This is a genomic window from Amycolatopsis sp. NPDC043889 (assembly GCF_056435645.1).
This window is the reverse complement of sequence record NZ_JBWKEC010000008.1, coordinates 171,536-281,265: the sequence shown is the minus strand read 5'-3', so window position 1 is coordinate 281,265 and position 109,730 is coordinate 171,536. Positions and strand designations below refer to the sequence as shown.

Here is a 109,730-nt window from a genome sequence, read left to right as displayed (position 1 = left end):
CGTCGCCCAGGCGACCCACCCACCATTTTCACGCGCTCAGCACGCCCCACCAAGGCCACAAGGACTAACCCGAAACGCCACTCACGACCCCCTCGTGAAATCGCCTATCCGGGCATCAGTCGGACATTGAGTCGCGCCGTACGGGCGTCTCTCGTTCCGCTGATCGTTCGGGGCGGCCATGGCGGCGATACTCCCAGGTTCCGGGGGCGATTCGCGAACGGAAAGTGCCGTGGACCTCGGTTGGGTGTCGTGCCTACGGGCCGTAAGGCAGGATGGAGGGACCTTCACCCGATCGAGGGAATAGATGTTCAGCTCCCGTGCCCGTCAGACTACTGCCCTCCTCGGCGCAGCCCTCCTGCTCGCGGGGTGCGGCAGCGCTCCGGAACAGCGGCGGCCGCCCGTCACGTCCGAGGCGCCGCCGTCGAGCCAGGCGCCGGACGGGTCGTTCACCGTGGTCGCGACCGGCGACGTGCTGATCCACCCCGCGCTGACCGAACAGGCGAAGGAAGACGGTGGCGGCAAGATCGACTACCGGCCCCTGCTGGCCGGGATCAAACAGCTGATCTCCGGGGCCGACCTCGGCATCTGCCATCTCGAGACCCCGCTCGCGCCGAAGGGCGGGCCGTACAGCGGCTACCCGTCGTTCAGCGCGCCGCCCGAGATAGCCGGCGCGCTCAAGGACACCGGGTACGACAACTGCTCGACGGCGTCCAACCACACGATCGACCAGGGCGTGGACGGCGCGACCAGGACCCTCGACGAACTCGACGAGGCCGGGATCAAGCACACCGGCTCGGCGCGTTCGGCCGAGGAGGCGAAGAAGCCGCTGATCGTCGACGTCAACGGCGTCAAGGTCGCTCAGCTCTCGTACTCCTACGGGTTCAACGGGATCAAGGTGCCCGCGGGCAAACCCTGGCTGGTGAACCAGATCGACGCCGAAGACGTGATCGCCGAGGCCAAGGCCGCGCGGAAGGCGGGCGCGCAGGTCGTCCTCGCGAGCCTGCACTGGGGCACCGAGTACCAGCACGACCCGACCGCCGAACAGCGCTCACTGGCGAAGAAACTCCTCGGCGACGACTCGATCGACCTGATCATCGGCCATCACGCGCATGTCGTGCAGCCCTTCGAGCAGATCAACGGCAAGTGGGTCGCCTACGGCCTCGGCAACAGCGTCGCCCGCCATTCGGAGCCGAAGGGTTCGACCGAACAGGGCGCGGCCGCGCGGTTCCGGTTCGTGCGCGACGGCGAACGCTGGAAGGTCGACAAGGCCGAATACGTCCCGACGCTGGTCCAGCTCGGCCCGCCGATCCGCCTGCTCGATCTGACCGCGGGACAGGCCGGGAACGCCGGCGCGGAAGCGCTCAAGGCCACCGACGAAGTTATCCTCAGCCGCGGCGCGGGCGACCGGGGGCTGACCCGCCCCGGCCGCTGACCAGAGGGGGCAGGGGCGGGCTCGTCCCGCCCACCCCTGCCTTACCGCGCCCGCTTTCAATACCGTCGCCGTACCACCAGTTTCGCGAGGGCCGCGAGCTCGGCGCCTGGGCGGTGCACCGGGTTCGAGACGGCGAGATGGTGCAGCGCGCCGGTCAGGAGCGCGTCGGCCTGCTCCTGACTCCAAGCCCGGCCGCCCGCCCGTTCCACCAGCTCGGCCGCGTGGGGCAATTCCGCGGCCTCGAGGTTTTCCTTGCGGTACAAGGCATCCAGTTCTCGCCCGGCTTCCGTCCCCGAGTGGAGCGCGGCCACCACCGGCAGGGACTTCTTCCGGTTGGACAGATCCGAGTGGACCGGTTTGCCGGTCACCGCCGGATCGCCCCAGATCCCGAGTAGATCGTCGATGTGCTGGAACGCCAGCCCGAGTGCCCTCCCGTACTCGGTCAGCCGGTCGACCTGATCCCGCCTCCCTTCCCCGGCCAGCGCCCCGAGCGTGCACGACGCCCCGAGCAACGCGCCGGTCTTCCCCTCGGCCATCCGTACGCATTCGGCGGTGTCGACGTCACCGCGTTCCTCGAACTTCAGATCGGCGCTCTGGCCCTCCAGCAGGTCGATCACGGCGGTGCTGAGCACCCGCAGCGCGGTCTGCCCGAACGGGGCCAGCACCTCGAAGGCCCGGCACAGCAGGGCGTCCCCGGCGAGGATCGCCGCGCCGGTGCCGAAAACGGTCCAGGCCGTCGGGCGGTGCCGCCGGGTCGTGTCGGAGTCCATCACGTCGTCGTGCAGCAGGGAGAAGTTGTGCACCATCTCCACCGCGACACCCACCGGGACGGCGATTTCGGCGTGCCCTCCGACCGCCTGCGCCGACAGCAGCGCGAGCGTCGGCCGCAGGGCCTTCCCGCTGTCCGAAGTGGACGGACGCCCGTGTTCGTCCCACCAGCCGAAGTGGTAGCCGGCGATGAGCCGCATCGATTCGGGCATGCCGTCGACGGCCTCGCGCAAGGCCGGGTCGAGCAGATTCCGGCTCCAGGTCAGCACTTCACCGGCGGGCCGGGCTCCGGTATGGGTCTCGATGGTCGTCAACGGACTCCCTTTCAGTCGACCCGGTGAACTGCTGTTTTTCGCAATTCGTGGATACCCATTCGAGTGGGGTGGTGGCAAAGTCAACATAGCAAGGGGTAATGCCCGGGCAAACAACTCGATCGGGTTCGCGGAAATGTTCACCTGTTTGCCGGACCGCCCCGGACGCGCGGCCGGGGCGGCCGTTCGGGTGCCGAAGCTACGCGAAATGCCGGTATACGGCGGAGTCGGTGACGTCTCGTGGTGGCGACTCACTCGGTCGTGAAGCCGCGCTCTCCGACCGGTGGCGCGCCTTTCCGCCGCGTATCGGAAATTGTTTCGAGTGCTGAGAAATTGGGCCGAGCCGGTGATGATCCACTTGCTGTTGTCCGCCGCTGGTATGAATTGATTCAACCGGTCTTTCCCGTTCGGTGAAGGGTGAACTAGCTTCAGCAGTCTCCGTGGGAAGGACTCGAATGGGTATTTACCTGACCGGCATCGCGTGGGTCGTCGGCGCGGCGGCCCTCGCGTGCTTCGTCGGCTACCTCGTCCGCAGGTTCGGCTGGGACGAGGGACGGCCCGACAACAACGACGCCGCCGGTCAGGTGTTCACCATCGTCGGCGGGCTGCACGCCGTCCTGGTCGCGTTCGTCCTGATCTCGCTCTTCGACTCCGCGAGCGCGGCGCGCGAGGGCTCGTACCACGAGGCGGACAGCCTGGTCGCCGCCGTCTGGGCCGCCGATTCGCTGGGGACCGAGGTCAAGGACGAGGTGCGGAAGCTGAGCGCGGAGTACCTCACCACGGTCGAAAAGAAGGAGTGGCCGCTGATGGCCGGGGGGCAGACGAGCATCCCCGATCTCGGCTGGACACAGCTCGACCACTTGCGCAAGGCGGTGGACAAGGCCCCGTCGGACGACGACTGGTTCCGTGAGCGCAAGGCCGAGGCGGCCACCCAGCTCTGGCAGGTCTACGAGGCCAGGCAGGACCGGCTCAACGCGGTCGTGGGCGGCAGGGTCGGTGGTGTCGTCTGGTTCGCGCTCATTCTCGGCAGCCTCATTTCGGCGTTGCTGCCCAACCTGTTCGGCGGTACCCGCCTGGCCGCGCACCTGGTGATCGTGTCCACGCTGGCCGGCACGGTCACGTTGCTGCTGTTCGCGATCTACCAGCTGCAGAACCCGTTCGGCGGTGGGGTGCGGATCCCGCCGGACGCGTTCACCTCCGCGCTGGCGAGGATCTCTTGAACCGGTGAGCACTGTGGACCGGGTGACGCGGACGGCGGCGACGGTGGCGGTCGCCGGCCTGGTGGGGGCGTCGGCGCTGCTGGCCCCGATGGCCGCGCGCGCCGCCGAGTCCTGCCTGGTGGTGCAGGCGGAGACCGGGTCGCACGGGAAGTCGAAGCTGCGCTGGCTCGACGCCGGATCGGGGACCACTTCGCGCGTGACCGAACCGGGTTACCGGCTCAACGCGCTCGGGTACTCCGCGACGCGGAACCTGGTCTTCGGTGTCGCGGAAGGACTCGGCCGGGGCGCGCACGCGGTGACGATCGACCGTGACGGGAAGACCCAGGACCTCGGTCCGATCACCCGCGCCGGGAACCGGCTGCCGTTGTGGAGCCCCGTCGCCGGAGTGACCGCCGGCGCGATCGGCGGGAATTCCTGGTATCTGCTCAGGAACGGCACACTGTACACAGTGGACTTGTCGCCGGGGGAGCGGTACCTGCGGGTGATCAGGACGGTGTTCCTCCGGCCGATCACGCTCGCCCACGACGTCAACGATTTCGCGTACCACAACGGATTGCTCTACGGCGTGTCCACCACCTGGCGCGGGAAGGGCGCCGTGATCACCATCGATCCGGCGTCCGGCAAGGTCCGCGAAGCCGAAGGCACGCGTTTCCCGCCCGCTGACGTCTACGGCTCGGTCGTGCTCGGCCGCGACGGCGCCCTGTACGCCACGGCGAACCGGATCGGCGGGCGCAGCGTGCTCTACCGACTCGACCGAAGCGGGCAGGTGACCGTGGTGCGTTCGGGCCCGCCGCTGGCGGGTTCGGACGCCGCGGGTTGCCTCACCGCGCCCGAGCCGCCGAAGCCGGAGCCGCCCAAGCCGACTCCGACACCCACGCCGACACCCACTCGGACTCCGACGCCTTCCCCGACTCCGTCCCCCAGCCCGTCTTCCACGCCCTCGCCCAGTCCGTCTTCGTCGCCGAGTTCCAGTCCTTCACCGACTCCCTCGCCCACGCCGTCGTCGAGCCCGGCGCCCACTCCGGCACCTCAGGTGGTCCCGCCGCCCGCTCCCGCGCCGAAGCCGTCTCGTTCGGCCGCGCCCCGGGAACGGAAGGAGGAGGTGGCGGAGACCGATTCCCTTGCCCGCACGAAGGAGAAGCGGCGATGGGGATTGACCGCGCTGGTGCTGATCCTCGGCGGCGGCGCGGCGGCGGGTGCCGTCCGGCGGGCCCGGTGACTCAGTACTTGAACTGGTCCACGTTCTCGCGCGTGATGAGCAGCGGGTCACCGAGGAGCACGGTCTTCGTGTCTTCCTCGTACTTGATCGCGGGGAGTTCGAGGTTGACCTTGTTCGACGGGCTGAGCCGTTTGCCCTCCGCGATCTGCTTGCCCGCCCACGCGGTGAGGTAGCCGAGCGATTCGACGTTCCACAGCACCGACAGCGACGCGGAACCGTCCAGCAGGTACGGCTTGATCGCCTGCGGCGTCCCGACGCCGACGGTGAAGACGCGGCCGATCTTCTGCTGCGACCGCACGGCCTCGGCGACCCCGGGCGCGGACGTCGTGCATTCGCCGACCAGGCCGGTGAGGTCCGGGTACTTGGCCATCAGCCCTTTGGCCAGCGCGGTGGCGTTGTCCTTGTCCTCGCCGGCGTAGACCGTCTCGACGAGCTGCGCATGGGGGTACTCCGTAGCGGTATACGCGCGCTGAACCGCGATCCACGCGTTGAGGTTCTCGGCGGTCTCGCCGCAGGAGACGATCGCGTACTTGCCCGCGTTCCCCATCTTCTTCATCAAGGCGTCGGTGAGCGCCTTGCCGACGCCCTCCGGGGTCGCCTGGTTGACGAAGAGTTCGCGATCGGTGCCGGGCGCGTCGGTGTCCGAAGTGATCACATGGACGCCCTTGGCCCGTGCCTCGGTGATCGCGGGGGCGATCGCCCTTGGATCGTTCGGCGCGATCGCGATGACGTCCACCTGCTGGTCGACGAGGCCGCGCACGATCGAGACCTGCGCCGCGGGGTCCACCGTGACCGGGCCGGTCGAGGACCATTCGACACCGAGCTGCTTGGCCGCGGCCTGCCCGCCGGCGTTCATCGCCTCGAAGTACGGGATGCCCGCGACCTTCGGCACGAACGCGATCCGGATCGGCTTCGCCGCCGTCTCCGCCGGTTCTTCACCGCCGCCACAGCCGGTCAGCCCGAACACCATGCCCCAAGCGAGCACAGTGGCAACGACGAGCGTCTTCGTCGGCCCTCGCATCTCCACCCCATAGTCACGGAACTACCTGAACCAGCCGATCGGTCTACGCGCGGTGGAGACCTCCGGCGAAACTAGGGGTCCTCGGTTACCCCGGTCAACCGGATGAGCGCAAAGGGTTACGGAAGTGAGTTCATCGACCTGGGCTGATTACCGGGTCGACCTACGGGGGTCACGGTGAGCGACCACGAGACACGGATCACTGCGCCATCTATACGGGTGGGGGGTATGTTCTCCGCATGAACGAGACACGGCATGGAGCAAGCTGGTCGATGGCGGCTTCGGCGACTCTGCACTGTCTCACCGGCTGTGCGATCGGTGAGGTCCTCGGCATGGTGATCGGCACGGCGCTCGGCCTCGGCAACGTGGCGACGATCATCCTCGCGGTGGCGCTCGCTTTCGTCTTCGGCTACGCGCTGACCATGCGTGGCGTCCTGAAGTCGGGCCTGCCGTTCGGCACCGCGCTCAAGGTGGCGCTCGCGGCCGACACCGTGTCGATCGCGGTCATGGAGATCGTCGACAACGGGGTCATGCTGGTGGTGCCGGGTGCCATGGAGGCGGGGCTCGCGAGTCCGCTGTTCTGGGGCGCGCTGGCGTTCGCGCTGGCCGTCGCGTTCGTGCTGACGGTGCCGGTGAACAAGTGGATGATCGGGCGCGGGCTGGGGCACGCGAAGGTCCACGCGCACCACGGCGGCCATGAGGGTCACGGTGGTCACGAGGGGCACCACGCGCATTGAGCGCCCTTCGCTGCACGGCCGCGGCCCAAGAGGTCTTCACTGCCTTCAAAGATGCCGCTGCGCGTGAAGGCCCCCTTTCCTCTGCTCAGCCGAGGAAACTCGAACTTCACACCTTGCCCAAGTACATGAAGGCCCTCTTTCCTGTATCTAGGCGCAAGGAGGGGGCTTCTATGTACTTCGGACGGGCAAGGAGTACTGTTTCGGGTCGTCAGAACGACCCGAAACACTCACGACCTCACCGTCGTCAGACGCTCGACAGGTCGATCGCCCTGTCGATCTCCTTCGGCATCAGCACCCGCAGAATGCCCTCCAGCAGGTAGTAGTCGGCGTAGGGCAACGAAACCTCGACGCCGTCCTCGGCCCGGCGGTTGCGCGTCCCCCGCGCCACGATCGCCTCGGCGCGGGTGGACTTCGTGGTCAGGCAGGTGTCGCACAACGCGGTGAGGATCCGGATCGCCGCCTCGCGGTAGTGCGGCCGGTTCGCGACCTTCGCCAGGTCGAGCAGGCCACACGCCATCACCGCGCCGGCCGAGGAGTCCTTGATGTCGTACGGCGCCTGCGGTGCGAGGTAGTCCCACACCGGCACGGCGTCCGGGGTGAGGGCACGCAGCGCGAAGTCGGCAAGGCGTTGCGCGGTCCGCAGGAACAGCGGGTCGCCGGAACGCCGGTACATCGTGGTGAACCCGTAGATCCCCCACGCCTGACCGCGCGACCAGCAGGACGCCGGGCTGTAACCCTGCACGGTGTTCGGGCCGATTTCGGCGCCGGTCTCGGGGTCGAAGTCGAACACGTGCGGCGTCGAACCGTCCGGGCGCAGGAAGACCCGTTCGGTGGTCTTCGCGTGGGAGACGGCGATGTCGAGGTACTTCCGGTCACCGGTCTGCTTGCTCGCGAAGGTCAGCAGATCCAGGTTCATCATCGTGTCGATGATGACCCGGCCTGCGTTGTTCGGCGTGCCGAGCGCGCCCCACGCTCGGATGAACTTCCCTTTTTCGTTGTAGCGCTGGATGAGCGACGCGGCGGCGGTGAGCGCACCGGCGCGCCATTTCTCGTCGCCGGTGAGCCGCCAGCCGGTCACCCACGACGGGTAGAAAAGGAATCCTAGGTCGTGGTCCCGCGTCTCGTGCTGGCGCGGCGCGAGCTTTTCCGCCGACGCCATGGCGAGGGTGCGGAATTGCGGATCGCCGCTGTAGATCGAGGCGAGCCACAAAGTGCCCGGCCAGAATCCGCCGATCCAGCCGCCGTTCTGCGAATAGGTCCATTTCTCGAATCGGGTGATCTCCGGAAAGGCCGTCACGCCGGGTGCGACGGCCCGCAGCTTGGTCACCGCGTAGTCGGCCGTTCGGCGGAAAGTCCTTAGTCCGTCGGCCTCTTCCCCGGCCGCACTGGCGGCAGGGGTGATCGTCGTCGCCGCGACGGCGGCACCGGCCGCCGTGGTCAAAAGGGTTCGCCGGGAAACGCTCACAATACCCGCCATTCGTCAGTGGGAAATGCGTCACGGGAGTTTCGCACGACGATCACGGCATTGTGAAGACCATTCAAGGTTGTGAATAAACGGCTCACTCAGCGGGACGGATGTTCGAGTTGTGCCGGAACACGTTGTCCGGGTCGTGCGCCGCCTTGCCGGTGGCCAGCCGCGCGTACTTCTCCGCGCCGAACGCCGTGCGCACCCGGTCTTCGTCGTATTCGTTCATGAAGTTCAGGTAGCCGCCGTAGTTGTTGGAATGCGGCAAGAGTTCTTCCCGCAGCGCCCGCGCCCAGATCCGGTCGGCGGCCAGGAATTTCCGGTGTCGGGGCGGTGTCACCAGACCGACGACGAACCCGGGCGTCCGCGGCCCGCCGAACGCGGTCGCGTCGTCGGGCACAGTCGAGAACGTGTCCTGCAGTGGCACGATCGGCAGCACGGTCATCGGCGACGCCTTGTCCGGCAGGCGCGCGGCGATCACGTCGATGACCTTTTCGGACAGTGAGGCGACGTACAGCGACTTCTCGTAGGCGAGAATGCCCCGTGGCGCGGTCGGGTCGAGCAGTTTCTGCAGCTCCGTGTACCGCATCGGGGTGACCAGTTCGAACGCCGCGGGCAACCCGCCCCGGATCCGCTCGACCAGCCGGGCGTCCCGTTCGGGACCGTCGAAGCCCCGTCGGTCACGGCGGAACCGCTGAAACTGTGCCCGCCGCCGCGCACGGTGATCTCGAGACCCTTGTCGCGGCCGAAGGCCAGCGCGGTGACCACCGCACCGGACAGACTCCGGCGCAACGCGGTCGTTTCGGGCCGGCTACCGCACAGTCTCGATGGCGGACGCCCCGGCCCCAGGTCCGCCCGCGCGGGAAAAAGGGCGGACGAAAGGGCGAAGGCCCGGCGTTATGGGGTACGCCGGGCCTTCGCGATCTGTGTTCGACCTTTGAACCCGCGACCGCGATCGACGTCGCCAGGGGCGCCCTGCCACCGCGATAGCGAGGCCTTCGGCCGAAGCGGGTTCAGGGGGTCACGAGCACTTGGGCGCCACCGGCAGGTCCGAGCCGGTCTGCACGTAGGTGTCGGAGACGTAGTGCCCCGGGCCGATCCGGTTCCAGATGTTGCTGGTGCCGAACCTGCCGGTGACGGTCTCGCCCTCGACGTAGCACTCGATGTTGACCTTCGCGTAGTTTGCCGCGAGGCCCTTGATCGCCGCGGTGGTGCTCGCCGAGGCCCGGACGTTCATCGGGTCGCCCGCGGTGGTGATGACGCCGGTCGGGCCGGAGCCGGTCCACAGGTAGGAGACGTTGACCCAGCCGTTGTCCGTCATCTTCAGGCCGTCCCAGAAGGTGCCGTCCGCGAGGTCGATCCCCGCCGGGTTGGCCACCTTGCGGCCGAACTCGTCCTTGCCGCCGTTGTAGCCGTCCTGGTACGCCGCCTGCGCCTCGGGCTTGCCCTGCGGCAGGTTCTTCCACATCTGGCGGGTGGCCGACGGGTTCCAGTAGTCGTCCTTGGTGTTCCACGGGCCGACGTCCCACACCGGCGCGTACTCGCAGCGGCTGTTGTCGGTGCGGCAGATCCGGACGGTGTAGTTGCCGGTGTTCTTCGGCGCCAGGCCACGGCCAGAGGGGAGGGCGACGAAGTGGTCGCGGGACTTGATCACGTGGCCGTTGGCGGTGGTGCCGCCGACGAGGCCCTCGCGGGTGCCGTAGACCCGGTACGTCAGCGGGGCCGCGGCCGCGCCGATCGCGTTGACCTGCGGGCCGACATCACCCTGAAGGGTGATGTCGCTGACCTTCGCGGTCACGCCGTCGGTCACCGTGCGCAGTCCGACGCGGACCTGGACGGTGGAGACGGAGGCGGACAGGTGGGCGGCGCCGCCCTCGGTGGGCGTCCACTCCGTCCAGTCCTGGGAGTTGAGCTTGCCTCGGACGTCGACCTCGACCTCGGTGCCCTTCGGCGCGTCGGCGGTCACCTGGGCGGTGACGCGGTTCACCGGCTTCCCGAGCTTCTGCTCGGCGAGCAGCAGGTAACCCTGGCTGCCTACGGAGTCGGGTTTTCTGTGCCAGGCGGCGTTTTCCAGGCTGAGCACGCCGCCGTCGCTGCGGACGTTGACGTCGTCGCCGTCCACAGTGGACAAGTCGGCGCGCCAGCTTCCCTCGGGCGCCGCGTTCGCGGGGCTGGCGGCCAAGGCGGTGACCGCCCCCACGGCCAGCACGGCCGCCATCACCCGGCGGGCCTTAACGGTCCGGACCATTCCGGTCTCCCTTCGAGCACTCTCGGTTGCCACGAAGGGAGCTTCGCCGGGGCGTGTACACGATCGATACAAAAGCAAGTCGGCACCTGATCGCGGTGGGTGAACCCGCAATCAGGTGCCGAAGTGCGAAAAGGTCAGGCGCTCGCGGAGTCGTTGTAGGAGGCTTCGGCCGCTTCCTGCAGGCGCGAAGCGAGTGCGGATTCCTGTGGCCGCGCGGAGAGTTCCCGCCACAACGCCAGTGCGCGCTCCGAGTAGGTCCGCGACCGCTCGGGCTGGCTCAGCGCCTCGTGCAGTTCCCCGAGGAGCTGGGATACCTCGGCCTCGGACCGGCGGTCCCCGTTGCGCCGGTGCACGCTCAGCGAATTGACCAGCAGCAGCTGCGCGTGGGCCAGATCGCCGCTGTGCAGATACAACTCGCCGAGGTTCTGGTTCGCGTAGCCGACGCAGTGGTCGTCGCCGAGTTCGTTGAAGATCGCGATGGCACGGTCGACCCACTCCCGCGCGCCCGCGAGGTTGCCCTGGTGCTGGCGCAGCATGGCGAGCCGTTTCAACGCGTGCGCCTCCCGGTGCCGATCACCGATCCGGGCGGACTGGTCGAGCGCCTCGGTGAACCAGCGTTCCGCGTCGGCGTACCGGCGCCGCGCCAGCCACACCGCGCCGATCGCGATGCGCGCGACGGCCTCGCCGTGTGGATCGCCTGCCGCCGAGAACTGGTCGAGCGCCGCGTGACAGTGCTCCAGCGCGACGGTGTCCTCGCCCTTGATCCGCAGCACGGTGCCGAGCCCGGCCAGCGCGATCGCCGCGCCCCGCGCGTCGCCGATCTTGTCGAACAGCAGCTGCGACTGCTCGAACGCGATCAGGGCCTCGGCGTAGCTGTCCTGGTACAGCTGGATCTGCCCGAGGTTGCGCTGGATGATCGCCTCGCCGCGGACCTCGCCGGAGCGGCGCGCGGCGGCCAGCGCGACGGCATGGGTGTGCATCCAGTCGTCCTGGTGACCGCGCTGGTCGAAGTACGGGGCCAGCGCGGCGGCGAGACGCCAGGCCAGCGAGTCGAAACCCAGGTCGGCGGCCAGCGAGACGGCGGCGACACAGGTGTGCCGCTCGGCGGCGAACCACGCGGCCGGGTCCTCGATCAGATGCGCGGTACCCGGTGGCAGCGCGGGCTGGACGGCCGTGTCGTCCCGGTAGAGCCCGAAGAAATGGATCGGCATCCGATCCGCGGCCTCGACCGCGAGCGCGAGATAGCCCTCCAGCACCCGTTTCGTGGCGTCGCGCGCCTTCGCCGGGACGTCCTGCGCCCGGAGTTCGAGGGCGTAACACCGCAACAGGTCGTGCAGGCGGTAGCGGGGCTCGCCGGTGGCGTCCGAGCCGCTGAGCTCGACCAGATGAGCGTCCACCAGTACATCGAGGACGTCCTCACCGTGCGTGCGGCCGAGCAGGGCCGCGACCACCCAGCCGGGGAACTGGACCGAGCCGAGCCCGCCGAGGCCGCGGAACGCGGTCGCCGCCGACATCGGCAGGAGGTCGTAGCTGAGGGTGACACTGGCCCGCACGGCGAGATCTCCGACGCGGAGTTCGTCCAATCTTCGTCTTTCGTCGCGCAGCCGGTCGGCCAGCACGCGCAACGTCCAGCCCGGCCGATGGGTCAGCTTCGCCCCGGCGACCCGGATCGCCAGTGGAAGATATCCGCAGTGGCGGAGGATCGCGGTCGCGCAGTCCGGCTCCGCGGCGACCCTTTCCGCGCCGACGATGCCTTCGAGCAGCTTCGCGGCCTCGGCCTCGGGCAGCAGGTCGACGTCGACCGGGGTGGCCCCGGCCAGATCCGGCATCCGGACCCGGCTGGTGATCAGCACCGCGCAGGAACCGGCGCCGGGCAGCAGCGGGCGGACCTGCGCCGCGCTGCCGGCGTCGTCGAGGACGACGCACATCCGCAGGGTCGCGAGCCGGGAACGCAGCAACGCCGCGCGCTCCGGGAGATCACGCGGCAGTCCCGCGTCGGGGACGCCCAGCGCGCGGAGCAGCTCGGCGAGCACGGTCATCGGAGGGCGGGACGAGGACGACGTCCCGGCGAGGTCGACGTGCAGCTGACCGTCCGGGAAGTCGTCACGGACCGCGTGCGCCACCCGGATCGCGACGGAGGACTTGCCGATCCCCGGCGCCCCCGACAGCACCGCGATCGCGGGTTTTCCCTGCTCCCGGCGGTCGTGGAAGAGACCGACGAGTGCGCTGACCACCTCGTCGCGGCCGGTGAAGTCCGGCAGGTCCAGCGGCAGCTGGCAGACCGGCGTCACCGGCACGGTGAGGGCGGCGGTCACCGCGTCCTGGGTCGCGGACGGCGTGAGGACCAGCGAAGCCCGCAGTTCCCGCAGCCGCGGCCCCGGTTCGGTGCCGAGTTCCTCCGCGAGCACCTTCTCGGCCGTTTCGTAGGCCTCGATCGCGTCGGCCGTGCGGCCGTCGGCCCGCAGCGCGACGATCAGCTGCTGCCAGAGCTCCTCGCGCAGGGGATGTTCGGTGACCAGGCCGCGCAGTTCGGCGACGGCTTCGGCGGTCCGGCCGAGTTCGATCCTCGCGCGCAGGCGCTGTTCCTGGACCGCGAGCCGCAATTCCGTCAGCCGGGCGACGGTCGCGCCCCAGCCGTGGTCGTGGGGGAGACCTTCGAGGACCTCGCCGCGCCACAGCGCTTCGGCTTGATCCAGCAGGCCCAGCGCGGATTCGGCTTCCCCGTGGCCGAGCGCGTCCTGCGCGCGGGTGGCCAATTCGCCGAAGCGGATGTGGTCGATCTCGTCGGGGGTGGCTTTGAGGATGTATCCGGATGCCCGGCTTCCGATGCGCTCCCCGAGCTCGGGGTCGTGGTCGGCGAGGCGTTTGCGGAGTGAATGGACGTAGGTACGGATGTTCGCCGCCGCCGACCGGGGAGCGGACGAAGGCCACAGGACCTCGATCAGCAGTTCGGTGGAGACGACGACGTTGGGCTGGAGCAGGAGAGCGGCCATCAGCAGCCGGGGTTTGGGCCCGCCGAGCGGCACCACCTGCCCGTCCACCGCCACTTCGAGCGGACCGAGAACGCGAAACCCGAGAATAGTCACCTAAACCGCCAATACGGCAGGAGCCCCATATCCGCCGATAATATTGCCGTCCCGCCATGGTTGGCTAGATCCATTCGCATGCATGTGCAGACAGCCGGTCGGCGTTTGTACGTGATGTGTACGACGCCGGTCGACGCTGAAGTCATGAAGCGTTCAAGTGTCCGGCGGCTCGCCGGTTTCTTTCTCGTGCTGGTGACGGCGGGCGCCTTGGGCCTCGCCGGAGCCACTCCCGCACTGGCCGCGGCCACCGGGACCGTGAAGACGGCGGGTGATCCGCTGAACGTCCGCCGCGCCCCGAGCACCTCCTCGACCGCGGTGCGCACGGTGGCCAACGGCGCCACGGTGACCATCGACTGCCAGACGGTCGGGACCTCGGTCACCGGTCCGCTGGGTACCACGACGTTGTGGGACTACGTCCCCGCGCTCGGTGGTTACATCTCGGACGGCTACGTCTACACCGGCTCGGACCAGCGGATCGCACCCGACTGCGGAGTCGGCTCCGGCAGCGCCGAATGCTCCACCGGCGTCTGCGCGGGTGAGGGGCGGTTCCGCTCGTCGGACGCGCATTTCCTCGTCTACGACAGGAACGCCGACGGCAAGTCCGCCGTGGTCGCGTACTGGCTGAAGGGTGGCGCCGGCCCGTTCTACGTCTGGGCATCCGGCGGTAACGGCACCCACGTCGACAAGGCCGTGCCGGTCGCGAAGGGATCGTGGGTCTATTACAAGGTCTGCGTCGCCGACGCCGCCGCGAATCCGACGCTCGAGGCCTGTAGTGGCGGCATCACCGATTACGCCGCGTGAAATCCCTCCCCGTTCTTTCCCCACTTCGAAAGGTTGAATTTTCATGGGCCAGGTGAATCGGCGTGCGGTACTCCTCGGTGGGGCCGCGGCGGTTTCGGCTGCGGCGTTGTCGTCGACGGTGCCTTCGTGGGCGAACGCGAGAACACTGGCGGCGGCGCCCGCCATCCACGACCCGTTCCAGCTCGGTGTCGCGTCGGGTGACCCGCTGCCGGACAGTGTCGTGCTGTGGACGCGGCTCGCTCCCGCCCCGCTGAACCCCGACGGTTTCGGCGGCATGCCGGACGCTTCATACACAGTGGACTGGGAACTCGCCAACGACCAGGCGTTCTCCTCGGTCGTGCAGAAGGGCACCGTGACCGCGGCGCGTTCCTCCGGGCACAGCGTTCACATCGAACCGGTGGGCCTCGAGCCGGGACGGGAATACTTCTACCGGTTCAAGACCAGCGGCCACATTTCGCCCGTCGGCCGGACGCGGACCGCCCCCGCCGCCGGTGCGGCGGTGAACCAGCTGAAGTACTGCTTCTCCTCCTGCCAGCATTGGGAGGAAGGCTGGTACCACTCGTACAAGGGCATGCTCGCGGACAACCCGGATCTGGTGCTGTTCCTCGGCGACTACATGTACGAGCGGAAATCCGGCCGTGCCGCCGCCGACCGGAATCCGCGCAAACTGGCGTTCACCGAGGACGTGAAGACGCTCGCCCAGTACCGCGCCCGGCACGCCCAGCACAAGACCGACGCCGACCTCCAGAACGCGCACGCGATGGCGCCGTGGATCGTGGTCTTCGACGACCACGAGGTGATGAACAACTGGAACGGCACCACCAGCCCGGCGACGGACGCGCGCAAGGCCGCCGGTTTCCAGGCGTTCTACGAGAACATGCCGATCCGGTCCACCGCGAAGCCGAGCGGCGCGTCGATCCGCCTGTACCGGCAGTTCGGCTGGGGGAACCTCGCCCGGTTCCACATGCTCGACACCCGCCAGTACCGCAGCGCGCAGGTGCCGGACCCGTCCGGTTCGGCGGGCCCGTCGTGCACCGACATGCGGTCGACGTCGCGCAGCATCCTGGGCACGGCGCAGGAGGCGTGGCTGCTGAAGGCGCTGGAGACGCATCCGGCGAAGTGGGACTTCCTCGGCCAGCAGGTCTTCTTCGCCACCCGTGATGGTGACGGGAACAAGGCGACCTGTGAGAGCCCCGATTCCTGGCAGGGTTACGAGGCTTCCCGCGACCGGATCGCGAAGGGCATCGTGGACCGCAAGGTGCCGAACCCGATCGTGCTGACCGGCGACGTCCACCGGCACTGGGCGGCCGACCTGCGCCGCGACTACTTCAACCACAGCGACCCGGTGTTCGGTTCGGAACTGGTGACGACCTCGGTCACGAGCAACAGCGACACCGCGACCGATCCGTCTTCGACGTGGCTGTCGAACAACCCGCATGTCAAGTACTGCCGGGGAAAGCGTGGTTACGTGCGGGTGACGGCGTCGCAAACGCAGATGCGGGCGGACTTCATGACGGTTTCGGACACCACTGAGTACGACTTCTCGAAGGTCGTCCTGGCCGCGGACCGCAGTTACGTCGTCGAGGCGGGGAAGCCGGGACTCCAGCGGGTGTAGCGGCCTCGTGAGTGGTAAGGACGGTTCTAACCAACCCAGGATTAGGACACACAAGCACCCGTATGGCCTAACGGGGCGGGTTTGACCAGGTCACGAACATGGAGTGGGCGCCGTGAGCCTTGGTGATCTCGCCTTTCGCCTTCCGGGGTGTTCGTCCGCTCCATTCCGTCTGTGAGTGACGCGGTGCTCGCCGGGCTTTGTCCGGCGAGCACCGCTTTCTTGATCACTCCCGAGGACGTTTCGCCTGATAGAGAGGCTAAAAGGCAGTTTAGCGGGACACTCTTTCCGGCCCAGGGGCTTCCCTGGCCTAGGCCCGGACAGAGTGAAAGGACCCGAGGAATTGGTCTTTCAAGATCAGGCGGCACGAGTGTGTCGCAAGTTAGACGACCGGTCTACTGAGTTGGAGGTGTCGACGTGTCCTGTGTGGACGCGGACACGGGTGTTTCTGACCGACGAGTTCATGCGGGAGGACTGGGAACCGACGTCGAGCGGCTGGAACGAGCGACACGGGTTCCGCGTCGAGCTGTCGGTAGATGGGGATCCTGAGCTGACGTTCGTCGTCACGGTGGATGCGGCCAATTCAGATGAGGCGGGGTGGCTCGCCGGCATTCGGCTTGGGCGCATCATCGCGCCGGGTCACTTCATCACGCGCTTCCGTACGGAGCGTGTGGACGATGAAGTCCCGCTGCCCGCCCAGAGGCGGGGGGTGCGTCCGTGATCCGAGGTGTACTTCAGGACGGCGAGAAGGTCGTCCCGTCTCAGTCGTTGATCGAGTGGCAGGTGCCGGTCCAGGAGGGCTGGACCGTCACGATCAGGCCCGACGAGATCGACGAGAACACGACGCCTCTGGACTTCGAGGTGGGCCGGTACTCGGCACACGACTACCGCGACTTCCTCGGGAAGCGCCTGCTTTTCATCGTGGTGGTCGCCGGGGTATACGGCCTCGAACGCACTCTGCTTGGTTCGGAGGAGATCGTCGGTGTCGAGTGGCGCCGAGATGGGAGGCCGCAAGACCTCCACATCGCTCAAGCCGATGTGGACAAGCTCATCACCACCGGCGAACGCAAGTGGCTGACGACGAACGCCGTCTACCACGCGATCCAGGCGGGTGGGTCATGATGCCTAACCACCGCCCCGCCCTGTACGGGTTGCGCGCCAAGATCCTTCGGCCGCACACGCACGGCCAACTGGACCGCAGCAGGATGCTCAGCGGAAACCCGACGATCGGTGACGTCTTCATCGTGGGCGATGGTGTTCCGCAGGCTCAGCCGGTGCGTGAGGGTTGCCCGCTGGTTCTGCTGAAGGAGACCAGGGCTGGATACCCGGCGGCGCGTCCGGCGGACCCCTGTCCTCCTGGTCGCTACGGGTACATGGCCAGCGGCGCGTACATCGTCCATTCCAGCTGCTACGAGGAGTGGATCGAGCTGTTCGGGCACTCCCTGCCGATCCCGCTGCATGACTACACGGAACGGAGGTCGGCGTCCTGATGGTCACCTTGCACAGCAACGTCACGATCGACAACTACGCCGAGGTCTTGCAGGTCGCCGAGGCGGCGATGGAGGCTGCGAAGGAGAAGCGCGACCACCTGGAAGCGAAGTTCGAGGGACGCACGGCGCCGCGTTCGAAGTTCGAGACCGATCCGGCCATTGTGTCCGGTATCCGGCGGCGGACGAGCGGGACGCAGCGGCAGCGCGCGGACCGGAAGTTCGAGCTGGATATGGATGCGTACAAGGAGTTCCAGAACGCTGAGCAGACCTATCAAGGTCGTCTCGCGCGTGTGACCAGGCTGCGGAAGTCGGTGCCGGTCCCGTTCACCGAGGAGGAGTTGAAGGCCGCCAAGGCAGTCCGTACCGGTGACGGCTGGTTCCGTCTGCTCAAGGTCAACCGGGTCACTGTCGGGGTGGACGCGGGGTTCCCATGGCCGCTCAAGGTCAACCGTGACCGGATTCTGGAGGTACACCCGAGTGCAGGAGGAGAAGTGAAAAACGAGCTCGCGGTCTTCTTCGAGGCGGGCCGAAAGGCGTTTCTGGCGGGCGAGTCCCGCGCGCCCGTTCTGAATCCGGTCGTGCGTGAGGCCATCAAGGACATGGAGGTCGGGACCGGAGCGGCCGCGATTATGCTCGCGTTTCAAGAGGGGTGGATGGCCGCGTGCGCCGAGAGCGGCGCCACGGTCCATTTCGTCTCACCGGGCAACCCGGAGACGTCGGCCTGCGCGACCAGTGCAGTCGAGCCGATCCTGTCCGGTGATCCGCGGGCCGTCAGCTGCGAGCGATGCCACGCCACCGAGGACTGGCGGGCGTACGCGGAGATGGCCGACGTCGTCGATAGCCTGCCGGAGGCGACCGAGGCCGAGGCGGACCGGATCGCGATCTTGCGGAAGGCCGTCGCGGACTTCGTGATGGTGAAGATCGACGGCGCGGTCATCGATCCGCAAACCGCCAACGCGATCGTCACTGTCTACGACCACCCGAAGATCGCGGCCCACCCGACCTTCCGGGATAAGTTCGTCACCATGCCCGTCCTGGTGATGGCGAACCTGGCGTGGAAGGTGATCAGCAAGCGGTAGTCCAGAGAGGACAGAGCCCCCGGTCACCGTGGTGGCCGGGGGCTCTGTCGTTCGCCGAGCGGTAGCCGGGGCGCTTGCGCTGGAATGACACGCGCCACATCGAACTCGTTCGGGTCCGCCGCGCGTCGTCCCTCGTCCGGGGAACAAACACCCCTTACTTCGGCGCCGTCTGCGCACGCGAGGACGCTCGCGGAATAGGAAGTGGACGGAAAGCCTTACTGTGGCTCGGGTTCCTGTGCTGTCGGCGGAAGTGAGGCTTTGTCACTCGCCCGGTGTACTTCACGCTGAGAAACCGGAAGGTCTTGCCGGGACAGCTTTTCGCAAACGCGCCGGGACGTTTTTCCCGTGTTGACGGGGAAAGTCGATCATGCTTACGGTGGCGTTCACATTCAGCGGACCACGCGCTTCACGCAGACGCCCATACACCTGCCGACCGTTGCGCTTGAGTGAGACGAAAGGTCACTCGCATGACGGTCTCCGTGTGCGTGCGCAGCTTGCCTGCGCTCGTGGAACTGGTGAACACCCAAGGCACTCAACGAGAACTAGCCCGGAAGATCGGGATGAGCGCTACGGCGATCAACCTGCTCTTGCAGGGCAGGCGCGACACTGTCCGAGTCGACACCGCCGCCCGCGTCGAGGACGCGCTCGGTGTCGACCGGGGCGCACTGTTCGTCTTCACCGACGTCGACCTGGTGAGCCCGTATACCCGCCGGGACGCGGCATGAACGCCGGTCTGGATCGCGCGTGGACCGAGGCGTTCTATGCAGAGCAGGGGCTCACGCTGCTGGATCCCGAATGGGCCGCGATCGAGCAGGCGGTGAGCACCGCCCCGCCCGTGCCCGATGATGTCGCCGAGCAGATCGCGACCGTGGTCCAGCCGGTCATGCCTTTTCCGACGCCGCCCGCTGATACTCCGAGCGCGCGGAGACGTCCGCCGCATCGGCGAGCGGAACGCGCGGCCTAGCGCCAGGCCGCGCTGGCGTGCCCGTCCTGGCTCGGAAGCCCCCTTCCCCAGGGCGGGCACGCCTTCCACCCCTTCGACGCGAAAGGCAGGAGATCCACTATGGCCGATCGGCCGACTCACGCTCTCACGGTGCGGCCCGCCGTGGTCGAGGCTCCCTTGTGGCTGCTGTGGCGAACCGCCTACGCGGCCAGCACCGCCCTGGCCGCGACGGGCGACAAGGCCGCCCGCTACCTCGACGCCTACCGCGACTCCGATCCCGCCCAACGCCATCTCGCCGCCCTCGTCGCCGCCACGACCTCGCTGGTCATGGTGCTCGCGACCGTCCTGATCACCCTGCTCACCTGATCCGGAAAGGACAGTCATGACCGACCTCGCCGAAGGCCTCGACCTCGCCGAGATCCGCGCCCAGAACGACCCGGACACCCCGATTTTCAACAAGCTGCTGTCGGAGTACGACGCCGAGACGCTCACCGACCTCGGTACCGGCTGGCCGTCGAAGACGCCCGCCCCGGCAGACGACACCGACGACCAGGCCGACTCGTCCAGCTAGGACTTCCGGTCCCCACCGGCCCCGTAGTCACCGTGCCGCGCGTACCGGAGTTGAACAGTGAAGCCACACGAAACGTCGCCACCACAACAGAATTCAGAGAGCCCGCGGTCCTCCCCGCGCGGAACCGGCCCGAAGCGACGGATACCGCTCGACGCCTCCGCCGACCTGGTTCGCCGCTGGAAACAAGCTCGGACCTCCGCCGGCCTCGCGCGAGCCGAAGTGGACAAGCTCGAAGCCGAACTCCTCGCCCTGCTTGGGAACAACGACGTCGGCACTATCGACGGCGAACCGGTCGTCGTGCGCGACATCGAGATCCGCAACGGCCTCGACCTGCCCAAGCTGCGCCAGGAGCGCCCCGAGCTGTGGCAGCAGTACCCGGCGAAACGGAAGCGCGAACGCCTGAAGTTCCCTCGCCGCCGCACCCGCGCCTCCGACGACCAGCAAAGGCGATTCGCATGACCCTCAGCCTCCGCATCCTGGCCTACCTGCTGGTGTTCCGGCTCCTGGTCCTAGACCTCACCAGCGCCGACGGCACCTGGGGATGGCTGGTCGTCATGTTCGACCTCGTCCTCGCCTACACCATCTACCTCGACCGCGTGCCCGAGAGGGCATCGGCCACGAAGGACAGCACCCGTGACCGCCACTGACGTCGACGGCGTGGCCGTCGTGGACGACCAGCCGAGTACCGCCCCGTTCCGCGACCGTTCCGCGACCGTTCCGGGAATCCGATCTACCTGCGCCAGACCCGCGTCCTCACCCTCGCGAACGGGACCGTCGTCTACGGCTGCGCCCATTGCGACTACACCAGCGCGAACGTCAACAGCATCCGGCCGCACCTGGGCAAACACAACGGCCCGCGCCGGACCCGAGCTACGCAGGACAAGGCGGGCGCCCTCGACCTGCCGCTGACCGACCTGCTCAAGCGGCTGGAACAGCTGGACGCCGTCACCGCCGAGCGCGACGAGTGGAAGGCCCGCGCCCAGAGCGCTGAGCGCCGCCTCAAGCAGCTCCGCAACGCCCTCTCTGCATGACCCGCGTACCCCGCACTCCCGTGAAGGAACTGCCGTGTCCGTGAAACTTTCGCCCGCGCTCCCCGCCGATGACCGGAACGGCATGGCGGCCATCGCTTCGGCGTTGACCGACCGTCCTGACGACGTCCACGTGGCCGTCCTGCTTGTCCGGACCAAGGAGATCCGCACCAACGCCCGGACCGGTGACGTCGTGCCCACGGCCGAGATCCTGGCCGCCGAGGCGTTCACCGGGACCACGGCGGACGCCGCGACCCTGCACCGGTTGCTTCGGCGGCAGCACGAGCGTCGAACCGGCAAGGTCGAACTCCCGCTCGAACTCGAGGAAGCCATCGACGCGCTACGCCCCGCCACGGCGGACCCCGGCGGGGACTCCGTGTCCGACAACGATCCGGACAGCCGACGATGAGCACCCCCCAACCGTCCAAGCAGGCTGGAACCGTCCACGATGGCCGGGCGTACCGGACACCGCCTTCGATCACCTGCGAATGGTGCGGATTCCCGGTCTTGTCGTTCTCGCCCGGCCGATACGTCGATCACGGTGACCGGATCTTCTGTGCTCCCGGCATCGTCCGCGCCCGCGCGCGCTGGACCGGGAGGCACGGGACCGCCGCGTGAACGACTTCACCCCGCCGATCCGGCGGCGCAACTACGGCAAGGGACACAGCTACGTCGACGCCAACGGCGCGAAAGTCCCTGGTGTCACGACGATCCTGTCCGGCGGTGTCCCCAAGCCCGCGCTGATCGGCTGGGCGGCGAACACGACCGCGGACTACGCGATCGATCATTGGGATCGGCTCGCCGAACTCCCGCCGACCGCGCGGTTGAAAGAGCTGTCCCGCGCGCGGTTCACTGACCGGGACGCCGCCGCGAAACGCGGGACCGAGGTCCACGGTCTCGCCGAGCAGCTGGTGTCCGGCCACGAAGTCGAGGTCCCCGAGCAGCTAGCCGGGCATGTTGAAGCCTATGTGGACTTCCTGGACCGCTACCGCGTCGAACCCGTCCTCACTGAGTTCGTCGTGGTCTCTCATTCCTACGGGTGGGCAGGAACCGGCGACCTGATCGCGGACTTCCCGACGCTCGGTCAACGCCTGCTGTGCGACATCAAGACCTCACGGTCCGGTGTCTTCGGCGAAACCGCCTGGCAGCTCGCGGCATACCGGTACGCCGACGCCTACGTAGACGACCAGGGCGAGGAACAGCCCATGATCGAGGTCGACGGGTGCGCCGTCATCCACGTCCGCGCGGACGGATTCGACCTCTACCCGATGCAGGCCGGACCGGAGCAGCTGAGGGAATTCCGCTACATCCGCGAGGTTTCCCGAGCGTGCGAAAGGTCCCGCGACTACGTGGGCGAGGCACTGCTCCCGCCCGCGCTGGAGGTGACCGCGTGAGCGGAGAACTTCAACGACACGAACCCACCGGCACCGAGATCACCGCCCGCCCCGACTTCCACGCACCCACCGAGATCGATCAATGGGTGCTGGTCGTGCGGGACGTGGCCAGATTGGCCAGTCAGATCGCCGACACCCCGTTCGTTCCCGACTCCTATCGCGGGAACCCGGCCGCCGTCACCGCCGCGATCCTCACCGGCAGGGAGATGGGTCTCGGCCCCCTGACCAGCCTCCAGCACATCCACATCGTCAAGGGAAAACCCGGCAAGAGCGCGGAAATCATGCGAGGCATGGTCCTGGCCGCCGGGCACCATCTCCGCGACGTCGAGGTCAACGACACCCGCGTCATCCTGGAAGGCCGCCGCAGCAACGAGGAAGTCTGGACCCGCGTCACCTTCACCGCCGACCAGGCCCGCCGGGCGAAAATCGACCTCGGCGGCTATCCCGAGGACAAGCTGTACGCACGGGCGACCACCCGGCTGTGTAGGCGCAAGTTCGCCGACGTCGTAGGCGGGATCGCCCTCACCGTCGAGGAACTGGAGGACGGCGACTACCCGGACACCACCAGCGCCCCCCAGACCGGCCCGCCCAGCCCCGCCACCCCCGAGGCCCCCACGCCCCCGAAACGCACCGCACGACGCCGTACAGGGCCGAAAAAGGCCGCCCCCGCCGAGGAACCACCCAGCCCTCCCGCTCCGCCTGCGAACGCCCGTGGGAACGACGAGGAGACGCCACCTGATCCGCCGGCAACTCCGCCGCCGCTCCCCGGCGACGACGGCGAGACCGACGAGGACGACGACACCGAGACGGTCTCGCGGACCCAGCTGGACAAGCTCCACGCCCAGCTCGGCGACCTCCAGGTGACCGACCGGGCCGACAAGCTCACGACTGTCAGCATCCTCGTCCGGCGAAAGCTCGGCTCTTCCAACGAGATGACGAAACACGAGGCGTCCCAGGCGATCGACATCCTCGCCCACGTCCTGGACAGCGAAGACCCCGCACGGACCCTCGAAGCGGTCCTCGCCGAACTGGAGGCGTGAGCGTGGCGCGCATCCGCAGCATCAAGCCCGGATTCTTCAGCAGCGACGACGTCACGCCGCTGTCGTTCCGGGCGCGGCTGACCTGGATCGGGCTGTGGACCTACTGCGACGACCACGGGCGCGGGAAGGACAACACCCGGCTTATCAAGGCCGCTGTGTGGCCGCTGGACGAGCTGTCCTTTCAGGACGTCGAAGACGACCTCGCCGAGCTGGCCAAGCACAAGCGGATCGTGCGCTACCGCCGCGACGATCAACGCCTGCTCGCGGTGACGTCCTGGCACTTCCACCAGAGCGTGAACCGGCCCGGCAAGACCCTCTTCCCGGCCCCGCCGCCCGGCACCGTCCGGGTGCCCGAACCGGGAGAAAACCGGCACTGCGCACGATGCTGGCGAGACCAGAATCCTCCTGGGGCACTCACTGAGCCCTCACCAACCACTCCAGGAACAGATTTCGGTGATTCCCCAGGTCACGGCCACAATGGCCGATTCAGTGAGCCGTCACGCCGTACTCACGGAGCACTCACGTCAGGAAAGGAAACGGAGAAGGGAACGGAGACAGACACACCCTCCTTCGGAGGGGGTGTGTCTGTCGACTCCGTCCAACACGCGCGAGGCCGTGAGCCCTCACTGAATCGCACCCGCACGCCGCCGCCGTCCTCTCGCGGCGCGCGGTGCGTCGAGCACGAGCACGACGACAACCCGCCCCGCTGCGGAGCCTGCGCCCGCGCCCGCCACCACGCCGAGCAAGCCGACCACGAACACCGGGTCGAAACCCGCCGCGCCGAACTGCGCGCCACCACCGCCGACAAACGCCGCGCCATCGCTGACTGCCCGATGTGCGACGACCAGGGGTACCGGGGCACCGCCCTGTGCAACCACGACCCCGACGCCGAGAACCGCGCCCAGCGCGGACGGCAACTGCTCAACCAGACCATGGGCTGGGCCACCGACCAGGAGCCATCATGACCACCCTCGACCTCAACCGTCCCTGCCCGCACAACGCGTTCATCGCCGACGTCAACGTCCACCGGCTCACCGCCACCGACGACGGCCCCGCCCTCGCCTACACCGCCGAAGTCCTCGTCCACTGTGGCCAGTGCGGCGAACAGTTCCGCTGGATCGGTGCCCCCGCCGGACTCCTCCCGGACCGGCCATGCGTCTCGGTCGACGAAGCCGAACTGCGCGCACCGCTGCGCCCCGCCTCCGCCGACCCGGACTTCGGACTCGGCATCCCCGGCTTCGCCATCGGGCTGGCCACACAGGACACCGGCCCGGAGGCGGGCTGATGCGCATCCGAGCCGAAGGCACAAAACCCGAGGTCGCCGCCGCCCTCGACCGCCTCAAGACCGTGTTCGACGTCCAGGAGACCAGCCGGTTCTACGACAACCGAGGTTCCTCCCAGCTCGGGCGGATCTACCTCACCGTCGCCTCGCCCACCAGCGAACCGGCCGTCCACGCCCACTCCGAACGGACCGACCGCACCTGGGCCGAACTCCAGCAGGCCGAACAGCGCGCAGACCTCGCCGCCGACCAGGAATGGGGACCCGCATGAGCACCCTGGATCGCCGTAGCCGCGCGGACATCGGCCGCGCCGCCAACCGCAAGGGCAAAGACGCCGAACAGGCCGTCGCCCGCTATCTGCGCGAACACGGCTGGCCCGACGCGCAGCGCACCGTCCGCACCGGCTGGAGATCCGGCGAACACCACTCCCGTGACCGAGGCGATATCGACGGGACTCCCGGAATCTGCTGGCAGGTCAAGACCTCCGTCGAAGACTTCACCGACACCCGTGTCCTGCGCGTTCTCGCTGCGACAGCGGAGCAGGCCGTCGCCAGCGGCGCCGATCTCGCCGTCGTCGTCCAGCGCCGCAACGGCGCGGCCGACCCCAGCCGATGGTGGACCTGGACGACCGCGGGTGACCTCCTGGCGCTCGCCGAAGCCGCCAGGAATCCTGACGTGCTCACCGTTCCCGAGTCACACCTGAACGTTCCCGTCCGGACGATGCTCGCCGACCTGCTCCCGCTGCTGCGCGCCGCCGGACACACAGCCGCGCACCCTGCCGAGGAAGGCTTCCACCCGTGACCATGATCGTCTCCAGCGACGAGCTGCCCGAGCCCACCGACACCGACTTCCACGGTGCGGGTGCCGCCGCCTGGAACATCGCCGGACCGCTCGACGTGCTCTGGCTCCCGCGCCAGGGCGACGTTCCCCCGCGTATCGGGATCGGCTGCGAACCCACGATGCTCGCGCTCAACACCCGCCACGCCCGCGAACTCGCGCTCGCGCTGCTCGCCGCCTGCGAACGCAAGGAACGTTCGTGAAGTCCTATCCGGCCTTCGGACGGTCGGCAGCACGTAGCCAACGGACCACCTCGTCCACACGGGCCGCGTCGACCGCCGGCAGCGGCACGGACTCCACGTCCGCACGCCACGCCAGCAACAACCGCTCCAAGCGACGTCGCCGAGCCTGCCGCTCCCGAATGCCGTCCATGCCGTTCGACCTCCTTCCCAGCTGACGTCGCCCCACCCGGACGTGCTGTTACGCCTGCGCCGACACCATGACCGGCCACAAAGGCCGATGACCCAGGAGATCCACCATGACCGACCTTCACCGCTGCTACCGCGGGGCACGATGCGCCCACCGCGAAACCGACCCCGACCATCCCTCGATCAAGCGCGGCGCGCCGATCAACCCGGCCGAAGGACTCTGCGACGCCTGCACCCGCCGCCTCCACCAGGCCATCGTGGACATGCCCAAGGACTACCTCGACCTCGAAGCCGTCCTCGGCGGAACACGGGACGGGCTCCGGCAGCTCGTCAGCGGAACCCGTGACCTGCCCGTGCCGCTGTCGCTCACCGTCGCCGCCCTCCAGGCCGAGCTGGTGCACGAAGCGCAGTGCTGGGCCGAGTCCACCGCCGACGTCCTCGGCGTCTGCTGGGACACCCAAGCCGCCCGCGACAGCCGACCAGGCCCGGTACTCGAGCGAGCCGCCCGGCTCCTGGAAAACTCGGTCAGCGTCCTGCTCGCCCTGCGCGGCGTCGTCCACACCGGCTGGACCGACGACGGCGACTGGACCACCCTTGACCGGGACGGCCTCGACAGCGCGGACATCCTCCTCGACCTCCATCACCGCGTCGAAGCCGTCACCGGCCACAAACGACTCATCAACCACCTCCCGGCCCCGTGCCCGCGCTGCGAGCGTGTCGCGCTCCAGTGCCCCGACGGGTCCGCCACCGTCACCTGCGGCGTCTGCCGGAACACCTTCACCTGGGACGAATACCAGCGGCAATGCACCTTGCTCGCCGCCCAGCACGGGGCCGTCGCGTGAACCGGCGCGACCCGTGGCCCTGGCCCGGAGACACCCCGCTCGACCGGGCACGCCGCATCGCCCGCACCTACCGCGAAGCGCTCATGATCGCCGCGCCGGACACCTGCGTGGACCTCGACGCCCGGTGCCGCGACCTCGGACAGACCTGGGTCGTCCCGAAACCACTGTCGTTCGGCCCAGACGACCTCCTCGACGCCAAGGAAGTCGCTGACATGTGCAACGTCCAGCCCAGCACCATCCGGCAATGGCGGCGCCGAGGACTGGCCACACAGGACACCTCAGACGGGCTTCGCTACCGCGTCGCCGACGTGCTCGACTACCACGCCGGGCGACGACGCCGACGCGCCAACACGGCCGTAAACCCTAATATGACAAGGGATTCATGACCGCCCCCCAGTGGCGCGACGGCGCGCGACTGTACTACTCTGCGCAGCAAGCACCACTCTGCCCGCAGCCCTGAACACCACGGCTAGCATCCGGGCCACGACACCCTCCCGCGCCGCGTCAGCGGCCAACGCCGAACGCGCGCGGGGGTGTCATGCCCCTGCTCCGGCAGAACAACCGGCTCAAGCAGCACGGCATCTGGAACTGGAGCCTGCCCGCCTGGGCCGGACGCTTCGAAGACGGACGCACCTACAACGCCTGCCCCAGTGCCGGAATCTGCGCGAAAACCTGCTACGCCCGAAACGGCACCTACCGCATCCCCGCCGTCCTCGCCCGGCACGAAGCCAACCTCCGCGCCACCCTCGACGACCTCGACGGCTGGAAAGCCGACATGCTCGCCGAACTCGACCACCCCAAGTTCACCGGCGCCTGGATCCGCATCCACGACTCCGGAGACTTCCACAGCGCGGCCTACCTCCTGGCCTGGCTCGACATCGCACGATCCCGGCCCGAGACCGGCTTCTACTGCTACACCAAAGAAGTCGCCCTCTTCCGCCAACACGTCGAACCCGACCCGCCGCAGAACTTCCGCTGGGTCTACTCCTACGGCGGCACCCAAGACGCCGACCTCGACCCCGAGCGGGACAGGGTCGCCGACGTCTTCGCCGACGAACAGGCCATTCAGGACGCCGGATGGCACTCCCAAGCCGAATCCGACCTACTCGCCGTCCTCGGCCCCGCGCCCGTCGGCATCCCCGCGAACCACATCCCGCGCTTCACCCGCCTCCAAAACGGACGCCGCTGGAGCGACTGGCAGGCCGACACCGACGCCGACCGCGCGCACCGTCGACCACGGCCCGCGCCAAGCGTCTGACCGGCGACGAGATGCCGAACCAGTCCGGGCGCGTCTGCCCGACCTGCCGACGCACTATCCCCGCCGGGCCGTGCCCGAACTGTCGCCGAGAACAACGCCGCGACACCGACCGGGCCCGAGGCACCGCCGCCGAACGCGGCTACGGACGAGACTGGCAGAAGAACCGCGCCGCCTACCTCCGCGAACATCGACTCTGCACCCTCTGCCGGCAACCGGCCACAGTGGCCGACCACTACCCCGAAGCCCGACGGTCCCTCGTCGCCCGCGAAGTAGCCGACCCTGACGCCTGGCATCGACTCCGGCCACTCTGCAAGCGATGTCACGATCGGCACACAGCGTTCACAAGCCCCGGTGGATGGAATCGTTCCCGGACCAGTTGAACTCGCATTGGCGTGCTTCTACGTGCTTATGTCAATCGTATATGGTGGCCTGTCTTCAGGATTCTCTGCGTGGTACATAGGTTTTCGAAGCGGAGTGCTCGCTCTTGCTAGACCTTCCAGCAGCTCTCTCTCTTCTTCACTGATCGGCCCGGTTGGGGGAGGTCCAGCACCCCGATTCTGACTCTTGTCTATTGGGGTGTACGCCAACACTGTCCGATTGCGACGCTTAGCTCGAAGGTCTTTAACGCGAGCAGGTATTCCTTCGAATAGTACGGCCACTGCCTCGCCAGCCACCCATGCAAAGCGTTCCCTGTTGGGAACCTCGGTCAGCTCCGCCAATAGTTCGCGACGACGCGGATGCTTGCGCGGGTAGACCGCCACTAGTAGCTGCGCCATGAACTTCGAGTAAGCCATGAAGGCTGCCGCAAGGGCCAGTAGGGCTACAAGCCCAGCACCAATCAGAACATCGGCACGCATTTAGTGGCTCCGATCGCCGGGTTCGCTAAGTCGCCAATTCTTGAGCTCAACCACGAGCGACGAGCGGTCTTCCCCTAGAACGATCACGTCAACCCGCCTGGGATCACTCGTAGGCAAGACGCGATCCGGAGCGTAGTACTCCTGAAGCATGGCCTGAATTGCCGACTCGGCCTTTCCTGAGCCCGTTGAATATTCGAAGCGTGGCAAGCTGCTTCTGTCGACGTCGGGATCAATCTTTTTCTTGGCTCGATCTGCTCGAATCTTCGCGACCCGAACAGGAATCCCTTCGAAAATTACTGCAATGGCTTGACTGGCCACCCATAGAAGACGCTCCCGATAAGGGACCTCGTTGAGCTCGGCCAGCAGCTCGGCGCGTCGAGGATGTTCTCGCGGGTAGATCGTCACCATTACGTGAGCTACCAGACTCGGCGTGGCACCAAAGAGGAGTGCCGCGCCCACCAGGGCCCAAACGCTATATCCGGCAACAAGATCGGCGACCTCGTTCACGCGAACCCCAAGTTGAAGGAGCGGAACCTCTGGTCCTGCGAAGCCTTAGCCAGCAGTGCCCCCAGTTCCACCTTCCCCTTGTTTGTGACCCTGTAGTATCTGCGCGCCGGTCGCCCCGCCGCCTCTTCCTGGGTTTGCCAACCGTCCTCCAGCCAGCCCTCGTTGAGCATCGAGGTCAGCCGGGGATACATAGCCCCAGGGCCTACCCCTGACGCCTTCGACAACTGGTATCCCCAGTGCTTCTCATCTGGCGCCTCCATGAGTGCAATGGCCAGCTGCACCAGTGCATGTGTCGTACGCATAGATCTATTCTGACATATATCGCGGAAGCGAGTCAGGCGACACGCCGTACGCCGCGACAACTGTCGCTAGAGCTCCAGCCAGTGCACCCCAGCAGGGCGCGCGCCGCCCGAGGCCACGTAGTCGTGGACCGCTCTGCGCACCGTCGACCAGGAGATCTCCGCGTTGCTCTGCACCACGCGCTCATGTGACTGGTAGTCATAGGCCACCGGCTCCGGCGACGTCGCGCCCGACGTGCTGATCACGCTCGCCTCGCCTCGGCCCATGTAGCCGACGAACCCGACCTGGTTCGTACGCACGCCGAACTGGAGGATCGACCTGTGGTCCTCGCCCTCCCAAGCCAGCTCGGCGATGACGCCCACCGGCGCCTCCGTGGCCTCAACCAGCATCCGATCCAGCAGAGCATCCACCTGGGTCGAGTCGGCCAGGTCGAACGGTTCCCGCTGACCTGGGTCGTACCAGGCTTTCACCACTGCCACGTCTTGCCTCCCTCGTAAGTCTTCTTGAACCCATTGATCCCGTGGACCGTTAGTTTGCTGCCCTCCGGCAGCACGATCCCCAGCAGGCCGTCACAGCTCGTTTTTCCCGTGCAAGGCTCATTGTTGATCACCACCGACGCCTCCGTGATGCCGCTGTCCCGCATCTCCGCCGCGAGCTTGAGTTCGACGTCCGCGGCGGCCGTCACCGGTCGCATCGTGCACCCCGACTCCTTCAGGATCTCGTCCACCCGCTCCGTGCGGTCATCCAGCCCGCTCGTGATGGCCGTGGCGTCTTTACCAGGCGCGAACCATTGTCCCTGGGTCTTCACCCCACGGCCGCCGGTCACCGGCGGCGGCAACCCCCGCCGCAACCGCTCGACCAGGGCATCGTCCTCTTCTTCATCCACGTCCTGATCACTGGACGAAGAGACCGGACCAGGAGGACTCGACTGTCCAGAAGCGCCAGCCGAAGTGGACTCCGCCGGCACTCCCAGCCGGGCGAGATAGCCGTCGACCAGGCCAGACGACCGGCCAATCAGGCCGGAGACCGTCTCCGACGAGGCACCGACCTCGGCGACCATGCCCGGCAGCCCAGCGACCGCCGGGTCCGACGTACCGGACGCGGCCTCCGACCACTTCCCGCCAGCTTCCTCAAGCGCTTGACCAGCGCGCTTGAGTGCCGCCGTCGCCTCCTGCATCTTGGCGAGCGCCGTCCGCACCCCGTCGGCGATCTCCTCAACCGGTCCCACGGCCCCTCCCCAGAGCGTCGTCCGACCGGAGGCTACCTCGGAGATCGACTCGCGGGAGCGTTTGCGCAGCTAGAAGGGACTAGCAGGACCACTCGGGCCTACTTACCCGACCGAGCATCTTGCGTCAGCAAGGTCGCGATTTCCGCCCCGCGCAAATCATGGTCGGCCTCCTCGATCAGCGAGAAGCCACATGACTCGAAGAAGGCAGTCCGCACGTCCTGCGCCGTCGACTCATCCACCTTCAGGGCGACGTGAGTGCATCCTCCTGCCGACATGCGGGCCGCGAACTCCCGCAGGAGCTGACGACCAACTCCACGTCGACGAGCGGCAGGAGTCACGACGATCAGATCGAGCCAGCCTTGTGGGACTGGCAGCGAGGTGAACTTGCCGAAGCGGTTGCCGAAACTGCGATAGAAGGAACCTTCGGTCGGATGGCCGACTGCTACGCCCAACGTATGGTCGCCGTCAACCGCAAGCAGTACCAACTCGTCGGCGACCGCTGCCGGGGAGTCATACCCATCGGTCTGCTGTTCAGCCGCTTCGAGGACTTGGAGAAAGTCGGCATACCACGCTTCGGGTTCGCTCGGGTTGGCCTGCCGGATCGTCAGCACGGGTCGCGAAGCTCCCTTCGTACTTGGGCCGCCAAGTGACAGCCCTCGCAAATCTATCTCGTGGCCTGGGGGTAGGGGGTCGGAATCACGATGAGGTGAGGGCAGCCAGACCGCGCCGGTGATGCTGCGCGTGGCGCCCCACATTTCCCGAACTCAGTTGCCGAGTAGCTTTTCAAGCTCATCGTCCGTGGGAACGCTCAGCTCGTTCTCTATTATGGCCGCGTTAAATTGGATCCTCGCATTACGTTTGGCGCGCCGCCACAGCTTGCTCTTTAGGTTCAATAGGTCCTGAATTGCGCTAATTAACTCGATGAACCTCTCAGCGCGCGCATCATAGAAATGCGAAAGAACTTCCTTTTCTCTTTCCGGCCACTTATGCGGCGAGCTGGTAATAATTCTCAGGTTAATGCGAATCGTCGACATCTGCCGAATGGCGGATTGGATCGGTATGCGGACATCGGCAGGCAATGTCGTCATAACCAGGGCATGCTGTTCAGTTAGAGAACTGAGTTCCTTGCCCAAATCGACCGTCAATTCATCAAGCAACTTGCCGTTGAACTCGTCATTTATACCTGCGGCCCCAACGGCGAGTGCTGCAATTTTCAACCTGTGGAGCGAGATTCGAAAATCTCTCGGCGCGCGCTTCTCGCCAAGAATTCGATCCTTGCGCGCTTCAAGCCAAGGCTTTGCTGAATATTCCACAAGAAGAGTTACGACAAGTGCCGTACCTGCGCTGATGAGTGGCGTCTGCCACCAGTTCACGTAGCACCTCACTGCTCCGATGGACGAAGAGCAATCCTATCGCCTGTCCAGTCGCTTCGGCTGCTGCTGCGGCGTCGTCCGGTCGGACAGTTCGACCTCGACGTCGGCGAAAGTGGTCGTGGCGAGTTCGTCCATACCGTCCGTGACGACGACGCGGTAGCGACCGTCCGGCCAGGGGCGAGGCCCCCAGTTGGCTCGCATCCAACCAGCGACGTCGGTGTCGTCGGCCCACGGGTCCCACGCGTGCTGGATTAGTCGCCAGTCACCCTGCGCGAACAGGTAGACGTACCAGTATGCCGAGGTCCTCAACTGCTGAGGCGCGTCGTGCGCCCATCCCTGCGTGCCCATGCTCTAACCGCTCTCGGTGGTGCTCGTCACGCCGAGGGGGAAGCAGGGCGGGAAAGCTTCAGTCGAACTTGCGTTCGGAAGGGTAAGCGATGGGACACCTGGGCGCCAGTGCAGGCGGGCCGATGGGCCGATGGGCCGATCACAGGATGCACACCACGAAACCCCCCACGGCTATGCCGGGAGGGCTTCGCGTTCGGTTACGTGGCGCTACTGGCTGAACCTTGTGAGGTAGGCCGCGAGGATCTTGTCGAACATGGTCTGCGCGAGCTGGTCGGTGGGGCACACCTGGATTTCGCACGCCTTGGCGGTCTCGGTGATCACGAGCACGCGTCCGAACCTGGACACTTCCCACGTCTCGCCATCGATGGCGCCGCCGCAGGACACGTTGGGAATGGCGTGTGCGGCTTCGACCAGGTACCCGCAGACGGCTTCGGCGTCTTGCTGAGCTTCGTGCACGGTGCCGGTCTCGCCGAACGCGATGTCGTCACCGCCGGGAGCGGCTTCGCTGACCCGCCATGCGAACGGTCCCTCACCGGTGATCTCGGCGTAGTACTCGCTGATCTGCTCCGCGTAGTCGGTCGACAAGACCCACACGTCGTTGCCGTTCTCGTCGGGCACGTCGATTTCCCAGTTGCTGTCGTCCTCGACGGGCACGCCGTAGTCCTGAGCGTCGTGGTTTCCGTTGCTGTTATTCATGTTCGGTTCCTTTGCTTTGGCTGTCCGGGCCGTTGTTGCTGATCCAAGGATCAGCTCTCTCGTCGAGCGCAGACCAGCGACCGCGGATTCCAATCAGGTTCCAGCCAAGTGCCCTTGCGGTGACCGCTTCCCGTTCTCGCACAACAACTTCGAGGGGTGGTCGTGTACGAGCTCCGGGTCCCGACGAACTACTCGTTCGGCCAGTTGACCAGCGCGGCGGCGATCTCCGATACCTCGTTGACGTCGACCGATTTCGCTTCCCTGCAATCGGGTCTGAGCACGACGATGTATCTGCCGATCACGCTCCAGGATCCAGCGAACAAGGCTTTCGAGATTGTGTGGCTGACCGCGCACACGGGCGATTCGAGCACCGTGACCGTGGTACGTGGACGCGAGGGGACGACGGCGCGAGCGTGGCCAGCCTCGACCCTGTGGGCCTGTGCGCCAACCCTGCGGGACGCTGTCCTGCCGGTGCCGAACGCGGCATCACTCCCGCCCGATCCGCACGTCGGGCTGCGCGTCCTTCTCCAGGACACGCAGCAGGTTCTCCAGTGGGGAACCCCTGGCGGGTGGGCACTGGAAGCGGGCAAGGGAATCCTCGGCCTGATCAAGCGGAACGTGCAGGACACGAACTCAGGCCAAACGGACAGTCTCTTTGAGACGCTGACGATTCCTGGGATGCGCACGAGCCGCTACTACAAGGCGGTGTGGACGTTCAACACGTACGCCACTGGCGCGGTCAACCCACCGAACGGGACTGCCAACATACGGCTTAGCGCTGCCGGGGCGACGGTCTCGATCAACGATCCCGCGATCCGTTCGCAGGGAATCGTGAACCAGGTCTATACGCACCCGGCGATCGTTGTAGAGACGATCTTCACGGTTCCCGTCGATGGCACCTATCAACTTGGATGTTCGGCACAGTCGGGCGCGGCATCAGGCGGCACGGTGCTGACGATCGCTGCCGCCGGTGCGCCGGGCGACGCAAACGCGGCGAACAAGCGAGCGTTCTGGGTTGAAGACATGGGACTCAGATAGACCGACGGATCACGGTTTTCCTCGGCGAGCAAAGGAAAACCCCCACGGCTTGCCGTGGGGATTTGACGGACGGAGGCTACTGTTCCACTGCTCGGGTCCATGCTTGCTCGGCCTGCTGTTGGGCCAGCTCCAGTGTGTCGGTCACACCGTTGTCCAGGGCAACGCCCTCGGGGAAGCCCATGCCGACCTCCCACGTGTACGGGCCGCTGCCGATGACCTTTGCCCAGTAGTTTTCGGCGAGGTAGTCGCTTTCCGCCATGAGGTACCAAACGCCGGTGCCGTAGTTGGCTTCGGTGTCGTTCCACCACTCGAATCCAGTGTTCATGTTTTGATCTCCTGTCCGGGTCTTCGTTGCTGATCTCAGCATCAGCTCTCCGGGCGCGGTCAGACCAGCGATGTCGGGTTCCGATCGGGTTCCGTAGGCCACGTCACCGAACGTGCGATTCCTATGAACGCAAAGAGAATCCCCCACGGTGTGCCGTGGGGGATTCGTGACCACGCTCGGGGTTAGCCCCTGTCGGCCTTGGCCAGGGCAGCCCGCGCGTCGGTTTGGGCTTGCTCCAGGGTTCCCGCGTGGCCCATGTGCTTGGCGGGACCGCCTTGGATCGCGTCTCCGACGTGCCAGAAGAACGGGCCGTGTGCCGCTACCTCGGCATAGTGGCGACCGAACTTGCCCGCGTCACTAGTGCGGTACCGCCAGACGGTTGTGCCGTCCTCGTTGAACTGTCGGACCTGGCGCCACGTGTTCGCCATTTCGTTCGGAGCGATGGCGACGAGCGCGGCGACGTTCTCGGCGAGCGTCTTGTCGTCGTCGTACTCGATGGTGCACATGACTTTCGAGTCGGGCGAGGACAACTGGATATTGCCGTAGCCGTCCGTTTCAACAGCGAACATCATGAAGCCGTTGTCGTGCGACTGGTACCCAGAGGTGAACTCGTTCTGGGGCTCGTTCTCGTCCATAGATCGAAACTTCCGTTCCTGTTCGGTTGGTGAGCGGGTGAGGGGTGGTCCGGGGTGTGGCCGTGCGGTCACACCCCGGACCGGTTCTGGTGGCCCCGATGGGAGGCCACCAGAGCTACTAGCGGACGGTCTTGTCCTTGCCCTGAAGGAAGACGATGACCTGCCCGTCTTCCTGGACCTGCTGGCTGACGTTCACGCCGAGGTCGCGGCTACCGGCAGCCCGGCGAACGGCGGCCTTGACGGAGTCCACGAGCTTCTGGTCGTTCGCCATGGGGGCCAGTCCGAACGGGGTCTTCTCGTCGTAGCTCTTCTGGACCAGGTCGGCCAGCGGGTTCGGCTTACGGTTTCCCTTGGTGGGCAACGGCATCGCCTCGGCCTTGGTAGCGCCCAAGGCCAGCTTGCTGTACAGGTCACCGTTCCCACGGGCGCCAGTGGTCTCGGTCGCCGGGGCGACGGGGGCCGGTGCGGTGGCCGCCTTAGGGGCGGGCGCGGTGGGCTTGGGGGACGCCTTGGGGGCGGTCTTGGTGGTGGTGGCCTTGGTGGTGTTGGTGTTGGTAGCCATGGTGTTTCTCCCTGGTGGTGTAGGTGGTGGGCCTGTGTGCCCCCCGTTGACAACAACATTCGACGCTTGCGCGCGAGCAAGACAAGCGACGTCACCGGGAAATCGTTGAGCCATTCGAGCGTTCACAGACAGGAGTCCGATGATCGCCATTCAGTGCTGGAGCAAGGGCGGGGACCGGTGAGCGAGCGATACGTGGAGTACGTGGCGGTCGATGACGTCGTACCGGCTGTCCGCAACGCGAAGCAGCACGACACCGTGGGCATCGCCCGCAGCATCGGCCACTTTGGACTCGCCGAGCTGCCGCTCATCGACGAGCGCACCGGTCGTCTCGTCGCCGGGCACGGCCGGTATCTCCAGCTGCGCGAGTGGGCCGAGGAAGGCCGCGACGCCCCGGAAGGCGTGCGGGTCGATGACGACGGGCGCTGGCTGATGCCGGTCATCCGGGGCTGGGCATCGCGTTCGGACGACGACGCCGAGGCGTACCTGATCGCGTCGAACCAGCTGACAGCCAAGGGCGGTTGGGATGACCACTTGCTCGGGGAGATGCTGCACGACCTCGGCGAAGCCCAAATGCTGGACCTCACCGGTTACGAGGCCGACGACCTCGCCGCTCTGGAAGACGCGCTCACCGCCGAGACCGACGACGACGGTGATGGAGCGGGTGAGGCGCCACTGGACAAAGGAGACGCGCTCCGGCTGGCCGGAGTGACCGTGGGCGAACCCGACTACGACACAGAGACGGGACAGGTCTGGAACGTCGGCCGTCACGTCCTGGTGGTCGCAGACGTCCACAAGGGCTGGCCACTATGGACGCCACTGCTCGGCGAGGGCGACCTGTTCTGGCCTTACCCGACGATGCTGGCGCCCTGGACGGACAAGGCCCACACGCACCGCGTGGTCATGGTGCAGCCGTTGCCGTACCTGGCGGGGTGGCTGCTGACGAAGTGGAAGCGGATCTCCGGGGAGGAACCGGTGCTGGTGTCCACTTCGGCTTCGGGGCGTGCGGCGTGATCCGTACTGCCGGCGGAACGTTCGACCGCAGCGCCGCCCCGATCTACTTCGCCGCTGGGGATTCCTCGGCCTATCCGCGTCATCTGCTGCTCGCGGTCAACGACCTTTACCACCGTAGCCAGGAACAGCGCATGGTCCGGCTCCTGGACGAGGGGCACGTGATCCTGCTGGACAGCGGGATCTTCAACCTCACCAACGAGCACAAGCGCGCCACCGGCTGCACGATGGACGAGGCGCTATCGCTGCCCCCGGACGAAATTACCGGGTTCGACCGGCTCTTCGACCGGTACGTCGAACTGGCCACACGGTACGAAGACCGGCTCTGGGGTTACATCGAGCTGGACCAGGGCGGCCGGGACAACAAGATCCGCACCCGCCAGCGTCTTCACGGCCTCGGGCTGAACCCGATCCCTGTGTACCACCCGCTCAATGACGGCTGGGACTACTTCGATGACCTCGCCCGCGGCTACGACCGCATGTGCTTCGGCAACATCGTCCAGGCCAACCACCCGACGCGTATCCGGCTCCTGCACACGATGTGGGAACGACGGCGCCAATACCCGGACCTGTGGATTCACGTGCTCGGACTGTCCGCGTGCGAATGGTGCCTGCCGTGCCCGCCGGACTCCTGCGACTCGTCGTCCTGGCTGAACAGCCTTCGGTACCCGGCGGTGCGCACCGAGTCCGCCGCGCTCCGGCGCCTCGGCGAGATGGGCCACCGCTTCCTCTACGGGCCGGGCGCGAACCGGGACGAGGCGTGCCAGATGCACGCCGACGTCATGGACCACACCAACCAGGTCTGGCAGGCGCTCCACGCCCTGCACACCGAACTCGGCGCCCCGGCGCACCCCGAACGCAACCCCAGTGAAGGCGAGCTGATGCCGTCGTGACCGTGACCGTGTGGACCACCGTGACCGCCCCCGGCTTCCACCGCTGGCCGGAAGCTACCGGACTCCGGTCCTATCTGGCCGACCGGCACCGCCACACCTTCCACATCACCGCGCACGTCGCTGTGGAACACAATGACCGGTACCTCGAGTTCCATGACCTGCAAGACGTCATCCGGGCGTGGTGGGGACCCGGAGCCCGCGAGTGCGGGACCGCGAGCTGCGAAGACCTCGCACAGGACTTGTGGAATGTCCTGGAAGACGGGTATCAGCTGAGCCCCGTGCGGATCGAGGTGTCCGAGGACGGCGAGTCCGGCGCGGCCCTGACGGCGGTGGCCTGAATGGACAACGGCACCGCCACTGTGACGATCGACCACAACTTCGAGACCGCGCATCGGCTCCCGCACCTTCCCGGCAAATGCGTCTCGCTGCACGGGCACTCGTGGTGGGCCGAGGTGACCGTCACAGCCCCCGCCCTGCCCGTCGACGGGATCGTGGTCGAGTTCGGCCAGTTCAAGAAGGCCGTGCGTGGCTGGATCGACCAGCACTTCGACCATGGCGTCCTCCTCGGGCCGGACGACCCGCTCGTCCAGCCACTCCGGACAGAGGGCTGCAAGGTCTACGTCATGCCCGGCTGGCCGACCGTCGAAGCCGTTGCCCACCACTTCGCCGAGATCACCGCGACCCTGCTGACCGAAGTCCCGCACGCCGCCGGGACCCGCGTGACCGCCGTCGACGTCCGCGAAACCCACGTGAACCGGGCTGGATGGAGGGCGCCATGACGACCACCGGGACACCGGCCACAACGGACACGCATACGCTCGTGGTCTCCGAGGTGTTCGGCCCCACCATCCAGGGGGAAGGGCCGACCACCGGACGCCGCGCGAGCTTCGTCCGGCTCGGGGGCTGCAATCTCTCCTGCTCCTGGTGCGACACCGCCTACACCTGGGACAGCTCCCGCTACGACCTTCGCGCCGAGTTGCGGCGCCTGCCCGTCGACGCGATCGCCGCGCGGGCTCTCGCCGGCAGTCCCGACCTGGTCGTCATCTCCGGCGGTGAGCCGCTGATGCACCAAAACCAGCCCGGATGGACAGTCCTGCTCGACACGCTCACGAACGCCGGGGCGGATATCGAGGTCGAGACCAACGGCACGATCGCGCCCTCCGCCGACACTCTGGCCTCCGGCGCCCGGTTCAACTGCTCCCCGAAGCTGACGCACTCCGGCGACCCGCTGGAGAAGCGGATCCGCCCGGACGCACTCGCCGCCCTGGTCGCGTCGGGGCGCGCGGTCTTCAAGTTCGTGTGCGCCGGTCCGGACGATGTGGACGAAGCCGCCGAGCTGGCCCACCGCTACGGCATCCCGCCCGCGACGGTGTGGATCTCGCCGGAAGGTACCGACATCGATCAGGTCGTGTTCCACGGCAAGGCCGTGGCCGAACCCGCGATCGGGCACGGCTTCAACCTCGGCACCCGGCTGCACACCTTGTTATGGGGGAAGGAAAGACGACGATGAGCACCGACGCCCTGATCTCCGGCATCCGCTCGTGGCTGAGCGACCGCGGGCTTGATCCCGATGACCCGAACCTGGCCGACACGCCCGCGCGGGTCGCACGCGCCTGGAATGAACTCACCTCCGGCTACGGGCACGACTCGGCCGAGCTGCTGTCGCGGACGTTCCCAGTCGACCGCGCCGACGGCCTGATCGCCGTCACCGGCATCTCCTTCACTTCGGTCTGCGCCCACCACCTGATGCCCTTCACCGGTACCGCCACGATCGCATACCTGCCGGTCGCGGGCGCCCCGGTCGTCGGGCTCTCGAAACTCCCGCGCCTGCTCGACATGTTCGCCCACCGGCTCCAGGTACAGGAACAGCTGACCTGGCAGATCACCGACGCCCTCGACGCCCACCTCAAGACCGAAGGCTCGGCGTGCCTGGTCCGCGCCGAACACGGATGCATGACCCAGCGCGGCATCCGCAAGCAGGGCGCGTCGATGGTGACCACCAGCCTGACCGGCCGCTTCGCCACGGACGCCGAGCTGCGCGACCAGCTCTGGGAGATGCACCGGGGAGGCTGATCACGTGGGCCGACGCGGAGTACCGCCCAAGCCGACCGCCCTGCGCATCATCGAGGGCGACAAGCACACCGAGCGGTACAACCACCACGAACCCATCCCGCGCTCGGGACGTCCGGAGTGTCCGGATGATGTGGCCGACGCGGTCCGGGAGATCTGGGACTACACGGTGTCCGAGCTGGACGCGATGGGCATCGCCCACGCCTGCGACCGGGACACCCTGCTCGTTTACTGCGAAGCCGTGGTCGCGCACCGCCGCGCCTCGGCGCTCGTGGCCAAAAGCGGTGTCCTTCAGAAAGGACTCCACGGCGGCTTCGTGCGCAACCCCGCGCTGATCATCCAGCGGGATTCTGCGCACGTGATCAGGGCTTTCGCGCAAGAGTTCGGGCTCACCCCGTCCGCGCGGACCCGGATCGAGCAGAAGGACGGGGCCAGGGGCGACGCAGGCAACCCGTTCGCGGGCGCGGGCTAGCAGCCAACACCACGATGCTTCGACCAGCGCCAATGAAAGGGCGCTAGGCCGATCGGGTGGCATGTGGTGAGCTAGCTTGCCTTCTGAGGCTGAACTGTCGGTGGTCAGGTGTATCACCTGGGTGACCGCACATTCAGGGAGGGTAAGTCGTGCCACCACGCAACTACACAGTTGGCGACCGCGCCGCGCTTATTTTGTTCGGGCAGGGCAGGTGCTACTGGGGTCCAGGCTGTACGGAGCCCCTGCTTAGGAAAGTCGAAGATCGATATCGAATGAACCTGCAAATTGCACACATTCGATCAGACGAGGCGGCAGCGGAACGATACGTTCCTGGTATATCAAAGACAAAAGTCGATGCCTTTGAGAACCTGCTCTTCCTCTGCAAGCCGCACCATGACACGATCGACGAGCCGGGAGCTGGCGCACGATTCACGATCGAAGTCCTCGAAGAATGGAAAGGCGAGCGTGAATTTGGGCTCTACGATGGCCTTCAGGGACTGCGAGACGTAAGCGAGGATGAGCTGGTCGACCGAATATCCGGAGCGGTCGACGAACAGAATCGCGACATCCGCGCAACTTTGAACCGACTTGAAAAAACCGACGCCGAAGCGGCTGCCCTAATTCGCGAATTGAACGATGAAATAAAGGAGCTGCGCAGGTCAGGGTCGGTCCTCGACCCTGACGCAGTCAATATGCTTGGCGCCGCCGCGCATGATCTCACGCACCTACCGGACACCGCTTCACAACTGTTTCTCGCGGCACGTGACCTGTCGCACCTTCGTGACAGCGCAGCCATGCTGGATCGGGCCGCCAACAATGCGTCTGGGCTGCAAGACGTGGTCGCGATGCTAGACAGTGCAGTTGAACGCGCCCGAGGAATGATGTAAGCGACTCGCCACTGCCGCCCTTACCCGCACACGCTCCCGTTCGTGCGAAGGAACGAGGGCGGCAGTGGCGACGCAGGCAACCCGTTCGCGGGCGCGGGCCAAGCGCGCACCGTCCCGCGCCACCCTGGACCGTCTCCGGATCTCTCCGGAGGTCGGCTGGTACCTGCGCTCCCGCGGTATCCCGCTCCCAGACTGCCCGCCCGCCATCAAGACCCCCGAGGGCAGTGTCCGGCGCGGTGCCCGGTTCGATCCGGCCCGTGTGGACCGGGTGCTGGACGTCTTCTCACGGCTGCGTCACACGCAAGGGAAGTGGGCCGGGCAGCCACTGAGGCCCGACCCGTGGCAGGTCGCCTACGTTCTGGCGCCCGTTTTCGGCTGGGTGTACCGCGACGCTGACGGCGACTGGGTTCGCGTCACACGCCGCGTGTACGTCGACGTCCCCCGCAAGAACGGCAAGACCACGCTCTCCGGTGGGTTCGCGACCTACCTCACCTGTGCCGACCACGAGCAGGGCGCACAGGTCTACGCCGTCGCGTCGGGTCGGGACCAAGCGCGGTTCTGCTTCGACCCGGTCCGGCAGCTCGCGCAGAAGTCCCCGGCGCTGTCTCCGTATGTGAAGGCATTGCAGAGCCGGATCATTCACCAGCCCACCGGTTCCTACTTCGCCGTCGTGTCCAAGATGGCTGATCTGCTGCACGGCGCGAACGTGCACGGCGCGATCATCGATGAGCTTCACGTCCACAAGACCGCGGACCTCGTGGAAGCGGTCGAGACCGGAACGGGCTCGCGGACGCAGCCGCTTGTCTTCACCATCACGACCGCCGACGACGGCCGGACGACCACCATCTACGCCCGGCGCCGGCACTACGTCGAACAGATCGCGCGCGGAGCCCTCCGGGATCCTTCGATGTACGGGGTCGTGTGGGCGGCCGACGAGAACGACGACCCGTTCGCCGAGTCCACGTGGAAGAAGGCCAACCCCGGTTACGGGATCTCGCCGTCGAAGTCCTACCTGGAGAATGCGGCCAAGGAGGCCCGCAATTCGCCGGTCGACCTCGCGAAGTTCCTGCGCCTGCACCTGGGAATCCGGACCCGTCAGCAGACCCGCTACCTCGACCTCGACGTCTGGGACCGTAACGCGTCCATCGTGGACGAACGGCGCCTCGTCGGGGCCAGCTGCTACGGCGGGCTAGACCTCGCGTCCACCAGCGACCTGTGCGCCCTGTGCTGGTGCTTCCCCGACGGTACCGGTGGACACGACCTGCTGTGGCGCCTGTGGTGCCCGGAGCGAGCGCTGGAAGCCCTGGACCGCCGCACAGCGGGCGAAGCTTCCGCGTGGGCTCAACGTGGCCTGCTCACCGTGACCCCCGGCGACGTTGCCGACTACGACTACATCCGCGCCCAGATCAACGCCGATCGCGAAACCTTCCTGGTCCGCGAGATCGCATACGACCCTTGGAACGCGTCCCAGCTGGTGACTGACCTGCTCGGCGACGGCGTGCCCATGGCGAAGATGCGCCAGGGCTTCGCCACCATGTCCAGCCCCACCAAGGAATTCCAGCGGCTCGCCCTCGAAGGGACCGCCGAGGCGCCCCGGCTCCGGCACGGTGGGAACCCTGCTCTTCGCTGGCAGGTTGACAATCTTGCCGTCGAAATGGACGCGGCCGGGAACGTCAAGCCCAGCAAGCGAAACAGCGGCGACAAAATCGACGGCGTCGTCGCTGCGATCATGGCCCTGGACCGTGCCGTCCACTACACCCCGCCTCGCCGCAGCGCTTACGACGACGGCGACCTCGAAATCGTGTAGGGGGTCGGGTCGATGCTGCTGGTGGTAGTCCTCTCCGCGATCGTCGCCGTCCTCGCGACGGTCGCGATCTGGTGTGGTGTCGAGGAAATCCGGACCCGTCGCACGCTGTCGCGCCGTCGGGTCGTGGTGAACCTTGTGGACGATCAGGCCGTCACAGGTGTCCTGTGGCTCACACACCGGAGGCTGGTCCTGCTTCGATCCGCTGAACTCGTCCAGCCGGGCAGGGAACCCGTCCGGATGGACGGCGATGTGGTGATCGAGCGCGACCGTATCAACTGGGTCCAGATCGTGGGGTCCTGATGGCTTTCGTGGTCTCCCAAGGGATTCTCGAATCGGTCCACCAGTACCAGACGGCGACGATCCCTGTAGGTGGAGCGGTCATGCTCGCCGACGGCCTCGCACAGGACTACGCCACGATCTGGAAGACGCAGCCGCAGGTCCGGACGGTCGTCTCTTTCCTCGCGCGCAACATCGCTCAACTCGGTTTGCACCTGTACCAGCGCCAGTCCGATGTGGACCGTACGCGGCTGACCGACCACCCGATCACGTCTCTGTTGTCCAGGCCGAACGGGTTCACCACCCGCTACCGGTTGATCGAGGCGCTGGTGTCGGACCTCGCGATCTACGACAACGCGATCCTCGCGAAGGTCGACGGTGTGGGACTCGTCCGGTTAGATCCGCGGTTCGTCACCCCGATCTCCAGCAGCCAATTCGCGGTCGAGACCTACAGGTACCGGGGAACCACCGGACACCGCGACATTCCCGCCGCCCAGGTCGTCCACTTCCGTGGCTATAACCCGCTGGACATTCGCTGGGGTTGCTCGCCGATGGAGACCCTGCGGCGGATCTTGTCCGAAGAGTTCCAGGCCGGGCAGTACCGCGAACAGCTGTGGCGCAACGGAGCGAGGCTCGCGGGTTACCTCAAGCGGCCGCTGGAGGCGCCGGACTGGGGCGAGGACGCTCGCGAGCGGTTTCGCCGGGGCTGGCAGGCGCAGTACACCGGGAGCGGCGCGAGGGCGGGCGGCACGCCGATCCTTGAGGACGGCATGGAATGGGTGTCCGCGTCGGTGACGCCGGAAGCCGCGCAGTACATCGAAGCCCGCAAGCTCACGCGGGAAGAGGTCGCATCGGCCTACCACATTCCGCTGCCCATGGTCGGCATCCTGGACCACGCGACCTACAGCAACATCCAGGAACAGCACAAGCACCTCTATCAGGACACGCTCGGCCCGTGGCTGACGATGATCACCGACGAACTCGGCCTACAACTTCTCCCGGATTTCCCGGACTCCCAAGACCTCTACCTCGAATTCAATCTCGCCGAGAAGCTGCGCGGCTCCTTCGAGGAACAGGCAGCCCAGCTCCAGACCAGCGTCGGAGCGCCGTGGATGACCCGCAACGAGGCCCGCTCCCGCGTGAACCTCCCGCAGGTCGAGGGCGGCGACGAGCTGGTCACCCCGCTGAACGTGCTGACCGGCGGCCAAGCCTCGCCGACCGACAGCGCCCCCGAGCCAAAAGCCGTACTCGCCGCTGCCACGAAACTCCTGGAGGGCGCCGCGTGATGAGGAAGACGAAGACGTGCCCGGTCCGGATCAAGGCGGCCGGGGAACAGGACGGCACCCCGGACGGCGTTTTCGAGGCCATCGTGGCCGCGTACAACGTGGACAGTGTCGGGGACAAGATCGTGCCCGGAGCGTTCGCCGACACCCTCGCCGAGTGGAAAGCCTCCGGTGACCCGATCCCCGTCCTGTGGTCGCACATGTCCCATGACCCGGACTACCACATCGGCTACGTCGAGGATGCCGAAGAACGGGAGGAGGGCCTATGGGTCCGTGCCCGTATCGACCTCGACGAGCCGAAGGCGGGCAAGATCTACCGCCTGCTGAAAGGCCGTCGGGTCCGGCAGTTCTCGTTCGCCTATGACGTGCTGGAGGGCGGCTGGATCGAGAAGACCAGCGATGAGGACGGCGACGAGAGCTACTACGAACTGCGCAAACTCAAGCTCTACGAGGTCGGCCCCACCCTGATCGGCGCGAACCAGGACACCGAGCTGCTTACCGTGAAGAACCCGCCCGCCCCCGCCCAGCCCGAGACCCCGCCCGCGAAGGCGGATCTGGAGCTGTCGGCGAAGAACACGACCGATCTCCGCACGGCCCTGGCGAAGATCGCCGACGGGGCCGCCGCCATCGAATCTGTGCTGTCCAGCCTGGATAGTGACGACGAGGACGAGGACGAGAAGGCCGCGACCTCGCCGGAAGACGCCCGGCCCGATCCGCCGGCGCCACCCGACGCGGCATCGTCCACGGAGGCCAGCTCGGTCCGCCTGCGGGCCTCGCTGGCTCTGCTGGACGCCGAGTCCTAACCGCTCACCGCCACACCCACCCGAATAGCCTGACGTATCACGGCCACGCCCGACCCCGCCCGCGCTCCCGTCATCTCGACGGTGGACGCCAGCTCGGCACGGGAACCGCCTCTCTTCGTCTGCGCGTGCGCACGAACTGAGGATTTCCCTTGAGTGACAAGATTTCCCAGCTCGCCGACGAGCTGAAGAAGCACCTGAACGACGCGAAGTCCATCGCGGCGAAAGCCGAAGAGGAATCGCGCGACTTCACTGACGACGAGCGGACCACGGTCACCGCCGCGATGAGCAAGGCCCAGGACGCCAAGCGCGCGCTGGACGCCGCGAAGGCCGACAACGCGGTCCGCGACGCCATCCAGGATCTCGGCGACGCCGTGGGCCTGGCCGACGCGCAGGCCGAAGAGAAGACCCGCCGCGAGCAGGCCGACCGCGACGGCTATAAGGGCACCCGGACCAGCATCGGCGAAACGTTCGTCACCTCCGAGCAGTACAAGGACATGCTGCGGTCCGCGCCGAACGGCCAGTTCGCCAAGGACATGCGTGTCCAGAGCCGCCCGCTCGGGGTCAAGGAACTCGTCACCGGACTGAGCCCCACCTCGGGCGGCGCATTCCGGCGGGAGGACTACCGGGGTGTCCTGGTAGGACCGGAGCAGTTCTTCCGTCCCTTGACACTGCGGCAGCTCGTCACCGGCGGCACCACGACCTCTGACCAGGTCGAGTACGCCCGCATCACCGGCTGGTCCAACCGGGCCGCCCCGGTCCCGGAGGCCACCACCTCGGCCCCCGTGGGCTCGGGCGACCCGGCGGTCACACCCGCCCAGGCGGGCGTGAAGCCCGAGTCCGGGTTCTCCACGGTCAGGGTCACCACGCCCGTGCGGACCATCGCGCACTGGATGCCGGTCACCAAGCGGGCGCTCAGCGATGCTGCGCAGGTCCGGACCCTCATCGACAATTTCCTCGAGGTCGGGCTTGAGGAAGAGCTGGAAGACCAGATGATCGCCGGAACGGGCGTTGGCGAGGACTTCGAGGGACTGGCCAACGTGTCCGGGACCCAGACTCAGCCCGCTGTCGCAGACCCAGCCGGGAAGCCGCCGGGGTTCGGCAAGTTCCTCGCGGTCCGGCGCGCGAAGACGAAGGTGCGGATCGCGGGCCGCTCGGTCGCCAACGGCGTCGTCATCCACCCGCTGGACCTCGAAGCCATGGACGAGATCTCGGACATGGACGGCCGGTTCTACTTCGGCGGCCCCAGCGCCACGAATGGCACTGCGCCGCTGTGGGGGCTGCCGGTCATCGAGTCCGAAGCCGCCACACCGGGACAGGCGTGGGTCGGCGACTTCCGCAAGGCCATCCTGTGGGACCGCCAGCAGGCGTCGGTGACCGTGACCGACAGCCACGCGGACTTCTTCGTCCGCAACCTCGCGGCCATCCTGGCCGAGATGCGCGCAGCTTTCGGCATCATTCAGCCGTCCGCGTTCTGCAAGGTCACCCTCGTCTGATGTGTGGTTGTCCCGTCTGCGGAAGCCGCGACTTCTCTTGCGGGACAACCACGTCGACCACCGGCGTAGACGAACGAACAGGAGAGGCGCCAGCCATGGCAGAGCTACGCGAGTACCGCGTCACGGTCAACGGCCACCCGACCACCATGAACCTGTCCGAGGAGGACGCCGCGCGGCTCGGCGGCGTCCTCGTCGAGCCCGTCCCCGCCCCCGAGCCCGAGGTCGCGCCCGGAGCGAAGCAGCGCACCGACCCGCCGAACAAGGCTCGCGCGGCTCACAACAAGGACAGCGAGTAGCCGGAATGGACTCGCTCACCGCAGCCCAGCAGACGCGGGTGTCCTGTGTGGCCGCCGCCGCGCGGGCGCTGGATGACCAGCCGCTCGTGGACGACCTGCTCATGATCGCCCGGTTCATCGAGACCGGCGACGTGGCCGGGACTTCCGCCGGCAGTAGCAATCCGCCGTTCCTGCCGATGCTCCTCGGCCTCGACGTGCTACGCGCACCTGGCATGGAGGAGGCCGACGATGCCTCTCCCGCCGCTGGCCGACGCCGCCGTCCTGGCCCGCTGGATGAACCGGCCCGCCGATGACCAAGCGGTAAAGGACGCGCTGACCGCCGCGTCAGCGCGGTTCCGGGGAGAGGTACGCCATCCCGTGTCGCGTGTGGCCGATGACGAAGTACGGCTCGACGGGCATGGCGGCACCGTCCTGGCATTGCCCGCAGCGCCCGTCGTCGCAGTGAGCCTGGTCGAAGTCCAGGGGACCCGTGTCACGGATTTCACCTGGTCACGCTCCGGGCTACTGCGCCGCAAGCCCGGATGGCCGGACGAATTGGACTCGGTCCGCGTCGTCTACACCCACGGGTACGAGCCCATCCCGGAGGAGATCTCGGAGGCAGTCATCGGCGAAGCCCGGTACCTGCTCACCGTCCAACCGGGCCTGACCTCGATGACCGTGGGCGGCGAGTCCGTTGCGTTCGCCAGCCCGACCGGAACGATGCCCTCGTCCTGGACACGGGCAGTAGACCGGTACCGGCTCAACCGCGGGGACCTGCCGTGATCTTCGGTGACACCATCACGATCATCCGCCCTGCGATCAGCCGGGACCGGTATGGCTCGGACGTCCTGGACTACGACGCTGGCACTCGCACGGTCGTGGCGGGGGTGTGCGTCCAGCCGCGTTCGTCCACGGAGGCCACCAGCGCCTCGCGGACCACCAGCGACGCCCGCTCGATGGTGACCACGGGGTGGCGGATCTACACCCCGGCGGGGATGGACCTCGACGTGACCCCGGTCGACCGGATCGCGTGGGCGGGCCGGACCTGCGAGGTCGTCGGCGAAATCGCCCGATGGCCCCATCCGATCCGCCCCGGTTCGGTACATCACTGCGAAGTCGACATCGAGAAGGTGACTGGCTGATGGCTCTGACGAACCGCGAATTCCGCGCACTCATGCGCCTTCCCGGCCTGCGCGCCCGGTTGCGCGGCGTGGCCGAAGGAGTCGCTACCCGGACTCGCGCGAACCTCGCGGCCGCGAGGGTCGACGCCGAGGTGACCGTGGAGGAAGGCATCCGCCCCAAGGGGCGCAGCTACGCCCGCGTGGTCCACAACGACCCGTTCGGCGAGTTCGGCACGAAAGAAGTTCCTCGCCATCGTGCGCTCGGCCGCGCGATCGGCAGCAAGTAGAAGGAGATCCCCGTGGCCCGAGTGATCATCGCGTTCCACCCCGACCACACCCAGGTCGGCAAGACCGTGACCGTGGACGACGACCAGGCCGTGACCATGGTCGCCGAAGGACGTGCCCGCTACGCCGCCGATGAGGCTGTCCCGAGCGACGTGGCACGCAAGCCCGCGATCAAGGCCACCGGCGAGAAGTGAGCGACGTAGAGGCGCTGGTCGTGAGCTGGCTCGCTGGGCGCCTTGACGGAACCCGTGTCGTCGCCGAGCTGCCCGCCGAGTTCGAACGGCACCTCCCGGTAGTCCAGGTCACCGCCCTGCCGGGACCGAAGGACGCGCGCCCGTGGAACCACCGGCATCCGCTGCTGTGGCGCCCGCGTGTGGACGTCGACGTGTTCGCGGCGTCCCGAGCCGCCGCGTTCGATCTGGCGTCCACAGTGGCTGGGCACCTGCACGAGCTGACCGGGCAGAACAACTCGTGGGGGCACGTCGCCGCTGTGGGCGAACCAGCCGGACCGGCGTGGCGCCCCGACTACAACGCGGCGGTCCGCCGATGCGGGCTAACCGTCGAACTCACTCTCCGGGCCGACTAGCCCACCAAAGAACCGCCCCCGCTCTTTCGCTCGCCAGGGGACTCCGCAACCACAAGGGAGAAACCCGTGGCATTGAATTCCACCCTCGCGCGCCTGGGTGTGACCGGAGCGCTCTACGTCGGTGCCGTGGGTACGACGGCGCCGAGCGCGACCACCCTCGGACCGTGGGCGCCCGCGATGCGCGACCTCGGCTACATCAGCGACGACGGCATCGTGGAAGGGGTCGATGAGGACAAGGAGGAGTTCACGCCGTGGCAAAGTGCGACTCCGATCCGCTCGGAGATCACCAAGGCGACGCAGACGTATCAGGCCACTTTGTGGGAGAGCAAGTTCGACACGATCTCCCTGTACTACCGGGTCGGCCAGGAGGACATGACGCAGACCGGCACCGGTCCGGACGCGGTGGTTTCCTTCATGGACAAGGGAAAGCCGAAGCGGGATCTGCGGTGCTTCGGGATCGACGTCATCGACGGCGCCTACCATCGCCGGGTCTTCCTGCCCATGGCCGAGGTGACCGAACGGGGAGAACTCACCTACAAGTCCGACACGTTGATCGGCTACGAGGTCACGATCACCGCCTACCCCGGCTCTGACGGCTATTCCGCCCTGCGGGTCTTCAAGGAAGGTTGGGAACTTCCCACGCCGTAATGACCCCCTCAAGCGGGGACCGATGTGGACAAGTGGTGAGCGGTCCACATCGGTCCCCTTTCTCTTGCTCACCACCGCTCACCGGATGGAGAATCCCGAGTGTCCACAATCGATATGGACGCGATCCTCGCCCAGCGCGAGGAAGCCACCGGATCCGCCGACACCTTCAAGTTCGTGTTCAAGGGCAAGGACTGGGTCTGCATGGACCCGATCACCGCCGACGACGACTGGAAAGACGGCCTGCTCGATCTGGACTCCGACGTCGAGGTGGCCGAGTACTACCTCGGTTCCGACCAGTACAAGGCGTTCGTGAAGGAGGGCGGCCGCGCTGGATACGTCATCCTGGCCATCAACTCCTACATGCAGACGATGCGGCAGGAGCAGGAGGACGGGCGCCCTACACGGCGGCGGACCTCCTCGCCGAAGCGCCGGAAGCGATAGAGGCCGCGCTCTGCGCGACTTACGCGCCCCGTAATCCGATCGCGGAGTTCTGGCGCGGGGACATCACCCTGCGCCATCTCCGGGTCCTGATCGAGCACCTACCGCCCGACTCCGCATTTCACCGTGTGGTGCACGGACACGCGTGGTCGGACGTCGAATACCTGCTCGCGGTCATCGCCGACCGGGTCGCCGAAGGCACGTTCGTGACCGGGCGAGGCGCGCATATGAAGGGTTTGCACCGGCCGAAGCCCGTTCCCCGCCCCGGCGATGAGCACAAAGGCCGGATCGGTGACCGGGCCGGGCGCAGTGCCGAAGACGTCATCGCCTACCTCGACACCTTCAAACCCGATCGGTCGGCCGCCACTGGTTGAGGCACCCGCGGGGAGGTGTCCACTGTGGCCGAGTCCGGCGAGGTGTACTGGGTCGAGGTCCTTCCCTCGGCGCGACGCTGGGGCACCGTACTGGCCAAAGAGGCCAGTGGCGCGGGTAAGCGCGCGGGCGACCAGCTGTCGAAGGAACTCGACTCCGCGTCGGCGAAGGCCGGGCGTACTGCCGGCCAGAACCTCGCCGAGGGCATGGCCGCCGCCGAGGCCGAGGTCAAGAAGATCGGTGACCAGCTCAAGGCCGCGCGCGACAAGGAAGCCGACGCGGCGGGCAAAGTCCGCGTCGCCGAACAGCAGCTCGCCGAAGTCCGCGCCAAGAGCAGTGCTCGGGCGTCCCAGGTGGCCGCCGCCGAAGAACGCCTCGCCGCCGCGCAGCGCAACCACACGCGCGTGCAGGAGCGGGTCACCGTCGCGACCGGCGACTACGAGCGGGCACAGCGCAACGCCACCGAGGCCACCGAGTCCATGCGGCTCTCCGGTGACGACGCGTCGGCCACGATGGACAAGCTCGGCGGCGCCCTGCGCAAGGTCGATGACGTCAATCTGCGCCGTGCGCACAAGTCCATGATCGGGTTCGGCGCCGGGGCCTACAGCGCCGCCGCTGCGGTGTCCCTGCTCGGCCACGCCGCGCTCGGGATCGGTGGCATGGCCAGCGCTATCGCCACCGCCTCCGGTGCCGCGCTCGTCCTGCCCGGTGCCGCGTTCGCCGGGGCGGCGGCCGTGGGCACGCTCGTGCTTGGCGTCCGGGGCATGGGCGACGCGATGAAGGCCGTGGCCGAAGGGGACGCCAAGAAACTCAACGAGGCCCTGTCCGGCATGGCACCGTCGGCCGCCGCGCTGGTGCGCGAGATGGCGGCCTTGAAACCCCAGTTCTCCGCCATGCAGGACGCGGTCCAGCAACGCCTATTCGAGAACGTGTCGGCCGAACTGCGCCCGCTGGCGAACCAGTACCTTCCCGTCACCAACCGGCAGCTGACGTTCCTGGCAGCCGGGTACAACACAGCCGCCCTGCAAGCGATCTCCTTCACCCGACAGGCCCGCACCGTCGATGACGTGAACGCGATGCTCGGCGACTCCGGCATCGCCATGCGGGAACTCGGCCTGGCGGCAGTGAACCTACTGCCCGCCCTGCGCGACATCTCGGCCGTGGGCGCGCAGCTGCTCCCGAACCTCTCCGGCGGCGCGGCCGAGGCAGCCCGTGCGTTCAGCGAGATGATCGCGCGACTGCGCGAAACTGGGCAGCTCCAGCAGATCATGGTCAACGGCCTGTCGCTGCTGGGCGATATCGCCGCCGTGGCGGGCAACATCGGCTCCATCCTCGGGTCCGTGTTCAGCGCCGCGAACACCTCGGGTGGGTCCTTTCTGGACACCCTCGGCTACCTGTCCGGCGAGCTGGCGGCGTTCCTGAAGACCCCGGAGGGCGCGGGCGCGCTGGTCGCGTTCTTCACCACCGTGCACGACGTGGTCGTGGGTCTCTCACCCGGTCTGCGCGCTGTCCTGGGTGCCCTGGCCCAGGGCGTGACCGTCCTCGGCCCAGCACTGCCGCCGCTGGCCGCCGCGTTTTCCGCTGTGGCGATCGCCCTGGCGCCGCTGCTGGTCGACGCCGCCTATCTCGCCGCTGACCTGATTCCCCTTCTGGCGTCAGGAATCCAGTTCCTCGCTCCCGCGCTCGGGCCGCTGCTGGCGGCCTTCGGCGCGGGTGTCCTCGCCATGCGCGCGTGGTCCGTGGCGATGCGGGCGATGATGTTCGCGTCCACTGTGGTCAGCGTCGTCCAGGCACTGACCACGGCGCAGCACGGGTTGAACGCGGCGATGCGCGCGAACGTGATCGGGCTGATCATCACCGCGGTCGTCGCGCTCGTCGCCGGGTTCGTGTACCTGTGGAACCACTCGGCCGGTTTCCGCGATTTCTGGATCGGCCTGTGGGACGCGATCAAGACCGCCGCCCTGTGGGCCTGGCAGAACGTCCTACGTCCCGCCTTCGACGGAATCGTTGCCGCGCTGCGATTCCTCGGCCAGATCGCGACCTGGCTGTGGTCCAACATCCTCGAACCTGTCTTCGGCTTCATCGGCAAAGCCGCCGCGTTCCTCGCGCCGATCCTGCTGACAGTCCTGATCGGACCGACAGTCGTCGCGTTCCGTGCACTGGCCGCCGTCGCGACCTGGCTGTGGTCGACCGTGCTGGAACCGGTTTTCTCTGCGCTGGGCGCGTTTTTCGGCTGGCTGTGGAACACGCTGCTGCGCCCGTATTTCGACGCGTGGGTCTTCGCGTTCCGGCTGGTCGCCGACGTCGCGACCTGGCTGTGGGTCAACGCCCTCGGCCCGACCTTCCGCGCGCTGGGCGATTTCTTCGGCTGGCTCTGGGGCACGCTGCTCAAGCCGTACTTCGACGGCTGGGTGCTCGCGTTCCGGCTGGTCGGCGCCGCCGCGTCGTGGCTGTATGACCGCGCCATTAAGCCCGCGTTCGACGCGATCTCCGGCACGCTGTCGTGGGCCTACGACCACGTGATCAAGCCGATCTTCGGTTGGTTCGCCGATCGACTCGCGGACGCAAAGCGCGGGTTCGAGCTGCTAGCCGACACGGCGAAGCGGGTGTTCGACACGATCGTCGGGTTCATCAAGACCCCGGTCCAGTTCGTGATCGACGTCATCTGGAACGACGGCTTACGCAAGGTCTACAACTCGGCCGCAGCGCTGATCCCCGGCGTGGACGAGCTGCCCGAACTGCGGCTCGCGCGGGGCGGTGTCCTGCCCGGCTACGCGCCGGGGCGGGATACCGTGCCCGCGCTGCTGTCGCCGGGTGAGGCCGTGTTGGTGCCGGAGCTGGTGCGCGCGGTCGGACCGGCCGCAATCCTCGCCGCGAACGCCGCCGCCATGCAGGGACGCGCCTACTCGCGGGGTGGCCTGGTCGGACGGTTCGCGAACGGCGGGATCGTCGGCACCGCCACGACGGCGACGGCGGTCACAGCCACCGCGCCGGATCCGGCCGCGTCCACTGTGGCTACCGAAGCACTCACTGCCGCCTCGGCGGTGCTCGCCGACACGGTCACGACGGTGCTTCTGCCGGCACTGGTCGAGCTGGAACGGCACACGTCGCTGCTGCTGCCGCAGTCACACGCCCTCGCTATAGCAAGTTTCCTTGCCCTGCAAGCAACCTCGGTCGCGGTCTGGACTGCGATCACTGGCCACAGTGTCCTGCGCGCTGGCGAGATCACCGCGCGGCAACTCCGGCTCCAAGCGGATCTGTCCGCGTCGTGGGCGGGGATCTCCGCGGTCGTCTGGGCGTCGGCGACCGCGCAGAACAACGCCTTCACCGCCCTCGGGAACGGGCTGGCCTCGCTGAGGACCGCCGTCGCCTTCACCGCCGCGTGGGTGCGGGACCGGTTCGCGGAGATGCAGGCGCACGCGGGCCACCCCGTTCGCTGGATTCTCCAGTGGCCGGTGAACTCCGGGCTCGTCGCTGCCTGGAACAAGCTGAACTCCGACTTCTCCTTGGGGAAGGCCATCGGCCCCGTGCCGATCGGGTTCGCGTCCGGTGGGCCGGTTCCGGGCGCCGGGAACACCGACAAGATCCCGGCGCTGCTCACCCCCGGCGAATACGTACTGCCCAAGCAGGTCGTGCAGACCTGGGGTGTCGGGAACATCAGGGCCGCGCACCTGGCTGCCCTGCACGGGAACTTCCCCGGCCTGGAAGGACTGCTCGGGGACGACCTGCGCCGGGCACAGGTGGTACCGGGCTACCGGGACGGTGGGCTCGTCGCCGACACCGGCTCCGCCATGAACGCCGCCATCGCCCGCGTCGTGACCTTCGGCCGGTCGATGAGCGGGCGCCCCTACGTGTGGGGCGGCTCCTCGACAGAGGGGACGGACTGCTCGGGCTGGCAGGCCATGCTCAAACGGGCCGCCCTGGATCAGAAGCCGTACGCGCGGCGGGAGTGGTCGACCGGCGGAGTGAGCGCGGCGAGCCCGCCACCAGGGTTCATACCGGGCATCGGCGGAACGTTCGCGATCGGCGTGACCCACGGCAGCCCCGGTCACACCGCCGGGACCGTCGCGGGCATTAACGCCGAGAGCGGCGGGTCCCATGGTTATGTCGCGTTCGGACCGCCCTCGGCCGGTGCGGACCACCGCCAGTTCCCGATGCCCTTCCACATCGCCGAACTCGGCGGAAGCTTCGTGTCCGGCGGGTCCGGGTTCGACCCGGCGGCCCTCGTCGACGGGGCGTTCGCCGACACGTACCGCCTGATCGACGACGCCGGACGGAACTTCCCCGGCAACGTCGCCGCCCACTACGGCCAAGGCATTACACGGCGGGCGGCCGACGGAGCGAAGGCGTTCGCCGTTGACCGGATCTCGCATCTGCTCGCCACCACCATGACGGGTGGATCGGCCGATGTGGTCGCCGCCGTCCGTGCCGTCGCCAGCCGCTACGGCTGGGGCGCCGGGCCACAGTGGAACGCGCTGGACTGGCTGATCTCCCACGAGTCAAGCTGGAACCCCGCAGCGGCGAATCCGAGGTCGAGCGCCCGCGGGCTGTTCCAGAAGATGACCTCCGTACACGGCCCTGTCGAGCCGACCGCCGCCGGACAAGCCGAGTGGGGTCTTCGGTACATCGCCAGCCGCTACGGCTCACCGCTCGGAGCGAAAGGCTTCTGGGAGGCGCACCACTGGTATGACGAGGGCGGCTGGCTCCAGCCCGGTTTCACCCCGGTCTACAACGGAACCGGGAAGCCGGAATTGATCCTTCCGCACGACACGGCGAACGACGTCATAGGCGCTCTTACCGGTAACACCGAACCTGTGCGGCTGACTGGCGAACTGTCCATCTCGGACGACGGCCTCACCGTGTTCGTGGACGGCCGGATCGAACAGCACGACCAGGCCACCGGTACCGCGATCGCCCGAGGCGTCCGGGCCTGACAGGACGGAGCTGGTCATGTCGTGGGCTCGGGGCGGGTACGCCCGCAATCCATTCGCCTCGGGCGTCGGCCCGGAGTCCGGTTCCCTGCCAGGGGAACAGGAACTCCCGCCGCCGATTCCCGGCGGCACAGCGAAGTGGACGTACATCCCAAACCCGATGCCCGCCTATGCCTCACGCGCCTGGGCCGGGAGCGTGTTCCCGCTCCCGTACCCCGGCGGCGGGATCTCGATCCTGCCCGTCCCGCAGGACGGCGTGATGCGGGTGACGGCGTGGTGGCCGAACGCCTCGGTCGTGCAGCTCATCCGCCAGCACCCCGACGGGACATTGTGGCCGGTACGCGGCGGGAATCCGATCACCGTGACCGAACCGACCCGGTACAACTACGCCACCAACCCTTCGGTCGAGGTCGGGTTGCACGGCTACGTGCCGGACGCCGGGAACCCGGTCCTGGTGCGGGTCGCCGACCCGGCCGCGCCTCGAGGCGCGTCGTACCTGACCGCCACCATCGCCGAGGCGGGAGCCGCTGGGGTCACCGTGCCCACCTCGGTCCCGTATGGGCCTGAGGTGACGATCGGCCTGGACCTGCGGATCTCGCACCGCCCGGCATCCGTCACCATCCAGGTGACCTGGACGACCGCCGGGGGCGTGGCCCTTCCCCCGGCGAGTGCGGACCTCACCGCCGACCAGGTCAACGTCTCGATCGGGCAGTTCGCCCGCCACGTCGTCACGCTCGCCCCGCCAGCGGGAGCGGTTACCCCGACGATGAAAGTCCTCGTGGACGGATTGCCCGCGGGCGCGGTCCTCGGACTCGACGGGATCACCGTCGAGACACACAGGACGTCCGGAAGGTTCTTCGACGGCTCGGTCTACGGCGGGACGTGGGTCGGATCCGCCGGCCTGTCGGAGTCCACAGTGGCTCCGCTTCTCGTCCTGGACGACGCCGAATGCCCTCTCGACGTCCCGATCCGGTACCGGCTGGTCAACCCGGCACCCACCGGCGGCACGATGACCAGCCAGAGCGCCACCCTCCTTAGCTTGGGCCAGACCTGGCTCACACACCCGTCCCGGCCCGGTAAGCCGGTCACCGTCCACGTGGGCTCGGTCCCGTCCCGCACCCGCGAGGCCGCGCGCGGGATCTTCTATCCCGTCGGTGCGACCCACCCGATCATCGTGTCCTCCGCGCAACGCCGCGCCACGACCGGCGACCTCACGATCGGCGCCCTCTCCTTCCGCGAACGCGACCACCTGATGGACCTGTTCGCCGACCTCCAGCCCGTCTATCTGCGCACCCCGGCCGAGTTCGGATACGGCGCGGGGATGTGGCTCGCGCTCGGCGACCTCACCGAGGACGCCGGGAACCGCCGCGCCTACCAGCAGACCCGCATCCTCACCGCACCGTTCCACGAGGTCGAAGCACCCAGCGAACTCGCCGTCTGACGGAGAGGTGGGCTCCGATGTGGCCGCTGTCCACCCAGGCCCGGATCGCTCTCGCGCAGTCGCATTCCATGCGAGCTCGGGCCATTGTGTCTAGTCCGTCCTACGGGGTGCTGACACTGCCGATCTCCGGCGGCTCGGTCGAGGTGGACGCCACCAGCAAGGTCCGCCGCACTGCCAGCCTCCAGGCCGATCCGCGCTGGTGGCCGCGCTCGCCGACAGACCTGCTCGCCCCGTACGGATCGACGTGCCAGGTGGACTACGGCATCGTCCTGCCCAGCGGCGCCACCGAGTGGATCCCGCTCATGACCGGCCACCTGGACGAGACCTCCCGCACCAGGCCGGTGACCGGCTCCGGCGATATCGCCGTCAAGGTCGCCGACCCGTCCCAGCGGGTCGCCGAAGACCGGCTCGACGTGCCCGCGCAGACCATCGCCAACGCCCCCGCCGTCAGCGAGATCACGCGCCTGGTCAAGGCCACCCTCGGCCCGCAGCTCGACGTCGTCGACGAGACCGGGTCCAGCGCGGTCGCGTCGGTCATCGTCATCGAACGCGAGCGCTGGGACGCCGTCGAAAAGCTCTCCGATTTCCTTGCGGCCGAGACGTTCTTCGACCCGCTCGGGCGCCTGGTCATCCGGCCACAACCGACACTGTCCCGAAGCCCCGTCTGGACAATCCGGACCGGGAACAGGGGAAGCCTGCTCACCGCCAAGGACAAACGCAGCCGCGAGCAGGTCTACAACCGTGTCGTCGCGTCCGGGCAGCGCAGCGACGGCGTGCCCGCGGTCTACGCCACCGCGACCGACACCACGAGCCCAGCTCATTACGGCGGGCCGTTCGGGAAGAAGAACCGCTTCTACACCTCGGAACTGCTGACCACCACGGCGCAATGCCAGGCCACAGCGGACGCCCTGCTCGCCCGCACGCGCGGCCTCGGCGCACAGGTCGAGATCGAAGCCCTGGTGAACCCGGCCCTCGACGGCGGAGACGTCCTGCTCTCGCTCGACCCGGAGACCGGGGAAACCCGCCACATCATCGACAAACTCTCCATCCCGCTCACCCCGGACGGCACGCAGTCCATCACCACCCGCTCGGACGAGCTGCCCGCCGAGACCTGACCGAGGAGGACCGGCCGTTGAACATCGCCGAGGCCGTCGCCCGCGTCGTGGACGAGGCCCTGACCGCCCGCAGGAAAGTCGGCACCGTCACGGGAATGTCCGGCAACCGGGTCATCGTGTCCGTCCAAGGCGGATCCCTTGAACTTCCCCGGCTCGCCAGCTACACCCCGACCGCCGGGGACGTCGTGCACATCGACGCCACAGTGCCCGGCGCATGGCTGGTGCTCGGGAAGACCGCATAGGAAGGACGAGCAAGCCATGGCCACTACCCTCGCCGAGAGCGCCGAAATCGCCGCGTTCCCCGCATTCACCCGCCGAGTCCTCGCGGCCGTGTCCATTGCGGCCGTAGCCGTCGGCAGCGAAGCCGAGGACCCGAACTTCCCCAACCGGACCCAGCTCCGCCGCGCGCTGGCGACCAACGTCTTCGCCAACCCCCTCGACTACGGCAGCCGGTTCGCGTGGGCCGTGGCGACCAACCCCGTGATCACCCTCGCCTCCAGCGACTCCGATATCCAATACACGGTCAACAGCGTCTGGGACACCATCGCGGGCGCCCCGCCGATCCCGGCGTCCTAGCCCATGGCCGCGCACGCGACGGCGGAAACCCTGGCACAGGCGCAATTCGACCCGACGGCCTACCTGAACTTCGGTGTCTTGGGCCTGCTCGTCGTCTCGCTGCTCACCGGCTGGCTCTGGACCCGCCCGAGCGTCGACCGGTTGACCGAGGAAAAGCAGAGAGCCATAGCCGAAAAGGACCGTGCCGAGGCGCAACGGGACGCCATGGCCCAAGTCCTTCAAGACCGCCTTCTGCCGGTGGTGAGCGACTTCATCACCACTACCAAAGCGCTGATGCCGCTTCTGCACGAGATCCAACAACTCCAGCAGATGGTGCCGCTTCTGCACGAGATCGCCAGGACGGGAGACCACCGTGAGCCTCTTCCGGCGCCACCGGCCCGATCCGCCGCCCGTCAACCGCGGCGACACACCACCTGAGTACAGCGAAGACCAAGTCGAAGTCCTGACCAGCCGCGCCGCCGAACTCCTGGATGAACTGCATGAGGTCATGGACGAGATGACCCGCAAGCTCCTGTCCACCAGCTCCGAAGGAGAAGGTCGATGAGAATCCCGTGGACAGGCCGCCACCCGGAGCGCCGGCGCCAGACAGGCCGACCAGCCACTCAGGACAACGACGTGACCGCACTAGCCACACGGGCCGATCAGATCCTGACCGAGCTGGACGCCGTCGTGAACCGAATGTCGACCATGCTCCGAGAGGCATATCCCGATGACGACGCCTGACCCCGACCGAAGCGAAACGCTGCGGGCCGCCGCCAGCCTGGAAGACACCATGGCCGGACTCCGCACCGACATAGCCGCCCTGAACCAGCGCAGCAAACGCGACCGGGCCTGGATCGTCGGCCTCGCCGTGTCCCTGCTCCTCGACGTCGTTCTTTCGGTCGTCGTCGCGGTCGTCGCCGTCGAAGCGGCCCAAGCCACCTCACTGGCCGAGCAGAACCGACGAGCGCAGGTCTCCTCATGCGACGCCGGGAATGCCGCCCGCGCGGTGTCGGTGTCCCTGTGGACCTACGTCCTCGACCAAGTCACCAAGAACCCGGAGAACCAGACGCCCGAGCGGACCGAGCAGATCGAGCAGTTCCGCCGCTACATCAGCACCGCCTACGCCCCGCGCGACTGCGCCAACCCAGGGAAGTGACACCGTGCCCCTCCTGGTCGACCTCTACCAGCGCTGGAACCGCGTCACCGACTGGAAAGCCCTGTCCGGGGCGGTGTCAGGCGCCTACATCAAATACAGCGACGGCACCGGCGGCGCCCAGGTCCCAGCCGACACCTACGTGACCGGGTGCCGAAACCACGGCATCCCGCACGGCGGCTACCACTTCGCCCAGGCCGGAGACCCCGTAGCCCAGGCCCGTACCTTCCTCGCCCAGTACCGGCGCCTGGGCGGGCAGCTCGCGCCCGCGCTCGACCTCGAGTCCGGCGATATCCCCGTCGCCGCCCGAGCTGGCTTCGCCAGGCGGTTCCTGGAGACCGTCCACGAGGCGTACCCGGTCGTCGTCCTCTACGCCTCCGGATCGTGGCTCGCGTCCCTCAAACCGGACAGCTGGCCGTACCTCTGGGACCGCACCTGGTGCGCGGAATACGGGCCGAACAACGGACGCCGCAACGCCATCACCCACTACCGGGGACGCGTCGACCTGCACCAGTACACCAGCGTCGGCCGGATCGCCGGGATCACCGGAGACGTCGATCTGAACTGGACAGACGACCTCGCCGCGCTCCGGCTCGACACCACCAGCCCGTCACTGTCCGAGGAGGACGACATGCCCGCCATCCCGTACACCTTCGACGGCACCGGTCGCGACAGCAACGGCAAACTACGCGAACGATGCCACGTTCTCCCGATCCCCGTCGGGTCCGTCAGCGCCGTCGTGGACCGGGCCTGGCTGTCGTTCAAGACCGCCATCGGCGCGGCCGAATCCGTCCGGCTCATGGCAATCTCCAGCGGCACCAAAGCCGGATACCCGGTCGACAAAACCTGGACCAACGTCGCCCACGACGCCGCCCGCCCCTCCATCGAAGCGCCGTCCGGAGTGGACCAGTTCACCGTCTTCGTCAAATCCGAGTTCCCGTACGGCCTCTGTGTGGAAACCCTGACCAAGAAACGCTGATCCACGACCCCGCGATACAACGCCCGCGCGTGTCACCTGGTCCAGGTGACACGCGCGGGCGTTCTTTGTCGTTACCTGGAAAAGGAATGGATCGTCACAACGGCTGCGCGGAAACCCATGTCAGGTCAATGAGATCTCCGCAGTCCGTGCATGTCGTCTTGTCCCAATGCCCGCCCGCACGTGCAAGCCACGCGGTTTCCTGGTTGCTGTGTGCGCATCGCTTCGGCAGAGGCTTCGCGCCGTCGCGTACTGCGTCGCGTTGTGCGCGTCGTGAATCTCGGGCCACGTCTATCTAATATCCCTATAACTTGACGACGTCTATCTACTGTGGACATAGACCCCGCGTCCGCCGACTGGGTATCGGCTGGCGCGGGGACCATGCTTACCACCACCCCGCCATCCCTCGCGGAACATGACCAACACGAGGGATGTCAAGCCCGGCGGGAGCGGTCGAGGGGCACATCGTCGAGACGACGACCCCCGCCGGACACCTAATTGCCTAGCTCATTCACTAGGGCCAGGCGAGCTTCCAGGACCGAGCGCTGCTCATCGGGAACCGGTAGGCGACGGGCCACCCCATCCGGGCCGTCTCGGAACGCCCGCCTGCTTGAACCAGTGGAATACTGGTGCAGGAGTCCCAGTTGACCGCAACTCCAACGTCCCGCAGGGTCTAGCCCCGTGAGTAGTACTCCACTGCCTCCCAGACCTTCAGCGAGTTCGGATGGCCACGGGGGATGTAGCCTCCGATTTCCTCGCCGCGCAAGACTTTCCCCAACCAATCCTCGTCAACCCGATCCCCGCGCAGGGCTGCCAGCACGGCGGCCTCCTCCCCAACGGTCGACCAAGACACCGAAGCAAGGCGCATCGAGGCCGAACTACGGCGGCGAGATCGAGATCTCAGGTAAGATCTCTGCCCGTCCAACGGTCTTCCCCCTTCTTCGGCGTCACAACTGCCGCTCCATGGTTCTCGATACGTCCGAGCCAGGGTGTCGGGTTTCTTAGATCCGCTCGATCCCGCGCCGGATCGAGCCGGTTTTCGCCGTACGTTGGCGGAGTCAGGTGCTGGTGATCGTCCAGCGATGTTTGCCCTCGGGGTCGTCCAGCCACACCGTGTTCTGGCCGTCCTTGTCGACGGTCAGGCCTAGCCGTTGCCAGTCGGGTTGGTCAGTGTGGAACCACAATTGGTAGGCCCGTTCGATCGGCTGCCACAGCGAGGTCTTCCCGCCTTCGGTCACCGTGCGCTCCGCGAGGTCGATGCGGGTCCACGAGCCGTCCGGCGCGGCCAGTGTGGCTGCGTGAGGTTGTCGCGTTTCGCGATCGAGCACCACGCCGAACTGCACATGCCGGGGTAGACCGCTGAGTTGTGCGAGGAACCAGATCACCGGCGAGCTCCAGGGCGGGACCGGAGCGGCCGTGGCGAAGGACCGTTCGCCGTCGATCTCCTCGACCCGGGGCACGGAGACGATCTCGTCGTCTTCGTGTCGCATCGCCATGAACGATGCCCACCTGGGTGCGAAACGGCCCTCCAGGATGCCGCCGTCCTTGAGGTGGAGGTGAACGAGGTTCCCGGCGCTGATCGCGAGCTTCAGGTCAACGAGGACCGCGCCACCGGGTGCCAGTTGCTCAGCCCACGAGGCGGGGACCGCCGGGACAGCGCACGTTGCGATCATCCGGTCGTAGGGCGCGTGCTGCGGGAAACCACCCTGACCGTCGACAGCGGCGAGCGTGGGCCGAAACCCGGCACGGCTCAACCGCTCGCCAGCAAGCGCGACCAACTCCGGCTCTATGTCGACGGAGAAAACCTGGTCATCACCGAGGCGATGGGACAGCAGAGCGGCGTTGTACCCCGTGCCGGTGCCGATCTCCAAGACGCGGTGACCGTCGTGGAAGTCGAGCAATTCGAGCATCCGGACCATCAGCTCAGGATTCGTGCTCGACGACGCAGGCTCGGGAAAGCCGCGACGACTGTCCAGCGCCGTGACTAACGTTCGGGGCGCGTAGACACGGTCCCAGCGATCGGTGGTCTCCCAGCTCGTCCACTGACCCGTGTTGTCCTGTTCGTACACGCGCGGCACGAACAGGTGGCGAGCAACTTCCGCCACTGCGGCGTGCCACTCCGGCGTCTTGATATCGCCGCGTTCCCGCATCAGGTCAGCGAGCCCTCGGGCGTGTGTGGTCCAGTCCGATGCGGTCGTCATCGAGGCCCTTTCATGAGCAAGTCGGCGAGGTGGTCAGTCAACGGTGCACCGGTCTCATTCTCGATCCACCCGTACTGTCCACCCGCGTTGATCTCCAGGAGCGTCCACGTGCCGTCCGGGCCGATCACGAAGTCGAGAGCGCCGTAGACCAAGCCCATCTCCGTCATCAGGCGGCGGACGCCTTCCACGACCTCGGCCGGTGGCGTGACCAGCTCGTAGGTGTTGCTGCCGTATCCGGTGCGCCAGTCGACGTAGGCGGACTCGGTGTGCGAGTAGATCGCAGCGGTCGTGACGTGCTCGCCGATGACGACCATCCGCGCCTCGTGTGCCTTCGGCACCCACCGCTGGAATTGGTGCGCGGTGACCTCGACACCAGCCAAATCCGATAGGTCGGCTGTGTCCATGACGCGGGTGTGCGCGAACCGCCGCACGCCGCCCTCCACGATCGAGACCGCGCCGAGCATCTTGTTGACTGTCTTCCCGTCGTCCGCGAAGCGAAGGACGGACTCCGGGTCGTTGGTGATCAGTGTGTCGGCAACCTGCAAGCCGCAGCGCGCCGCGACCGCGAGCTGGTACGGCTTGTAGCCGGAGTCGGCCAGACGCGCCGGGTGGTTGACCCACAACGCCTCAAGCGACATCAGCACGCCGCCGATCCCGTACTTGGCTTCGATGTTCGCGTGCTCGCGCTCGGCGGTGTTGAGCGCGGCAGGGAAACGGTATGCCTTCGGCGAGCGGTACCAGATCGCCTGAATTCCCTCCAGGTCGACCGTGTGGTGGTCGGTGCGCAGGTTGCCGGTCCAGCGGCCCCCGCGCAGCCGAGCGGAGATGCTCAGCTGCGCGGGGAACCAGGCGGTGTTCAACCTGTACACCTCGGCTCCGCGGTCGTGGAGGGCGAGCACCATCGAGTCGGCGCTCGGGTCCCGCTCTTCGGCCAAGATGAGTATGGACATGTCAGTCGTTGTGGTAGTCCTCGGACGGGTCCCCTTCGGAACCGTCCGTGCTGCCTGTGGTGGGCGCGGTCGGCGGTCCCATCTCGATCAGCGGTCGGCCTTCGCCGTCGACACGGATCTGACGTACGGGGTCGTAACTGCTGACCGGGCTGGGCGTCCCGTGGAACTCGATCTCGGTCATCCGCCGGAGGTTCCACGGGCGGATGCCCGCCGGGGACGGAGCCTCATCGGGTTCCGAGGCGACCGAGCCTCGCGACAGCGGGAACCGTGGGCTGTGCGACGCCATGGGATCGTCCGAGAAGCCTGTGACGTCCAGCGTTGTGGTCACGATGATCATCTCCAGTTCTGTGGATTGATTACTCATTACAACCGGCCGATTGCTGTAGCACGTCGGCGCGGAACTTTTCTCACTCGTGCGGTGATGAGGTCAGGTGTCGAGCTGGTGGGAGGACCACGCTGACGATGACCGCGGTCGTCCCGGCCATCTGGTGGACGAATGCCTGTCTCTGGCGCTCACCGTCTAGGGCGGCCGGTCTGACGGCGTCGAGGACCTCGTAGAGCGCGGAAACGATCTCGTCGGGCCGGTCGCTCCGGCGTCGGTGACGTTCAAGGAGATCAGCCGAGAATCCGCTGAGTGTCACGGCAATCGAGTTGCCGAGGAATAGAGGATCAGCTTCGGCGCTCGTCGCGACGGTACCGCCGGGGAGCATCCTCAGGGCGGGTCGTTCGTCCATCTCGTCCTCCGTTCTCGGGCCCCGGCTAGGGATGCGCCGCACCCGGCTGCCAGCCGGATGCGGCGCAAGTTGCACTATGCGCCCGCAGGCAGACCGCGAGCCGTGTCGTAGATCCAGCTACGGAAGTACGGCGAACTCGTGTAGACGGTCGGAGCCGCACCCGGGTACGGCGAGCCCGCGCGGCTGGCACCACCCACCAGCTGAGGCACGCCACGCACGTACTTCACAGCAGGGCCGCCGGAATCGCCGGCACCGGGGCCGTCCGTGCCGTTCGGGTTGCCAGTGCAGATCTCACCGGCGGACTGCTTGGCTTCCGCGCACCGGGCGGGCGGGACCACCTTGGTGGAGAGCCGCTGCAACTGCGTCGGAATGGTGGGCACGGGGTCCGGCGTGTCGTCGCCCCAGCCGAAGAGCTCCACGCGGTCGCCCGGCTGTGCCTCGCGCGGCGCGAGCTGGATCGGCTGGAGGCTCACGAGATGATCGAGCTGCAACGCGGCCATGTCGCACACCTCGGGCTCAGGCTGCGGTTTCGCGCCCTTGCACTTGGGGCCACCCGGAGCGTTCCAATCCCAGCCTGGGTTCACCACGATCCGCGTGACCACGGCGGTCTCGCCGCCTTGGGTACGGTCGTGGGAGCCGACGCGCACGGAGAAGCGCTTGGCGCTGGTGGGGATGGGTAGCCCGCCGTTGAGGAAATGCTTGTTCCCGCTGGCTTTGGCCGCTCCGGCGGGCGGGTCGGTGACGCAGTGCGCGTTCGTGACGATCCAGTTCCGGAAGACCAGGGCACCTCCGCAGGTGTGGCGCGGTTCAGTGATTCCGTAGTCCGGGGCGGTGTACTGGAGCGACGCCATCCACGGCGTGGGGGACGTGGCGGGGTGCCCGCCCACGAGGTTCGGCTGGACGTCCGCGCTCGCCACGCTCGCACCCGCCGTAGCGGTAAGTGCGAGACCGGTTGCGGCGGCTAGGAGTTTGATTCTCAACAGTTCTCTTTCTCTTATGTGTTAACAGAACTCCGGCGGGTCTGGCTGTGCCGGAGGCTTAGATGATCGGATCGAAACCCGGTCAGTCCTGTGTTGAGGGAGTTGGCCGCGGAAAAGACCTTGCGAGCTTGGGCGCAGGTGGTGTCGGCCGGTCCTGAGCGCCTTCTCTGGTTTGACTTGTATCCGATCCGGGAACTGGTCGGCGATCTCTAACGGCTTCCCGAGGTCGCCCCTGACCCTTGGCATCTGCTGTGTGGCCTCGGTCCCCAGTGCGCACATCTCGTGCCACATGTCGAAAGCTTCGTCCCGCCAATGCTTGGTGTCTTCGCGAACTTCGTGAATCCTGCGCAATGCCCTGTGCGCGATGAACCCGGCGCCGACAAGCGAGACAAGCGCGCCGAGTGCCGGGAAGAAGAACACGGCGAAGGTAATGAACGCATCCTGATCAAACCCCCTAGTCATTGCCCGGCCTAGGCGCGAATCGGGTGTGCGCCACCGTCCAGGCGGTACGCGGCATACCGACGTGCAGCGTCGATCAACGACGGGTACTGGCTGTTCAACGTCCACAAACCCAGCAACGCAGCAGAGAACGCGTCCAAGGCCGTGGTGGACGCTTCCTTCCACGCGGGCACATTCGCAACCCAGCTCTCGGCCTGCTCAGGCGCGTGTCCGGCTTCCACCAGGCGCACCGCCAGCACCGCTGAGTCGACCCATGCCGGCGCTCGGGTCGCCCATGTCCAACCGACAATCCGCGGGCCACCTCGTCCTATCAGGACAGACGACTCACCGACGTCCGCGTTCGCGATACTAGTGCCAGCGGACAACACATCGAAGATGTACATCTCCGCATCGGCGAACACGTCGATACGCTGACGTTCCCAAGTGCTTCTCATCTTGTGTCGAAGACCCGCTAACGTCCGCCACGGAGCCTCCCGAGACCATCGCGCTCCGAGACTGTCGAAGTAACTGCTACCAGGGACCTCGCGCACGGCAAGCTCGGCCAACAGCAGCACAAGGGGATAGATATCGCCAGATCCCGGCGCAAGCCGGGCGGGGCGGCCGTCCACATGCTCGTACCCGGTCAGCGCCCACTCAGTATTAAGAGTGCGCCAGAGCAATTGCGGTGCAACCCGGGGAAGAAGTTTGTTCAACCTGAGTTCTTCCATGCGGGCGCGCGTTTGGCTGTGACTGTCCTGCAAGACGGCTTTCACAAAGACCGCTCCAACCTGAGTGAACACGGTGCCGGAGAAGTCGGCCGTTCCGTGTCCCGCTCGGTCCTCGACTCGTATCACCGTGCCGCCGACCTGGTTCTCCACCTCTTGGTGGACGTATGGCGGCAACTCCTCCCAGCGAAGCCGTCCCATCACACGACACCAGAATCCTGTTTCGTGCACATAAATCCTCCCGTGCCACTTCGCGCAAGATGAAGCGACCGAGAACCCAGGTTCGGGGTCACCGGGTCCCCGGTCGCAGTCCAGTTAGGAGAGAGGCCATTCCGCAATCTGGAGAATGGTGTCGAAAAGAAGATCAACGACAGTCATTTCAGGGGGCGGTTCTTGCCCCTTCGGCCATGGGAATCCCTCGCGGGTGTAGCGCATCGCGATCGAGGTCGCCATGGGTTCTGTTCGCAGGCCCACGAGATCCACGAACGCACCACTGTGTCGTTGAAAATATAGTTCGCGATCATCGTTTACTGCACCAGAAAACCGAAATCCCAATTTCGCCATTGCCAATAGGGCCAATGCGTCTCGGGTCGTCGGCGCATCAGGTGCGGTGCCAATGACCACGCCGCTAGGGGCGATTAGGACCGGCCGGGATTCCCGGGGTGTCCAGATCTCGCTGCTTAGCGTGGCCATCGTCTTACCTCCTGTATGGGAGGTCTGACGTTAGAAGTGGATCTGGTCAGGGTGTGTCCGGGTGGACACACCCCGCCACTTTCACCCGATCGGTGCAACTCCCATGCGATAGGCGAGGCCACGCAGGTCAAGCCCTCCAGCATCCCGGCGGGCGACGGTCAGCATGGAAGAGACGGCATCGCGGACGAAGGGATTGCTCCGGACCTGCTGGGGCGTCAACTCCTCTGCCTGCAAGATTGCCTGCATGCCCTCTACGCGCGTGCGCTTATCCTGGAGAAGTCCGCGACCAAGTTCCATCCAATAGGCACCCTGTCGGGAGACCGGAATGGCTTGCCACTCCACTCCGCGCGCAACCTCTGCGATTCCCGCACCCGCGCCCAGCTCGACGCCAATTGCAACCCGCCAGATCCCCACATTGGTTCGGCCGAAGTTCATAGTTCCGGCGCCCCAGTCGCTGTTCGCTAGATCTAGCGCGTCAGCCATGTCGCTGGCTTCGTCAAGGTGGGTATCGGCGCGCTCCTTGTCGCCTTGGGCTGCTGCTGCGAGGGCGGCCGTAAGGTGCGCCATCCCGCGGGATTCCAGGCGCGTGTCCTCCAGCTCAGCCGCCTTGACTGCCAGGTCGTACTGACGACGACGTGTCAGCGACGAGATGTACTGAGCCCTGGTCCAGGCGGCGACGCCACGCCATTCCGGGTCGTCGAGGAGTTCGGCCGCCACCATCACGCGCTCCGCGGCAAGGTAACCGAGATGGGCGGCCCCCAGAGCCGAGGTCACTCGGCCCGTGGCTTGATAAGTGCTGATCAGCGCTTTAAGCGCCTCGGCGCGACGCCGAGGATCTGCCGAGTAGATCAGGAAGTCGTGCATGAGGTCAGGGACTAGTGTCCCCATCTCAGCGTAATCGGAAGTCGGTCGTAGCTCGTGGACCAACCTGTTGAAGTCGCTGCAAGCGACATGCCACGGGCGCGCAGGGCGATCGTCTGGCACCTCGCCGGGCAACCACTCAGTGAGCGTGACTTCGATGGCCTCAAGAGAGGCATGCGCGGTGTTGCTTGAGGCGTCGACCGGGATAAACGGTCCGCCGGCCAACTCCGCTGGATGTATCCGGAGGGTCCGGGCAATGTCTTCGAGCATCCTCCGGCTGTCGACCGCTTTCTCGCCTCGCTCGATTTTGCCGAGGTGACCATACGAGATGCCAGATAGCTCGGCAGCCGCACGCAGGCCGAGGCCACGGTACCGGCGGATCTCACGGATACGCTGCCCGATTGGGATCTCATTGCCGTGGTCCACGGGGATCACCACCCTCACTCGCCAAAGTGCTCTCGGTACCCCATCGCCACCCCAGCCCGTCCGTCTGGGGCTACCTCGGCGAGGAGGTAGTACCAGGCTACCGTCACGCTGACCTCCAGCCGTTACATGTGCGTGGCCCAGGTCACCGGCGACGTGTTGTTGTCCATCCGATCATGTCTCGAACGAACTGCGCAGTGGTGTCTGTGAGTGATTGGTGGTTGCTGGCCTCGTCACGACCTCCGACGAACACGGCGGTCCCCAAGTACGCCTGCGGGGCACGACCCCAATGGGCTGTGAGCACCACGGCCGCGAACAGGTTCGTATCGTGGCTGTGCTCCACGGCGCCGCCTTGGCAGACGTACATTTCCAGGTCAGTGTCCAGGTGAAGCGACAACAACTCGGTGCAGCCGATAGCGCCACGGATACTCATGACCAGCCGGTCTGGTGGGACCGAACTCTCGATGATCTCGCCGGTTGGCGAGACGGCGAGGAACCGGACACCAGTCTCGTTTGTGTACACCCTGTCACCGTCGCTCATCGTTCGAGGCTTGGTCAACCGCGTTGCGCAAGTCGTTCGAGACACTGTTCCGGCTCAGAGCTTCGCCGCCTACCAAGTCTGAACAGCAGGAACCCCCGATGCCGCACGTCGGCACCGGGGGTTCCTTCATGAGAAGCCGCGTCTAGACGGCCTGGATGGTCCACCACCTCCGCAGCTCTCGGCTGTGGTTGAGCAGGAGGTGGCCTGGTACGACGTCGACCACGTACACCCCTCGGCAGAACACGCATGAGGTTCGGGCGCCGAGGCGGGCGAGGCCGTAGACGGACCGGCCTCGCCGTCGCGCGTCCTGTTCGGCCCGGACCCGGACGACGACGTTGTCCAAGATGGCCGCCAGAACCTTCAACTCGTGGTCGGCTAGACCCGTCACGCAGTCCTCGATCAGCGGCAGGTCTGCCAGCCGGAGCGCGGTCATGATCGGATTAGGCTCGCCCGAGCCGCCCTGGCAGGCTCGGGCGGTCACGCGTCCATTCCTTTCGCGGCGAGCCTCCGGACGCTGTCCCGCAGAGCTTCGACATCCACATCGGACTCTTGCGCGACGACCGTCCACTGCCAGGTGCTCCGCGAGACGTAGCCGACCTCGACTTCGTAGAGATCGCGCCCGTTCAGCTTGATGATGATCTTGCGGAACTTGGTGCTGGCGGGACCGAAGAGGAACATCAGTCCGTCCTCCATGCCGATGAGGTTGCGTGCGGAGATTTCAGCGCGCAGCGCTGCGCCAAGCTGGTCCCTGATCACATTGGGGTCCGCGTCCGCCATGCGGGTTTCACCAATCGACCGCCGAACCTCGTTCATGCCGCTGCCTTCCCCTGGTGCTTGCTCTGCCCACTGCTCGGTCAAATGGCCTTGTTCGTCGTATCCGAAGGTCCGGACGCGATCGAACGGGAACGCCAGGAACACCGGATAGCCGTTGATCTGGAAGAGCCGGAAGTCGCGGGTGATGCCGAGGAACCATTGGTCCGGCTTCCGGTCGGTCCAGAATTTGGGGCCATACAGGACTTTGCGGAACTTGCCGTCCTGAGGCGGCCGGTTGTGCCGCTGTATCGCGAGGTGCGGGCAGAGCGACAGTGCCGCGATCGCGCAGTCCTCGTGCATGGGCGGATCGCCGTAGGTGCGCAGGAACATCGACTGCGGGCCACCGAGGAACGCGACCTCCTGATCGAGTTCGTTGGCGCAGAGGCCACACAGTCCGCTTTGGGCGCTTTCGATTGCCCTCACGTCGCTGACGAGGGTGAAGTCCACGTGTACGTAGCCGTCTCCGTCCTCGTGCTCGTTCATCCATGGGATGGGCAGTCGCCTCTGCGGGTCGACGGGCCGCGCCGCTAGCGCGGGGGGTAGTGCCGGATGCATGTGATTCCTTTCGTGACTTGTCCGGGCCGTCCACAGTCCCCTGTGGACACCGCACGTCTGCCTCCCCAAAGAGAGGCAGACGGCGGAATCCACGCGGAACGGATCAGGACTGCTTGCGGAGCCTGGTCACCGTGGCGTGCACACGCTTGCTCGTCTCCGGGTCACCCAGCACTTCGACAACGGCGGCGTGCAGGTGTGACCGACAGCTGCGCCGCCCGCCGTCGCCGTTGTTGAAGTACGTGACGAAGTAGGCGGCCTCCTTGCCACAGGGTCTTTTCGTGTCCCAGAAGTGGGATTCGATCTCGCAGGATTCGGCAGGGATCGAGACCTGACTCATCGGTCGCCCCCGCCCAGGGCGACTGAGCCCATGCACCATGCCGGGCGGCACTGCTGTTTCTCGTTGGAGTAGGGGCATTTCATCCGGTCCAGGGTGACCGTCCATGTCTCACTGTCTTCGGCGAAGACGAAGACAGGCTCGCCCTCCAGGTCGGTCACGTGCTGGTCGCACCAGAAGCTGTACGAGCCATGCTGGACGGGCGCGATGTTGTCCGCGAACGAACGGAACAGGCCAGCGAGCTGCTGCCGAGGAACGGAACGGATTTCGAATCCCTGATCGTTGACGGTCGCCGCGTCTTCGAACCTGCCGCGTACCGTGCACCGGCCATCACCACGGTCGTGAACGGATCCGGTCAGGCTCATCGTGCCGCTTTCGAACGCGAACAGCTCGGGCGAGGTCAGATTGGTCTTCTCCGGCATCAGGACCACTCCCATCCCCGAAGATCACGAACGTCGACGTCCTTGCGCTTGACTTCGGTCACGAGGGAGCGGATGTATGTGCTTGCCAGATTGGATAGTGACGTGTCGTTGCCTGCACTGTCCGGGCAGCCGAGGAACACGGCGGTTCCGTAGTACATCTCATAGACGCCGTGGTTGAAGCCACCCACGACGATGGTGGCGTACTCGTTGGGCATGGGGAGCTGCACGAGCTTCCCTTCCTCGTTCACGTACATCGTGGCGTGTTGTCCACTGTGGCCGAGGCGAACGGCCTCGATGGTGTTGCAGTTGATTGTCGTGTACAGGGCCTTCAGCAGGCCGCGCCCCGACGTGGGGAACTGCTTCTCTTCGATCTCACCGTCCGGGGTGAGAACGAGACTATGGAGTTCGTTCACTGGACGACCTCCTCGACCTGCCACGCCCAACCGAGGCCGAACGCGTACAGCCCGTCGTCGTCGGGCTGGATGACCGCAGAGGGTTCATGCGGCATCTCCGGAACGAACACAAGGACGTAGCCGTCCGTCGTCCACTCGCAGATCGGGGAATCGTCGTCGTTCTCGGCGATCCCGTTCGTCCATGCCACGACCTGCTCGGCGATCGCCTTGGGGAACAACGGCTCGATGTTCTCGCCGATGCCCCGCGGGTCACGCAAGTACGCCTGGAATCGGGGAGTATCTGTTTGTCCCTCTATGTCGATGAACACGGTTGCTAGCACGACGATTGCCGTGCTGTCAGTGCAATTCATAGGTGTCCGGGTCCTGTTCTGTGTATGGGTTACGAGGACCCTCACGACCACATGATGAGCACCCCGCAGCAATCACGCGGGCCGTAGCGCGGGCGCGATGCGGCAAGCGTGGCTATGCGGGTATGTCAACGAAAAGCATGGTTGTGAAGGCTGTCCGGGCCTTGTACCCACCGTGTGGGCACACCTAAATCCTAGGTGCGCCGTCGCAAAACGGACAACAACCGCAACCCGAATGTCCGGACGCGGGGCCAATTTCTCTGATCGTGAAATGGGGACGGCCCCCGAGCGTGAGCACGGGGGCCGCCTGTCGTACCCATACACAAATGGCCCGGACAGAGTCATTTACAGGATCCGACGGAAGACACTCTAGCGTGTCGGCCCTCCGGCGCGAAACCTACGTCTTAGCGAAGCTCGGCGTGAGGATCGCTCGATGACCTGTCGCGGTTGATCCACAGATGGGATTTCCCTGTACCCATGCCCTCAGCGGCCGGAGCGGCAGCACCTCGGGAGTCCGGCAAGCCCCGTCACCGGTGACTTGCCGGACCTCCCAATACGGGATCGCGAGAACGACGTGACCTCGTTTAACCTCTGTCCGGGCCGGATTACGAGATCCCCGCCGATGCCCCCTACAGCACTCGCGACCCCGACACCTCCGCCTTCACCAACCTGGGCTGGAGGTGCGTCTCAGATGCCCGACCGCCTTCGTGCTGGGTCAGGCGACGGCGGCCTTCCTGCCTTGCCGTTGCGTCGACGTCGCGGGCGGCGTCGCTTTCCTGGGGCGGTGCGCGCGAACTGTCGTTCCTGCCGATGCCAGGTCCTCCAGCTCGGCACGGATGGACACCTCGGTCGCGTAGGCCCGGCTGATCCTCACGCCCTTCGCGAGGTAGCCTTCCGCCTCCCTGTAGTCCGTGCGGTTGTCGAGTCGGACGTAGCTGATGACCCGTCCTCGCCGCAGGACGACGTGGAACCGCTCGCGCTTCTTAACCTTGCACCGGCTACACACGAACGTCTTGTCGTGCGTCGCCTCCGCGTCGTTGTACGCCTCCAGGAGAGGGACGTCGTCCTCATGCGGGAAGGCATGCCCCTTGCGGCATTTCGCGAACTTGGGATTGCTGCTCAGGTACTCGTCGGGGTCCGTGATTTCCCCGTCCTCGTGCAAGGTCATCGTGTCCAATCGCGTTCGTGCTCTGCTCATTTGGCCCGCCTGCGAGGCTTGCTACCCTTCGCGGCGCCTGACGAGGGGGGATGCTGCGCCAGGCCCTCCCATGAGGGTTCGGCCATCGTGGACCAGACCTTCTCGAACCAGCCCTCGTAAGCGGCCTTGGGAACGATTCCTCGGGTACCGAGGTCGTCCCACCCGTTGCGCTTCGCCCACTCCCGGACAGCACGGCGAGCCTCCGAGAAGCGCCGTGTCGTCTCCCGGCTCAGTGGTCGCGGCGGGTCCATCCACCAGGGCTGACCTTGCACGGGCACCGGCGTGATGGTCGGCAGCGGGCCACCGGAGCGGCCGTCGACCGTCACCTGCCCATCGTGGCCGGTCTCGTCGTCTTTCAGCCTGCGGGCAGCCTTCGTCCAGTACGACGTCATGGCGTCGAAACGCTCGACCTCGTCTGGCCGCAGCCACCGCGTGTACTGCTTGCGGTTGTACGTGAACGTGCGTTTCCGCCAGCCCGTCATCCACTCCGCGAAGTCGCTGTCGATCCTCGCGGCGTTTTCCTCACCAAGGTCGATAACGTAGGACCGGGCGCCCACCTCGAACGTCCGGGCCGTGGTCGCCTCGCGCGAGGAGTCCACGTCATCGACATAGGTGACGATGGTTTCGATCTTCTGTGCCATCTCTCTCCCGGCTATGTATCGGCGCCGTCTTGGCGGCGCTTCAGCTGGACCACGTTCTCCTGATCGCCCTGGTCCGAACTGGCATCGGCCACTGTGTCCGGACGAGGTGGATCGGAATGCGCCTGGTCGTACTGCCGGCGGATCTGCGCGGGAACTCGCCCGCGGGCGCTGACCGGCAGCTTGCGCCGTAGCGCCCACGCCCTGATCGTGGCGTCATCTGCTTCGTGGGGCTCTCCTCTCCCTCGATTGCGGAGCAGGCGGCAGACCACCCCAGCCTCGTCCGCGTCGAGATCGACTTCGTACATCGTGGCGGCCGTCGGGCCGCCTGGGGATGCGCGCTGGTCTTCGTCTTCGTTCATGAAGAGGATCAGCGCCCGGTGACGGGTCACCATGTGAGGCAACACTTCCTGTCGTGGTTCCACTCATTGTGTAATTCCATTGCGTTGCGAGGGGTAACTGGAGTTTTACAAGCCGATGATCAACCCGGCAACCGAATGACATTGAGGGACACGATCGGGTGATAAACGTCCTCTTTATGTATCTGGAGAGTAAGCAGCGCGACGGCCAGGGAAGAAGAATGCCATCGCGCTACTTACTTTCTCGCAGGTACTCCGAACGGAGCAGTTGTAACCAGATAAGGTCCGCTGATCGGATCACCCGATCGGCGGCATCGTCACGCCGCCACCTGCTCCGTCCGGCGCCTTGAATCGCAGGTCGACGGACTTGGCGTCGAACGCGTGACCAGTACGACCCACGGGCTTGATCGTCACCTCCATCAAAGTGCCGAGAACGAAGCGCCGGACACTCAACGGCTGCGAATTCCACAGCTGAGCCACGTCTTCCACTTCGATAAACTGAACGAGAGGGGAGTCCACGGCAGCCGCGTCCCGGATCTGCTGCTCGATCGCTTCCAGACGAAGAAGACCTAATTCGGTTCCTCTCAACATCTGAGATCGAGTGATCCGACCGCGAATGCGGTCCTCGGCGAAACCGTCCAGCTCGACCCGGATGACGTCCGCCTCGGCTCGCAACGCCCCCAGATCCACGGCAGGTGCCTTCTCGGCCTCATATACGAACTGCTCGACTAGCTTCCGGTCCCTCGCGATCCTCTGAAGAAGGGTCGCCTGAACCAAAGCGTCGAGATGGGCCGCATTCCGCGTCAGGTGCGAGCTGCGTTTGCACTTGTACCGGGGTGAGCGGTCGCCGATGCCCACATTGCACGTCGTGCCGTCCAAATGAATGCCGCAGCCGTAGATGCCCGAACCGAGCCAACGCGGGGGCCGTCCCGGAGGATTGGTGCGCCGCGCGGGATCCGTCAAGAGCCGGACGACGGCTTCGAATACCTCCGGTGCCACGATCGGCTTGCCGGGGAGCTTGCCGACCTTCTCTCCGTTGTGGACGAGGACACCCATGTTCCGTGGACGCAACAGCAGCTCGCGCAGCGCGCCCGCCGTCATCGGCAGCCCGGTACTTGTCAAGACCCCGGCGTCCCGCGCCTCGGCCGCGAGCGCCGCCAGGGTCCACGGCTTCTTCGTCTTCTTGTTCAACTGGAGAACGCGTGTGGACGCGTAGGCGAGCAGGTCGGCTTCGACCTCAAGCGGCGTGACCCCGTCCTCCTCGAACCCGAAGGGCCTGATGCCCCCGCCGTACTCGCCCGCAAGGGCCTTCCGCTCGCGCCCGAGGGAGACGCGGCGGGAGGTGTCCCGCGACGACTTGTTCGCGAACGCGACCATGGCCCTCGCGAGCGTGATCTCGGCGTCGGTCCCGCCGTCGGTGAGGGTCAAACTCCCCGTGAGGGACCTGACGTTGATCCTCTTCGCCTCGGCGACATCGATCAGGTCTTCGAGATCCCGCGGATCACGCAGCACCCGATCCAGGTCTTCGGCCAGGAGGCCATTCGCGACACCCGCTTTCAGGTCCCGCAGGATGCCCCTGTAGCCGGGTCGAATGACGCGCATCACAGTGGAGCCGTCGGGCAGGGTGACCTTGCGACGCTTGAACGCTGAAGCCGGTCGGGCCTTGCCGGTCTTCGGGTCGACGTCGTTCTCGACTACGACCTTCACGACTTGCCAGCCCCACCGGTCAGCAAGCTCGCGGAGCCTCCGCTCCCGGTCACCGAACGTGCGGCCGGTGCCGTCCTCGTTGAGATCCTCCTGACGCAGGTCAGAGAGCCTTAGGTAGATGATCGCTTGTGTAATGACTGTCCGGGTCATAACACGCACAGTCACAAACCTGGTGTGTCATAAACAAGTTGTCGGCCTAACCGTCCTTACCACTCACGAGTCAGGAAAGCAGGTTCACCAGCGCGTCACCGCGCGGCGTCCGGACCACGAGCACCACCTGACCCTCGCGATGCCGCTGGATCAACCCAGCCGAGACGAGCTGTTCGCAGTGGTAGGTCGCGGTGCTCGCGGCACAGGACAGCAGATTCGCGATCTCGCCCATCCGGGCGGGCTTTCCCAAGTGCCGCAACAGTTTCGCGCGGTGGGCGCCGACGACAAGGTCGAGTCCGTCGACACCGGGGGCCGGTTCGGGCTTGCCGCCGTCGAGCAGGCCGTCGAGTCCCGGCAGCGGGTAGCCGATCCAGATGGCGTCCTCTTCGTCGAGGTTGGACACCACCGAGCGGCTGCCCGCGAGCATCGGGACGAGGATCAGTTTGCGGCCACGGACGGTGTACTTCGCCGGCTCGGCGTCGGGCAGCAGCAGACAGCCGTTGCTGAACCGGAAATGGGGCCGCAGCAGGCCGAGCACCGCGTCGGTCCCGCCGCGGACCGAGGCGACGCCGATCCGTTCGATTTCGCGGTCGAGCAGGGGACGGGCCCTGCTCCAGAGGCTTTCGGTCGCCAGCCTGGTCGCGGTGAAGGCGTCCGCGAGCGAGGCGGCCCAGCGTCTCGGATGGTCGGCGGCCTGCCGCCACTGCGCGGGCACCCGATCGCCGAAGACCTCTTCCAGGCCTTTCAGGACGTCGGATTCCGTCAGCTCGCGCAGCATTTCCGCCTGGGCCGCGGCGGAACAGTCCTCGCCGGGACTGATCGGGACGATGAAGTCCGGCTGCACCGAGGTGCCGCGGCGGGCGAGTGAGCTCGCCGCACGGTATCCCTGCTCGGGGATCGCCGAACCCACCTGGCGGCGCCAGGCGGCGGGCAGGCCGCGGTCGTACCCGCCGACGACCTCGACGAGCATCGAAACCAGCGAGATGTGCGGGGAAACCGTCACACCGACCGGGATCGTGCTGGTGTCACCGAGTTCGAGCCGGGTATAAGAAGCCGGGGGCGGCGTCTCGCGCATCCGGTCGTCCCTCCTGGGAGTGGGCGTCGCAGCACGCGATGTTAGCGCCTCCGGTCAATACCCGGAATCCGGCCGGAAAACGACCGAAGGGCGCTTTCCCCAGGTCGGAAGCGGGGAAAGCGCCCTTCGGCCGGTGCGACGACTCAGCGGGCGAGTTGCTCATTCATGATGAGGAACGCGCCGAGACCGTGGAAATCGTTGGTGTTGCGTTTACGCGCGTAGTAATACGCCGTGTCGCCGACGTTGGTGCCTTCGGAGATGTTCGAGATATCGGTCAATCCGTCGGATCCGGTCGAAACCTGGGACAAAACCCCGCGGTAGCCCTTCGCGGCCACGGGCCGGTACTCGGCGCCGATGTAGCCGCGTTCCACCGCGCGGGAGAGCAGGAAGGTGTACATCGCCGAAGCCGAGGTCTCCAGCCAGTTGTCCTTGTCGCCGCCCCGGTCGACGACCTGGAACCAGCGGCCCGAAGCCCGGTCCTGCCAGCGGGTGTACCCCGCGGCGAGGAATTTCACGACGTCGACGAGACGACGGCGCCGCGGATGGTCGCGGGGGAGGATTTCGAGGAGGTCGATCGCCGTCATCCCGAGCCAGCCGATCGCGCGGCCCCAGTGGAATTTCGAATGCCGTCCGGGGCCCGAAGACCACGGTTCCGAGCCGTCTTCGTCGTAGGCGTGGTACAGCAGGCCCTTCGCGGGCTCCTTGAGCCGGTCGAAGTAGACGCTGACGTTCTTGGCGGCTTCTTCGTAGCAGTAGGCGGCATCGCCGAAGGTCTTGCCGTACAGGGCGAGGAACGGCTGCGCCATGTACACGCCGTCCGCCCACAGCTGCCCGACCCTGCTCGTGGCGTGGAACATCCCGCCGTCGGACGTCCGGGGATAGGACGGGAACCGGGCGCGCAACTGATCCGCCGCGGTCTTGTACTTCGCCTGCCCGGTTTCGGTGTATAGCAAGGGGAACATCTGCCCGGAGCGCATCGCGTCCAGATTGGTGAAAGTATTGGAGATCCCGCTCTCGGTGACGAACCGGTCGTACCAGGCGAGGATGTAGCCGAGGTAGGACCTCTCGCCGGTGCGCCGGTACACCAGGTACTGGCCGTAGAGGTAGAGGCCGCGGGTGTAGCCCCAGCCGCCGAGGGTGGCCGGGGTGTGACGCTTCATGGTCGAGTCGACGACGGCGCGCGACCAATCCACCGGAGCCGCGGAGGCCACGCCAGGCAGGGCGAGCGCGCCGAGGGCGCCCGCGGTTCCCGCCAGCACCGTGCGCCGGGAAAGCCGTGCCACGCGAAGAGGATCTGGGGACATTCGAAGCCCTTCCTGCGCCGGGGCAACCGGGGGAGTGAGTGGCCGGGATGCCGATCCGCCGTCCGCCGGCATCCCGACCAGCCTTGGGGCGGAACTTCCTTGTGGGACAACGTGTACCCGGGTGTTCGATGGCGAGTCAAGAGAGATCCGATCTCTTACGTCATATATCAGATATGCCACTCGAATGGGCGCTCCCGGTCGCCGGGACGGTCCCGGTGGGCGGTACTCACCGGGCGGGCGTCCGCTCGCCTACGATCGGTGCGTGAACGAGCTGACCTTCCGCGGGCGCCGCGTCGCCCGGGACCGCGCCCTGGTCATGGCGATCGTCAACCGTACCCCCGACTCCTTCTACGACAAGGGGGCGACCTTCTCGGATCCGGACGCGCTCGCCGCCGTCGCCAGGGCGGTGGCCGACGGCGCGGACATCGTCGACATCGGCGGAGTCAAGGCCGGCCCCGGCGCGGAGGTCGGCGTCGAGGAAGAGATCCGACGGGTGGTCCCGTTCGTCGAGCGGATCCGCGAACTGCACCCCGGCCTGGTGATCAGCGTCGACACGTGGCGTCACGAAGTGGGCAGGCGCGCGGCCGAGGCGGGCGCGGACTTGATCAACGACACGTGGGCGGGAGCCGATCCGAAACTGGCCGAGGTCGCCGCCGAGTTCGGCACCGGCTACGTCTGCTCGCACACCGGGAACGCCGTCCCGCGGACCCGTCCGTTCCGGGTGCACTACCCGGACATCGTCGCGGACGTCGTCGCGGAGACCACGGCGCACGCCGAAGCCGTGGTCGCGCTCGGTGTCCCGCGTCAAGGGGTGCTGATCGATCCGACGCACGACTTCGGCAAGAACACGTGGCACAGCCTGGCGCTGCTGCGGCACGCGCGGGAACTGGCGGACACCGGCTGGCCGGTGCTGATGGCACTGTCCAATAAGGACTTCGTCGGCGAGACGCTCGGCGTGGAACTCGCGGAGCGGGTCGACGGCACGCTCGCCGCGACGGCCTGGGCGGTGGCCGAGGGAGCCAAGGTGTTCCGGGTCCATGAGGTACGGCGCACTCGTCAGGTGCTGGAGATGGTCGCGTCGATCCAGGGGACGCGCCCGCCCGCGCGCGCTATCCGAGGGCTGGCCTAGCCGTCCAAGGGGATGACGGCCGAAACCGTGGTGCCCGTGCCGGGTTCGCTCGCGACGGTCAGTTCGCCGCCGAGCGCGCGGACCCGGTCACGGAGGCCGTGCAGCCCGGAGCCGCCGCCGATGTCGGCCGTGCCGGTGCCGTCGTCGTGGACGTCCACCCGCAGGCCGTCGTCCTCGACGCGGATGCACACGCGGACTTTCCCCGCTCGCGCGTGTTTCAAGGCATTGGTGACGGCCTCCGAGACGACGAAATACGCCGTCGCCTCGACGGCACCGCTGAGCCGTGGCACGTCCGCGTCCGCGAGGTCGACGGCGAGCGGGACGCGGTCCAGCAGTGACCGGACCGCGGGGATCAGCCCGGCCTCGGTGAGGATCGCGGGGCGGAGCCCGCGCGCGAGTTCGCGCAGTTCGGTGACCGTGGCCTGCAGTTCGTCGATGGTGCTTCGCAGCAGTGTCGCGACGGCGGGGGTGAGCTCACTCCCGAGCCGGCGCTCCGCCATCCGCAGCAGCAGGACGACGCTGACCAGGCGTTGCTGCGCGCCGTCGTGCAGATCCCGCTCGACCCGTCTCCGCTCGTCGTCGGCGGCGGCCACGATGCGGGCACGGGAGGCCTGGACCTCGACGAGGCGTTCCTCCAGTTCCGCGGCGAGCCGCTGGTTGTCCAGCACCAGCCCGGCGGCCGCGTTGAGCGCGTCGATCGACCGGCTGTCCTTCCACACTTCGTCGTCCTGCACGAGCGCGGCCAGCCCGGTGCCGTCGCGTTCCAGCAGGAGCCGGATCATCTCCGCGTTGCCGACCCGCGCCCGCAGCACCCCGATCAGGAACGTCAGCGGCCACAGGCAGAACGAGATCCGGTAGACGTCCAGCAGCGGTTCGGAGAACGGGTGCCCGGAGCCGAGCGCGCTGCCGACCGTGGTGCTCAACGCGCCGACCACGGCGATCGCGAGGACAGGGGAGAGCAGTCGCCGCTGCGGAAGCCGTCCGGTGAGCCAGCGGTAGAGCAGCACCACCACGACCCCGCCGCCGATCAGCGCACCGACGAGCTCCAGCAGCCGTTTGACCAGCTGTTCGGCCTCCGGCGAAGCGGCGACCGCGGCGAGGTTCTTCGGATCGTCGTTGACCAGCAGACCGAGGACGGCCGACCCGAAGACCACGGCGTACGCGGAGAAGGCGAGCACTCGTTCGGAGTGTGACCGGAGCTTCCCGTGCGGGAAGGCGAGCACGAGATGCGCGATCACCGGGCTGGACGCCGCGGACAGCGCCAAACCCACCGTGTGCACCAGCGGTTGGTCGGCGAATTGCAGGTCCTCGGCGAACAACGCGAGCCCGGCCAGCGCGATGAGCAGGCCGATGGGGTTCGAGGCGCGGCGTACGTGCGCGATGGCGCCGGCGAGGAGGAAGAGGAACCCCGTCGTCGTGGACAGGGTGGTGTCGAGCACGGTGTGCGTACCGTCGGCGATCTTGAGCGTCGACGCGACGACTCCCATCCCGATCCCGGCGGTCAGTACGCCCGCCATCGCGACGGTACGAGGGTGCGTCACCACTAAGCGTGATTCGTCCGTTCGGCTCGAACCGTTACACCGTTCCTGAAACGTGGAACAGGAGTTCCGTCTGGTGTCAAGGATTCTCAGCATCTTTCCCGTCATTCGGATGGCGATGCAGGCACGTGGGTGAACATGCGACTCTCGCGCCACCACCCGAGCCAAGTCGTACCCTCCGAAAGGCGACCCTTCCGTGCGCACCCACCACAGAACCCGTTTGCTGGCCGCGGCCTTCGCCGCCTTGACCTTGGCCAGTGGGATCGCCGGGTGTTCGCGTGCCGATCGGGGCACCGAAGTGGAGCAGAAGAGCCAGGGGGCCGCGGCCGAGGTGCGCGTCGGGTACTTCCCGAACGTGACGCACGCGCCCGCGCTGATCGGGACCAAGAACGGCTTCTTCGCCAAGGAACTCGGCTCGACGAAACTCACCACCCAGACGTTCAACGCCGGCCCCGAAGAGGTCAACGCGCTGCTCGGCGACTCGCTCGACATCGCGTTCATCGGCTCCGGCCCGGCCATCAACGCCTTCACCAAGTCCAAGGGCGCCATCCAGCTGGTCTCCGGCGCGGTCACCGGCGGCGCCCAGTTGGTGGTGAAGCCGGAGATCACCGCGCCGGAGCAGCTCGCCGGAAAGAACATCGCGACGCCGTCGCTGGCGAACACCCAGGACGTCGCGCTCAAGAAGTTCGTCGCCGAGAAGAAGCTGCCCGACGTCAAGGTCACGAACCTCGACAACCCGAAGACGTTCGACGCCTTCAAGAAGGGCGAGCTCGACGGCGGCTGGCTGCCGGAGCCGTGGTCCTCGCGGCTCGTGCTCGACGCGGGCGCGAAGGTCCTGCTGGACGAGAAGACGCTGTGGCCGGAAGGCAAGTTCCCGACCACTGTCGTGATCGTCCGCAGGGAGTTCCTTCAGCAGCACCCGGAGACCGTCACCGCCATCCTCAAGGGTGAACTCGCCGCCATCGAGTGGGCGAAGACCAACCCTGCCGAGGCGAAGAAGGTCGTCAACGGCGAGCTCAAGGCGCTCGCGGGCAGCACCCTGAGCGAGACCGTTCTCGATCGCGCGTTCTCCGGCATCGAACTCGGCATCGATCCGGTGGCGTCGACCTTCAGCCAGCTCGCGCAGGACTCGGTGACCGCGGGTGTGGTGAAGTCCGCGGTGGACCTCAAGGGGTTCGCCGATTTCGGCCCGCTCAACGCCGTGCTCTCCGAGCAGGGCGAGCCCGGCGTGAACGCGCCCGGGCTGACGAAGTGACCGGAGGGGATCAGCGATGACGACCACCTTGGAGCCCGGCCTGTCCACCGGTGTCGCCGTGCGCCTCGACGGGGTGCGGAAGGCTTTCGGGCCGACCGGCCGCGCCGTCGTGGCCCTCGACGGGATGGACCTGACGGTCGCCCCCGGCGAGTTCGTCTGCCTCCTCGGCGCCTCCGGCTGCGGCAAGAGCACCCTGCTGAACCTGGTCGCCGGTCTCGACCGGCCGACGTCGGGCTCGATCACCCTGGAGACCTCCCGGCCCGCGGTCATGTTCCAGGAGGCCGCGCTGATGCCGTGGCTGACCGCGGCCCGCAACGTCGAACTGCCGCTGCGGCTCGCCGGTTTCGGCCGGGCCGAGCGCCGGGAAAAGGCGGCCGAACTGCTCGAACTCGTCCGCCTCGGTGGCGCGGGTGACAAGCGGCCGCACGAGCTGTCCGGCGGGATGCGGCAGCGCGTCGCGCTCGCCAGGGCGCTGGCCGCCACCCTGCGTGTCGGCGGTGACCCGGAGCAGTCGCTGCTGCTGATGGACGAGCCGTTCGCCGCGCTCGACGCCATCACCCGCGACGTCCTGCAGGGTGAACTGCTGCGCGTCTACCGCAGCACCGGCACCTCGGTGCTGTTCGTGACCCACGACGTCCGCGAGGCCGTCCGGCTCGGCCAGCGGGTCGTGCTGCTTTCGTCGCGGCCCGGCCGGGTCGTGCGGGAATGGCGCGACGTCCAGGCCTCCGACGCCGAGGAGCTGACGCTGGAGATCACCGGTCACCTCCGGGAGGTGATCAGTACCCATGCCGCGGCTTGACCGCCCCGAAACCGCGGCGGAAGACGCCGACGAGGCCGTCGGCGCGGGGCTCGACTCGCTCGACACCCCCACCGGGGAGCGCCGGGAAAGCCGGGGAAAGCGATTCCTGCGCGGTTTCGTGCCGCCGGTGGTCTTCCTGATCCTGGTGATCGCGCTGTGGCAGGCGCTGTGGGCCGCCGCGTTCTGGCCGGAGGCCATGCTGCCCGCGCCGCTCGCGGTGTGGGACGAACTCGTCGGCATCACCGTCGACGGAGAGATCTTCGAGTTCGTCTGGACGTCGGTGCACCGCGCCGCGCTGGGCTTCCTGATCGGCGTGGTCATCGGGACACCGCTCGGGCTGCTGGTGGCGAAGGTCCGGGTCGTCCGGGCCGCGGTCGGGCCGTTCCTGACCGGGCTGCAGAGCCTTCCGTCGGTGGCCTGGGTGCCCGCGGCGATCCTGTGGTTCGGGCTGAACGACGCGTCGATCTACTTCGTGGTCCTGCTGGGTTCGGTTCCTTCGATCGCCAACGGGCTGGTCGCAGGCATCGACCAGATCCCGCCGATCCTGCCGCGGGTGGGCCAGGTGATGGGCGCGAGCAGGCTGTCGTCCGCGCGGCACATCCTGCTGCCCGCCGCGCTGCCCGGATTCCTCGCCGGGCTCAAGCAGGGCTGGGCGTTCTCGTGGCGTTCGCTGATGGCCGCCGAGCTGATCGCGCTGTCCCCGGCGCTCGGCAAGGGACTCGGCGCGTACCTGCACGAAGGCTCGTCGTTCAACAGCATGGAGGCCGTGATGTCGGCCATCTTCCTGATCCTGCTGGTCGGGGTCGGTATCGAGCTGGTGGTGTTCCGTCCGCTGGAACGCTCGGTCCTGCGTGCGCGTGGTCTCACCGCGTCCCTTTAGGACTTTGGGCAGGCTGATGATGTCGTTGCTGGTAGCCGGTTGTGGTTCTTCGCAATCGGTCGACGAGACCCTGGTGCCGCCGGAGGCCAGGGGCACCTTTCCGGTGACCGTCGAACACAAATACGGGTCGGCGACGGTCGGGAAACAGCCGTCGCGGATCGTCACGCTCGGCCTTTCCGACCACGACGCCGTGCTGGCGCTCGGGATCCGGCCGGTCGGCGCCGGCGACTGGTTCAAGGAGCGGCCGTACGGGAAGTGGCCGTGGACCCAGGCCCGCTGGGGCGACAAAGCAGCCGGAGATCGTCGGAGAACGGGACGACTACAACTTCGAGAAGATCGCCGCGCTGAAGCCGGACCTGATCCTCGCCCAGTACAGCGGGATGAAGAAGGAGCAGTACGAGAAGCTCTCGCGGCTCGCTCCGGTCGTCGCGCAGCCGCCGAAGTTCGAGGACTACGCGGCGCCCTGGCAGGAGACGACCCGGATGGTGGGCCGCGCACTGGGCCTTGAGCGAAAGGCCGAGGACCTGATCGCCGGGATCGACCGGCGGTTCGCGCAGGCGCGGGCCCAGCATCCCGGGTTCGCGAAGCTGTCGATGGTCGTCGCCGACACCTTCGAGGCGGGCAAGTTCTCCGCGTTCACCACGACCGACCCGAAGATGATCTTCATGACCGAGCTGGGCTTCCGGCCCTTCGAACCGGTCAAGGCGCTGAGCAAGCCGGAGAACAACGTCGTCGAGGTCTCGTCGGAACGGTTCGATCTGTTCGACGCGGATCGCCTGGTGTGGCTGAACTCCGACGTCGGCGCGGAGGCCAGGATCCGGGCCGATCCGGTGTACCGGAAGCTGAAGGTGTCGGCGGACAAGCGGGATCTGTTCATCACCTACGAGAACCCGCCGGTCGGGGCCGCGATCTCGTTCAACACCGTGCTGAGCATCCCGTACGCGATCGAGCAGCTGGTGCCGAAGCTGGCAGCCGTCGCCGGCTCCTGACAGTTCAAGGTCGACCTCGCGTCTATGAAGGAATTGGGACATTCAACGTCCCAGTTCCTTCATGGACGGCCCCGGTGTGGCGCCTGGCCCGGCCACTCGCCAGACGTTGCGAAGGCCACAGTGATGCCTGACGTCCTGTGGCTTTCGCGACACCCTGTCGCCGGCTCCTGAGCGTTCACCTTCCGGAGGTGGCAAACCTACGACACCGTAAGTTACGGTGTCGTAGGTAGGCGTTTTCCGTACCCTGGAAGGACGAAACGCATGGCGGTCCCCGAAACCACCCGGCTGATGCTCGAACTCGAAGGGACGGTCGAGGAGAACCTCAACCGGCATCTCTCGGTCGCCAAGGAATGGATGCCGCACGAGTTCGTGCCGTGGGACGAGGGCCGCAACTTCGCCGACCTCGGCGGCGAAGCGTGGGATCCCGAGCAGTCGCGGGTGTCGCCGATCGCGCGGACGTCGTTGGAGGTCAACCTCCTCACCGAGGACAACCTGCCGAGCTATCACCGCGAGATCGAGCGCGCCTTCGGCCGCGACGGCGCGTGGGGTACGTGGGTGCATCGCTGGACCGCCGAAGAGGGCCGCCACGGGATCTGCATCCGCGACTACCTGCTGGTGACGCGCGCGGTGGACCCGGTCGAGCTGGAGCGGTCGCGGATGCAGACCATGCAGGCCGGGTACGACAGCGGCGACAAAGAGCTGCTGAACGTCTTCGCGTACGTATCCTTCCAGGAGCTCGCGACGCGGATTTCGCACCGCAATACCGGGAAGTACACGCAGGATCCCTTGTGCGAGAAGCTGCTCGCGCGGGTCGCGATGGACGAGAACCTGCACATGCTCTTCTACCGGAACCTGGTGCAGGCGTCGCTGGAGCTTTCACCCGACGCGATGATGCGCGCCATCACCGACGAGGTCGTCCAGTTCCAGATGCCGGGCGCGGTGATCCCGAGCTTCGTGCGGAAGGCCGCGCTGATCGCGAAGGCGGGGATCTACGACCTGCGCATCCACCACGACGAGGTGATCTGGCCGTTGCTGCGGCAGTGGAAGATCTTCGAGCTCGAAGGGCTCGGCGAGGTGGGGGAGAAGGCACGGGACGAACTCGACCAGTTCCTGAAGGCCCTCGACACGCAGGCTTCACGCTTCGAGGAGCGCCGCGCGGCCGCTGAAGCCCGCGCCGCCGCCCGACACGCGTGACCCGGCCCCAGTCACGTGAGTTCCGCCTCCAAGCACGCGAGATCCGGCGGCCGTCACGCGTGTCCCGCCGGACGACACGCGTGATCAGATGGCCAACTCGTGTGTCGTCCCTCTGATCACGTGAGCCGGCCGCCGGATCACGCGTGATCGCGGGCGGAACTCGCGTGACGGAAGCCGGATCTCGCGTGTTTGAAGACGGAACTCGCGTGACGGCCGTCGGGGAGGACTAGCGCGAGCGGCGCGAGCCGGCGCGGGTCCCCGAGGAGAACGCGGCGGCACCACCGCGACGGGCCGGAGCGCCGCCGGACTGGTTCCGCGAGGACTGGGACTTCGTGGCACCGGAGCCGCGGCGCGGCTGCGACTCGGCGGCACCGTGACGCCCTTGACGACCCTGGCCGCCGCCCTTGGGCGCGCCTTCGCGACGTCCGGTGCTCTCGGCCGCGCGACGGCCTTGGCCGGCGGGAGCGCCGCGGCGGTCGCCCTCGGTACGGGGCTGACGCGAACGGCCGTCGGAAGAGCCGCCGCGACGGCCGCCACCGGAAGCTCCACGGCCACCGGCGGAAGGACCTCGGCCACGGCCACCGCGGCCGCCACGTCCACCGCTTGCCGGACGGTCTTCGTCGTCGCCCTTGCCCGGGATGGCTTCACCGCTGGCGCTGACGCGCTTCGGCCGCGTGTCCACGATCGGCCGTCGCGGCGAAGCGGTGAACGAACGCTCACCGGGCGCCAGTTCCGACAGCAGCGGGTGGCCGGGGCCGAGCTGCGTCGTGGTCGGCTTGATGCCTGCCTTGCGGGTGAGGTCGCGGACGTCGCCGACCTGCGCGTCGGTCATCAGCGTGACGACGGTGCCGGACGCGCCGGCCCGCGCCGTCCGGCCGGAGCGGTGCAGGTACGCCTTGTGCTCGACGGGCGGGTCCGCGTGGATGACCAGCGTGACGTCGTCGACGTGGATCCCGCGCGCGGCGATGTCGGTCGCGACCAGCGTCTTCGCCGCGCCGGAGGCGAACGCCTCCAGGTTGCGGGTCCGCGCCGTCTGGCCGAGGTTGCCGTGCAGCTCGACCGCCGGCACGCCGGAGGCCATGAGCTTGCGCGTCAGCTGCTTGGCGCGGTGCTTCGTCCGGGTGAACACCAGCGTGCGGCCTGGGGCGGCGGTGAGGTCGATCAGCACCGGCAGCCGGTGGGTCTCCTCCAGGTGCAGCACGTGGTGTTGCATCGTCGAGACCGGCGACTGGGCCGAGTCGACGCTGTGCGTGACCGGGTCGTGCATGAAGCGCTTGACCAGCACGTCGACGCCCGCGTCGAGGGTCGCGGAGAACAGCAGGCGCTGCCCGCGCTCCGGGGTCTCGGCCATGATGCGCCGGACGTCGGGCAGGAAGCCGAGGTCGGCCATGTGGTCGGCCTCGTCCAGCACGGTGATCTCGACGTGGTCGAGCTTCGCCTCGCCGGAGCGCATGTGGTCGGCGAGCCTGCCGGGGCACGCGACGACGATGTCGACGCCGTCACGCAGCCTGGTGATCTGCGGGTTGGGGCTGACGCCGCCGAAGATCGTGGTGACCTTGAGGCCGAGCGGTTTGGCCAGCGACAGGAACGAAGCCTCGATCTGGGTCGCCAGTTCGCGCGTCGGCGCCAGGACCAGGGCACGCGGGCGGCCGGGGCGGCGGCGGGTCGGGCCTTCGGCGAGCCGGGCGAGGACGGGCAGCACGAAGCCGTACGTCTTGCCGGAGCCGGTGCGGCCGCGGCCGAGGACGTCCCGGCCCGCCAGCGAATGCGGCAGCGTGGCGGCCTGGATCGGGAACGGGCTGGTGACGCCTTGTTCGGCGAGCGAGTCCACGAGGGTCTTGGGCAGGCCGAGTTCGGTGAAAGTAGGTGTGCTCATAAGCGTGTGGGCGCGAAGCGCGCCCTGGTATCTCCGTAAGGATAGAAACGGTTGTCCTGCCCGGCGCAGACCTCGGGGGCCGCGGCGCGTGGTCTTCGACAACGAAACGCGGCCCGAGGCAGAACTGAGCGGACCGCGTCGTCCAGTGTACTGGGTCGTGATCTCCCGGGCTACGTGATATCGCCCGCACCGGTCCGGTGATGTTCGTCGGTTCGGACGAGCCGGGCGCGGCGTCGCGGTGAAACGCTGACCTGACCGGACGAAAGGGGACACGGGTGTCGAACGTTCAGGATCTGCAAGGGGTGCTCGACGAGGAGGCGCGTCGCGCGAGCGTCCCCGGAGCGGTGGTGGGGGTGACGCACCGCGGTGAGGAGTCGGTGTTCGCCACCGGAGTGTCCAGTGTGGACACCGGGCTTCCGGTCGATCCCGGCACGTTGTTCATGATCGGCTCCACCAGCAAGACCTTCGCCGCGGCCGCCGTGCTGGCCCTGGTCGAAGACGGTGTGCTGGACCTGGACAGGCCGGTCGTCGAGTACCTTCCCGATCTCCCCTTGGCGGATCCGGTGGCGCGGAAGACGGTGACCTCGCGTCATCTGCTCACGCATTCGGCCGGTTTCCTCGGCGACGTCGACTTCACCACCGGGTGGGGTGACGACGCGCTGGCCCTCGCGATCGCGAAGTTCGGCGACCTGCCGCAGAACTTCCCGCCCGGCGAGGTCTTCTCCTACTGCAACGCCGGATTCCAGCTGGCCGGCCGGGTCGTCGAGGTGGTGGCGGGCGAACCCTTCGAGGACGTGGTCCGCGCCCGGCTGCTCGACCCACTCGGTATGACCGAGTCGTATTACTTGCCGTGGGAGGTGCTCACCCGCCGTCACGCCGTCGGACACGTGCTGCGCGACGGTGAAGCGGCGGTCGAGCACACCGTGGGCCTCACCCGTGCGGACAGCGCGAGCGGCGGGCTGTGGTCGACCGCGGGCGACCAGCTGAAATGGGCCCGGTTCTTCCTGACCGGTGAGGCCGAGGGCGAGCCTCCGATCAGCGAAGCCACCCGCGACCTCATGCGCGCGCCGCAGCGCAGGGCCGCGCTGCGGTTCGAAGAGGTCGGGCTCAGCTGGCTGCACACGACCCACGGCGCTGCCCGGCTGGTCCGGCACGGCGGCAACGTGAGCAACCTGCAGCTGTCGGAGTTCGTGACCGTGCCGGAGGGGGATTTCGCCGTCACGGTGCTGACCAATAGCGCGGGCGGGTCCGCACTGGGCGCGAAGGTCGTCGACTGGTGCCTGGAGCACGTGGTCGGGCTGCCTCCGCTCACGAGCCCGCCGCCGGTGCCGCAGCCGGACATCGCCGAGTACCTGGGCCGCTATCAGACCGGTGACCTGGCGTTCGTGGTCAAGGACCGGGACGGCGCCCTCTGGGCCCAGCTGGTCGCCGACGTCGAGGGCTTTCCCTCGCCACCGCCGTTCGAGGCCGTTTTCGTGGGCGGCGACGCGATCGCCCCGGCCGCGGACACCCGCAAGCCCACCGCCCGGTTCCTGCGCGACGAGCGTGGACGGGTGACTTCGGTCGAGTTCGGTGGCCGGACAGCGAAGCGAGGCGCTACGGTTACCGGGTAGTAACTTCGGCTGACCAGGAGTGACCATGAGCGAAAAGGCGACCGCGTTGTTGCTGAACCCGGGTGGGTACGACCCACGGCAGTTCGACCCGGAGACGCGTCGCCTGCTGCGTGCCACCATCGAGTGGTTCGAACAGCGTGGCAAGCGCAAGCTCGTCGAGGACTACCACGACCGGACCTTCTACGCGGACTTCATCGAGTTCGCGGGCAAGGAAGGCCTGTTCTCCACGTTCCTCACTCCTGGCGCCAACGCCGAGGGGAATCCCGACAAACGGTGGGACACCGCGCGGGTCGCGGCCCTGTCGGAAATCCTCGGCTTTTATGGCTTGAACTACTGGTATCCCTGGCAGGTCACCATCCTCGGCCTGGGGCCGGTGTGGCAGAGCGCGAACGAGGCCGCCCGCAAACGCGCGGCGGACTCGCTCGCGGCCGGCGGCGTCGCCGCGTTCGGACTGTCCGAAAAGGAGCATGGGGCCGACATCTACTCGTCGGACCTCGTGCTCACCCCGGACGGCAAAGGCGGCTACCGCGCGAACGGGTCGAAGTACTACATCGGCAACGGCAACTGCGCCCGGACCGTGTCCGTGTTCGGCCGCATCGACGGTGTCGAGGGCCCGGACCAGTACGTGTTCTTCTACGCGGACTCGGAACACCCGAACTACCGCGTGGTGAAGAACGTCGTGCCGTCGCAGATGTACGTCGCCGAGTTCGAGCTGAACGACTACCCGGTGTCCGAAGAGGACATTCTGCACGTCGGCGCCGACGCGTTCTCCGCGGCGCTGAACACGGTCAACATCGGCAAGTTCAACCTGTGCTTCGGTGGCATCGGGATGTCGACGCATTCGCTGTACGAGGCGATCACGCACGCGCACAACCGGGTGCTCTACGGCAAGAAGGTCACCGAATTCCCGCACGTGCGCCGGGAATTCGTCGAGGCGTACGCGCGGCTCGTCGCGATGAAGCTGTTCTCCGACCGTGCCGTGGATTACTTCCGCAGCGCGAACGCGGACGACCGCCGGTACCTGCTGTTCAACCCGATCACCAAGATGAAGGTGACCACCGAGGCGCAGAAGGTCATCGGCCTGGTCGCGGATGTGGTGGCGGCCAAGGGATTCGAGGCCGACACCTACCTCGCGATGGCCAAGAACGACATCGACGGCCTGCCGAAGCTGGAAGGCACGGTGGCGGTGAACCTCGCGCTGATCGCGAAGTTCGTGCCCGCGTACCTGTTCGCGCCGCAGGCCTACGAGCCGGTGCCGACCCGTTCCGACGCGGCCGACGACGAGTTCCTGTTCCGTCAAGGCCCCGCGCGCGGCCTGTCGAAGGTGCGGTTCCACGACTGGCGTGAGGCGTACGCCAAGGCGTCCGCGATCCCGAACGTCGCGCGGTTCACCGAGCAGGCCGAGGCGCTGGTGAAGCTGTTCACCGAAGCCGCGCCGGACGAGGCGCAGCAGCAGGACATCGACTTCGGTCTCGCGCTGACCGAGCTGTTCACGCTGGTCGTCTACGGGCAGCTGGTGCTGGAGCAGGCCGAGATCACCGGGATCGAGACCGAGGTCGTCGACCAGATCTTCGCCATCCTGGTACAGGACTTCAGCCTCACAGCGATCGATCTGCACGGGAAGTCGTCCTCGACCGACGCGCAGCAGGCCCTCGCGCTGGCCTCGATCCGGAAGCCGGTCGTCGACGCGGCGCGCTTCGATCACGTGTGGTCGCTGGTGCGGGACCTCTCCGGTGCTTACGCCATGAACCCGTAAAGATCCGTGAAGGCCTCCTTCCCTACTCTCAGGGTAGGGAAGGAGGCCTTCACGGACTTCTGAGCCCTACTTGCCGAAGCCGGCCTTCCGGAGCGCGTCCGCCATGGCGCCGCCGCCACCGGAGTTGCCGCCGCGGTCCCGGCCGCCACCGCGTCCGCCCTGACCGCCACGCTGACCGCCGCCTTGGCGCTGACCGCCGCCCTGGCCGCGGTCACGACCACCGCCACCGCCCTGCTCACGAGCAGGCTTGCCGGGCTCGTCGTCCAGCCGCAGGGTCAGCGAGATCCGCTTGCGCGGCACGTCGACCTCCAGGACCTTCACCTTGACGATGTCGCCGGGCTTGACGACCTCACGCGGGTCCTTGACGAAGTTCTTCGACAGCGCGGAGACGTGCGCGAGCCCGTCCTGGTGCACGCCGACGTCGATGAACGCGCCGAACGCGGCCACGTTCGTCACGACGCCTTCCAGCCGCATGCCCGGCTTGAGGTCGCCGATCTTCTCGACGCCGTCGGCGAAGGTCGCGGTCTTGAACGCCGGTCGCGGGTCGCGGCCCGGCTTTTCGAGTTCGGCGAGGATGTCGGTCACCGTCGGCAGACCGAAGGTGTCGTCGACGAACTCCGTGGGCTTCAGCGCCTGCAGTGTCCGCGAGTTGCCGATGAGCGAGCGGATGTCCGTGCCGGTCGAGGACAGGATCCGCCGCACCACCGGGTAGGCCTCCGGGTGCACCGAGGACGAGTCGAGCGGGTCGTCGCCGTCCGGGATCCGGAGGAAGCCCGCGCACTGCTCGAAGGCCTTGGGGCCGAGCCGTGCGACCTCCTTGAGCCCGCTCCGCGTCTTGAACGGACCGTTCTCGTCGCGGTGCGCGACGATGTTCTCCGCCAGGGTCGTCGTGATGCCCGAGACGCGGGTCAGCAGCGGGGCGGACGCGGTGTTGACGTCGACACCGACGGCGTTCACACAGTCTTCGACCACCGCGTCGAGTGAACGCGACAGCGAGATCTCCGACAGGTCGTGCTGGTACTGCCCGACGCCGATCGACTTCGGGTCGATCTTCACCAGTTCCGCCAGCGGGTCCTGCAGGCGCCGCGCGATGGAGACCGCGCCGCGCAGCGAGACGTCCATGCCCGGCAGTTCCTGTGAAGCGAACGCCGACGCCGAGTAGACCGACGCGCCCGCCTCGGAGACGACGGCCTTCGTCAGCTTCAGTTCCGGGTGCTTCTTGATCAGCTCGCCCGCCAGTTTGTCGGTCTCGCGCGACGCGGTGCCGTTGCCGATCGAGATCAGGTCCACCTTGTGCCGGGCGCACAGCGCGGCGAGTTCGGCGATCGACTGGTCCCATTTGTTCGCGGGCTGGTGCGGGTAGATCACGTGGGTGCCGACGACCTTGCCGGTCGCGTCGACGACGGCGACCTTGACGCCGGTGCGGAAGCCCGGGTCGAGGCCCATCGTGGCGCGCGTGCCCGCCGGGGCGGCGAGCAGCAGGTCCCGCAGGTTCGCGGCGAACACGCGGACGGCGTCGTCCTCGGCCGACTGGCGCAGCCGCATCCGCAGGTCGATGCCCAGGTGCAGCAGAATCTTCGTCCGCCACGCCCAGCGGACGGTGTCGCCGAGCCACTTGTCGGCCGGCCGTCCTTCGTTCGAGATGCCGAACTTGTGGGCGATGCGGTTCTCGTACTCGGTCGGCCCGGTACGCGGTTCCTCGGAGGGCTCCTCCGACTCCATGGTGAGGTCGAGGATCTCCTCCTTCTCACCGCGGAACATCGCGAGGATCCGGTGCGAGGGAAGCTTGGTGTAGGGCTCCGAGAAGTCGAAGTAGTCGGAGAACTTCGCGCCCTCTTCGGCCTTGCCGTCACGGACCTTCGAGGCCAGGCGGCCTTCCGCCCACATCTTCTCGCGCAGCTCGCCGATCAGGTCGGCGTCCTCGGCGAAGCGTTCGACGAGGATCGCGCGGGCGCCGTCCAGTGCGGCCTGCGCGTCCGCGACACCCTTGTCGGCGTCGACGAACACCGCGGCCGCGGCCTGCGGGTCGGTGTTCGGGTCGCTCAGCAGCCCGTCGGCGAGCGGCTCCAGGCCGGCCTCGCGGGCGATCATCGCCTTCGTCCGCCGCTTGGGCTTGTACGGCAGGTAGATGTCCTCGAGGCGGGACTTGGTGTCCGCCGCCATGATCGACGCTTCCAGCGCCTCGTCCAGCTTGCCCTGGCTGCGGATCGACTCCAGCACCGCGACCTTGCGCTCGCCGAGTTCCCGCAGGTAGCGGAGGCGTTCTTCGAGGGTGCGGAGCTGGGTGTCGTCCAGCATCCCGGTGACCTCTTTGCGGTACCGGGCGATGAACGGCACGGTCGATCCGCCGTCCAGCAGGTCGACGGCCGCCTTGACCTGCCCCTCGCGCACGCCGAGTTCTTCGGCGATCTTTTGCTCGACTGTCTGCAGGCCCTGCACGCTCACTCCCACGCTCCTGATTCCGCCCTCGGGTGCTCTCGGACCCTGCATTCTGCCGCTCGTGCCGAGCCGACTTTCGTATGGCCTCCTCTAACCGAACCCTTGACAGTTGTATTGGTCTGTACCATTTTGATGTGGCCGACATCACCCGTTCGTGGAGGCCAGTCGTGAAAGTGAAGCCGAAACACGCGTTCCTCGCCCTGCTGTCGTCACTGGCCGTGTGCCTGGGGGTGACTTTCGCGGTCTCGGGCAGCGCCTCGGCCGCCAACATCCTGACCAATCCGGGCTTCGAACTAGGCACCACGAGCGGCTGGACCTGCACCGGCGCGAACGCGGTGGTCACCACGCCGGTCCACTCGGGCACTCGCGCGCTCAGCGCCACCCCGGCGGGGCAGGACAACGCCCGCTGCTCGCAGAGCGTGGCGGTGAAGGCCAACACCGCGTACACGCTTTCGGCGTGGGTGCAGGGCAGCTACACCTACCTGGGTGTCACCGGCACCGGGACGGGTGACAAGAACACCTGGACCCCGGGTGGCGGCAGCTGGTCGCAGCTCTCGCTGAGCTTCACCACCGGCGCGTCCACCACGAGCGTCGAGATCTACCTGCACGGCTGGTACGGCCAGCCCGCGTACTTCGCCGACGACGTGAACCTCGACGGCCCCGGCGGCTCGCCGACGACGACCCCCACCACGCCGACCACGCCCACGACCCCGACGACCACCACGTCGAACCCGCCGACGACCACGACGAGCACCCCGCCGACCGGGAACCTGCCGAAGCACGTGATCACCGGCTACTGGCAGAACTTCTACAACGGCGCGAAGGCGCTCAAGCTCGCCGACGTCCCGACGAAGTACAACATCATCGCGGTGTCCTTCGCCGACGCGACGGCCACGCCGGGCGCGGTCAGCTTCACCCTCGACTCCGGGCTGTCGAGCCAGCTGGGTGGCTACACCGACGCGCAGTTCAAGGCCGACATCAAGACGGCGCAGGCACGCGGGCAGAAGGTCATCCTGTCCGTCGGCGGCGAGAAGGGCACGATTCGCGTCGATTCCGCGGCCGCGGCCACGAACTTCTCCAACAGCATGAAGTCGCTCATCGCGACCTACGGCTTCGACGGCGTCGACATCGACCTGGAGAACGGCGTCAACGCGACCTACATGGCGCAGGCGCTGCGCAGCATCCACGCGGCGGGCGGCTCGATCATCACCATGGCGCCGCAGACGATCGACATGCAGAGCCCGGCGGCGGAGTACTTCAAGCTGGCGCTGAACGTCAAGGACATCCTGACGATCGTCAACATGCAGTACTACAACAGCGGCACGATGCTCGGCTGCGACCAGAAGGTCTACTCGCAGGGCACGGTCGACTTCCTCACCGCGCTGGCCTGCATCCAGCTGCAGAGCGGTCTGCGCGCCGACCAGGTCGGGCTCGGCCTGCCCGCCTCCGGCTCGGCCGCGGGCGGCGGCTACCAGGCGCCCGGCAACACGGTCAACGCGCTGAACTGCCTGGCGAAGGGCACGAACTGCGGTTCGTTCAAGCCTTCGACGACGTACCCGGCGATCCGGGGCGCGATGACCTGGTCGATCAACTGGGACGCCTCGCAGGGCTACGCGTGGTCGAACACGGTGAGCGCGGGCCTGGCAGGCCTCCCGTGACGATCCGCTAGACCGGGGCGGGTGCCGACGTCGCGCGGGCGGCGGCACCCGCCCTTTCCACTTCTTCCCCCCTACGCGTTTAGTCCTCTGGATGCGGTAGTTCGCCCTGCGAACTACCGCATCCAGAGGACTAAACGCGTAAGGTCAGAGCGGGGTGAGGGGGAGCCGGAGGGCGGCAGGGGCCTCCGGAGGGACGACGGGCTTCAGCGGGGCGACAGGGGACAGGCGCCGGTAGGGGGAGCCGAGCGGCGGCCGCGGGTCGGCCTCGCCTTTGTTGGGCCACAACGACATCGCGCGCTCCGCCTGCGCGGTGATGGTGAGCGACGGGTTCACCCCGAGATTCGCCGAAATCGCCGAACCGTCCGCGATATGCAGCCCGGGATGACCGTGCACGCGCTGGTACGGGTCGACGACGCCGGTCTCGGCGCTGTCGCCGATCGCGCAGCCGCCGATGAAATGCCCCGTGATCGGGATGTTCGCCAGATCCGTCCACGCGCCCTGCGCCAGCCCGCCGATCTTGTCCGCCACCCGTCGCGTGACCTCGTGCCCGGCCGGGATCCACTCCGGGTTCGGCTCGCCGATGCCCTGTTTCGTGGTCATCCGGCGGCCGAAGAGCCCGCTTTTCGTATACGTGGTAACGGAATTGTTCAGCGTCTGCATCACCAGCAGCCCGACCATCCGCTCCGACCACCGTCGCGGGTTGTGCAGCCGCACCAGCTGCCGCCGGTTCCGCCACAGTTCCCGCGCGCCCAGCACCCACCTGCGTTTTCCCGGCTCGGCGTCGACGAGCACCGTCGTCAGCAGGCCCATGAAGTTGCTGCCCTTGCCGTAGCGCACCGGCTCGACGTGCGTGACGGCGTCGGGATGGATCGACGACGTGATCGCGACGCCGCGGGTGAAATCGGTGTCCTTTCGCAGGGACCGTGCGGCGAGGACGGCCTCGGAGTTCGTCCTGGCGAGCAAGCCGAGACGCGGTGACAGGTTCGGCAGCGTGCCCGAGTCCTTCAGCGAGTGCAGAAGTCGTTGCGTGCCCAGGGAAGCGGCGGCGAACACGACTTCGGAGGCGGTGAAGGTCCGCTTGCGCTTGCGTACCCAACGTCCTGTCCGGACGGTGTCGACCGCGTATCCGCCATCGATCGGCCGGACCGACACGGCGGTGGTCAGCGGATGGACCTCCGCGCCCGCCTTCTCCGCCAGGTACAGGTAGTTCTTGACGGTCGTGTTCTTCGCGCCCACCCGGCAGCCGGTCATGCACTCGCCGCAGTGCGTGCACGGCTTTCGCGGCGGGCCCTCACCGCCGAAGAACGGGTCGACGTCGCGCTTGCCGAAATGGACGCCGACCGGCGTCGGCCGGTAGGTGTCCGCGATGCCCATGTCCTCGGCGACCTCGCGCAGTACGCGGTCGGCCGGCGTGACCAGCGGGTTCTCCACCACGCCCAGCATCCGTTTCGCCTGGTCGTAATGCGGGGCGAGCTCGGCCTTCCAGTCGGTGATGTGCGCCCACTGCGGGTCTTCGTAGAAGGTGTCCGGGGGTTCGTAGAGCGTGTTCGCGTAGACGAGCGACCCACCGCCGACGCCCGCGCCGCTCAGTACGAAGGTGTTCTTCAGCAGTGTGAGCCGCTGGATGCCGTAGCAGCCCAGTTTCGGGGCCCACAGGTACTTCCGCAGCCGCCACGAGGTTTTCGCGAACTCGTCGTCGGCGAACCGGCGGCCGGTTTCCAGCACGCCGACGCGGTATCCCTTCTCGGTGAGCCGCAACGCGGTCACGCTGCCGCCGAAACCGGAGCCGATCACCAGCACGTCGTAGTTCATCGCGCGCCCGCCGTCCGGTAGTCGCCGAGGTCGAGCTTCCTCGTCCGCCGGTCGTACTCGGTCACCAGACCCGGCCAGTTCGTGCTCACGCGGCCGTTCTCCTGGCGGTACCAGCTGGCGCAGGCCGTCCAGACACTGCGCCCGAGGCGTCGCTGGATCTCCTCGTCGTACTTCCGCTCGACCTCCGGTATGACGTCCATATAGGACACTTCCGGTTTGGCGAGGTGCTCGACGGCTTGCCGGATGTAGCGGGCCTGCCGTTCGATCATGTAGATGATGGAGCCCGCGCCGAGGTTCGTGTTGGGCCCGTAGACGCAGAACAGGTTCGGGAACCCGGGCACGGTCATGCCGAGGTACGCCCGCGCCCCGCCTTTCCACGCGTCGGACAGCGCCCGTCCGCCGAGGCCCTCCACCTTCAGTTCGCCGAGGAAGTCGGTCGCCGCGAAACCGGTCCCGTAGACGATGACGTCGGCTTCGTGTTCGACTCCGTCTTCCGTGAGCACGCCGGACGGTGTGATCGCGCTGATCCGCCGTGTCTCGACGGCGACGTTGTGCCGCGCCAGCGCGGGCAGGTACTCGTTGGTGAACAGGATCCGCTTGCAGCCCAGGGGATAGTCCGGGATGAGTTTCTCGCGCAGCGCCCTGTCCTTGATGTGACGGCGCCGCAGCTGGGCCGTCCGGAGTTCGAAGACCTTGGCCAGCAACGGATATTTGGTCATCGCATAGGTCGCGTACTCGGCGAGGAGGAAGATCCGGAGCCTGCCGAGCAGCTGGGTGGCAGGCAGATGCCGGAACAGCCGCTGCTGCCAGCGCCGGTAGCGGGTGTCCCGTTTGGCCATGATGTAGGGCGCGGTCCGCTGGAACACCGTCAGCTCGCCCGCCTGGCGCTGGACTTCGGGCACGAACTGGATGGCGCTCGCGCCGGTGCCGATCACCGCGACCTTCTTGCCGCGCAGGTCGACGTCGTGATCCCAGTGCGCGGAGTGGAAGCTGGCGCCCTCGAAGGTTCCTTGGCCGGGGATGTCCGGTCGGACGGGCCGCGAGAGCTGGCCGACGGCGGGGACGAAGACGTTCGCTTCGAACGTCTCGCCGCCCGCGGTCTCGACCCGCCAGAGCCCGCGCTCCTCGTCGAAGGCCGCGGCGGTGACGCGAGTGCCGAACCGGATGTGCGGTTCGAGCCCGTAGCGGCGCACCACGCGCTTGAGGTATTCGTGGATGTCCGGTTGCAGCGAGAACCGTTTCGGCCAGTCGGGGTTGGGCTCGTAGGAGAACGAATACAGCGGCGACGGGATGTCACAGCCGGCGCCGGGGTACGTGTTCTCCCGCCAGACACCGCCGGGTTCGCCGGCGCTTTCCAGGATGGTGAAGTCGTCGAATCCGGCGCGTTTGAGCTCGATCGCCGTCCCGACCCCGCCGAAGCCCGTCCCTACGATCAGCACGCTCGTATCGCCCATGCCGATCGAAGTTACCCAGCGGTCACCCCGCTAGGAAGTACACGACCGGCCACTCAATCGAGATTTCCGGCCACCCCCTGCCCGCGTTTCGTCCTCTGAATGCGGTAGTTGGTAGTGCGAACTAGCGCATTCAGAGGACGAAACGCACCGAGTGGGACTCGGCCTTCGGGTGCGCCCAAGCCAGGAGGCGGTGGGCGGAGCTTTCGAGGGCGTCCAGATCGCGCTTCGGGACTCGCTCGAAGGGGGTGATCACCACCGAAGCCGCCTTCTTCACCGTCTTGATCTCCCAGAAGCCCTTCACGAGCCCGCCGACCAGAATGGTGCCCTTGACCAGGCCGTTCTGCGAGATGACGACCTTGCGGTACTCGTCGCTGATCACCCGCGTGCGGTCGGCGTAGGAGAGGACGGTCTGGTCGAACGGCCCCAGCAGCCGGGCGGGCGCGGGGGTGTCCGGGTCCGGGCGGGGTGCGTCTTCGAGGTCGAAGAGTTCGCGGCCGTTCTCGTCGCGGAACGTCCGCAGTTCCGTCCGCAGCCGCTCGGCGACGTCGCCGAGCTTCGTGATCCCGGCCCACGCCTGCGCGTCCTGCACACTGGCCGGCCCGAACGCGGCCAGATAACGCCGGAACATCGCTTCCGGGGACGGCGCCGAGTCCGGCTCGGCGCCCAGCCAGTCCCCGGTGGTCTGATACGTCGGCTGCCCGGACTTGCCCCAGACGCCGCGCGGCGGGATCTGCACCAGCGGCAGCAACGCCCGCGCGACGTGCACCAGCGACGACGGCGCCACGCCCTCCCAATGCTTCGCCAGTTCCGCGCCGAGGCCTGCCGACGAAAGCGGCCGCTCGCCGAGCAGTTTGCGGGCGGTGCGGGCGATCTCCTGGTGGTCGAGGTCCTTGATGTCAGGGCCGAACTGGGTGTTGCCGGTCACCGAGCGGTCGTAGAGGGGCTGCACGATCGGCCGCCAGGCCAGCGCGTCCGCCGGTTTCACCAGGTGCACCGTGCCGCGCATGAGCGCGATCCGCACGACGCTCTTGGCCAGCAAGAGGTTCGCCAGCTCTTCCTGGCGGAACCCGTGCAGCCGGGTCCACAGCGCGAAGTACGGCGGGTTCGGGGCCTGCGCCTGCAACCCGGCCAGATGCTCGACCGCTTCGAGCGCGGTCATCTTCGAACGCCGGAGCAGCAGCTGCCGGTCCAGCATGGCGCGGTTCAGCGCGCGCCTGCTCAACGTGTCGGACATGCCGCTCACCCTAATCGGGATCAAGGACAGTTACGGTCCTCAATGCGCCGAGCGTTGCCGGGATCCATAATCCCGGCCATGGAACTACCGCCGCCGGTGATCCGGGACTGGGACTACCCGCGCGGCACGGCGAGTATCGTGCTCATGGCCCGCTTCGCCGCCGAGAACGGTGTCACGGGGCTGGAGTCCTACGAGCAGGCCCCCGTGGACGGCCAGGTCGACGCGCGACAGGAGCTCGCGGTGGTCCGGGCCCTGGTCCGCGGGCTCGGCGCCGGGGACGACGTCGCGCTGCGGCTGAGCAGGCGGTACCGCGTCAGCGCGTTCGGCATCTTCGGCTTCGCGTGCATCAGCAGCCCGACGCTGGGGGACGCGATGCGCTTCGCCCTGCGCTACCTCGACCTGAGTTTCACCTTCTGCATCCCGCATGTGACCGTCGAGGCCGGACGGCTCGCGCTGGCCATGGACGACAGTCGCGTGCCGGGCGACGTCGCCCGGTTCCTGGTGCTGCGCGACCTCGGCGCCATCCACACCGTCATGCGCGACATCCTGCCGGACATCTCCCTGCGCTCCTTGGCCTTCCGGCACGAGCGTCCCTCCACAGTGTACGAATACGTGCGGACGTTCGGCCTGGCGCCGTCGTTCTCCGCCCCGGCGCATCTCGCCACCCTGGATCCGCTCTTCCTCGACAAGCCGTTGCCGCAGGCCAACGACCAGACGGTCGCGGTCTGCGCCGCGCAATGCGATCTGCTGGTCTCCCGGAGACGGGAACGCTCCGGGATCGCGCAACAGGTCCGGGAACGGCTGGTGCGACTCGGCGGCGTCGACGCGGGGATGGACGAGGTCGCGCGGCAGCTCGCGCTCAGCCCGCGCACGCTGCGACGGCGGCTGTTCGAAGCCGGGACCGGCTACCGCACGCTGCTCGACGAGGTCCGTCAGGCCTTGGCGGAGGAAATGCTCGACACCGGCGCGCTCAGCGTGGAGGACGTCGCGCTGCGGCTGGGCTACGCCGAAGCGTCGAGTTTCATCTACGCCTTCAAACGCTGGAAGGGGATGACGCCGGCGGCTTATGCCCGGCGGAACGCGTTGCGAGCACGGCCGGGTAGGTGACCCGAAGCAGGTGCAGGATCGAGTCGGTGAGGAAGACCCGCAGCTCGTCGCGGCCGAGCGTGCCACGGATCAGCCATTCGCGTGACGCCGCGCGCAGCATCCCGCCGTACGAACGGATCATCGCGCGGAGTTCTTCGCGACCTTCGGTGACGTCGCTCATCAACGCGGCCGCGAGCACACGATCGGCGGCGATCTCGTCGGCCTCCAGCATGATCCGCTCGATCTCCGGGTCGCGGCCCACCGCCTCCGGGCCGATCGCCGTCAGCCACGCCTGCTCGTTGCGTTCGACGACCTCGATCCAGTGCTGGACGCTGATCGCGAGCCGGTCTTCGGCGGTCGTGTCGGGCAGGTTCTCGATCACCGGCGCCGGGACGATCATCATCTGCCGGACGACTTCCAGGTACAGCTCCCGTTTGCCGCCGAAATAGTGGTTGATCAGCGGCCGGGCCACCCCGGCGGCCTTCGCGATGTCCGAGGTCGAAACCGAGGCGTACGTGCCCGCGCCGAACAGCCGCCGGGCCGCGGTCAGGATCTCGGCGCGCCGGGCGGCCGGCTCGAGGCGGCGCCGCCGGATCTCCGGATCGGTGCTCATGGGCCGAGCGTAACCCGTTTCACGCGACCGCCTGTCGTTACTCATTCGGAACAACCCGCCGGTAACCCCCGGGGCCTTCGAGGCGACGTTCGGGGCGGGGGGACCGGGCGTCATGAGTAGGGACGAATGGCCAGTGCCGAACGCGAGCCGGTTCGCCGTACCGGACGGTGGGTCAGTGTGCGGCTGCAGCATCGTGACGTCCGGATCCAAGGTGACATCGGGGAGGAATCCGTCTCCTACGCGGGGATCGTGATCACCAGTTTCGAGAACGGTGCCGAGGTCGGCGAACGCTGGATCCCGCTCGGGGTCGATCCGTCGGAGGCCGACGACGAACAGCTCATCCAGCAGTTGCGCGACGCGCTGATCTGGCAGGCGCGCCGGCCGCCCAAGGCCGCGGGGGAGTAGCCGAAGGCGGAACACGCGAGTTACGCCTACTGGGTCCGGAGGCCGTCGAAGGCGATCTTGCACACCGCGTCCGCCAGTTCGGTCCCGGCCGAACCCCGTCGCGGCCGGTACCACTCGATCAACGAGTTCACCATGCCGTACAGCAGCCGCGCGGTGACCGCGGGATCGATGTCGGGCCGCACGTCGCCCTCGGTCTCGGCCTGTTTCACCAGTTCCGTGACGAGCCGGTCGAATTCCCGCCGCCGCGCCAGCGCCGCCCGTTCGATCTTGGTGTTCCCGCGCACCCGCAGCAGCAGCGTCACGAACGGCAGCTGCTCGACCAGCACGAGGACACTGCCCCGCACGAGGTGCTCCAGCTTCTCGATCGCCTTGCCCTCGAAGGATTCCGTCTCGGCGGCGACGGCGAACAGGCCGTTCAGCGCGCGGTCGACGGCGAGCCGCAGCAGCTCCTCCTTGCTCGGCACGTGGTGGTAGATCGCGGATTTCGTGATGCCGAGTTTGCGGGAGAGGTCCTCCATGCTGGTGCCGTCGTAGCCGCGTTCGTTGAACAGTTTGACCGCGACCTGCAGCAGCGACTCGAGGTCGTAGCCGGGACGTCCCCGGCGGGCGGGGGTGCTCAACCGCGGTCCCGTTCGTCGAGGACGCGGCGCATCTTGCCCAGCGACCGTTCCAGCGTGTCCGGGTCGACGACCTCGACGCCGACGCTCACGCCGACCCCGTCCTTGACGCCGGCGATCAGCCGGGCGGCGGCGTCGGCGCGCTGCTCGGCCGTCGCGTCCGGGCGCGCTTCGACGCGCACCGTCAGGTGGTCCATCCGGCCCTTCGTCGATCGGACCAGCTGGAAATGCGGCGCGAGCGCGGGGGTCACCAGCACGACTTCCTCGATCTGCGTGGGGAAGACGTTGACGCCACGCAGGATGATCATGTCATCGCTGCGCCCGGTCACCTTCTCCATCCGCCGGTACGCCGGCCGCGCGGTGCCCGGCAGCAGCCTGGTCAGGTCGCGCGTGCGGTACCGGATGATCGGCAATGCCTGCTTGGTGAGCGAGGTGAACAGCAGTTCGCCCTCGGCGTCGGTCGGTTTCTCGGTGAACGGGTCGATCACCTCGGGGAAGAAGTGATCCTCCCAGATGTGCAGTCCGTCCTTGGTTTCGACGCATTCCTGCGCGACACCGGGGCCCATCACCTCGGACAGGCCGTAGATGTCGACCGCGTCGATGCCGACGCGGTCCTCGATCTTTGTGCGCATCTGCTCGGTCCACGGCTCGGCGCCGAAGATGCCGACCTTGAGCGAACTCGTCTGCGGGTCGATGCCCTGCCGCTCGAACTCGTCGAGCAGCGTCAGCATGTACGACGGGGTGACCATGATGATCTCGGGTTTGAAGTCGGTGATGATCTGCACCTGCCGCGCGGTCATGCCGCCCGACGCCGGGATCACCGTGCAGCCGAGCTTTTCGGCGCCGTAGTGCGCGCCGAGGCCGCCGGTGAACAGGCCGTATCCGTAGGCCACGTGGACCTTGTCGCCCGGACGCCCGCCCGCCGCGCGGATCGAGCGTGCCATCACCGTCGCCCAGGTGTCGATGTCTTCGGCGGTGTAGCCGACGACGGTCGGTTTCCCGGTGGTCCCGCTGGACGCGTGGATGCGGCTGACCTGCGCTTCCGGCACGGCGAACATGCCGAACGGATAGTTGTCGCGCAGATCCTGTTTGGTGGTGAAGGGGAACTTCGCCAGGTCTTCCAGCGCCTTGCAGTCGTCCGGGTGAACGCCCGCCTCGTCGAACTTCCTGGTGTAGAACGGCACGTTGTCGTAGGCGTGCCGCAGCGTCCACCGGAGACGCTTCAGTTGCAGCGCCTGGAGTTCGTCGATGGTCAGGTTCTCGGCGTCGTCGCTGAAAGTCATCGTTGGGGTGCCTTCTCGATGGTGCGGCTGCGGCCGCGGAATTCGGCGACGACCTCCGGCCCGTCGGGGGTCTCCCGGTGCACGGTGACGTCGTAGATGCCGTTGCGGCCGTAGCGGGTCCGCTCCGTGGCGGTGGCGATGAGGTGGTCGCCGAGTTTGCCGGCGGCGACGAAGGAGATCTCCGCGCCGGAAGCGACGGTCACCGGGCCGTGGCTGTTGCAGGCGCAGGCGAAGGTCGTGTCGGCCAGCAGGAAGACGTAGCCGCCATGGGCGATGTCGTGGCCGTTGACCATCGCTTCGGTGATCCGCATGGTGGCGACGGCGTGCCCTTCGGCGGCCTCGACCAGCTCGATGCCCAGCGCGTTCGACGCCTGGTCGTCGGCGAACATCGTGTGCGCGGCGTTGCCAGTCATGCGAGACCACCTGGTTACTGACCGAATGGACGGTTGTTAAAGGGTGCCGCAAGTAAAGGCGCGCCTTCCCGCGGATGTCAAGGGTCCACCGCCATCGGGGGGTTTGCAAGACCCCGGTCACGAGCTAGAGTGAATTACTGAACGGACGGTCTGTAAATCCCACCATGGTGAAGGGTCGACTCATGGCATTGCTGCGCAGCTACGTCTCCGGCGGGTGGCACACGGCGGAAGGTGACGGAGTACCGCTGCACGACGCCTCGACCGGCGAAGAGGTCGCCCGGGTTTCGTCCGAGGGCATCGACTTCGCCGCCGCACTGGAGTACGGACGCCGCGTCGGCGGCCCCGCGCTGCGCGAGCTGACCTTCCACCAGCGTGCCGCGCTGCTGAAGGCACTGGCCTCTCATCTGCGCGAACACCGCGAGGAGCTGTACGCGCTCTCGGCGCGGACGGGCGCGACCAAGGGCGACTCGATGGTCGACATCGACGGCGGCATCGGCGTGCTGTTCGCCTACTCCAGCAAGGGCAAGCGCGAACTGCCGAACGACACCGTCCACGTCGACGGCAACGTCGAGCCGTTGAGCAAGGGCGGCACCTTCGTCGCCCAGCACATCGCCGTCCCGCTGCGCGGTGTCGCCGTCCAGATCAACGCGTTCAACTTCCCCGTCTGGGGCCCGCTGGAGAAGTTCGCGCCCGCGTTCCTCGCCGGGGTGCCGAGCCTGATCAAGCCCGCCAGCCAGACCGCGTACCTCACCGCGCGGCTGGTCGAGATCATCATCGAGTCCGGCATCCTGCCCGAGGGCACGCTGCAGTTCGTCGCGGGCAGCGTCGGCGACCTGCTCGACCACGTCACCGCGCAGGACCTCGTCTCCTTCACCGGCTCCGCGTCGACGGCGCAGAAGCTGCGCGCGCATCCGGCGATCGTGCGCAACTCCGTCCGCTTCAACGCCGAGGCCGACTCGCTGAACCTGTCGATCCTCGGCCCGGACGCCAAACCCGGCACCACCGAGTTCGATCTCTTCGTCAAGCAGCTGACCACCGAGATGACGGTCAAGGCGGGCCAGAAGTGCACCGCCATCCGCCGCGCGTTCGTTCCCGCGGACCTGGTGGACGACGTCGCCGAGGCCGCGAGCGCGCGGCTGGCGAAGGTCACCATCGGCAACCCCGCCACCGAAGGTGTGCGGATGGGTGCCCTGGCCAGTCTGGAGCAGCGCGAGGAGGTCCGGCGGTCGCTCAAGGCGCTGCTGGACGTCGGCACGGTCGTCTTCGGTGACCCGGAGCAGGTCGAGGTCGTCGGCGCGGACGCCGAACGCGGCGCGTTCATCTCGCCGGTGCTGCTGAAGGCCGACCCGGAGCGCTCCGAGCCGCACGAGGTCGAGGCGTTCGGCCCGGTGTCGACGCTGCTGCCCTACACGTCCACCGAACAGGTCATCGAGCTCGCCGCACGCGGTGGCGGCAGCCTCGTGGGTTCCGTCGTCTCCGCGGACCAGGAGTTCGTGCGCGAGGTCGTCCTCGGTGTCGCGCCGTACCACGGCCGTCTGCTGGTGCTCGACGCCGAAGACGCCAAGGAGTCCACCGGCCACGGCTCGCCGATGCCGCAGCTGGTGCACGGCGGCCCCGGCCGCGCCGGCGGCGGCGAGGAGATGGGCGGCGTCCGCGGCGTGCTGCACCACATGCAGCGCACGGCGGTCCAGGGTTCGCCCGCCGTCCTGAGCACGATCACCGGCCGCTGGGTGACGGGCGCACCGAGGACAGAGGGCGACGTCCACCCCTTCCGGAAGTCGTTGGCGGAACTGAAGATCGGTGACTCCGTCGTCGCCGGCCCGCGCACCGTCACCCAGGAAGACGTCGACCACTTCGCCGAGTTCACCGGCGACACCTTCTACGCCCACACCGATCCCGAGGCCGCCGCGGCGAACCCGCTGTTCGGCGGGATCGTGGCGCACGGGTACCTCGTGGTCTCGTTCGCGGCCGGCCTGTTCGTCTCGCCGGAGCCCGGCCCGGTGCTGGCCAACTACGGCCTGGAGAACCTGCGGTTCCTCACCCCGGTCAAGGTCGGCGACTCGTTGACCGTGACCTTGACCGCCAAGCAGATCACCCCGCGGATCGACCAGGAGTACGGCGAGGTCCGCTGGGACGCCGACGTGACCAACGCCGACGGCGACTCGGTCGCCAAGTACGACGTGCTGACGCTCGTCGCCAAGGAGCAGTCATGACGGCCACGCTGCCTGAGGAAGATCTCGAACGGCACTTCGAGGCGACCATCGAGCGCGATCAGCGCATCGAGCCGCGTGACTGGGTGCCCGAGGGCTACCGCAAGACGATGATCCGGCAGATCGCGCAGCACGCGCATTCGGAGATCATCGGCATGCAGCCCGAAGGCAACTGGATCACCCGCGCGCCTTCGTTGCGGCGCAAGGCGATCCTGCTCGCGAAGGTGCAGGACGAGGCCGGGCACGGGTTGTATCTGTACTCGGCGGCGGCCACGCTCGGTGCCGACCGCGCGGATCTGACCGACAAGCTGATCAACGGCAGGCAGAAGTATTCGTCGATCTTCAACTACCCGACGCTGACCTTCGCCGACGTCGGCGTGATCGGCTGGCTGGTCGACGGCGCGGCGATCTGCAACCAGGTTCCCCTGTGCCGCAGCTCGTACGGGCCGTACGCGCGCGCCATGATCCGCATCTGCAAGGAGGAGTCCTTCCATCAGCGGCAGGGTTTCGAGCTGCTGATGACGATGATGCGCGGCACGGAGAAGCAGCGGGAGATGGTGCAGGAGGCGGTGAACCGCTGGTGGTGGCCGTCGCTGATGATGTTCGGCCCGCCGGACGCGGATTCGCCGAACACCGCGCAGTCGATGGCGTGGAAGGTCAAACGGCACACCAACGACGAGCTGCGCCAGCGCTTTGTCGACATGTCCATTCCGCAGGCCGAGGCGCTGGGCGTCACCTTCCCGGACCCGGACCTGAAGTGGAACCCCGAACGCGGGCACTACGACTTCGGCGCCGTCGACTGGGACGAGTTCAAGAACGTGTTGAAGGGCAACGGCCCCTGCAACGCCCAGCGCATCGCGCATCGGCGGCGGGCCCAGGAAGACGGCGCGTGGGTGCGGGAAGCCGCCTCGGCGCACGCAGCGAAGAAGGGTTCGTGATGAAGCACGACTGGCCGTTGTACGAGGTGTTCGTCCGGGGCAAGCGCGGCCTGAACCACGTGCACGTGGGATCGCTGCACGCTGCGGACGACGACATGGCGTTGCACCACGCGCGGGATCTCTACACCCGCCGCAACGAGGGCGTGTCGATCTGGGTCGTGCGCGCGTCGGACATCACGGCGTCCTCGCCGGACGAGAAGGATCCGTTCTTCGCGCCCAGCGGCGACAAGGTGTACCGGCACCCGACGTTCTACGACATCCCCGACAACGTTCCGCATATCTGACATGAGCTTCGACAACGCCTACGAGGCGATCACCGAGGAGAACGACTCCCGCTGGGCCTTCGGCACCGGGTTCGAGGATCCGCTGTCCGGTGTGGACACGACGATCCCGTCCGGTGTGGACGGTGACCGGCTCGCGGCCTACTGCCTGATGCTCGGCGACGACGCGCTGATCTTCTCGCACCGGCTGCAGGAGTGGTGCACGAACGCACCCGAACTCGAGGACGAGGTCGCGATCGCGAACATCGCGCTCGACCTGCTGGGGCAGGCGCGGCTGCTGCTCGCCCGTGCGGGCAAGGCCGACGGCAGCGACCGCACGGAGGACTCGTACGCCTTCTTCCGGAGCGAGCAGGAATACCGCAACGTCCGCCTGGCCGAACTCGACGGTGGGCACTTCGGGCATCTGATCGCGCGGCTGCTGGTGTTCTCGATCTGGCGGCTCGCCTTGTTGCAGCGGTTGCAGACCAGTGTCGATCCGGTCCTGGCGGCCATCGCGGACAAGGGTGTCAAGGAAGTCGCGTACCACCGCGACTACGCCGCCCAGTGGGCCGTGCGGCTCGGGGACGGCACCGAGCTGTCGCATGAGCGGATGCAGGAGGGCCTGGACGCGGTCTGGCCGTACGTCGACGAGTTGTTCGTGGCGCACGAGGCCGAGTTCGTCGAGTCGCCGTCGCTGCGGTCCGAGTTCGACGCGATCCTGGACCAGGTGCTGGCCGTCGCGAAGCTGACGCGGCCCGAAATCGGCGCCCTCGCCGGGGTTTCCGGCCGGATGGGCCGCGACGGCGTGCACACCGAGCGGATGGGTTACCTGCTGGCGACCCTGCAGAGTGTCGCCAGGGAACATCCGGACGCGACATGGTGACCGCGTACGCCGTGGCGGCCACGGTCACCGATCCGGAACTGCCGATGCTCACCCTCGCCGACCTCGGCGTCCTGCGTGAAGTGTCCGAAGAGGACGGTCGGGTGGTCGTAGCGATCACCCCGACCTACACCGGCTGCCCGGCGATGGACACCATGCGCGACGACCTCGTGCACGCGCTGACCGGCGCGGGGTACGGCGAGGTCGAGGTCCGGACGGTGCTGCAGCCCGCATGGTCCACCGACTGGATCACCGAGGACGGCAAACGGAAACTGGCCGAAGCGGGCATCGCTCCGCCGGGGGCCGCGCCGCGGCGGACCGGACCGATCCCGCTCACGCTGAGCCCGCCGGTGTCGTCCGTGCGCTGCCCGCACTGCGGTTCCGCGGACACCGAGGAGCAGTCCCGGTTCAGCGCGACGGCGTGCAAGGCCCTGCGCCGCTGCCGGTTCTGCCTCGAACCGTTCGAACACGTCAAGGAGATCTAGTGACAGCGACCCTGCGCCGCACGGGTTTCCACACCCTCAAGGTGTCCGACGTCCAGCGCCTGTGCGACGACGCCGTCGCGGTGACCTTCGACGTTCCCGAAGATCTCGCGGACACCTTTCGCTTCAAGCCGGGCCAGTCGCTGACCCTGCGCCGTGAGATCGACGGCCGCGACGAGCGCCGTTCGTACTCGATCTGCGCGCCCGCCGGCGCGGCGCCGCGGGTCGGCGTCCGGGAGGTGCCGGGTG

126 protein-coding genes (1 of these 126 cut by a window edge) are annotated in these 109,730 nt (G+C 67.4%); 77 read left to right on the top strand and 49 right to left on the bottom strand.

Annotation, left to right across the window (positions count from 1 at the left end):
- Positions 1-304 precede the first annotated feature (304 nt).
- Positions 305-1,432 carry a CapA family protein gene (locus AC0685_RS18675; RefSeq protein WP_478226666.1) on the top strand — a complete coding sequence of 376 codons (1,128 nt, stop codon included), beginning with the start codon at positions 305-307 and terminating at the stop codon, positions 1,430-1,432.
- Positions 1,433-1,488: 56 nt separating this feature from the next.
- Here the strand turns inward: AC0685_RS18675 and AC0685_RS18670 are convergent, their stop codons facing one another.
- Positions 1,489-2,514, bottom strand: a complete 1,026-nt coding sequence (locus AC0685_RS18670; RefSeq protein WP_478226665.1) for a family 2 encapsulin nanocompartment cargo protein polyprenyl transferase — start codon at positions 2,512-2,514, stop codon at positions 1,489-1,491.
- A 452-nt stretch (positions 2,515-2,966) separates the two neighbouring features.
- Between AC0685_RS18670 and AC0685_RS18665 the strand changes: the two genes are divergently transcribed.
- A complete protein-coding gene (locus AC0685_RS18665; RefSeq protein ID WP_478226664.1) occupies positions 2,967-3,731 on the top strand; it encodes a bestrophin-like domain in 765 nt (254 codons plus the stop codon).
- Positions 3,732-3,735: 4 nt separating this feature from the next.
- Positions 3,736-4,950 carry a DUF6923 family protein gene (locus tag AC0685_RS18660; RefSeq protein ID WP_478226663.1) on the top strand — a complete coding sequence of 405 codons (1,215 nt, stop codon included), beginning with the start codon at positions 3,736-3,738 and terminating at the stop codon, positions 4,948-4,950.
- 1 nt (position 4,951) lies between these two features.
- Here AC0685_RS18660 and AC0685_RS18655 read toward each other — a convergent pair whose 3' ends face one another.
- Entirely contained in the window at positions 4,952-5,977 is a 1,026-nt protein-coding gene (locus AC0685_RS18655) for an autoinducer 2 ABC transporter substrate-binding protein (RefSeq protein ID WP_478226662.1), read from the bottom strand.
- A 263-nt stretch (positions 5,978-6,240) separates the two neighbouring features.
- Between AC0685_RS18655 and AC0685_RS18650 the strand changes: the two genes are divergently transcribed.
- Positions 6,241-6,705: a DUF4396 domain-containing protein gene (locus tag AC0685_RS18650; RefSeq protein WP_478226676.1), complete on the top strand. Its 465-nt coding sequence runs from the start codon at positions 6,241-6,243 to the stop codon at positions 6,703-6,705.
- 244 nt (positions 6,706-6,949) lie between these two features.
- On the opposite strand, the gene AC0685_RS18645 is transcribed toward AC0685_RS18650, so the two are convergent.
- The 4 genes from AC0685_RS18645 to AC0685_RS18630 form a co-directional block, all read right to left on the bottom strand.
- Positions 6,950-8,170, bottom strand: a complete 1,221-nt coding sequence (locus tag AC0685_RS18645; protein ID WP_478226675.1) for a glycoside hydrolase family 88 protein — start codon at positions 8,168-8,170, stop codon at positions 6,950-6,952.
- Between the two features lie 94 nt (positions 8,171-8,264).
- Positions 8,265-8,789, bottom strand: a complete 525-nt coding sequence (locus AC0685_RS18640) for a BBE domain-containing protein (RefSeq protein ID WP_478226661.1) — start codon at positions 8,787-8,789, stop codon at positions 8,265-8,267.
- A 402-nt stretch (positions 8,790-9,191) separates the two neighbouring features.
- On the bottom strand, positions 9,192-10,418 hold the full coding sequence (locus tag AC0685_RS18635) for a hypothetical protein (RefSeq protein ID WP_478226660.1): 1,227 nt from the start codon (positions 10,416-10,418) through the stop codon (positions 9,192-9,194).
- A 134-nt stretch (positions 10,419-10,552) separates the two neighbouring features.
- Entirely contained in the window at positions 10,553-13,504 is a 2,952-nt protein-coding gene (locus AC0685_RS18630; RefSeq protein ID WP_478226659.1) for an AfsR/SARP family transcriptional regulator, read from the bottom strand.
- Between the two features lie 144 nt (positions 13,505-13,648).
- Between AC0685_RS18630 and AC0685_RS18625 the strand changes: the two genes are divergently transcribed.
- The 21 genes from AC0685_RS18625 (at position 13,649) to AC0685_RS18525 (ending at position 25,782) form a co-directional block, all read left to right on the top strand.
- The gene (locus AC0685_RS18625) at positions 13,649-14,305 is read left to right on the top strand and encodes an SH3 domain-containing protein (protein WP_478226658.1); all 657 of its coding nucleotides are present in this window, start codon (positions 13,649-13,651) and stop codon (positions 14,303-14,305) included.
- Positions 14,306-14,348: 43 nt separating this feature from the next.
- Positions 14,349-15,920, top strand: a complete 1,572-nt coding sequence (locus AC0685_RS18620; RefSeq protein ID WP_478226657.1) for an alkaline phosphatase D family protein — start codon at positions 14,349-14,351, stop codon at positions 15,918-15,920.
- Between the two features lie 439 nt (positions 15,921-16,359).
- Positions 16,360-16,638 carry a hypothetical protein gene (locus AC0685_RS18615; RefSeq protein ID WP_478226656.1) on the top strand — a complete coding sequence of 93 codons (279 nt, stop codon included), beginning with the start codon at positions 16,360-16,362 and terminating at the stop codon, positions 16,636-16,638.
- Positions 16,635-17,039 (top strand): hypothetical protein, encoded by a 405-nt coding sequence (locus AC0685_RS18610; protein WP_478226655.1) that lies wholly within the window; start codon positions 16,635-16,637, stop codon positions 17,037-17,039. The genes AC0685_RS18615 and AC0685_RS18610 overlap by 4 nt, the downstream gene beginning before the upstream one ends.
- Complete coding sequence (locus AC0685_RS18605) at positions 17,036-17,407, top strand: hypothetical protein (protein WP_478226654.1); 372 nt, start codon at positions 17,036-17,038, stop codon at positions 17,405-17,407. The genes AC0685_RS18610 and AC0685_RS18605 overlap by 4 nt, the downstream gene beginning before the upstream one ends.
- 47 nt (positions 17,408-17,454) lie before the next feature.
- Entirely contained in the window at positions 17,455-18,486 is a 1,032-nt protein-coding gene (locus AC0685_RS18600) for a hypothetical protein (protein WP_478226653.1), read from the top strand.
- 467 nt (positions 18,487-18,953) lie between these two features.
- Positions 18,954-19,211, top strand: a complete 258-nt coding sequence (locus tag AC0685_RS18595; RefSeq protein WP_478226652.1) for a helix-turn-helix domain-containing protein — start codon at positions 18,954-18,956, stop codon at positions 19,209-19,211.
- Positions 19,208-19,450 carry a hypothetical protein gene (locus AC0685_RS18590; RefSeq protein ID WP_478226651.1) on the top strand — a complete coding sequence of 81 codons (243 nt, stop codon included), beginning with the start codon at positions 19,208-19,210 and terminating at the stop codon, positions 19,448-19,450. The genes AC0685_RS18595 and AC0685_RS18590 overlap by 4 nt, the downstream gene beginning before the upstream one ends.
- Positions 19,451-19,549: 99 nt before the next feature.
- Positions 19,550-19,795 (top strand): hypothetical protein, encoded by a 246-nt coding sequence (locus AC0685_RS18585; protein WP_478226650.1) that lies wholly within the window; start codon positions 19,550-19,552, stop codon positions 19,793-19,795.
- A 16-nt stretch (positions 19,796-19,811) separates the two neighbouring features.
- Positions 19,812-20,000, top strand: coding sequence for a hypothetical protein (locus AC0685_RS18580; RefSeq protein WP_478226649.1), 189 nt, complete (start codon positions 19,812-19,814; stop codon positions 19,998-20,000).
- A gap of 219 nt (positions 20,001-20,219) precedes the next feature.
- On the top strand, positions 20,220-20,459 hold the full coding sequence (locus tag AC0685_RS18575) for a hypothetical protein (RefSeq protein WP_478226648.1): 240 nt from the start codon (positions 20,220-20,222) through the stop codon (positions 20,457-20,459).
- On the top strand, positions 20,456-20,647 hold the full coding sequence (locus tag AC0685_RS18570; protein WP_478226647.1) for a hypothetical protein: 192 nt from the start codon (positions 20,456-20,458) through the stop codon (positions 20,645-20,647). Before AC0685_RS18575 ends, AC0685_RS18570 begins: the two co-directional genes overlap by 4 nt.
- Before the next feature lie 418 nt (positions 20,648-21,065).
- The gene (locus tag AC0685_RS18565; RefSeq protein WP_478226646.1) at positions 21,066-21,437 is read left to right on the top strand and encodes a hypothetical protein; all 372 of its coding nucleotides are present in this window, start codon (positions 21,066-21,068) and stop codon (positions 21,435-21,437) included.
- On the top strand, positions 21,434-21,646 hold the full coding sequence (locus AC0685_RS18560; protein WP_478226645.1) for a hypothetical protein: 213 nt from the start codon (positions 21,434-21,436) through the stop codon (positions 21,644-21,646). The genes AC0685_RS18565 and AC0685_RS18560 overlap by 4 nt, the downstream gene beginning before the upstream one ends.
- Positions 21,643-22,422, top strand: coding sequence for a hypothetical protein (locus AC0685_RS18555; protein ID WP_478226644.1), 780 nt, complete (start codon positions 21,643-21,645; stop codon positions 22,420-22,422). The genes AC0685_RS18560 and AC0685_RS18555 overlap by 4 nt, the downstream gene beginning before the upstream one ends.
- Positions 22,419-23,462, top strand: coding sequence for a hypothetical protein (locus tag AC0685_RS18550; RefSeq protein ID WP_478226643.1), 1,044 nt, complete (start codon positions 22,419-22,421; stop codon positions 23,460-23,462). Before AC0685_RS18555 ends, AC0685_RS18550 begins: the two co-directional genes overlap by 4 nt.
- Positions 23,459-24,427, top strand: a complete 969-nt coding sequence (locus AC0685_RS18545) for a hypothetical protein (RefSeq protein WP_478226642.1) — start codon at positions 23,459-23,461, stop codon at positions 24,425-24,427. The genes AC0685_RS18550 and AC0685_RS18545 overlap by 4 nt, the downstream gene beginning before the upstream one ends.
- Entirely contained in the window at positions 24,424-24,747 is a 324-nt protein-coding gene (locus AC0685_RS18540) for a hypothetical protein (protein WP_478226641.1), read from the top strand. Before AC0685_RS18545 ends, AC0685_RS18540 begins: the two co-directional genes overlap by 4 nt.
- A complete protein-coding gene (locus tag AC0685_RS18535; RefSeq protein WP_478226640.1) occupies positions 24,747-25,013 on the top strand; it encodes a hypothetical protein in 267 nt (88 codons plus the stop codon). Before AC0685_RS18540 ends, AC0685_RS18535 begins: the two co-directional genes overlap by 1 nt.
- Positions 25,010-25,543, top strand: a complete 534-nt coding sequence (locus tag AC0685_RS18530; RefSeq protein ID WP_478226639.1) for a hypothetical protein — start codon at positions 25,010-25,012, stop codon at positions 25,541-25,543. Before AC0685_RS18535 ends, AC0685_RS18530 begins: the two co-directional genes overlap by 4 nt.
- A complete protein-coding gene (locus AC0685_RS18525; protein WP_478226638.1) occupies positions 25,540-25,782 on the top strand; it encodes a hypothetical protein in 243 nt (80 codons plus the stop codon). The genes AC0685_RS18530 and AC0685_RS18525 overlap by 4 nt, the downstream gene beginning before the upstream one ends.
- 4 nt (positions 25,783-25,786) lie before the next feature.
- On the opposite strand, the gene AC0685_RS18520 is transcribed toward AC0685_RS18525, so the two are convergent.
- Positions 25,787-25,951 carry a hypothetical protein gene (locus tag AC0685_RS18520; protein ID WP_478226637.1) on the bottom strand — a complete coding sequence of 55 codons (165 nt, stop codon included), beginning with the start codon at positions 25,949-25,951 and terminating at the stop codon, positions 25,787-25,789.
- A gap of 106 nt (positions 25,952-26,057) precedes the next feature.
- Between AC0685_RS18520 and AC0685_RS18515 the strand changes: the two genes are divergently transcribed.
- From AC0685_RS18515 to AC0685_RS18505, 3 genes are all read left to right on the top strand, one after another.
- Positions 26,058-26,789, top strand: a complete 732-nt coding sequence (locus tag AC0685_RS18515; protein ID WP_478226636.1) for a hypothetical protein — start codon at positions 26,058-26,060, stop codon at positions 26,787-26,789.
- Positions 26,786-27,175, top strand: a complete 390-nt coding sequence (locus AC0685_RS18510) for a helix-turn-helix domain-containing protein (RefSeq protein WP_478226635.1) — start codon at positions 26,786-26,788, stop codon at positions 27,173-27,175. Before AC0685_RS18515 ends, AC0685_RS18510 begins: the two co-directional genes overlap by 4 nt.
- 152 nt (positions 27,176-27,327) lie before the next feature.
- On the top strand, positions 27,328-28,047 hold the full coding sequence (locus tag AC0685_RS18505; RefSeq protein ID WP_478226634.1) for a GP88 family protein: 720 nt from the start codon (positions 27,328-27,330) through the stop codon (positions 28,045-28,047).
- 857 nt (positions 28,048-28,904) lie between these two features.
- On the opposite strand, the gene AC0685_RS18500 is transcribed toward AC0685_RS18505, so the two are convergent.
- The 8 genes from AC0685_RS18500 to AC0685_RS18465 form a co-directional block, all read right to left on the bottom strand.
- On the bottom strand, positions 28,905-29,411 hold the full coding sequence (locus AC0685_RS18500) for a hypothetical protein (protein WP_478226633.1): 507 nt from the start codon (positions 29,409-29,411) through the stop codon (positions 28,905-28,907).
- A complete protein-coding gene (locus AC0685_RS18495; protein WP_478226632.1) occupies positions 29,408-29,692 on the bottom strand; it encodes a PadR family transcriptional regulator in 285 nt (94 codons plus the stop codon). The genes AC0685_RS18500 and AC0685_RS18495 overlap by 4 nt, the downstream gene beginning before the upstream one ends.
- 87 nt (positions 29,693-29,779) lie before the next feature.
- Entirely contained in the window at positions 29,780-30,190 is a 411-nt protein-coding gene (locus tag AC0685_RS18490) for an Imm1 family immunity protein (RefSeq protein ID WP_478226631.1), read from the bottom strand.
- On the bottom strand, positions 30,178-30,939 hold the full coding sequence (locus AC0685_RS18485) for a DddA-like double-stranded DNA deaminase toxin (RefSeq protein WP_478226630.1): 762 nt from the start codon (positions 30,937-30,939) through the stop codon (positions 30,178-30,180). Before AC0685_RS18485 ends, AC0685_RS18490 begins: the two co-directional genes overlap by 13 nt.
- A gap of 98 nt (positions 30,940-31,037) precedes the next feature.
- Positions 31,038-31,550 (bottom strand): GNAT family N-acetyltransferase, encoded by a 513-nt coding sequence (locus AC0685_RS18480; RefSeq protein ID WP_478226629.1) that lies wholly within the window; start codon positions 31,548-31,550, stop codon positions 31,038-31,040.
- Between the two features lie 153 nt (positions 31,551-31,703).
- Positions 31,704-32,312 (bottom strand): hypothetical protein, encoded by a 609-nt coding sequence (locus AC0685_RS18475; RefSeq protein WP_478226628.1) that lies wholly within the window; start codon positions 32,310-32,312, stop codon positions 31,704-31,706.
- A 36-nt stretch (positions 32,313-32,348) separates the two neighbouring features.
- Entirely contained in the window at positions 32,349-32,660 is a 312-nt protein-coding gene (locus AC0685_RS18470; protein ID WP_478226627.1) for a hypothetical protein, read from the bottom strand.
- A 207-nt stretch (positions 32,661-32,867) separates the two neighbouring features.
- Positions 32,868-33,356, bottom strand: a complete 489-nt coding sequence (locus AC0685_RS18465) for a hypothetical protein (protein WP_478226626.1) — start codon at positions 33,354-33,356, stop codon at positions 32,868-32,870.
- 162 nt (positions 33,357-33,518) lie between these two features.
- On the opposite strand from AC0685_RS18465, the gene AC0685_RS18460 reads away from it, so the two are divergent.
- Positions 33,519-34,394, top strand: a complete 876-nt coding sequence (locus AC0685_RS18460) for a hypothetical protein (RefSeq protein WP_478226625.1) — start codon at positions 33,519-33,521, stop codon at positions 34,392-34,394.
- 76 nt (positions 34,395-34,470) lie between these two features.
- On the opposite strand, the gene AC0685_RS18455 is transcribed toward AC0685_RS18460, so the two are convergent.
- From AC0685_RS18455 to AC0685_RS18445, 3 genes are all read right to left on the bottom strand, one after another.
- Positions 34,471-34,719, bottom strand: coding sequence for a hypothetical protein (locus AC0685_RS18455; RefSeq protein WP_478226624.1), 249 nt, complete (start codon positions 34,717-34,719; stop codon positions 34,471-34,473).
- A 182-nt stretch (positions 34,720-34,901) separates the two neighbouring features.
- Entirely contained in the window at positions 34,902-35,354 is a 453-nt protein-coding gene (locus tag AC0685_RS18450) for a hypothetical protein (protein ID WP_478226623.1), read from the bottom strand.
- A 118-nt stretch (positions 35,355-35,472) separates the two neighbouring features.
- Positions 35,473-35,916: a hypothetical protein gene (locus AC0685_RS18445; protein WP_478226622.1), complete on the bottom strand. Its 444-nt coding sequence runs from the start codon at positions 35,914-35,916 to the stop codon at positions 35,473-35,475.
- 177 nt (positions 35,917-36,093) lie between these two features.
- On the opposite strand from AC0685_RS18445, the gene AC0685_RS18440 reads away from it, so the two are divergent.
- From AC0685_RS18440 to AC0685_RS18290, 31 genes are all read left to right on the top strand, one after another.
- Positions 36,094-36,927 carry a ParB N-terminal domain-containing protein gene (locus tag AC0685_RS18440; RefSeq protein ID WP_478226621.1) on the top strand — a complete coding sequence of 278 codons (834 nt, stop codon included), beginning with the start codon at positions 36,094-36,096 and terminating at the stop codon, positions 36,925-36,927.
- Positions 36,924-37,817: a hypothetical protein gene (locus tag AC0685_RS18435; RefSeq protein ID WP_478226620.1), complete on the top strand. Its 894-nt coding sequence runs from the start codon at positions 36,924-36,926 to the stop codon at positions 37,815-37,817. Before AC0685_RS18440 ends, AC0685_RS18435 begins: the two co-directional genes overlap by 4 nt.
- Positions 37,814-38,155 carry a hypothetical protein gene (locus tag AC0685_RS18430; RefSeq protein WP_478226619.1) on the top strand — a complete coding sequence of 114 codons (342 nt, stop codon included), beginning with the start codon at positions 37,814-37,816 and terminating at the stop codon, positions 38,153-38,155. Before AC0685_RS18435 ends, AC0685_RS18430 begins: the two co-directional genes overlap by 4 nt.
- On the top strand, positions 38,156-38,596 hold the full coding sequence (locus tag AC0685_RS18425) for a 6-pyruvoyl trahydropterin synthase family protein (protein WP_478226618.1): 441 nt from the start codon (positions 38,156-38,158) through the stop codon (positions 38,594-38,596).
- Entirely contained in the window at positions 38,593-39,327 is a 735-nt protein-coding gene (locus tag AC0685_RS18420) for a 7-carboxy-7-deazaguanine synthase QueE (protein WP_478226617.1), read from the top strand. The genes AC0685_RS18425 and AC0685_RS18420 overlap by 4 nt, the downstream gene beginning before the upstream one ends.
- Complete coding sequence (folE, locus tag AC0685_RS18415) at positions 39,324-39,890, top strand: GTP cyclohydrolase I (protein WP_478226616.1); 567 nt, start codon at positions 39,324-39,326, stop codon at positions 39,888-39,890. The genes AC0685_RS18420 and folE overlap by 4 nt, the downstream gene beginning before the upstream one ends.
- 4 nt (positions 39,891-39,894) lie before the next feature.
- Positions 39,895-40,359, top strand: coding sequence for a phage terminase small subunit P27 family (locus AC0685_RS18410; protein WP_478226615.1), 465 nt, complete (start codon positions 39,895-39,897; stop codon positions 40,357-40,359).
- Positions 40,360-40,631: 272 nt separating this feature from the next.
- On the top strand, positions 40,632-41,246 hold the full coding sequence (locus AC0685_RS18405; RefSeq protein WP_478226614.1) for a hypothetical protein: 615 nt from the start codon (positions 40,632-40,634) through the stop codon (positions 41,244-41,246).
- A 64-nt stretch (positions 41,247-41,310) separates the two neighbouring features.
- On the top strand, positions 41,311-43,053 hold the full coding sequence (locus AC0685_RS18400) for a terminase large subunit (RefSeq protein ID WP_478226613.1): 1,743 nt from the start codon (positions 41,311-41,313) through the stop codon (positions 43,051-43,053).
- A 12-nt stretch (positions 43,054-43,065) separates the two neighbouring features.
- Positions 43,066-43,353: a hypothetical protein gene (locus tag AC0685_RS18395; protein WP_478226612.1), complete on the top strand. Its 288-nt coding sequence runs from the start codon at positions 43,066-43,068 to the stop codon at positions 43,351-43,353.
- Positions 43,353-44,615, top strand: coding sequence for a phage portal protein (locus tag AC0685_RS18390; protein ID WP_478226611.1), 1,263 nt, complete (start codon positions 43,353-43,355; stop codon positions 44,613-44,615). Before AC0685_RS18395 ends, AC0685_RS18390 begins: the two co-directional genes overlap by 1 nt.
- Positions 44,615-45,415, top strand: coding sequence for an HK97 family phage prohead protease (locus tag AC0685_RS18385; protein WP_478226610.1), 801 nt, complete (start codon positions 44,615-44,617; stop codon positions 45,413-45,415). The genes AC0685_RS18390 and AC0685_RS18385 overlap by 1 nt, the downstream gene beginning before the upstream one ends.
- A 149-nt stretch (positions 45,416-45,564) precedes the next feature.
- The gene (locus AC0685_RS18380) at positions 45,565-46,908 is read left to right on the top strand and encodes a phage major capsid protein (RefSeq protein ID WP_478226609.1); all 1,344 of its coding nucleotides are present in this window, start codon (positions 45,565-45,567) and stop codon (positions 46,906-46,908) included.
- Between the two features lie 95 nt (positions 46,909-47,003).
- Positions 47,004-47,204, top strand: a complete 201-nt coding sequence (locus tag AC0685_RS18375; RefSeq protein ID WP_478226608.1) for a hypothetical protein — start codon at positions 47,004-47,006, stop codon at positions 47,202-47,204.
- 5 nt (positions 47,205-47,209) lie between these two features.
- Positions 47,210-47,497: a hypothetical protein gene (locus AC0685_RS18370; RefSeq protein WP_478226607.1), complete on the top strand. Its 288-nt coding sequence runs from the start codon at positions 47,210-47,212 to the stop codon at positions 47,495-47,497.
- On the top strand, positions 47,433-47,966 hold the full coding sequence (locus AC0685_RS18365) for a hypothetical protein (protein ID WP_478226606.1): 534 nt from the start codon (positions 47,433-47,435) through the stop codon (positions 47,964-47,966). The genes AC0685_RS18370 and AC0685_RS18365 overlap by 65 nt, the downstream gene beginning before the upstream one ends.
- Positions 47,963-48,325 carry a hypothetical protein gene (locus tag AC0685_RS18360; protein WP_478226605.1) on the top strand — a complete coding sequence of 121 codons (363 nt, stop codon included), beginning with the start codon at positions 47,963-47,965 and terminating at the stop codon, positions 48,323-48,325. The genes AC0685_RS18365 and AC0685_RS18360 overlap by 4 nt, the downstream gene beginning before the upstream one ends.
- Positions 48,325-48,591: a hypothetical protein gene (locus AC0685_RS18355; RefSeq protein ID WP_478226604.1), complete on the top strand. Its 267-nt coding sequence runs from the start codon at positions 48,325-48,327 to the stop codon at positions 48,589-48,591. Before AC0685_RS18360 ends, AC0685_RS18355 begins: the two co-directional genes overlap by 1 nt.
- Before the next feature lie 12 nt (positions 48,592-48,603).
- Positions 48,604-48,783, top strand: a complete 180-nt coding sequence (locus tag AC0685_RS18350) for a hypothetical protein (protein WP_478226603.1) — start codon at positions 48,604-48,606, stop codon at positions 48,781-48,783.
- Positions 48,780-49,175: a hypothetical protein gene (locus AC0685_RS18345; protein ID WP_478226602.1), complete on the top strand. Its 396-nt coding sequence runs from the start codon at positions 48,780-48,782 to the stop codon at positions 49,173-49,175. The genes AC0685_RS18350 and AC0685_RS18345 overlap by 4 nt, the downstream gene beginning before the upstream one ends.
- A 66-nt stretch (positions 49,176-49,241) precedes the next feature.
- On the top strand, positions 49,242-49,823 hold the full coding sequence (locus tag AC0685_RS18340) for a phage tail tube protein (protein ID WP_478226601.1): 582 nt from the start codon (positions 49,242-49,244) through the stop codon (positions 49,821-49,823).
- A 99-nt stretch (positions 49,824-49,922) separates the two neighbouring features.
- Positions 49,923-50,264 (top strand): hypothetical protein, encoded by a 342-nt coding sequence (locus tag AC0685_RS18335; RefSeq protein WP_478226600.1) that lies wholly within the window; start codon positions 49,923-49,925, stop codon positions 50,262-50,264.
- Positions 50,265-50,389: 125 nt separating this feature from the next.
- Positions 50,390-50,635, top strand: coding sequence for a hypothetical protein (locus AC0685_RS18330; protein WP_478226599.1), 246 nt, complete (start codon positions 50,390-50,392; stop codon positions 50,633-50,635).
- A gap of 24 nt (positions 50,636-50,659) precedes the next feature.
- Positions 50,660-55,567 (top strand): aggregation-promoting factor C-terminal-like domain-containing protein, encoded by a 4,908-nt coding sequence (locus AC0685_RS18325; RefSeq protein WP_478226598.1) that lies wholly within the window; start codon positions 50,660-50,662, stop codon positions 55,565-55,567.
- A gap of 16 nt (positions 55,568-55,583) precedes the next feature.
- Complete coding sequence (locus AC0685_RS18320) at positions 55,584-57,005, top strand: hypothetical protein (protein ID WP_478226597.1); 1,422 nt, start codon at positions 55,584-55,586, stop codon at positions 57,003-57,005.
- A 107-nt stretch (positions 57,006-57,112) separates the two neighbouring features.
- On the top strand, positions 57,113-58,120 hold the full coding sequence (locus AC0685_RS18315; RefSeq protein ID WP_478226596.1) for a DUF5047 domain-containing protein: 1,008 nt from the start codon (positions 57,113-57,115) through the stop codon (positions 58,118-58,120).
- Between the two features lie 17 nt (positions 58,121-58,137).
- The gene (locus AC0685_RS18310) at positions 58,138-58,362 is read left to right on the top strand and encodes a hypothetical protein (RefSeq protein ID WP_478226595.1); all 225 of its coding nucleotides are present in this window, start codon (positions 58,138-58,140) and stop codon (positions 58,360-58,362) included.
- Between the two features lie 16 nt (positions 58,363-58,378).
- Positions 58,379-58,696 (top strand): hypothetical protein, encoded by a 318-nt coding sequence (locus tag AC0685_RS18305; RefSeq protein WP_478226594.1) that lies wholly within the window; start codon positions 58,379-58,381, stop codon positions 58,694-58,696.
- A 3-nt stretch (positions 58,697-58,699) separates the two neighbouring features.
- Entirely contained in the window at positions 58,700-59,113 is a 414-nt protein-coding gene (locus AC0685_RS18300) for a hypothetical protein (RefSeq protein ID WP_478226593.1), read from the top strand.
- 292 nt (positions 59,114-59,405) lie between these two features.
- Positions 59,406-59,834 carry a hypothetical protein gene (locus AC0685_RS18295; RefSeq protein WP_478226592.1) on the top strand — a complete coding sequence of 143 codons (429 nt, stop codon included), beginning with the start codon at positions 59,406-59,408 and terminating at the stop codon, positions 59,832-59,834.
- A 4-nt stretch (positions 59,835-59,838) separates the two neighbouring features.
- On the top strand, positions 59,839-60,810 hold the full coding sequence (locus AC0685_RS18290; RefSeq protein WP_478226591.1) for a glycoside hydrolase family 25 protein: 972 nt from the start codon (positions 59,839-59,841) through the stop codon (positions 60,808-60,810).
- A 1,055-nt stretch (positions 60,811-61,865) separates the two neighbouring features.
- Here AC0685_RS18290 and AC0685_RS18285 read toward each other — a convergent pair.
- The 21 genes from AC0685_RS18285 to AC0685_RS18185 form a co-directional block, all read right to left on the bottom strand.
- Complete coding sequence (locus AC0685_RS18285) at positions 61,866-63,008, bottom strand: methyltransferase domain-containing protein (protein ID WP_478226590.1); 1,143 nt, start codon at positions 63,006-63,008, stop codon at positions 61,866-61,868.
- Positions 63,005-63,958 (bottom strand): ATP-grasp ribosomal peptide maturase, encoded by a 954-nt coding sequence (gene tgmB, locus AC0685_RS18280; protein ID WP_478226589.1) that lies wholly within the window; start codon positions 63,956-63,958, stop codon positions 63,005-63,007. The genes AC0685_RS18285 and tgmB overlap by 4 nt, the downstream gene beginning before the upstream one ends.
- 1 nt (position 63,959) lies before the next feature.
- Positions 63,960-64,286: a putative ATP-grasp-modified RiPP gene (gene tgmA / locus AC0685_RS18275; RefSeq protein WP_478226588.1), complete on the bottom strand. Its 327-nt coding sequence runs from the start codon at positions 64,284-64,286 to the stop codon at positions 63,960-63,962.
- Positions 64,287-64,365: 79 nt separating this feature from the next.
- On the bottom strand, positions 64,366-64,692 hold the full coding sequence (locus AC0685_RS18270; protein WP_478226587.1) for a hypothetical protein: 327 nt from the start codon (positions 64,690-64,692) through the stop codon (positions 64,366-64,368).
- Between the two features lie 74 nt (positions 64,693-64,766).
- On the bottom strand, positions 64,767-65,609 hold the full coding sequence (locus AC0685_RS18265; RefSeq protein ID WP_478226586.1) for a S1 family peptidase: 843 nt from the start codon (positions 65,607-65,609) through the stop codon (positions 64,767-64,769).
- A gap of 533 nt (positions 65,610-66,142) precedes the next feature.
- Complete coding sequence (locus tag AC0685_RS18260; RefSeq protein ID WP_478226585.1) at positions 66,143-67,066, bottom strand: hypothetical protein; 924 nt, start codon at positions 67,064-67,066, stop codon at positions 66,143-66,145.
- Positions 67,067-67,150: 84 nt separating this feature from the next.
- Complete coding sequence (locus tag AC0685_RS18255) at positions 67,151-67,528, bottom strand: hypothetical protein (protein WP_478226584.1); 378 nt, start codon at positions 67,526-67,528, stop codon at positions 67,151-67,153.
- Between the two features lie 81 nt (positions 67,529-67,609).
- Positions 67,610-68,827: a helix-turn-helix domain-containing protein gene (locus AC0685_RS18250; protein ID WP_478226583.1), complete on the bottom strand. Its 1,218-nt coding sequence runs from the start codon at positions 68,825-68,827 to the stop codon at positions 67,610-67,612.
- 130 nt (positions 68,828-68,957) lie between these two features.
- Positions 68,958-69,353, bottom strand: coding sequence for a hypothetical protein (locus AC0685_RS18245; protein WP_478226582.1), 396 nt, complete (start codon positions 69,351-69,353; stop codon positions 68,958-68,960).
- Positions 69,354-69,495: 142 nt separating this feature from the next.
- Positions 69,496-69,834, bottom strand: coding sequence for a hypothetical protein (locus AC0685_RS18240; protein ID WP_478226581.1), 339 nt, complete (start codon positions 69,832-69,834; stop codon positions 69,496-69,498).
- Positions 69,831-70,649: a hypothetical protein gene (locus AC0685_RS18235; protein WP_478226580.1), complete on the bottom strand. Its 819-nt coding sequence runs from the start codon at positions 70,647-70,649 to the stop codon at positions 69,831-69,833. The genes AC0685_RS18240 and AC0685_RS18235 overlap by 4 nt, the downstream gene beginning before the upstream one ends.
- A gap of 175 nt (positions 70,650-70,824) precedes the next feature.
- The gene (locus AC0685_RS18230; RefSeq protein WP_478226579.1) at positions 70,825-71,058 is read right to left on the bottom strand and encodes a hypothetical protein; all 234 of its coding nucleotides are present in this window, start codon (positions 71,056-71,058) and stop codon (positions 70,825-70,827) included.
- The gene (locus tag AC0685_RS18225; RefSeq protein ID WP_478226578.1) at positions 71,055-71,477 is read right to left on the bottom strand and encodes a hypothetical protein; all 423 of its coding nucleotides are present in this window, start codon (positions 71,475-71,477) and stop codon (positions 71,055-71,057) included. Before AC0685_RS18225 ends, AC0685_RS18230 begins: the two co-directional genes overlap by 4 nt.
- Entirely contained in the window at positions 71,477-71,890 is a 414-nt protein-coding gene (locus AC0685_RS18220) for a DUF3846 domain-containing protein (RefSeq protein WP_478226577.1), read from the bottom strand. Before AC0685_RS18220 ends, AC0685_RS18225 begins: the two co-directional genes overlap by 1 nt.
- Positions 71,887-72,147 carry a hypothetical protein gene (locus AC0685_RS18215; protein WP_478226576.1) on the bottom strand — a complete coding sequence of 87 codons (261 nt, stop codon included), beginning with the start codon at positions 72,145-72,147 and terminating at the stop codon, positions 71,887-71,889. Before AC0685_RS18215 ends, AC0685_RS18220 begins: the two co-directional genes overlap by 4 nt.
- Before the next feature lie 805 nt (positions 72,148-72,952).
- The gene (locus tag AC0685_RS18210) at positions 72,953-73,435 is read right to left on the bottom strand and encodes a hypothetical protein (protein ID WP_478226575.1); all 483 of its coding nucleotides are present in this window, start codon (positions 73,433-73,435) and stop codon (positions 72,953-72,955) included.
- Positions 73,432-74,076, bottom strand: a complete 645-nt coding sequence (locus tag AC0685_RS18205) for an Lsr2 dimerization domain-containing protein (RefSeq protein WP_478226574.1) — start codon at positions 74,074-74,076, stop codon at positions 73,432-73,434. The genes AC0685_RS18210 and AC0685_RS18205 overlap by 4 nt, the downstream gene beginning before the upstream one ends.
- A gap of 11 nt (positions 74,077-74,087) precedes the next feature.
- Positions 74,088-74,498 carry an Lsr2 family DNA-binding protein gene (locus AC0685_RS18200; RefSeq protein WP_478226573.1) on the bottom strand — a complete coding sequence of 137 codons (411 nt, stop codon included), beginning with the start codon at positions 74,496-74,498 and terminating at the stop codon, positions 74,088-74,090.
- A 231-nt stretch (positions 74,499-74,729) separates the two neighbouring features.
- Positions 74,730-76,289: a recombinase family protein gene (locus AC0685_RS18195; protein ID WP_478226572.1), complete on the bottom strand. Its 1,560-nt coding sequence runs from the start codon at positions 76,287-76,289 to the stop codon at positions 74,730-74,732.
- Positions 76,290-76,359: 70 nt separating this feature from the next.
- A complete protein-coding gene (locus AC0685_RS18190) occupies positions 76,360-77,364 on the bottom strand; it encodes a winged helix-turn-helix domain-containing protein (RefSeq protein WP_478226571.1) in 1,005 nt (334 codons plus the stop codon).
- A 143-nt stretch (positions 77,365-77,507) separates the two neighbouring features.
- Positions 77,508-78,668 (bottom strand): glycoside hydrolase family 88/105 protein, encoded by a 1,161-nt coding sequence (locus AC0685_RS18185; protein WP_478226570.1) that lies wholly within the window; start codon positions 78,666-78,668, stop codon positions 77,508-77,510.
- Positions 78,669-78,930: 262 nt separating this feature from the next.
- Between AC0685_RS18185 and folP the strand changes: the two genes are divergently transcribed.
- Positions 78,931-79,797, top strand: coding sequence for a dihydropteroate synthase (gene folP / locus AC0685_RS18180; protein WP_478226569.1), 867 nt, complete (start codon positions 78,931-78,933; stop codon positions 79,795-79,797).
- On the opposite strand, the gene AC0685_RS18175 is transcribed toward folP, so the two are convergent.
- Positions 79,794-81,314 carry a sensor histidine kinase gene (locus tag AC0685_RS18175; protein ID WP_478226674.1) on the bottom strand — a complete coding sequence of 507 codons (1,521 nt, stop codon included), beginning with the start codon at positions 81,312-81,314 and terminating at the stop codon, positions 79,794-79,796. The genes folP and AC0685_RS18175 overlap by 4 nt on opposite strands.
- A 217-nt stretch (positions 81,315-81,531) precedes the next feature.
- On the opposite strand from AC0685_RS18175, the gene AC0685_RS18170 reads away from it, so the two are divergent.
- From AC0685_RS18170 to AC0685_RS18150, 5 genes are all read left to right on the top strand, one after another.
- Entirely contained in the window at positions 81,532-82,590 is a 1,059-nt protein-coding gene (locus tag AC0685_RS18170) for an ABC transporter substrate-binding protein (protein ID WP_478226568.1), read from the top strand.
- Between the two features lie 16 nt (positions 82,591-82,606).
- Complete coding sequence (locus AC0685_RS18165; RefSeq protein WP_340685061.1) at positions 82,607-83,389, top strand: ABC transporter ATP-binding protein; 783 nt, start codon at positions 82,607-82,609, stop codon at positions 83,387-83,389.
- Complete coding sequence (locus AC0685_RS18160) at positions 83,376-84,269, top strand: ABC transporter permease (RefSeq protein ID WP_478226567.1); 894 nt, start codon at positions 83,376-83,378, stop codon at positions 84,267-84,269. The genes AC0685_RS18165 and AC0685_RS18160 overlap by 14 nt, the downstream gene beginning before the upstream one ends.
- Before the next feature lie 299 nt (positions 84,270-84,568).
- On the top strand, positions 84,569-85,258 hold the full coding sequence (locus tag AC0685_RS18155; protein ID WP_478226673.1) for an ABC transporter substrate-binding protein: 690 nt from the start codon (positions 84,569-84,571) through the stop codon (positions 85,256-85,258).
- 261 nt (positions 85,259-85,519) lie between these two features.
- On the top strand, positions 85,520-86,452 hold the full coding sequence (locus tag AC0685_RS18150; protein WP_478226566.1) for an acyl-ACP desaturase: 933 nt from the start codon (positions 85,520-85,522) through the stop codon (positions 86,450-86,452).
- A gap of 226 nt (positions 86,453-86,678) precedes the next feature.
- Here the strand turns inward: AC0685_RS18150 and AC0685_RS18145 are convergent, their stop codons facing one another.
- A complete protein-coding gene (locus AC0685_RS18145) occupies positions 86,679-88,328 on the bottom strand; it encodes a DEAD/DEAH box helicase (RefSeq protein ID WP_478226565.1) in 1,650 nt (549 codons plus the stop codon).
- Positions 88,329-88,603: 275 nt separating this feature from the next.
- On the opposite strand from AC0685_RS18145, the gene AC0685_RS18140 reads away from it, so the two are divergent.
- Both AC0685_RS18140 and AC0685_RS18135 read left to right on the top strand, forming a co-directional pair.
- Positions 88,604-89,941, top strand: coding sequence for a serine hydrolase domain-containing protein (locus AC0685_RS18140; protein WP_478226564.1), 1,338 nt, complete (start codon positions 88,604-88,606; stop codon positions 89,939-89,941).
- Positions 89,942-89,966: 25 nt separating this feature from the next.
- Entirely contained in the window at positions 89,967-91,697 is a 1,731-nt protein-coding gene (locus AC0685_RS18135) for an acyl-CoA dehydrogenase (protein ID WP_478226563.1), read from the top strand.
- 66 nt (positions 91,698-91,763) lie between these two features.
- Here the strand turns inward: AC0685_RS18135 and AC0685_RS18130 are convergent, their stop codons facing one another.
- On the bottom strand, positions 91,764-94,142 hold the full coding sequence (locus tag AC0685_RS18130; RefSeq protein WP_478226562.1) for a Tex family protein: 2,379 nt from the start codon (positions 94,140-94,142) through the stop codon (positions 91,764-91,766).
- A gap of 161 nt (positions 94,143-94,303) precedes the next feature.
- Between AC0685_RS18130 and AC0685_RS18125 the strand changes: the two genes are divergently transcribed.
- Entirely contained in the window at positions 94,304-95,794 is a 1,491-nt protein-coding gene (locus AC0685_RS18125; protein ID WP_478226561.1) for a chitinase, read from the top strand.
- Positions 95,795-95,938: 144 nt separating this feature from the next.
- On the opposite strand, the gene AC0685_RS18120 is transcribed toward AC0685_RS18125, so the two are convergent.
- The 3 genes from AC0685_RS18120 to AC0685_RS18110 form a co-directional block, all read right to left on the bottom strand.
- Entirely contained in the window at positions 95,939-97,606 is a 1,668-nt protein-coding gene (locus AC0685_RS18120; RefSeq protein WP_478226560.1) for a GMC oxidoreductase, read from the bottom strand.
- Entirely contained in the window at positions 97,603-99,060 is a 1,458-nt protein-coding gene (locus AC0685_RS18115) for a flavin-containing monooxygenase (protein WP_478226559.1), read from the bottom strand. The genes AC0685_RS18120 and AC0685_RS18115 overlap by 4 nt, the downstream gene beginning before the upstream one ends.
- Positions 99,061-99,190: 130 nt before the next feature.
- Entirely contained in the window at positions 99,191-100,294 is a 1,104-nt protein-coding gene (locus AC0685_RS18110; RefSeq protein ID WP_478226558.1) for a winged helix DNA-binding domain-containing protein, read from the bottom strand.
- Positions 100,295-100,372: 78 nt separating this feature from the next.
- On the opposite strand from AC0685_RS18110, the gene AC0685_RS18105 reads away from it, so the two are divergent.
- A complete protein-coding gene (locus AC0685_RS18105) occupies positions 100,373-101,401 on the top strand; it encodes an AraC family transcriptional regulator (protein WP_478226557.1) in 1,029 nt (342 codons plus the stop codon).
- Here AC0685_RS18105 and AC0685_RS18100 read toward each other — a convergent pair.
- Entirely contained in the window at positions 101,328-101,993 is a 666-nt protein-coding gene (locus AC0685_RS18100) for a TetR/AcrR family transcriptional regulator (RefSeq protein WP_340685073.1), read from the bottom strand. The two genes, AC0685_RS18105 and AC0685_RS18100, sit on opposite strands and share 74 nt — an antisense overlap.
- A gap of 126 nt (positions 101,994-102,119) precedes the next feature.
- On the opposite strand from AC0685_RS18100, the gene AC0685_RS18095 reads away from it, so the two are divergent.
- On the top strand, positions 102,120-102,398 hold the full coding sequence (locus AC0685_RS18095; RefSeq protein ID WP_340685074.1) for a hypothetical protein: 279 nt from the start codon (positions 102,120-102,122) through the stop codon (positions 102,396-102,398).
- 26 nt (positions 102,399-102,424) lie between these two features.
- Here AC0685_RS18095 and AC0685_RS18090 read toward each other — a convergent pair whose 3' ends face one another.
- From AC0685_RS18090 to paaI, 3 genes are read right to left on the bottom strand one after another with little or no spacing between them, the layout of a single operon-like run.
- On the bottom strand, positions 102,425-103,018 hold the full coding sequence (locus AC0685_RS18090) for a TetR/AcrR family transcriptional regulator (RefSeq protein WP_126737382.1): 594 nt from the start codon (positions 103,016-103,018) through the stop codon (positions 102,425-102,427).
- Complete coding sequence (gene paaK / locus AC0685_RS18085; RefSeq protein WP_478226556.1) at positions 103,015-104,298, bottom strand: phenylacetate--CoA ligase PaaK; 1,284 nt, start codon at positions 104,296-104,298, stop codon at positions 103,015-103,017. Before paaK ends, AC0685_RS18090 begins: the two co-directional genes overlap by 4 nt.
- Positions 104,295-104,687 carry a hydroxyphenylacetyl-CoA thioesterase PaaI gene (gene paaI, locus AC0685_RS18080; RefSeq protein WP_478226672.1) on the bottom strand — a complete coding sequence of 131 codons (393 nt, stop codon included), beginning with the start codon at positions 104,685-104,687 and terminating at the stop codon, positions 104,295-104,297. The genes paaK and paaI overlap by 4 nt, the downstream gene beginning before the upstream one ends.
- Before the next feature lie 206 nt (positions 104,688-104,893).
- Here paaI and paaZ point away from each other — a divergent pair, with 206 nt between their 5' ends.
- The 6 genes in view from paaZ to paaE are tightly spaced (at most 1 nt apart) and all read left to right on the top strand, a layout consistent with a single transcriptional unit that may run on beyond the window.
- Positions 104,894-106,924 (top strand): phenylacetic acid degradation bifunctional protein PaaZ, encoded by a 2,031-nt coding sequence (paaZ, locus tag AC0685_RS18075; protein ID WP_478226555.1) that lies wholly within the window; start codon positions 104,894-104,896, stop codon positions 106,922-106,924.
- On the top strand, positions 106,921-107,859 hold the full coding sequence (gene paaA / locus AC0685_RS18070; RefSeq protein ID WP_478226554.1) for a 1,2-phenylacetyl-CoA epoxidase subunit PaaA: 939 nt from the start codon (positions 106,921-106,923) through the stop codon (positions 107,857-107,859). Before paaZ ends, paaA begins: the two co-directional genes overlap by 4 nt.
- Positions 107,859-108,143 carry a 1,2-phenylacetyl-CoA epoxidase subunit PaaB gene (gene paaB, locus AC0685_RS18065; protein WP_005168080.1) on the top strand — a complete coding sequence of 95 codons (285 nt, stop codon included), beginning with the start codon at positions 107,859-107,861 and terminating at the stop codon, positions 108,141-108,143. The genes paaA and paaB overlap by 1 nt, the downstream gene beginning before the upstream one ends.
- Before the next feature lies 1 nt (position 108,144).
- On the top strand, positions 108,145-109,002 hold the full coding sequence (gene paaC / locus AC0685_RS18060; RefSeq protein WP_478226553.1) for a 1,2-phenylacetyl-CoA epoxidase subunit PaaC: 858 nt from the start codon (positions 108,145-108,147) through the stop codon (positions 109,000-109,002).
- Complete coding sequence (paaD, locus tag AC0685_RS18055; protein WP_034323161.1) at positions 108,996-109,484, top strand: 1,2-phenylacetyl-CoA epoxidase subunit PaaD; 489 nt, start codon at positions 108,996-108,998, stop codon at positions 109,482-109,484. The genes paaC and paaD overlap by 7 nt, the downstream gene beginning before the upstream one ends.
- Positions 109,484-109,730: the 5' end (the start) of a 1,2-phenylacetyl-CoA epoxidase subunit PaaE gene (gene paaE, locus AC0685_RS18050; RefSeq protein ID WP_478226552.1), read on the top strand. The gene runs 824 nt beyond the window's last position; the window shows 247 of its 1,071 coding nt (coding positions 1-247); the start codon lies at positions 109,484-109,486; its stop codon lies off the right edge, out of view. Before paaD ends, paaE begins: the two co-directional genes overlap by 1 nt.

Bases quoted from the DNA above. Each gene is read 5' to 3' on its own strand.
- AC0685_RS18675 (WP_478226666.1), top strand. From the start codon at position 305: ATGTTCAGCTCCCGTGCCCGTCAGACTACTGCCCTCCTCGGCGCAGCC.
- AC0685_RS18665 (WP_478226664.1), top strand. From the start codon at position 2,967: ATGGGTATTTACCTGACCGGCATCGCGTGGGTCGTCGGCGCGGCGGCC.
- AC0685_RS18650 (WP_478226676.1), top strand. From the start codon at position 6,241: ATGGCGGCTTCGGCGACTCTGCACTGTCTCACCGGCTGTGCGATCGGT.
- AC0685_RS18635 (WP_478226660.1), bottom strand. From the start codon at position 10,418: ATGGTCCGGACCGTTAAGGCCCGCCGGGTGATGGCGGCCGTGCTGGCC.
- AC0685_RS18625 (WP_478226658.1), top strand. From the start codon at position 13,649: ATGAAGCGTTCAAGTGTCCGGCGGCTCGCCGGTTTCTTTCTCGTGCTG.
- AC0685_RS18620 (WP_478226657.1), top strand. From the start codon at position 14,349: ATGGGCCAGGTGAATCGGCGTGCGGTACTCCTCGGTGGGGCCGCGGCG.
- AC0685_RS18605 (WP_478226654.1), top strand. From the start codon at position 17,036: ATGATGCCTAACCACCGCCCCGCCCTGTACGGGTTGCGCGCCAAGATC.
- AC0685_RS18595 (WP_478226652.1), top strand. From the start codon at position 18,954: ATGACGGTCTCCGTGTGCGTGCGCAGCTTGCCTGCGCTCGTGGAACTG.
- AC0685_RS18590 (WP_478226651.1), top strand. From the start codon at position 19,208: ATGAACGCCGGTCTGGATCGCGCGTGGACCGAGGCGTTCTATGCAGAG.
- AC0685_RS18585 (WP_478226650.1), top strand. From the start codon at position 19,550: ATGGCCGATCGGCCGACTCACGCTCTCACGGTGCGGCCCGCCGTGGTC.
- AC0685_RS18580 (WP_478226649.1), top strand. From the start codon at position 19,812: ATGACCGACCTCGCCGAAGGCCTCGACCTCGCCGAGATCCGCGCCCAG.
- AC0685_RS18570 (WP_478226647.1), top strand. From the start codon at position 20,456: ATGACCCTCAGCCTCCGCATCCTGGCCTACCTGCTGGTGTTCCGGCTC.
- AC0685_RS18560 (WP_478226645.1), top strand. From the start codon at position 21,434: ATGAGCACCCCCCAACCGTCCAAGCAGGCTGGAACCGTCCACGATGGC.
- AC0685_RS18540 (WP_478226641.1), top strand. From the start codon at position 24,424: ATGACCACCCTCGACCTCAACCGTCCCTGCCCGCACAACGCGTTCATC.
- AC0685_RS18535 (WP_478226640.1), top strand. From the start codon at position 24,747: ATGCGCATCCGAGCCGAAGGCACAAAACCCGAGGTCGCCGCCGCCCTC.
- AC0685_RS18530 (WP_478226639.1), top strand. From the start codon at position 25,010: ATGAGCACCCTGGATCGCCGTAGCCGCGCGGACATCGGCCGCGCCGCC.
- AC0685_RS18520 (WP_478226637.1), bottom strand. From the start codon at position 25,951: ATGGACGGCATTCGGGAGCGGCAGGCTCGGCGACGTCGCTTGGAGCGG.
- AC0685_RS18515 (WP_478226636.1), top strand. From the start codon at position 26,058: ATGACCGACCTTCACCGCTGCTACCGCGGGGCACGATGCGCCCACCGC.
- AC0685_RS18505 (WP_478226634.1), top strand. From the start codon at position 27,328: ATGCCCCTGCTCCGGCAGAACAACCGGCTCAAGCAGCACGGCATCTGG.
- AC0685_RS18470 (WP_478226627.1), bottom strand. From the start codon at position 32,660: ATGGGCACGCAGGGATGGGCGCACGACGCGCCTCAGCAGTTGAGGACC.
- AC0685_RS18465 (WP_478226626.1), bottom strand. From the start codon at position 33,356: ATGAATAACAGCAACGGAAACCACGACGCTCAGGACTACGGCGTGCCC.
- AC0685_RS18455 (WP_478226624.1), bottom strand. From the start codon at position 34,719: ATGAACACTGGATTCGAGTGGTGGAACGACACCGAAGCCAACTACGGC.
- AC0685_RS18450 (WP_478226623.1), bottom strand. From the start codon at position 35,354: ATGGACGAGAACGAGCCCCAGAACGAGTTCACCTCTGGGTACCAGTCG.
- AC0685_RS18445 (WP_478226622.1), bottom strand. From the start codon at position 35,916: ATGGCTACCAACACCAACACCACCAAGGCCACCACCACCAAGACCGCC.
- AC0685_RS18425 (WP_478226618.1), top strand. From the start codon at position 38,156: ATGGACAACGGCACCGCCACTGTGACGATCGACCACAACTTCGAGACC.
- AC0685_RS18420 (WP_478226617.1), top strand. From the start codon at position 38,593: ATGACGACCACCGGGACACCGGCCACAACGGACACGCATACGCTCGTG.
- folE (WP_478226616.1), top strand. From the start codon at position 39,324: ATGAGCACCGACGCCCTGATCTCCGGCATCCGCTCGTGGCTGAGCGAC.
- AC0685_RS18405 (WP_478226614.1), top strand. From the start codon at position 40,632: ATGAACCTGCAAATTGCACACATTCGATCAGACGAGGCGGCAGCGGAA.
- AC0685_RS18395 (WP_478226612.1), top strand. From the start codon at position 43,066: ATGCTGCTGGTGGTAGTCCTCTCCGCGATCGTCGCCGTCCTCGCGACG.
- AC0685_RS18390 (WP_478226611.1), top strand. From the start codon at position 43,353: ATGGCTTTCGTGGTCTCCCAAGGGATTCTCGAATCGGTCCACCAGTAC.
- AC0685_RS18385 (WP_478226610.1), top strand. From the start codon at position 44,615: ATGAGGAAGACGAAGACGTGCCCGGTCCGGATCAAGGCGGCCGGGGAA.
- AC0685_RS18375 (WP_478226608.1), top strand. From the start codon at position 47,004: ATGGCAGAGCTACGCGAGTACCGCGTCACGGTCAACGGCCACCCGACC.
- AC0685_RS18370 (WP_478226607.1), top strand. From the start codon at position 47,210: ATGGACTCGCTCACCGCAGCCCAGCAGACGCGGGTGTCCTGTGTGGCC.
- AC0685_RS18365 (WP_478226606.1), top strand. From the start codon at position 47,433: ATGCCTCTCCCGCCGCTGGCCGACGCCGCCGTCCTGGCCCGCTGGATG.
- AC0685_RS18355 (WP_478226604.1), top strand. From the start codon at position 48,325: ATGGCTCTGACGAACCGCGAATTCCGCGCACTCATGCGCCTTCCCGGC.
- AC0685_RS18320 (WP_478226597.1), top strand. From the start codon at position 55,584: ATGTCGTGGGCTCGGGGCGGGTACGCCCGCAATCCATTCGCCTCGGGC.
- AC0685_RS18305 (WP_478226594.1), top strand. From the start codon at position 58,379: ATGGCCACTACCCTCGCCGAGAGCGCCGAAATCGCCGCGTTCCCCGCA.
- AC0685_RS18300 (WP_478226593.1), top strand. From the start codon at position 58,700: ATGGCCGCGCACGCGACGGCGGAAACCCTGGCACAGGCGCAATTCGAC.
- AC0685_RS18295 (WP_478226592.1), top strand. From the start codon at position 59,406: ATGACGACGCCTGACCCCGACCGAAGCGAAACGCTGCGGGCCGCCGCC.
- AC0685_RS18285 (WP_478226590.1), bottom strand. From the start codon at position 63,008: ATGACGACCGCATCGGACTGGACCACACACGCCCGAGGGCTCGCTGAC.
- tgmB (WP_478226589.1), bottom strand. From the start codon at position 63,958: ATGTCCATACTCATCTTGGCCGAAGAGCGGGACCCGAGCGCCGACTCG.
- AC0685_RS18270 (WP_478226587.1), bottom strand. From the start codon at position 64,692: ATGGACGAACGACCCGCCCTGAGGATGCTCCCCGGCGGTACCGTCGCG.
- AC0685_RS18255 (WP_478226584.1), bottom strand. From the start codon at position 67,528: ATGGCCACGCTAAGCAGCGAGATCTGGACACCCCGGGAATCCCGGCCG.
- AC0685_RS18245 (WP_478226582.1), bottom strand. From the start codon at position 69,353: ATGAGCGACGGTGACAGGGTGTACACAAACGAGACTGGTGTCCGGTTC.
- AC0685_RS18235 (WP_478226580.1), bottom strand. From the start codon at position 70,649: ATGAACGAGCACGAGGACGGAGACGGCTACGTACACGTGGACTTCACC.
- AC0685_RS18230 (WP_478226579.1), bottom strand. From the start codon at position 71,058: ATGAGTCAGGTCTCGATCCCTGCCGAATCCTGCGAGATCGAATCCCAC.
- AC0685_RS18225 (WP_478226578.1), bottom strand. From the start codon at position 71,477: ATGCCGGAGAAGACCAATCTGACCTCGCCCGAGCTGTTCGCGTTCGAA.
- AC0685_RS18210 (WP_478226575.1), bottom strand. From the start codon at position 73,435: ATGAGCAGAGCACGAACGCGATTGGACACGATGACCTTGCACGAGGAC.
- AC0685_RS18205 (WP_478226574.1), bottom strand. From the start codon at position 74,076: ATGGCACAGAAGATCGAAACCATCGTCACCTATGTCGATGACGTGGAC.
- AC0685_RS18195 (WP_478226572.1), bottom strand. From the start codon at position 76,289: ATGACCCGGACAGTCATTACACAAGCGATCATCTACCTAAGGCTCTCT.
- AC0685_RS18190 (WP_478226571.1), bottom strand. From the start codon at position 77,364: ATGCGCGAGACGCCGCCCCCGGCTTCTTATACCCGGCTCGAACTCGGT.
- AC0685_RS18185 (WP_478226570.1), bottom strand. From the start codon at position 78,668: ATGTCCCCAGATCCTCTTCGCGTGGCACGGCTTTCCCGGCGCACGGTG.
- AC0685_RS18175 (WP_478226674.1), bottom strand. From the start codon at position 81,314: ATGGCGGGCGTACTGACCGCCGGGATCGGGATGGGAGTCGTCGCGTCG.
- AC0685_RS18165 (WP_340685061.1), top strand. From the start codon at position 82,607: ATGACGACCACCTTGGAGCCCGGCCTGTCCACCGGTGTCGCCGTGCGC.
- AC0685_RS18160 (WP_478226567.1), top strand. From the start codon at position 83,376: ATGCCGCGGCTTGACCGCCCCGAAACCGCGGCGGAAGACGCCGACGAG.
- AC0685_RS18150 (WP_478226566.1), top strand. From the start codon at position 85,520: ATGGCGGTCCCCGAAACCACCCGGCTGATGCTCGAACTCGAAGGGACG.
- AC0685_RS18145 (WP_478226565.1), bottom strand. From the start codon at position 88,328: ATGAGCACACCTACTTTCACCGAACTCGGCCTGCCCAAGACCCTCGTG.
- AC0685_RS18135 (WP_478226563.1), top strand. From the start codon at position 89,967: ATGAGCGAAAAGGCGACCGCGTTGTTGCTGAACCCGGGTGGGTACGAC.
- AC0685_RS18120 (WP_478226560.1), bottom strand. From the start codon at position 97,606: ATGAACTACGACGTGCTGGTGATCGGCTCCGGTTTCGGCGGCAGCGTG.
- AC0685_RS18115 (WP_478226559.1), bottom strand. From the start codon at position 99,060: ATGGGCGATACGAGCGTGCTGATCGTAGGGACGGGCTTCGGCGGGGTC.
- AC0685_RS18110 (WP_478226558.1), bottom strand. From the start codon at position 100,294: ATGTCCGACACGTTGAGCAGGCGCGCGCTGAACCGCGCCATGCTGGAC.
- AC0685_RS18105 (WP_478226557.1), top strand. From the start codon at position 100,373: ATGGAACTACCGCCGCCGGTGATCCGGGACTGGGACTACCCGCGCGGC.
- AC0685_RS18100 (WP_340685073.1), bottom strand. From the start codon at position 101,993: ATGAGCACCGATCCGGAGATCCGGCGGCGCCGCCTCGAGCCGGCCGCC.
- AC0685_RS18095 (WP_340685074.1), top strand. From the start codon at position 102,120: ATGGCCAGTGCCGAACGCGAGCCGGTTCGCCGTACCGGACGGTGGGTC.
- paaK (WP_478226556.1), bottom strand. From the start codon at position 104,298: ATGACTTTCAGCGACGACGCCGAGAACCTGACCATCGACGAACTCCAG.
- paaI (WP_478226672.1), bottom strand. From the start codon at position 104,687: ATGTTCGCCGACGACCAGGCGTCGAACGCGCTGGGCATCGAGCTGGTC.
- paaZ (WP_478226555.1), top strand. From the start codon at position 104,894: ATGGCATTGCTGCGCAGCTACGTCTCCGGCGGGTGGCACACGGCGGAA.
- paaA (WP_478226554.1), top strand. From the start codon at position 106,921: ATGACGGCCACGCTGCCTGAGGAAGATCTCGAACGGCACTTCGAGGCG.
- paaB (WP_005168080.1), top strand. From the start codon at position 107,859: ATGAAGCACGACTGGCCGTTGTACGAGGTGTTCGTCCGGGGCAAGCGC.
- paaC (WP_478226553.1), top strand. From the start codon at position 108,145: ATGAGCTTCGACAACGCCTACGAGGCGATCACCGAGGAGAACGACTCC.
- paaD (WP_034323161.1), top strand. From the start codon at position 108,996: ATGGTGACCGCGTACGCCGTGGCGGCCACGGTCACCGATCCGGAACTG.